Raw genomic sequence first — 88,714 nt, 5'->3', positions numbered from 1 at the left:
GCCCCGGGACCGGTCCTCGGGGGCGCGCCGCTCGGGGCGCTCCCCGTCGGTCCCGGGCCCCGGTTCGTCCGGGCGCCCGGGCGGGCGCGTCGACGGCTCCGGGCCGCGCGGGGCTCCGCCGCCGCCACCGCCCCGTCCGTGCCCGCCGCCGCCCGGCGGGACGGCCTCCGCACGGCAGTCGATGCCGAGGATCTGCTGGACCGCCTGCCGCAGGTCGTCCTCGAAGCGCGGGAAGTTCATGAGGTCGCCCTCGGCGTCGAACATGATGCGCAGCACCTTGCCGTCGAAGGACTGCGGGGTGCCGCGCTGGACCGTGAACCACGCGACGCGGCGGATGTCCGCGAGGGCGTTGACGATCTCCGGCCAGGAGGCCCGCAGCAGGTCGATCTCGTTGCCGCCCTGCTCGCCCGCCCGGGGCGTGTCCTGGCGGGGCGCCTGCGCCGCGGCGTCCTGCCGCGGCGCGTCAGGACGCTCCGCTGCGGCGGGCGCCTCCCGTCCGGTGGGCCGCTCCGGTCCGCTGTCCTCCCGGGCGGACGGGCGCTCGGGAGCCGCCGCGGCGTGCCCGGGTTCCTGTCCAAAGCCCTGTCCAGCGCCCTGGGCGGTCCGCTCGCGCGGATCCGTCCCCCGCGGGACCGCCGGGACCGCCTGCTGCGCGTCCCCGCCGGGCGCGGGCGGTGCCGGTCGCTCCGGCGCCGGGGCAGACTGCGAGGCGGGCTGCGAGTGGCTCCGGCCCCCGGGCGGGGCGCCCGGACCCGCCGGCGCGGTCGGCGCGGAGGAGGAGGCCGCGGGGGAGGCCGCGGGGGCGTCGGGGGTCTCGTCCGGACCGGCCGCGGCGGCGCCCCGCCCGATGCTCAGGCGCCGTTCCAGCCGGTCGACGCGGGCCGTGACGCCGCGCGTGGTGTCCTCCGAGGACGGCAGGAGGATGCGCGCGCACAGCAGCTCGAGGTGCAGCTGGGGCGAGGTGGCCCCCGTCATCTCGGTGAGGGCCGTGTTCGTGATGTCGGCGGCGCGGGAGAGCTCCGCCGCTCCGAGCTGGGACGCCTGGTTGCGCAGCCGGGCGATCTGGTCCTGGGGCATGCCGTGCAGGATGTTGCCCGCGGACTCCGGGACCGCGTTGACGATGATCAGGTCTCGGAACCGCTCGAGCAGGTCCTCCACGAAGCGGCGCGGGTCCTGGCCCGTCTGCACCACCCGGTCCACCGCGCGGAACACCGTGGTGCCGTCCCCGGACGCGAAGGCGTCGACCACGTCGTCGAGCAGGGCGCCGTGCGTGTAGCCCAGCAGGGCCACGGCGAGGTCGTAGCCGATGCCCTGCTCGTCGGAGCCGGCCATGAGCTGGTCGAGCACGGAGAGGGTGTCGCGGACGGATCCGGCGCCCGCGCGGACCACGAGGGAGAGCACCCCCGGGGCCACCTGCACGTGCTCCTCGGCGCAGAGCTGCTCCAGGTAGTGCATGAGCGGCTCGGTGGGGACCAGCCGGAAGGGGTAGTGGTGGGTGCGGGACCGGATGGTGGTGAGCACCTTGCTCGGCTCGGTGGTCGCGAAGATGAACTTGATGTGCTCCGGCGGCTCCTCGACGATCTTGAGCAGGGCGTTGAAGCCCTCGCGCGTGACCATGTGCGCCTCGTCGATGATGAAGATCTTGTACCGGTCCCGGACGGGCGCGAACGTGGCGCGCTCCCGCAGGTCGCGGGCGTGGTCCACGCCGCCGTGGCTGGCCGCGTCCATCTCGATCACGTCGAGGGAGCCGGCGCCGTCCCGGGCCAGGTCGCGGCAGCTGTCGCAGCGGCCGCACGGGGTGGCGGTGGGGCCCTCCGCGCAGTTGAGGCAGCGGGCCAGGATGCGGGCGGAGGTGGTCTTGCCGCAGCCGCGCGGGCCGGAGAAGAGGTAGGCGTGGCTGACCCTGTCCTTGCGCAGCGCCGTCATCAGCGGCTCGGTCACGTGCTCCTGACCGATGACGTCCTCGAAGGTCTCCGGGCGGTAGCGGCGGTACAGGGCGGTAGTCACAGATGACACCTTAGCGACGGAATCCGACAGGCGGGCCGGGCGGATCGGCGCTGGGGACGCGGGCCGCCGCGGGGACGAGAAGACCCCTCGCGCACCCGCCAGAGCCCATTTACCCTTGCTACCTTCCGGTCCTGGGGGAGTTCAACAGGATGACGCCACGCGAGGGGCTGTCGACAAGTCTAGCGGATGCGGCGGGCCGGGTCGAAACCCGGCCCCGGCGCCGTGGATTCGGCATTGCCCGGCGGTTCGGTTATGCTGGACCCCGCATGTTCCGGCACCGTCAGGCCGCCGGTCGTGCGTGCCTGGAGGATTCGCCTAGCGGCCTATGGCGCACGCCTGGAACGCGTGTTGGGTTCACGCCCTCGGGGGTTCAAATCCCCCATCCTCCGCACTCGCAGCAAGAGCCCCGTACCGGAGACGTTCATCCCGGTGCGGGGCTCTTTCTCGTTCCTCCGCCGGCTCGCGGCCCACCGGCCCGAGGGTCGCCGGCCCGCGGCTCCGGCCGCCGCGGCGCCCCGGCGGCCGCCCCTCAGTGCGGGCGGCGCGCGCGGGAGCCGCGGGCGACGACGCCGCCGGCCGCCGCGGCGCCCAGTGCCGCGAGCCCACCGACCCACCACGCGGTGGAGGAGTCCCCGGTCGCGTCCTGCGCGGGAACCCGGGTCACGGTACCCACCGAGATGCGCGTGAGCGTCCCGGGCGTCACCTGCTGCTGCCCCGCCAGGACCTGCGCCCGCAGCGCGGCCCCGTCCCGGACCAGCGCTCCGGAGCCGGGACGGTGGGCCACGGCGGGGCCGGGCCCGACGAAGGAGGCGCGCTCCAGGGCGGAGAGCTCCCCCGGGTCCGGGTCCCGGTCCGGGTCCGGGTCCGAGCCGGGGTTCGAGTCCGCACCCGAGGGCGTGCCGGGGGCCGCCTCCGGGCGGGCATCCCCTGCGCGGTCACCTCCTGCACGGTCGTTCCCCGCGCCGCCGTCCTCTGCGCGGGCGTCTCCGGCACGGCCGTCCTCGGCGCGGACTCCGCCGGGCTCCGGTGCCGCGTGCCCCCCGGGAGCGGGGGAGGGGCGCGCGCCCGGCGCCGTGCCGCCGGGCTCCGGGGCGGGGGCGCCGCCGGGCTCGGGCGTGGTGTCGGGGGCCTCGGCGGGACCGGTTCCCGGTCGGGGGTCGGCCGGCTCGTCGTCGGACGGGGGCGCGGGGGACGGAACTCCGGCGGGGGAGTCTGCGCCCGGCGCGGGGGGCGGTGCGGTCTCGGCTGCGTGGGCCGCTCCCGGCACGGGGGCGAGCAGGAGCAGGGCGGCCAGCGCCAGGGGGCGAAGGGTCATGGGGGCGGTCTCTCCGGGGGGAAGCGGGCGGGACAGGAGCACACCGTAACTTTACGTCGTTCCGTCCCCTGCGTTCACTAATGCAATACCCTGCTGATGTGGCGGAACGGGCTGTTCCGCCGCACTCGCAGCTGCCCCCCGGCTGCGCGCCCCCCGTCCTCTCTCCCCCCAAGAGGTCCTCATGAAGCTGCCTTCATTCCCCATGCCCTCGACCGCTCTGCCCGCCGCTCTGCTGGCCGGCGCGATGCTCGCCGGGACGATGGCCGGCGCGGCCGCCCCGGCCCACGCCTCGACGACCAACACGGTCCACACCGCCGCCGGCATCTCCTCGCAGTACCACCTCTACGACGCCGGGGTGGACCGCTCGAAGACCGTGGGCGTGGTCTTCTACTTCGACGGCGACGGACAGTACTACGCCCAGCGCCCCACCACGTCGATGCTCAAGAGCATGGCCGCCCGGGCCGCGGCCCGTAACATGATCCTCGTGGTGCCGGTCGCCCCGGCCAACCGGTCCTGGACCTCCAACAGCGAGGCGGTCGGGGACTGGTTCCGCGCCCTGGCGGCCAAGGTCGTCGCCGAGCAGCGCGTCGACGCGACCCGCATCCACCTGGCCGGGTACTCCGGCGGCGCCGAGTTCATCTCCACCGAGGTGCTCTCCGACCGGGCCGGCTGGATCCGCGGCGGCGGGTCGACCCTCATCGGCGGCGGCGGCGTCTACAATGGCAGGCTCGAGAGCACTCCCGACGCCGCGCTCCGGGCCACGGACCCGACCTGGTACGTCGGCTCCCTCGACAGCTACGGCGCCACCCAGCCGTCCACCTGGTCCGCGCTGGAAGCGGCCGGCAAGGGCGCCGCCGCGTACCAGAAGGCCGGGTTCACGAAGGCCGACCGCGTGGTGATGCCCGGGCTGCACCACACCAACTACGACCTGGCCGACCTGGTCGGCGACGACGTCGACCGCCTCTACGCCGGAGCCGCCCCGAGGCCCGAGACCGTCGCGCCGACGGGCAACGACGTGGTCGACGGCTACCAGCTCACCGGTGCGATCGGGCGCACGTGGGCGGCGCTGGGCGGCACCGCGTGGGCCACCCCGGTCAGCGCGGAGTACGCCTCCGGGCACGGCTCCGTCTACCAGCGCTTCGCCGGCGCCGACGGACGGGACAAGGCCCTCTACTGGTCCGCGACCACCGGGACCCGGGTGGTCGACTACGGCGGGTCCATCGGCCGGAAGTTCGCGGCCGGCGGCTACGCGGGCAGCTACGGCCCGCCGCGGACCGACGAGCAGCGTGCCGCCGACGGCGGCGCCTACCAGCTCTTCGACGCGTCCGGGAAGCGGACCAAGATCCTGTGGTCCGCGCGCACCGGCTCGAACGCGGTCAAGGAGTACGGGGCCATCGGCCGGAAGTGGGCGGCGCTGGGCCACGAGCGGGGCCTGGGCTATCCGACCACCGACGAGTACAGCACCCCGGGCGGCGCGGCCCAGAACTACACCGGTGGGCGGATCGAGTGGAACGCCACCACCCGGGCCGTCACCGTGACCCGCGGCTGACCCCGGGCAGGCGCCGGCCGGCGGGCCCCGCAGGTGCCTCCTGCGGGGCCCGCCCCTAGGATGAACGCATGATCTTCAAGGCCGTGGGCGACTCCCGCCCGTACCCGGACCACGGCCTCGTCACGCCGACCGACTGGTCCGGCATCGCGCCGCGGCAGGTCCGGCTGGACGAGCTGGTCACCACGAAGACCACCCTGGACCTGGCGACCCTGCTGGACGCGGACTCCACCTTCTACGGCGACCTCTTCCCGCACGTGGTGCGGTGGGGAGGCGACCTCTACCTGGAGGACGGGCTGCACCGGGCCCTGCGCACCGCGCTGCACCACCGCACCGTGCTGCACGCGCGCGTGCTGGAGCTCGCCCCGGCGCCGGGCACGCGGGCGGGGAGCGAGCGGGGCGCGGTCAGGACGCCGCGCTGAGGGGTGGCCGCTCGGACGCGAGCGGCACGGGGTGGCCCCCGGCGTCGAACTGCGCCCCCAGGCCCTGCTGGATGAAGCGGACGGTGGAGCGGATGTGCTGCTCCCGCGCCGCCCGGTCCTGGTCGGAGTTCTGGCCGCGGTCCGCCGCGGCGGTCAGGGACCCGTGGACCAGGGCGGCGAGCTCCGAGATGTCGCCCTCCGGCAGGTAGGCCCGGCCGATCGCGTCCCGCAGGATCGCGGCCAGCAGGCCCTGCAGCTCGCCCACGTGCTCGCCCAGCTTCTGGTAGTCCTCCGGGGAGAGGACGGTGCGCATGGTGGGGCCCGGGGGCAGGTGGCGCCGGGTGAGGTCCTCGATCTGGGCGCGGATGTAGACGGCGAGCCGGTCGACCGGGTTGGCGACGCCCTCGAGGTCGCGGCGCAGGTCGGTCATGAACCGCTCGGTCTCGTCCAGGGCGTAGGCCACGAGGAGCTCGCCCATGTCCGCGAAGTAGTTGTAGACCGCGGTGCGGCCCACGCCGGCGTTCTTGGCCACGTGCGTCATGGTCAGACCGGTGAGGCCCTGCTGGTAGAGCAGCTGGCCGAAGGAGTCGAGGATCGCTCGTTTGGTGTTCTCCCGCTGCGCGGCGTTGGTGGCCGCAGAAATACGAGGCATGATGACACCTTATCTGTCCGTGTCACCAAATTATGCACACTTTTCTGGGCCTTGGTGACGGTGTGTCTGACTATGACACCACCGTTTCCCGCGTTCGGGCTCCTTCGCGCAGACAGTCTGGGGAAACGTCCAGGAAACCCCCAGCACGGGCGGGGTGAGGCACGGCGGGCCCGGGTGCCGATCCGGCGGCCGGGCCCGCCGCCCGCTCACCGTTCGGCGGCCGAGCCGCCCTGCCAGAGGGAGTCGAACGGGGCGCGCGAGGTGATCCGGCGCCGGATGCCGGCGGAGACGAAGGCCTTCGCGGTGCGGGCCGCCTCGAGGGGCGCGGCCCCCTTCGCCAGCTCCGCGGCGACCGCGGCGGCCAGCGTGCAGCCGGCCCCGGCCACCGGGACCTCGCCGACCTTGGGCTCGGAGAGCACCTCGAGGGTGGTCCCGTCGTAGAAGACGTCGACGGCGTCGGGGCCCGCGAGGCGGACCCCGCCCTTGGCGAGGACCACGGCGCCGGACGTCTCGTGGATCCGCCGGGCGGCCTCCTCGAGGTCCTCGACCGTGCTGATCTCGTCCATGCCGGCCAGGGAGAGGGACTCGAAGTGGTTCGGGGTCACGAACGTGGCCAGCGGCAGGATCTTCGCCTTCAGCGCCTCGTCCGTGTCCAGGGCCGCGCCGGGCTCCTGGCCCTTGCAGATGAGGACCGGGTCCAGGACGAGGTGGCGCGGCGCCAGCGCGGTGAGCACCTCGGCGGTGGTGGCGATGGTCGCGGGGCTGCCCAGCATGCCGATCTTCACGGCGTCGAGCGCGTGGGCGGCCGTGATCGCCTCGAGCTGCTCGCGCAGGACGTCCTGCGGCACGGGGAACAGGCGGTGCCCCCAGTCGGCGGACGGGTCGAAGGACACGATGCAGGTCAGCGCGAGGGAGCCGAAGACCCCGAGCTCCTGGAAGGTCTTGAGGTCCGCCTGGGCGCCGGCGCCGCCGGTGGCCTCGGAGCCGGCGATCGTCAGGGCAACGGACGGCTGGTCGGCGGGGCCCGCCGCGGCGGGCGTGGGAACGGTGCTGGTGTCGGTCATGGGAGCCATTCTGCGCCCCCGCGCGGTGCCGGGGCCAACCGCCGGGGCTAGACTGTCGGACGGTCTCCGGCCGGCACGCGGTCCCCGCAGGGGCCCGCGGCGGCGGGAAAGGGGCTCCCGGGTGGCAGGCGGGTGCCCCGGGTCCGTCCAGCACACCGCACAGATCGACCCTCGGCGTCCGCCCCGCGCGGGCCGCGCCGTGTCACGACAGATTGGTGACCGACCGTGTCCTCCTCCGCTCCTGCCCCCGCCGGGTTCGCCCGCCGTCCCCGCACGTACTTCGACCTGGTGGTCGCGGCGTACTGCGTGGTCCTGGTGCTCTCCAACGTCGCCGCGACCAAGGGCGTCGCGTTCGGCCCCGTCATCACCGACGGAGGCTTCTTCCTCTTCCCCCTCGCCTACGTCCTGGGCGACGTCGTGGCGGAGGTCTACGGCTTCCGGGCCGCGCGCCGCGCCATCGTCACGTCCTTCGCCGCGGGGCTGTTCTCCTCGGTCGTGTTCTGGCTGGTCATCGCTCTGCCCCCGGCGGAGTTCTACGAGGGCCAGGCGGCCTTCGAGTCCGTGCTCGGCCCCGTCCCGCTCATCGTGGCCGGCTCCCTGCTGGGCTATCTCGCGGGGCAGCTGCTGAACGCGTTCGTGATGGTCCGGATCAAGGCGCGCACGCGGGAGAAGCACCTGTGGGCCCGGCTCATCGGCTCGACGCTCGTGGGCGAGCTCGTGGACACCGTGATCTTCTGCTCCGTGGCGGCCCCGGTCATCGGCATCACCACCGCGGCCGACTTCCTCAACTACGTGGTGGTGGGCTACGTGTACAAGGTCCTGGTCGAGGTGCTGGTCATGCCGGTGACCTACGCCGTGATCGGCTGGCTCAAGCGCCGGGAGCCGACCTACGGCGAGTCCGCCGTCCCGGGGGCGGCCCTCGCGCCCCAGCGCTGACGGGCCCGGGCGCCCCGCCCGGCCGGGGCGGTGCGCGGGCCTACGATGAGCGCATGGATCTCCTCACGGGCACCGGACTCGCGGCCTCGGCGGGGCTGAACGCCTACATCCCGCTCGTGGTGCTGGGCCTGCTGGACCGCTGGACCGAGGTCGTCGACCTCGGCCCGGGCTTCGCCTGGCTGTCGAACGGGTGGGTCCTGACGGTCCTGGCCGTGCTGCTGGCCGTGGAGGTGGTGGCGGACAAGGTCCCGGTCGTGGACTCCTTCAACGACCTGCTGCAGACCTTCGTGCGCCCGACCGCCGGGGGCATCGTCTTCGGCTCCTCGGCCACCGCCCAGATCGCCGGGATCGACCTCGGCGGGCAGACGGCGACCGTCACGGACCCGGAGGCGTTCCTCTCCTCGCACGCCTGGATCCCCGTGGCCACCGGGGTGGTGATCGCCCTGGTGGTGCACGTGACCAAGACGGTCTCGCGGCCGGCCGTCAACACCCTCAGCGCCGGGGCCGCGGCGCCCGTGGTCTCGACCGTGGAGGACGTCTCCGCGCTCACGCTGTCCCTCGTGGCCGTCCTCCTGCCGCTGCTCGTCCTCGTGCTGCTGGCCGCCGTCGCCGTCCTGCTGTTCTTCCTCTACCGCGGGCTCCGGCGCCGCCGCCGGCCGGGGCCGGACCCCGGCCGGCCGGGCGCCGCCGGCACGGCTCAGAAGCCGAGATAGGCCAGCTGCGCGCCCACCGAGCTCCGGGCGGCGGGCAGCACGTGCTCCGGGACGTCGGCGTAGATCCGCGCCGTGATGGCCTCGAGCGTCGCGGCGCGGCCCAGGGCCCGCAGGGCCTCCCGGACCTCGCCGAGACGCTCCATCCGGTGCTCGAGCAGCTCCTCGCACACCGCCTCCACGTCCTCCCGCACGTCCCCGTGCGCCGGGAGGACCAGGGCGTCGCCCAGCACCGCCAGGCGCTGCAGGGAGCGCAGGTAGTCGCCCAGGCTCCCGTCCGGGTGGTCGAGCATCGTGGTCCCCCGCCCCAGGACCGTGTCGCCCGTGAGCACCGAGCCCGAGGTGCGCCCCGCGGCGGCGGTGGCCGCGCCCGCGACCGGGGTGTCGTCGGGCAGGTGGAAGCTCACGGAGTCGGAGGTGTGCCCGGGGGTGTGCAGCACCCGGATGCGGCACCCGGCGGCCTCGATCGTCTCGCGGTCGAGCAGCGGTCCGGCGTCGCGGCAGAACTGCGGCAGGACGGCGCGCACGGGCGCGCCGGTGAGCGCGTGGAAGTCGTCGACGGCCTCGGTGTGGTCCGCGTGGCGGTGCGTGATCAGCGTCAGGACGGTCCGCCCCGCCGCGGCCAGGGCGGCGAGGTGCCCGCGGTCGGCCGGCCCCGGGTCGACGACGACGACGTCCTGCTGCCCCGGCGCCCCGACCAGCCACGAGTTGGTGCCGTCCAGGGTCATGGGGCCCGGGTTGGGGGCGGTCAGCCGCCGGGTCAGGGCGGTGGTGCGGGTGCCGGCGTCCTGGGTCATGCGGGCAGACTATCCGAGCCCGGCGGGGGACCGGCGCCCCGGCTCACCCCGCGGCCAGCAGGGTCTCGAGCCGGGCGAAGGAGCCGCGCCACGCCGCGGCCGCCCCGGGGTGCACCGCGGGGGGCAGCGGCCCCTGCGTGAGCACCAGCAGGGTGCCCCCCTCCTGGGTGGGGACGAACTCGGTGCGCGTCAGCACGTGGCCGGCGGTGGGCCGGCCGTCCGGTCCGGGCAGCGCCTCGCGGCCCTCGAGCAGGACGTCCCGCTCGACCCGCAGATAGGTGCCGTGCACCGGTGCCACCTGGGCGGGGTCGGTGTCGTGGACCATGCGGAAGCGCTGCCGGCCCCCGGGCCTGACCTCGAGCAGCACCGACTCCCGGGGCACGCTCCAGCCCGGCGGACCGAACCAGGCGGCGAGCCGGTCCGGCTCCGTGAAGGCGGCGAAGACCGCGGCCGGGGGGTGCGCGAGGGCGTGGGAGACGGAGAAGACCTCCGCGGGGTCCAGATCGGTGACGTCCATGCCCCCCATTGTCCCCGGTCGCTCTCGGCCCCCGGGCGCGGCGGTCGGTACAGTGGCGCACGTGAGCACCGAACCCGCGCCGGAGCCGGGGCCCCGCGAGCCCGGCACGCGGCCGGCCTGGGTCACCGCGCTCAAGGGCGGTGCGCTCCTGCTGCTGCTGGCCGTGGCGGTCTGGTACCTCATCGGCCACGAGCTGCCCACCGTGGAGCAGGTCCGGGTCTTCGTCGAGGGCTTCGGCGCGTGGGGGCCCGTCGTCTTCGCCGCGGTCTTCGTCCTCGTGGCGGCCACGCCGGTCCCGGTGACGATCATGGCCGTGTCCGGGGGATTCCTCTTCGGCATGGCCCAGGGCAGCGTGGTCGGCGTCCTGGCCACCACGGCGGGAGCCTGGCTGGGGTACTGGCTCGCGCGGTTCCTCGGCCGCGACGCCCTGTACCGGCTCGCGGGCAACCGGGTCGAGCTGGTGGAGCGCAAGCTCGTCGGCAAGGGCTTCCTCACGGTGCTCGTGCTCCGGCCCGTCCTGCCCAACTGGACCCTCAGCTACGGTGCGGGCCTCGTGCGCATCCCGCAGCGCGACTACCTCGGCGCCACCCTGCTCGGCGGGATGCCGGGCCAGGTGAGCTTCGCCGCCGTGGGGGCCTTCACGTCCCGGCCGTCGTGGCCGGCCCTCGCGGCGGTCGCAGCCTCCTGGGCGGTCGTGGTGGTCGTGGGCGTGCTCGCCTGGCGGCGCTCCCGCGGCGAGTCCGAGCGCGCCCCCGAGGCCGACGGCGTGGGGAGCGCCGACTAGGCTCGGCCGCGCCGCGGGTCCACGGCACGGCGACGCCCGGTCCTCGGAGCGAGGACCGGGCGGACGCCGTTCGGGGTGACCGGCCGGTGCGGCCGTGCGGTCCCCGGGCCTAGACCTGGGGCCGGACCGCGGTGGACCCGTCGGTCGGCTCGTTGCCGAGGAGATGGAGCTTGCCGCTCCTGCGGTCGGCGAGGTACTCCTTCATGTCCCGCTTGATGACGGGCAGCAGCAGGTAGACGCCCAGCAGGTTCACGAACCCGCAGACGAACAGCGCCGCGTCCGCGAAGCTGATGACCTCGCTGAAGGTCAGGACGCAGCCCGCGATCGTGAAGAACAGGTAGATGCCGCGGAAGATGTTGTCGCTGAGCCGGCTGCGCCCGAACAGGTACTCCCACGCCTTGAGCCCGTAGTAGAACCAGGTGATCAGGGTGGAGAAGGCGAACAGGACCACCGCGACGGCCAGCACGATCGGGAACCAGGGGATGACCGTCGCGAAGGCGTCCGAGGTGAGGATGACGCCGTCCGGGGCGCCCCCGCCGGCCTGCACCTGGTCGATGCCGGCCTGCAGGCTCGGCGCGCCGGCGATGATGATGGCCAGGGCCGTCATGGTGCAGATCAGCACGGTGTCGACGAGCGGCTCGAACAGGGCCACGAAGCCCTCGCTCACGGGGCGGCGGGTCTTGACGGCGGAGTGGGCGATCGCGGCGGAGCCGAGACCGGCCTCGTTGGAGAACGCGGCACGCTGGAAGCCCACGATCATGACGCCCAGGACGCCGCCGGCCATGCCCTCGGGAGAGAACGCGCCGTCGATGATCGACGCGACCGCGCCCGGCACGTGGTCGAGGTTGGTGAGGATGACGATCAGGCAGGCGGTGACGTAGACGGCGCCCATGGCCGGCACGAGCCGGCTGGTGGTGGCGCCGATCGACTTGATGCCGCCGATGATGACCAGGCCCACGAACAGGGCGAGGACGATGCCGAAGATCAGGGCCGCCCCGGCGCTGCCGAGGAAGCCGTCGGCGCCGCCGGTGACGTTCTGCACCTGGGCGAAGGTCTGGTTGGCCTGGAACATGTTGCCGCCGGCCGCGCCGAAGAACAGGATCGCCACGGCGAAGACGCCGGTGAGGATCTTGGCGGGGATGCGGCCGAACTTGCTGAAGGCGATGGGCAGGTAGCGGAAGGGCCCGCCGCTGACCGTGCCGTCGTCGTGGACCTCGCGGTACTTCACGCCCAGGGTGCACTCGGCGAACTTGGTCGCCATGCCGAGCAGGCCGGCGCAGATCATCCAGAACGTCGCGCCGGGGCCGCCGAGGGCCATGGCCGCGCCGACGCCGGCGATGTTGCCCAGCCCCACGGTCCCCGACAGGGCGGAGGTCAGGGCCTGGAAGTGCGGCACCTCGCCGGGGTCGTCCTTGGTCGAGAACTTGCCCCGCACCACGTCGGCGGCGACCTTCAGACCGCGGAACTGGATGAACCCGAAGTAGATCGTGAAGATCACGCCGGCCGCGATGAGCCAGGCCACGACGAACGGGAAGCTCACCCCCGCGATGGTGATGGGATAGAAGACGATGGTCGAGAAGACCTCGGTGATCGGAGCGAACGCACTGTTGATGGCGTTGTCGATCGCTGCGAGCCACCCGACGTCGTCGGTGACGGTAGTCATGGGTAACGCCTGCGTGATCTGCATCTCACCACTACACCCTGTGGACAGCCCGTTGGCAACAGACACGCTTGTCGCCGAAAGAGCCATCTTGCCGTGGCAACAAAGAATTAACACGCAGCGGCCCGGCCTCCGCGCGAGGACGTCTCGTCGCGAGGGGGCCGGGCCGCAGGCGGTGCCGGGGCGGCGTCACCGTTGACGCCGCCGGCGCGGGGTCAACGACCGGCGCGGGTCCCGCCGGCCAGGAACTGGGGGGCGGTCATGGCGCACACGCGCAGGCCGCGGGCCAGGTCGCTGCCGGCGCTGCGGAGGGCGCCGCCCACCGAGGTGGCGCGGGACGGTGCCGCAGCCCGGCCGATGGCGGTGAAGAGGAGGGCGGGGAGGCCGAAGACGAGGAGGAGAGCCATGGCAGCAGGCAACTTTCTGTGGGTGGTGCGGGGAGGTCCTGGGGTCCGAGGGCGTGCGGCCGGGTGGTCCGGCGAGCAGCGGCGCCTCGGTTGACATCTGAAGTCTAACGGGCCGATAGTGAATCAATCAATGTGAGAACCCTCACCAGAGAGGTGAATCGTTGCGTCTTGACGAGATTGACCAGCAGATCGTTGCGTCCTTGGTCCAGGACAGCCGGGAGAGCTACGCGGCCATCGGCCAGAAGGTGGGTCTGTCGGCCCCCGCGGTGAAGCGGCGGGTCGACGTCCTGCAGCAGACCGGGGCCATCAAGCGCTTCACGGCGGAGCTCGACCCGTCGGTCATGGGGTGGAACATCCAGGCGTTCGTGGAGCTGCACTGCGACGGCGGGCTCTCGCCGTCGATGATGCGCACCATGGCCGCCGAGATCGCCGAGGTGACCGCGGCCTACACGGTGACCGGCGAGGCGGACGGCATCTTCCTCATCCGGGCCGAGAACACCACCCACCTGGAGGACGTCATGGTCCGGATCAGGGAGTGGAAGGGCATCAACCACACGAGGAGCTCGGTCATCCTCTCGCACCTCTGAGCGCGGCCCGCCGGGCTCTGGAATACTGGCCGCACAGCACCCTCGTCACCGCATCGGAGGACCGGTCATGGAGAACGCAGCGGAAGCAGTCGTCGTCGTCGGGGTCGACGGATCCCCCCAGTCCGTGGAGGCGCTGCGCTGGGGCGCGCGTCTCGCGCCCGCGTACGGGGCGACCGTCAAGGTGGTGGGGGCGTGGGAGAACCCGCCCGAGTACGTCGGCTTCGTCCACTTCAAGGACGACCGGTTCGACGAGCTCGCCCGGGAGCGGGTGGAGCGGGCCGTCCAGGAGGCGTTCGGGGCGGACGTGCCGGCCGGACTCAGCACCGTGGTGGAGTTCGGCCACCCGTCCAAGGTGCTGATGCGCCACTGCGAGGGGGCCGAGCTGCTGGTCGTGGGACGCCGGGGCCACGGCGGCTTCAAAGGGCTGCTGATGGGGTCGACGAGCTCCGCGTGCGTCGCCCACGCCCCGTGCCCGGTGCTCGTCCTCCCCGACGAGACGGTCGATGCCGGGCGGGCGGAGGACTCCGGGCAGGCGCAGGGGGCCGGGCCCGCCGGCTGAGGCGCCGCCCGTCCCGCCCGGGACCGGAGGGACTCGTCCGCCGTGTCCCCACAACATGCTCCCGCGATCGTGCGCGCGGCGCCGCGGGCTCTGTGATACTGATCACGTCAGCGTGATCACGTGAGCAAAGGATTCGGCATGAGCAACGGAACCGCAGCAGCGATCGTCGTCGGGGTCGACGGCTCCCAGCAGTCCGTCGAGGCGCTGCGCTGGGCGGCGCGGATCGCGCCGTCCTTCGGTGCGGGCATCAGGGCGGTCGGGGCGTGGGACTACCCGCCCGAGTACGCCGGGTACGTCCCGCTGGGCAGCGACAACTTCGACGAGGTCACCCAGAAGCAGGTGGACAAGGCGGTGCGGGAGGCCTTCGGCGACGACGTGCCGGCCGGGCTCACCACCTCCGTGGTGTTCGGCCACCCGTCGAAGGTCCTGGTGCACGAGAGCGAGGACGCCACGATGCTCGTCGTCGGGCGCCGGGGCCACGGCGGGTTCCGCGGGCTGCTGCTGGGCTCGGTCAGCGCCGCGTGCGTCGCCCACGCGAAGTGCCCGGTGCTCGTGATCCACGAGCACCCCGAGGCGGAGGGGCCGGCTCAGGAACGTCCCGCGTAGTAGCGGCCCAGGACCTCGTCCCGGTACTCGAAGTACGTCCCGTCGGCCATGGCCTCGCGGGCGCCGTCCACCATGCGCACGACGAACCGCTCGTTGTGGATCGACGTGAGCGTCGCGGACAGGCGCTCCTTGGCCTTGAACAGGTGGTGCAGGTACGCCCGGGTGTAGTGGGCGCACGTGTAGCAGTCGCAGCCGCTGTCGATCGGGGCGAGGTCCGTGCGGAAGCGGGCGTTGCTGACGGTGAAGCGTCCGTCCGGGGCGTACACGGTCCCGGTGCGGGCCACCCGGGTGGGGGAGACGCAGTCGAAGGTGTCCGCGCCGTTCTCGAGAGCCGTGAAGATGTCGTCCGGCTCCGAGATCCCCAGCAGGTGCCGTGGCCGGTCCTCGGGCAGCTCCTCGTTGCACCAGCGCACGATCGTGCCGAGGTTCTCCTTCTCGAGGGCCCCGCCGATGCCGAACCCGTCGAAGTCCATCGCGCCCAGGTCCCGGCACGCCTTCCGGCGCAGGTCCTCGTACTGGGCGCCCTGGATCACGCCGAACAGGGCCTGGTAGGGCCGGTCGGCGCGCTCCTCGGTGAGCCGGGCGTGCTCGGCGACGCACCGCAGCGCCCACCGGCGGGTCCGCTCGAGGGACGTCTCCTGGTAGCCGCGGGAGTTGTGCAGCGTGGTCAGCTCGTCGAACGCGAACATGATGTCCGCGCCCAGCCGGTGCTGCACCTGCATGGAGATCTCCGGGGTGAAGCGGTGGACGTCCCCGTTGATGTGGGACGTGAACGTGACCCCGTCGTCGTCGACCCGCGCCATGCGCTCCTTGCCGGTCGCGACGTCGTCGTCCCCCGCCGCCGAGGCCGCGACCGTGGACATGTCGATGACCTTCCGGAACCCCGAGCCCAGGGACATGACCTGGAAGCCCCCGGAGTCCGTGAAGGTGGGGCCGGACCAGTTCATGAACGCTCCGAGCCCGCCCGCGGCGTCCAGGACGTCCGCGCCGGGCTGGAGGTAGAGGTGGTAGGCGTTGGCGAGCAGGGCCTGCGCGCCGAGCTCCGCCATGGACTCGGGCAGCACCGCCTTGACGGTGGCGGCGGTGCCGACGGGGACGAACGCGGGGGTGCGGATCGTCCCGTGCGGGGTGGTGATGGTCCCGGTGCGGCCCAGGAACGGGCCGCCGTTGGCCTCGAGGCGCCCGCCGGCGATCGTGGCGGTCTCGGCGAGCCGGTGCTCCACCGCGAAGCCGAAGTCGGAGCGGGCGGCGGCGGGGAGCAGGGTCTCTTCTGGAGCGGGCACCCGTCCATTGTGCGTCACCGCCCCGGGGGCGGGTGACGGCGAGCGCCCGTGCGCCGGTGACGCCGCTCAGCGGCCCCAGCCGGCGTGGGCCACGGCCTGGCGCACCAGGTCTCCGCGACCGCCCGCGAACTCCGCCTGCACCTCGGGGCTGAGCGCCTCCTCGGGGCTCATCCAGGACAGCTGCAGGGCGTCCTGGCGGGGGCTGCACTCCCCGCGCACCGGCACGATGTAGCTCAGGGCCACCGCGTGCTGCCGGTCGTCGGTCAGCCCCGTCTCGGACGGCGAGGGGAAGAACTCGGCCACGGCGAAGGGCGTGGTGGAGACCGGCAGCTGCGGGAACGCCATGGCCCCCAGGTCCTTCTCCAGGTGGCGCAGCAGCGCGGCCCGGATGGTCTCCCGGTACAGCACCCGGCCGGAGACGAAGGTGTACATCATCTTCCCCTCGGGGGTCGCCTGCAGCAGCAGCCCGATCTCGGAGAGGTAGCCCAGCGGATCGAGCCGGACCGGCAGGGCCTGCACGTAGACCATCGGCAGGCGGCGCCGGGCCTCCTGCAGGTCGTCCTCGTTGAGCCAACCGGGGTTCGGATCGGGGGTGCGGAGGAAGTTCATACTGCTGTTCTATCCCAAGACCCCGGGCGGGGCCACGGCCCGCACCGCCCGGGGCGGCCGGTTCAGCGCTCAGCGGAGCCGGTGTCCCCGAAGACCGCTCCCGGGCGGGCCAGCCGGGCGGCGGCCTCCAGGACCGTCCACGCCTGCACCTGCGTGGACAGCTCGACCGGCACGCCGGGGCGCTGCGACTCGTCGGCGTGCCGTGCCGGGTCCGGGGAGAAGATCGCGACCGTCTCGCCGGCGGCCGCCGGTGCGGTGGGCGGCGCGTTGAAGTCCACCGCGGGATCGAACTCCCGCCGGCCCGCCCACAGGGCGTCGGCGGTGCCGGTCACGAGCGCGGCCGCGGTGCGGCGCGCCGCGGCGGGCAGTCCCGGGTGCAGGGCGGCATCGGAGAGGTAGCGGGCCAGGATCCCGCTGAACAGGCCGCCGTCCCCGCCGCCGTGGGTGCGCAGGACGGGGCGTCCGTCCAGGTCGCGGCCGTACTCCTGCGCGGCGCCCGCCACCACGTCGGCGGCCGTGCGCAGCAGGTCCGCCCGGTCCTGCTCGCCCGTGCCCGGGGCGTCCGCGAGCTCGAGGAGCAGACCGAGCACCGGCCCGGAGTTGTAGCTGAACAGCCTCTCGTCCCGGCGCGTCACCTCGGTGCCGGACCCGGCGGCGACCAGCTGCAGACCGTCGTGGAAGACCTTCCGTTCCGGGTCCCAGAGGGTGGCCCGCAGCCAGTCGAGCACCGCGCCGGCCTGTTCCCGGCGGTGCGTGCGCACGAAGCCGAGGGCCGTGGGCGCGGAGGACGCCGTGTTCTTGACGTCGTGGCGGGTGTTCCAGAAGACCCCGCCCCCGAGGTCCCCGGTGTGGCCCCGCTCGAGCCGGGCGAGCAGGGCGCTGCCCGCGTCCAGGCACGCGACGTCCGGCCGGCCGGTCAGGGCGCGGTCCAGCTCGGCGAGACGGCCCACGGCCAGCAGCAGCCACGCCATGTCGTCGTAGTAGGAGTTGTGGGTCACCCGGCCGCCGCTGCGCAGGGTGATGCCCCGCAGCAGGCGGTGCCCCTCCCGGCGGAACCGCCGGGCCCGCGCCGGGTCGTCCCGGTGCCGCAGCCCGGCGTCCACGAGGGCGTCGAGCAGGTGCGCCTGCCACCAGTAGTGCCACGGGGCCTTCGGGGACGTGGGACGCGGGTGCGCCGGGGCGCCGAGCAGCGTGCCGGGCACCCCCAGCGCCCGTCCGGCGAACAGCTCTCGGACCGAGTGGGCGGCCTTGTCGGCACGCAGCGCGGCCGCGGCGCCCGGTGCGGCGGCGCCGGGGTGCTCGGTGGGCGTGGGGTGTGCGGTGGGCTCGGGGGTCGCCGCGGTGGGCGCGGCGCCCGCTCCGGTCGTCGGGGGCATGGGAACTCCTGTGCTGGCGGGGGAGGGGTGCTGGTTCCGAGCCTAGGCGCTCGCCGGGGCCGGCGGCCCGCCGCGGTCCTCGGCGCGGTTCCCGCCGGGGCCGAGGAAGAGCCGCCGGTGCAGGGTCTCGGCCGGTCCGGGGAGGCCGCGCCGCTCCAGCAGGGCCGCGCCGAGCAGCGTGACCAGCCACACGGCGGAGCCGAGCAGCAGCGCGGCGGTGGGCGTCAGGGAGCGGCCGAGCCCCAGCGCGAACGGGGGCAGCAGCACGGTGAACAGCACGGACTGGGCGAGATAGCCGCTCATCGACCGGCGGCCGAGGGCCTGCAGCGACCACAGCGCGGGATGCTCGCGCGCCCGGAGGGCCGCGGCCCGGGGGCCCAGCACGCGGTCGCAGACCAGCGCCACGAGCAGCGCGTAGCCGATGCCCTGCGCGGCGCCGGTCACCGCGTCCAGGCCGGTGAGCACGGAACCGGCGGCCGGCGAGGGCTCGAGCCGGTCCGTGGTCAGCAGCCCGGTGCCCACGCCCGTGAGCAGCCCGAGCCCGATGCAGACCAGGGCCGTGACCAGCAGCCGGCCGCGGCGGGGCCCGGGGTCCTCGAGCACCCGGTACCGGCTCAGGGCCAGCCCGAGCAGCAGCATGGGCAGCAGGCCCAGCAGCTGGAGCGGGGCGAAGGACACCACCCCGAGCCCCTCCACGAGCCCGAGGACCAGCCGCTCCGGGACGGAGTCCGCCACCAGGCTGGGGAAGGGCGGCGTGCCGGGTGTCCGCACGGACCAGCTCGCCGCGCCGTAGAGCACCATGAGCACCGAGCCGAGGGCGGAGAGGATCACGAGGGTGCGCGTGCTCTCGGCGATCAGCACGGCGAGGAAGAGCCCGCCGAACGCGTAGGCGGTGATGATGTCCCCGGGGAAGAGCAGGCACGCGTGCAGGGCCCCGATGAGGAGCAGCCACCCGTAGCGGCGCAGCAGCAGCCGGCGCGCCAGGGGCGGCGGCGTGCCGCGGGCGGCCTCCCGCGCGGCGATCTGGCCCACGCCGTAGCCGACCAGGAACGAGAACAGGGGGAAGCCGCGGCCGTCCACGAGCATCGACATGGCCATGTTGACGACGTCGTCCGCCGTCCACGCCGCGGTGCCCGCACCGGTGCCCAGCGTCCGGTCCCGGGGACCGTCCGTGGGCCCGGCAGCCCAGATCCAGACGGTGACGTTGGCGACCGCGATGACCCAGAGCATGAGCCCCCGGGCCACGTCCGGCGCCGGGACGCGGCCCGTCGCCCGGGGGGCGTGCGGAGCCCTCACGCGGCGTCCCCGGACGGCAGGGCGCGGCGGCTCTCGAGCACGAGCGGCTCGCCGGTCACCGGGTGGACGAGGGCGATGCGGCGGGCCAGCAGCTGAAGCGGCCGGCCGGGGTCCTCGGCGCCGGCCGGCCGCACCTGCGGGTACAGGGGGTCGTGGCGCACCGGGACGCCCAGGCCGGCCAGGTGCACCCGGATCTGGTGGGTGCGCCCGGTCTCGGGCCGGAGGACGTAGCGGGCCCACGTCCCCTCCTCGTCCGCGAACGGCGGCCCGGCGCTCTCCACCTGGGTGCGGGCGTTGACGGGTCCCGGCACCTCCCGCGCCTGCAGGGACGTGCGGTCCTTGACGATGCGGGACTCGACGAGCCGCGGGAGGCGCAGCCCGGGCCGGTGCGCGGCCACGGCCTCGTACTCCTTCGCCACCGCACGCTCCTGGAAGAGGGTCTGGAACCGGCCCCGGGTGCCGGGGTCCCGCGAGAGCAGCAGCACCCCCGCGGTGCCGCGGTCGAGCCGGTGCAGCGGGGAGAGCCGGTCCTCGCGGCGGGAGCGGCGCAGCTTCACGAGCGCGCTCTGCGCCACGAAGCCGCCGCGCGGCGTGGTGGGCAGCCCGTGCGGCTTGTCGACCGCCAGCAGCCACTCGTCCTCGAACAGGACCGGCAGGTCCCCGGGCAGCTCCGGCTCCTCGGGCAGGGCGCGGTGGTACCAGACCGAGCCGCCGGGGCGGAGGGGAGCGTCGTGGGGGAGGGGCCGCCCGGCGTCGTCGACGATCCCGCCGGCCGCGAAGAGCTCCTCGAGCTCGGGCGCGGACGCGGGGAACCTGCTCAGCAGATAGCCGCGGACGGTCCCGGGGGCGTCGGCCCCGGCGGCCGGCAGCCGCACCCGGACCGGGTCCACCCCGTCCCGCAGCGGCAGGGGGGCGGTGGCGGGCCGACGTCGTCGCATGGTTCCCGATCGTGCTCCGCCCGCGCCCCGTTGTCCACTCGGCGGGCCCGCGTACCGCCGCCCCGCGGATCCTGCGAGAATGGGGGAGCACCCGCACCCGCCCGCCGACCGGAACGAGGCCCATGTCAGCCGAAGAAGTCGTCCTCCTCGACGAGGCGCACCGTCCCATCGGAACCGCGCCCAAGGCCGGGGTGCACACCACGGACACCCCCCTGCACCTGGCGGTCTCGTGCTACGTCCTCGACGACGACGGGCGGCTGCTGCTGACCCGCCGGGCGCTCGCGAAGAAGACCTGGCCCGGGGTGTGGACCAACAGCTTCTGCGGTCACCCGGGCCCCGGCGAGGGGTTCGTGGAGGCCATCGCGCGCCGCGCCGGCCAGGAGCTGGGCTTCGAGGTGACGGCGATGACGGAGGTGCTGCCCGACTTCCGCTACCGGGCGGTGGACGCCTCCGGGATCGTGGAGAACGAGTTCTGCCCCGTCTACCTGGCGCGGGCCACCGGGCGGCCCCGGCCGCTGCCCGCCGAGGTCGCGGAGGTCGCCTGGATCGCCCCGGGGGAGCTGTTCGCCGCGGCGGAGGCCGCGCCGTTCCTGCTCAGCCCGTGGCTGCTGGAGCAGATCGCGGACGACCGGCTGCGCGGGGCGCTCACGAGCCGGGCAGCGCTCCGCCCGTAGCGCTCCGCCCGGCCGGCTCCCTCCGGCTCACTCCATCCGTCCGGCCAGGCCGGCGGCCACCGTCTCGAGGGCGGCGCGCAGCGCGAGGATCGCCGGGCGGTGGGCGCTCGCCCCGCGGATCGAGGTGAACACCGTCCGCCGGGGCCCGGTCGGCAGGTCGACCAGCCGGCAGGGCGAGTCCCCGCCCGCCCACATCAGGTCCGGCATGAGCGCCACGGCGTTGCCGGACTCCACGAGCCGGGTCTGCGCCTGCAGGTCCGCCGTCGAGAACCGGACGTCCGGCTCGAAGCCCGCCCGCCGGCACAGCTGCTCGCCCCAGTGCCGCGAGGCGGCTCCCCGCGGTTCCATGACCCACGGGAGCTCGCGGGCGTCCCGCAGGGAGGCGACGGACGCGTGCTCGGGGCCCGGGGGGACGGCCAGGCGGATGGCGTCCGTGATCAGCCGCCGCCGGTCCAGGTCCGGGTGGTGGGCGGCGGCGTGGCTCGGGTACTGCTCCGCCACGACCACGTCGAACTCCCGGGCCCAGGTCTCGTAGAGGGCCCGCTCCGGCTCGGCCTGCACCATCTCGACCCGTACGTCCGGGTGCTCGCGGCGCATGGCGCCCAGCACCTCCGGCAGCAGCGCCAGGGCCGCGGACTGGAACACGGCGACCCGCACGGTGCCGGTGACCGTGCTCAGCGACGCCGCCAGGTCCGACTCGGTGCGCTCCAGGACGTCCAGCAGCTCGGTGGTGCGCGCCACCAGGATCTCCGCCTGCGGCGTGAGCTGGACCCGCCGGCCGGCCTTCGAGAGCAGGGCCACCCCCGCCTCCTTCTCCAGCGCCGAGAGCTGCTGGGAGACCGCCGAGGGGCTGAAGTTCAGGGCGGCGGCGACCTCCGCGAGGGTGCCCCGCAGCGCGAGTTCCCGCAGCAGCCGCAGCTTGCGCACGTCCAGCATTCCGCCGCCTCCCAAAGATTAGTACTGCTGATGAATCATCTGTGGAATTCTTCACTTTATCCGAATCGTCCCGGGGCGCACACTGGACGTACCGCAGTGCTTTCGACCCAACCCAGGGAGTACCACCCATGACGACGATCCCCGTCCCCCCGGCAGCGCAGGCCCCCGGCCGCCCCGCGGTGGGACGCACCCTTTCCCACGCCGCCATCCCGGCGTCGCTGCCCGAGCAGGCCGTGGCCACGGTGCGCCGCTGGCTCACCGAGGCGGAGCAGTTCCCCAGGGACGCCTCGGGGGAGCAGCTGGCGGGGGTGCTGAAGGATCCCGCCGGCCTGGACTTCACGGTGGGCTTCGTCGACGGCGTCATCCGCCCCGAGGACCTCCGGGTGGCGGCCCGCAACCTGGCCCGGCTGGCGCCGAAGGTCCCCGGCTTCCTGCCCTGGTACCTGCGCTCCGCGGTGCGCGCGGGCGGGGCCCTCGCCCCCGTGGCCCCGCAGGTCGTCATCCCCGCGGCCCGCAAGGCGCTGCGCGAGATGGTGGGCCACCTCATCGTGGACGCCAGCGAGGCCAAGCTGGGGAGGTCGATCGCGAAGATCCGCAAGGACGACGTCCGGCTCAACGTCAACCTCCTGGGCGAGGCCGTGCTCGGGGACCGCGAGGCCGCCCGGCGGCTGCAGGGCACCCACGACCTGCTGGCCCGCCCCGACGTCGACTACGTCTCCATCAAGGTCTCCTCCACCGTCGCCCCGCACTCGCCCTGGGCCTTCGACGAGGCCGTGACCGAGGTCGTCGAGAAGCTCGCCCCGCTGTACGAGCGGGCCGCCTCCTTCACCGCGCCCAAGTTCATCAACCTGGACATGGAGGAGTACAAGGACCTGGACATGACCCTCGAGGTCTTCACCCGGATCCTCGACCAGCCCCGGTTCAAGGACCTGGAGGCCGGCATCGTCCTGCAGACCTACCTGCCCGACGCCCTGGCCGCGATGATCCGCCTGCAGGAGTGGGCCGCCGCCCGCCGCGCCGCCGGCGGCGCCCCCGTGAAGGTGCGCGTGGTCAAGGGCGCGAACCTGCCGATGGAGCAGGTCGAGGCGTCCCTGCACGACTGGCCCCTGGCGACCTGGGGCACCAAGCAGGACTCGGACACCCACTACAAGCGGGTCCTCAACTACGCGCTGCAGCCCGAGCACACGGACGCCGTGCGCATCGGCGTCGCCGGGCACAACCTCTTCGACATCGCCTTCGCCTGGCTGCTGGCCACCGAGCGCGGCGTGGCCGGGGCCGTGGACTTCGAGATGCTGCTCGGCATGGCCACCGGCCAGGCCGAGGCCGTCAAGCGCGACGTCGGGTCCCTGCTGCTCTACACCCCCGTGGTGCACCCGGCCGAGTTCGACGTGGCCATCGCCTACCTGATCCGCCGGCTCGAGGAGGGCGCGTCCCGCGAGAACTTCATGTCCGCGGTCTTCGAGCTCTCCACCGACGAGGAGCTCTTCGAGCGCGAGAAGCAGCGCTTCCTCGCCTCCCTGGCCGGCCTCGACGACACCGTGCCGGCCCCCCACCGGGTCCAGGACCGCAGCCTGCCCGAGCCGCCCGCCCCGGTCGACGCGTTCACCAACACGCCGGACACCGACCCGGCCGTGGCCGCCAACCGGGACTGGGGGCGGGCGATCCTCGCCCGGGTCCCCGGCTCCCGGGCCGGCGTGGCGACCGTCACGGCCGCGGCGCTGCGCACGGAGGAGCAGCTCGACCGTGTCATCGAGGCGGCCCTCGAGGCCGGGCGCGGCTGGGCCGCGCTGAGCGGCGCCCAGCGCGCCGAGGTGCTCCACCGCGCGGGCGACGCCCTGTCCGCCCGCCGGGCCGAGCTGCTCGAGGTCGCCGCCGCCGAGGCCGGCAAGACCCTCGACCAGGCCGACCCGGAGATCAGCGAGGCGATCGACTTCGCCCACTACTACGCCGAGCGCGCCCGTGAGCTGGACGAGGTCGACGGCGCGTCCTTCGTGCCCTCCCGGCTCACCGTGGTGACCCCGCCGTGGAACTTCCCGGTGGCCATCCCGGCAGGGTCCGCGCTGGCGGCCCTCGCTGCCGGCTCCCCGGTGGTGTTCAAGCCGGCCGGCCCGACCAAGCGCTGCGGCGCCGTGGTCGCCGAGGCACTCTGGGAGGCCCTCGACGCCTCCGGGATCCCCCGCGACGTGCTCGCCCTCGTGGACCTCGAGGAGCGCGCCCTCGGCCGCCAGCTGATCTCCCACCCGGCGGTGGACCGGCTGATCCTCACCGGCGCCTACGAGACGGCGGAGCTGTTCCGCACCTTCCGCTCCGATCTGCCGCTGCTGGCCGAGACCTCGGGGAAGAACGCGCTGATCGTCACGCCCAGCGCCGACTTCGACCTCGCCGCCAAGGACGTCGCCTACTCGGCGTTCGGCCACGCCGGGCAGAAGTGCTCGGCGGCCTCCCTGGTGATCCTGGTCGGCTCCGTGGCGCAGTCCCGCCGCTTCCGCAACCAGCTCGTGGACGCCGTGACCTCCCTGACCGTCGACCACCCGACCAACCCTGCCGCGCAGATGGGCCCGCTCACCGAGCCCGCCGAGGGCAAGCTGCTCCAGGCCCTGACCACCCTCGAGGAGGGGCAGTCCTGGCTGATCGAGCCGCAGCAGCTCGACGGGACCGGCCGGTTGTGGTCCCCGGGCGTGCGCACCGGCGTGCAGCGCGGCTCCGAGTTCCACCTGGTGGAGTACTTCGGCCCGGTGCTCGGCGTGATGACCGCCGAGACCCTGGAGGAGGCCGTGGCCCTCCAGAACGAGGTGGAGTACGGCCTCACCGCCGGCCTGCACTCCCTGGACCCGGAGGACATCGGCTACTGGCTCGAGCACGTCCAGGCCGGCAACCTGTACGTCAACCGCCACATCACCGGGGCCATCGTCCAGCGCCAGCCCTTCGGCGGGTGGAAGAAGTCGGCCGTCGGCCCCGGCACCAAGGCCGGCGGGCCCAGCTACCTCATGGGCCTGGGCGAGTGGGAGCCGGCGCCGCTGCGCGGGGCCGGGCTCCCCGTGGCCGACGCGGCCGCCGTCGAGCTGCTGCAGGCCGCGCACTCGGGCACGGCGGACCTCGGGCCGGCCGAGGCGCAGGGCCTCGAGCAGGCGCTGCGCAGCGACGAGGCCGCCTGGGCCGAGGAGTTCGGCGTCGCCGAGGACGTCACCGGGCTCTACGCCGAGCGCAACGTCTTCCGCTACCTGCCCCTGCCCGTCACGGTGCGCCTGTCCGAGGGCGAGCCGCTCGCCGACCTGCTGCGCGTCGTCGCCGCCGGGCTGCGGGCGGGCTCCGCGCTGACCGTCTCCACGGCGCACGAGCTGCCCGCCCCGGTGCGCGCCGTGCTCACCGACCGCGGCGTGCCCGTGCGGGTGGAGGACGACGCCGCGTGGCTGGCCGGCGCCCCCGCCCTCGGGGGCGGGCGCGTCCGCCTCATCGGCGGGGACCGCGCGGCCCTCATCGCCGCGACGGGCTCGCGCCCGGACCTGGCCGTCTACGCCCACCCCGTCACCGGGGCCGGCCGGGTCGAGCTGCTGCCGTTCCTGCACGAGCAGGCGATCAGCATCACCGCCCACCGGTTCGGCACGCCGAACCACCTCACGGACGAGCTGGTCTAGCGGCTCTTCCGGCCACGGCCCCGGACCTCGGTCCGGGGCCGTGAATCCAGTTCGGGAAACGGTTCCGGCGCTGGACAGGAGGGGCGCCGTCCTCGATGCATCAGGACGAGGGCGGCGCCCGTGGAGCTCGACCGGCTGTGCTCCGGTGTCCCCCCACGTGCATCGCACATCGGACCCGTGAGCCGGCCGCTGCTCGCCGATGCAAGGGTACTGACATGTAAATAAATGTTCACCATTTCGTAAGGCGGCTCACAATTCCGGTACGGATCGGCTCCGACGTGCGGTGACGTCCTCCGGCAGGTCGCCGCGGCGGCCCGGGAGCGCGACCGCACGGAGGCTCAGTAGGCCGTGCGCGCGACGTTCCTGGCCCAGGCCTCGAACGGCGCGGTGCGCTCGGCAAGGGCCACCGGACGCACGGGCAGCGACCGTTCGTGCTCGGGCGTGGCGAAGTACTCGTAGAACTCGGCGTCGTCGAAGCCGCCGGCGGCCGCGTCGTGCCGGTCCGCGGCGAACCAGACGGCGTCCAGCCGGGCCCACAGCGAGGCGGACAGGCACATGGGGCACGGCTCGCAGCTGGTGTAGAGGGTCGCGCCCGAGAGGTCGAAGGTGCCCAGCTCGCGGCAGGCGGCGCGGATCGCCATGACCTCCGCGTGCGCGGTGGGGTCGTTGTCGGCCGTGACGCGGTTGACGCCGCTGAAGCGGCGGCCGTCGGCGGTGACGACGACGGCGCCGAAGGGGCCGCCGTCGACGGCGGCGTTGCCCACCGCCAGGTCGATGGCCTCCAGCAGCAGCTGCCGGGCGTCGGCGGGCGGGGTGCGGTCAGTGTCCATGCGGAACTCCCGGGGTGGGGGCAGATGCCGCCGGGGAGCGTCCCGGGCCGGGGCGGGGGGACGTGCGCCGACGGCGGCCGCTGCGTGGTCGATGGTGCGGTTCTGCCTGGTAGATGGCCCGGGGATCCGGGCCCGCCGTGGGCCTGTCCAGAGGTTACCGAGGAGTGTGCCGGACCACAACAGGTGCCCCGGCGTGCCGGCGGGGGAGGAGGGCCGGGCTCCGCGTGCCGCGCCGCCCGCGCTGTGTCACGCCGCCCCTCCCTCGGCCGATCCTCCGGCGAACCGTGGAACACTGCTGACAGCACTGCTCCCGGTTCCTCGGAGCATCAGCGGGCACGCCGTCCGGCGGGCCCACGACACCGGAAGGAGCGGCCATGGGTCGGCAGACGAGACCCTCCGGCATGCCCGAGCCCCTCCGTCTGGGGCTGCGCGCCAACGCCGCCCAGTTCACGCTTCTGGTGGCGGTCAACGCCCTGGTCGGCGGCATGGTCGGCCAGCAGCAGACCGTGCTGCCGCTGCTGGCCGCCGACGAGTTCGGGCTGACCGGCTACACCTTCATCTTCACCTACGTGGCCGCGTTCGGGATCACCAAGGCGATCGCCAACTGGTTCGCCGGCACCTTCTCCGACCGGTACGGGCGCAAGCCGGTGCTGCTGGTGGGCTGGCTGTTCGCCGTGCCGGTGCCGCTGATGCTGATCTTCGCCCCGGACTGGGGGTGGGTGGTGGCCGCCAACGTGCTGCTCGGCGTCAACCAGGGCCTGACCTGGTCCACGACCGTGGTGATGAAGATCGACCTGGTGGGCCCGGCCCAGCGCGGACTGGCCATGGGGCTCAACGAGGCCGCCGGCTACGGTGCGGTGGCCGTGACCTCCCTGCTGGCCGGGTACCTGGCCGAGCAGTACGGGCTGCGCCCGGCCCCGTTCCTGCTGGGCCTGGCCTACACCGCCCTGGCGCTGCTGCTGTCGGGGGCCTTCGTCAAGGAGACCCGCGGCCACGCGCTGCTCGACGCCGGCCGGCACACCCCGCGCGCCGACGGGATGCACGACCACCTGCACGCCGGTCTCACCGACCGCCAGATCATCGCCCAGACCAGCCTGAGGGAGCCCGCGCTGTCCTCGGCCAGCCAGGCGGGGCTGGTCAACAACCTCAACTTCGGGCTCTCCTGGGGCCTGTTCCCCCTGCTGTTCGCCACCGCGGAGCTCACCGTGTCCCAGATCGGGCTGCTCTTCGCCCTCTACCCCGGGGTGTGGGGCGTCGGGCAGCTGGTCACCGGCGCCCTGTCGGACCGGGTCGGGCGCAAGCACCTGATCACCGCCGGGATGGCCACCCAGGCCGCGGCCCTGGCCGTCATCGCCGCCGGCGACGGGTTCGGCGGCTGGGCCGCCGGGACGGTCCTGCTCGGGGCGGGCACCGCGATGGTCTACCCGACGCTGCTGGCGGTGGTGGGCGACGTCGCCCACCCCGTGTGGCGCGGCCGGGCCGTGGGCGTCTACCGGGTCTGGCGCGACCTGGGCTACGCGGTCGGGGCCGTGCTCGGGGGGATCGTGGCCGACCTGCTGGGCCTGCACGCCGCGGTCTGGGCCGCCGCCGGCATCAGCGCCGTCTCGGCCCTGGTCGTGGCGGCGCGGATGTACGAGACCCACCAGCCGGTCCCGGCCGGCCCCCGGGACTGAGTCCGCGGGACCGAGCCCGCGGGGCGGGAAGCCCTCGGGCGCTCCCCCGGCCCGGGGCCCCGGCCGGGAGAGCGACCCGGCGCCTCGAGGGCCCCGCGACCGGTCGCTAGAGTGGGGAGCGCCCACCCGCCGCACCGGGTCCGCACGCCACCGGGCCCGGGCCGGACCGTCGCCGGCGCCGTGCCGGCGACCGGAGTCCCCGAGCTCTCAGGAGGACGCCCCTCCCATGGCCGACCTGTTCGACTTCAACCACGGCGGCGCCACGCACCCCGGCGCTCGCGCCGCCGTCCACCCCGGGGCGGACTCCGGCGAGCACGTGGTGCTGTACACCGTGGTCACCGAGACGGACCGGCACATCGTCCTCGACGACGGCTTCACCTACGACAAGCGCACCGGTGTGGTCCAGGGCCCCGCGGGGCGCCCCACGCTGCAGAACCGCGTGACGGCCACCGAGGGCAGCGCGATGTTCGCCTCCTGGTCGGAGATCGCCCGGCAGCCCCGCCGCCCGGACGGACGCACGGAGGGCTCCGCCCCGCGGCGGGCCCCGGCGCGGCGCCTCGGCCCGCTGCTCCGCCGGCTCGGACGCCGGTGAGGTCTCCGGCGACCTGCGGGGCCGCACGCTGACGGCCGCCGGCACGGGCAGGCCATAGGCTGGTCGGCGGACCCGTCCACCCGTTCCCCTGAGGAGTGCACCGTGCCCCTGATCCAGCGACACCTGTTCGGCCCCGGCCCGTCCAACCCCTACCCGGAGGCCACGGCGGCGCTGGGCCACCCGCTCCTCGGCCACCTGGATCCCGCCTTCCTCGACGTCATGGACAGCGCCTGCGACGGCCTGCGCACCGTCTGGGGCACGGACAACCGGCGCACCCTGCCGCTGAGCGCCACGGGCTCCGCCGGCATGGAGGCGGCGTTCGTCAACACGGTGGAGGAGGGCGACGTCGTCGTCGTCGCCGTCAACGGGCTGTTCGGCGAGCGCATGTGCGACGTCGCGGCCCGGTGCGGCGCCGAGGTGGTGCGCGTGGACTTCCCCTACGGGGAGCCGATCGACCCGCAGCGCGTCGCGGAGGCGCACCCGTCCCCGAAGATCATCGCGGCGGTGCACGCGGAGACCTCCACGGGCGTGCGCTCCGACATCGCCGCGCTGGGGGAGCTCAAGGGCGACGCCCTGCTGCTCGTGGACGCGGTCACGTCCATCGGCGGTATCGAGCTGCGCGCGGACGACTGGGGGGTGGACCTCGGCTACGCGGGCACCCAGAAGTGCCTGGGGGTCGCCCCGGGACTGGCGCCGTTCACGATCTCGGACGCCGCGTTCGAGCGCCGGGTGCAGCACCCCCGCTCCTGGTACCTGGACCTGGGCATGCTCGGCGGCTACGTGGGCGAGGCCCAGGGCCGGGCCCGGACCTACCACCACACCGCGCCCACGGCGATGATCGCGTCCCTGGACGCCGCGCTGCGCCGGATCGCCGAGGAGGGCCTGGAGAACGTCTGGGCCCGTCACCAGGCCGCGGGCGACGCGCTCCAGGCCGGGCTGCAGGACATGGGGCTGGAGCTGTTCGCCGCCGAGGGGCACCGCCTCCCGGAGCTGACCACGGTCAAGGTGCCCGAGGGCGTCGACTCCGCCTGGGTGCGGGCCTACCTGCTGGAGCACTTCTCCGTGGAGATCGGGGCGGGCGTGAAGGAGTACGCGAACACCGTGTGGCGGATCGGCCTGATGGGCCCCAACGCCGACGCCGGGTCGGTGACCCTCGTCCTGGGCGCCCTCCAGGAGGCGCTGCGGAAGGTCCCCGCCCTGGTGTGAGCCGCTCCGCGTCCGCTCAGATGAGGTCGGTCTCGGAGCGCTCGATGCGCTCCCCGGTGCCGGGGTCCGCCACCGTGCGGCGGGTGGAGCGGCGCCGGGACGGCACGGCGGCGGTGACCCGGCCCGACGCGGAGGGTCATGTTCGGTCACGACGGCGCGGGCGCCCCGTGTCCCGCGGGGCGACCCGTGCTCCCCGGCCCGGCATCGCGCTGCTCGGGTGGCCCGGGGGCGCGGCGGGGCGGAGCGGGAAGCGTGCTGCCGAAACCGCCGCTGGCAAGGCACGATCCCCCGGCCACTGCGCCGGCGGAGCACGCACCCGGGCGGCGCGGGTCTCCCGTGCACGCCGCCCGGCGGCCGGTGCGCCCCGTGCCGGTGGCACGACCCCGGGGTGCTCCGGCACGGAGCCGCCCGCCGGGGCGCCGGGGCCTGTAGCCGGACCCGTCCGGCTCTGCTTCTATTGAGGAACGTGGGGACCTACCGAGGAGGAACATCCGATGGAAACCTGGATCTGGATCGTGCTGGCCCTGGCCGTGCTGGCCGTGGTCGTCCTGGCCGTGCTGGCCGGGAGTCGCAAGAAGAAGGAGCGCGAGGCCGTGGAGCGGCGGGAGAACCAGCAGCGCGCCGCCGAGCTGCGCGCCCGCAGCGAGGAGGAGGACCTCTCGGCCCGCGAGCGGAAGGCGGACGCGGACGCGGCCCGCGCCGAGGCCGAGAAGGCCCGGATCGAGGCCGACCGCCTCGAGCAGGACGCCCAGCGGCGCACCGAGGACGCCGAGAAGGTCCGCCAGGAGGCGGAGACCCATCGCCGGGACGCCGCCTCGCTCGTCCCGGACGGGGACGACTCCACCCCTTCTGATGCCTCCCGCGGACGCCGCGAGGACGTCACCGATCGCGCCTCCGGGACGCGCTCCGACGAGGCCCCCTGGCAGGACGGCGACGCCGGACCGGACACCCGGACCCGGCACGACGGCGACACCCTGCACGGGGACACCCTGCACGACGGCAGCGCCCGCCCCGACGGCGACCCCGGCCCCGGGGACCGGCCGCGCACCTGAGCCCCGGCTCGGACGCGGCGGTCGTCGAGCCGCGGAGAGCGAGCGGGGCCGGTGCGGGATCCCGCACCAGCCCCGCTCATTCTCCGCGGTCACTTCTCCCAGGGAGCCTTGATGGGGTAGTAGCGCTCCAGGAACTCCGTCATCCGCTCCGCGCGCTCGGGACCGGGCACCTCCGGGAAGCTGCCGTCGTTGAGGCAGAACATGTCGAGGTTGCGGCGGCCGAGCAGCTTCTCCATCTGCTGCAGCCCGGCGCGCGTGGTGGTGTCCACGTACTCCGTGCGGGCCGTCTCCTGGGTCACGGCCCGGCCGGTCAGCAGCGCGTAGTAGTGGTAGAGCGAGTTCGTCACCGAGATGTTGTCCGCCGCGCGGAAGCGGCTGGACGCGGTGCGGGCGAACTCCGCCGGGAACTCCCGCTCCATCTCGGCCACCACGCTGCGCCGCAGGGGCGCGGCGCAGTGCTGCAGGTGGCGGGTGGTGATCCGGCCGAAGCGCTCCCACAGGAGCCGGCGGTTGACGCGGGCGGCGTTCTCGAAGCCGGAGCGCTCGGCGGAGTTCTCGCCCAGGCCGATGCGGGTCTCGTTCTCCACGAACTTCGTGATCCCGCCCGGGGAGAAGAACAGCGCCGGGCCGATCGGGCGGCCGAAGAACATGTCGTCGTTGGAGTACAGGTAGTGCTCCGAGAGCCCCTCGATGTGGTGCAGCTGCGCCTCCACCGCCTGGGAGTTGTAGATCGGCAGGGCCGAGGTGTCCGCGAAGAACTCCTCGCTGCGCACGACCCGCACGCGCGGGTGCTCGGCCAGCCACGCCGGCGGCCGGGAGTCGGTGGCGATGTAGATGTTGCGCACCCAGGGGGCGAACATGTGCACCGAGCGCAGGGCGTACTTCAGCTCGTCGACCTGCCGGAAGCGGGCCTCGTGCGCGTCGCCCTCGCCCACCACGGCGTCGGCCATGTACGAGGCCCGGACCCGGCGGTACTCCTCGTCGGAGCCGTCCACCCACGAGAAGATCATGTCGACCGCGAAGTCGATGTCGATGGCGTGGTCGGCGAACATGTTCTCGATCGTGGGCCAGGTGAGGCCGAAGCGCTCCACGGTGCCGCGCACGGCCTCGGCCACCGGGACGGTGCGCCGGGTCAGCGAGTTCTCGATGGGAAGCCGGATCTCGTCCTCGCCGAACTCCCACAGCTCCACCTGCACCCCGGTGCCGGCGCCGTAGTAGAGCCTGGCCTCCGCGGAGTAGTGGGGCCGGAACAGCCGCAGGACCCGCGCGTTGCGGCGCGAGGACAGCTCGCCGTCGGCCAGCAGCTGCACGGTCTTCTTCTTGGTGTCCATCGGCTTGACGTAGTACGGCTCGCCCACGGCCGCGTCCACCAGGGCCTGCCGGAGCCGGGGACGGTCCTTGAGGTCCACGGCGATGACGGGGCGCTCGTCGTTGCCCCGCACCAGCAGGTAGTCGACGCCCGCCGAGTCCAGGACCCCGCGCAGGAAGAGCAGGTTCTGGACCATGACGTCGTGCGGGGTCTGGTCCGTGATCCGCAGCGCGAAGCGGTCCTTGTAGCGGACCACGTCCTCGCGCTGGTCCAGGGCCGCGGCAGAGGCACGGGAAGCGGAGCGGAACACCTCGCCGTCCGTGCCGTCCTCGGGTGCCGCGAAGTACTCTGCGCCGAGCAGGGTCGTGTTGATGGTGCCTCCTCATGGTGTCGGGCCGCTGGGGCGGCGATCTCATGATAAGCCGCGACGGCCGGACTCAGGAGGGGAGGGGCTGGCAGCGCTCGCAGAACCACACCGCCCGGTCCCGCGGCGGCCCGGGGTACGGCTCGCCGGGCACGAGCTCGGCGTCGTCGATCCGCGCCTCCCGGACCGGGGCCCCGCACCGGCGGCACGGCTGCCGGCCGCGGCCGTAGACCCAGAACTGCTCGCCGCGGCGGGCCGGGCCCCCCACCGTGGAGCGCTGCGAGCGGTCCCGGTTGACGTGCAGCAGCCGGTGGGAGAGGTCCACGACCGCGCCGAGGTCCGGGACCTCGGCCACCGGGGTGAAGGGGTGCAGCCGCTGGAGGAACAGGATCTCGTTGCGGTAGACGTTGCCGATGCCGGCGAGGTTGCGCTGGTCCATCAGCGCGGCCCCCACCCGCCGGAGCGGGTGGCGGGCGAGCCGGGCCAGGGCCTCCGCCCGGTCCCAGTCGGGGCCCAGCAGGTCCGGGCCGAGGTGGCCCACGAGCTCGTCCTCGTCGGCGGTGGCCACGAGGTCCAGCATGCCGAGGTCGAAGCCGACGGCCTGCGCGGCCGCGTTCTCGAGCACCGCCCGCGCCTGGTGGCCGGGGCGCCGCCACCGGGCGCCCCGCGGGTAGACGTGCCACATGCCCTCCATGAGCAGGTGGGAGTGCAGGGTGAGCGGGGGCAGGCCGTCGGGCCCGCCGTCGGTGCGGACCAGCAGGTGCTTGCCCCGCGGCACCACCTCGGTCACGGTGCGCCCCGAGAGGTCCGCGGTGGCGATCGACGGGAACCGGAGGTCGCTGCGGGTCAGGATCCTCCCGGCCAGGGCGCGGCGCAGCAGGACGGCCTGGCGGTAGACGGTGTCACCCTCGGGCACGGCCGCCCCCGGTGCTCGGGTCCGCGCTCATCGGCGCATCCTCAGGCCGCGCGGCGTCGAGTAGAACCCGCCGGCCAGCAGGGACTCCCGCACCGCGGTCTCGACGGGGCCGTGCCCCAGGACCCCGGCGCCGTTGACCTTCTCGACGGTCAGCTTGTCCACCGCGCCCCGGCGGACGGTCTCGGCCACGGCGGGTCCGGCGGCGGCCAGGGCGGCCGCGTCGTCGGTGAACGCGAGCACGGTCCGCCCGCCGCGCTCCACGTACAGGGCCAGGGCGCCGTCCACGAGCACGACGACGGCGCCCGCCTTGCGCCCGGGCCGGTGCCGCCCCGCGGGCGCGTCCCCGCCGTCCGGGGCGGGCACGGACACGGGCTCCGGCCACTCGAGGGCCGCCCCGTAGGGGTTGGCGGGGTCGGTCGCGGCGAGCGCCAGCGCCACGGGCTCCTCGGCGCGGACCTGGTCGTCGGTGCTGAACGTGCGCAGGTGGTCCACCGTGGCGGCCTGCGCGAACTGGGCGGCGCCCAGGCCCTCGATGAAGTAGCCGCGGCGGGCCCGGCCCGTGTCCTCGAGCGTGGAGAGCACCTTGTAGACGGTGGCGAAGCCGCCGGAGAGCTCCTCGACCGCCACGGGGCCCTTGGTCACCACGCCGTAGCGGTCCATGAGCAGCTCCGCGGTGGCCGACGCCCGCAGCGTGGGGTCGAGGGGCTCGGGGCGCAGCATCGACCAGCGCCCGGCCACGAGCGGGGAGTCGTGGCGCTCCAGGGTGGCCGCCCGCGCCGGGGCGCGCAGCGCCCCGCCGATCCCCGGGCGGGAGGCCGCGCCGGGCCGCAGCCGGGCGGCGCCCCGGCGGGACGTGGTGCGTCCCCGCGGGGCCTGGGCCCGGTGCCGGTGGGCGGCCTGCCCGCCGGAGAGCAGGGAGCGCACGGGCAGGAAGGTGTCGTTGGTGACCAGCCCGGACCAGACGAGGTTCCACAGCGCGGTGGTCAGCGCCGGGGCGGGAACCGGGTCCCCGGCGGCGTCGAGCAGGCCCAGCAGCTGCGGGAAGAACCACGCGCCGCCGGGGGCCAGGACGTCGAGGACCCGCCGCTCCAGCGTGGAGTCCAGGGCCGCCGCCGCGACCTCGAGGGTCTCGGCCGGGGGCAGGGTGAGCTGGGCCGCCTCGCTCAGGTGCAGCGACACCCACCCGTCGTCGCCCGCCAGGGACCCGGCCCCGGACCACAGGATCTCCCCGGTGGCGGTCAGCTCGTCCAGCAGCTCGGGCCGGTAGTCCGCCACCCGGGCGGCGAGCACCAGCGGCTCCCAGGCCGAGGCGGGGACGGCGACGCCCGCGAGCTGGTCCACCACCGTCAGCACCCCGTCCTCGCCGCGCAGCTGGTGGCCCCGGCCCACGTGCTGCCAGGCCGGCAGGAACCGGGCGTAGACCTGCCCGGAGACGGGCTCCACGTCCCGGCGCAGCGCGGCCAGCGAGCGGCGCCGGATCCGGCGCAGCACCTCGGACTCGCACCACTCGGAGGCCGCCGGGCCGGCCCCGCCGCCGTCGGGGCGCACCGGCCGGAACTCGCCCTCGACCACGCGCCGGTCCGCGGCCAGCCGCTCCAGCGTGGTGCGCACCACGGCCGTGCCCAGCCCGAGCCGCGCCGCGGCCTCGTCCACGGTGAAGGGCCCGTGGGTGCGGGCGTAGCGGGAGACGAGGTCGGCCAGCGGGTCCTCGACCGGTTCCACGAAGGCCAGCGGCACCCCCATGGGCAGGGGCACGCCGAGCGCGTCGCGCAGCCGGGAGGCGTCCTCGATCGCGGCCCAGTGCTCGACGCCGCGCAGGTGCACGCGCAGGGCGCGGTTGGCGGTCACGAGCTGCTCGAGCCACCCGGCGGCGACGTCCTCGGGGCACGCGGACTCCGGGTCCCCGGGGTCCTGGAGCCGGCGGACGGCCTCGGCGGTGGTGAGCGGGCCGAGCAGGCGCAGCAGGTCGGCCGCGCCCTCGACCCCGCGCAGCCGCCGGTCCGGGGCCAGTCGCTGCAGCTCCGCCTCCGTGCGCTCGATGACGTCGGGGTCCAGCAGCTCCCGCAGCTCGGCGCGGCCCAGGAGCTCGTTGAGCAGGGCGGCGTCGAGGGACAGGACGGCCGCCTTGCGCTCCGCCAGCGGGGAGTCGCCCTCGTAGAGGAACTGGGCCACGTAGCCGAAGAGCAGGGTCCGGGCGAAGGGCGAGGGCTGCTCCGTGGTGGTCTCGACCACCCGGATCGCGCGCCGCTCGACCGCCCGGTGCAGCTCCTTGAGCGCGGGCAGGTCGTAGACGTCCTGGAGGCACTCGCGGATCGTCTCGAGGATGATCGGGAACTGCGGGTACTTCCGGGCGACGTCCAGCAGCTGCGCCGAGCGCTGGCGCTGCTGCCACAGCGGGGAGCGCCGGCCGGGGTCGCGCCGGGGCAGCAGCAGGGCCCGGGCGGCGCACTCCCGGAACCGGGAGGCGAACAGCGCGGAGCCGCCCACCTCCTCGGTGACGATCTGGTCGAGCTCGTCGGCGTCGAAGAGGAACAGCTCCGCGCCCGGGGGCTCGTCCTCCATGGCCGGCACGCGCAGCACGATCCCGTCGTCGGCGGCCTGCGCGGAGCCGTCGAGGCCGTACCGCTCGTGCAGCCGGGCCCCCACGGCCAGCGCCCACGGGGCGTGCACGGGCATCCCGAACGGGGAGTGCAGCACCACGCGCCAGTCCCCGAGCTCGTCGTGGAAGCGTTCGACGACGAACAGCCGGTCCGACGGGACCTGCCCCACGGCCTCCTTCTGCTCGCCCACGTAGGCCAGCAGGTTGTCGGCGGCCCACTCGTCGAGACCGGCCGCGCGCAGCCGGGCGCGGGCGTCCTCCGCGGAGGCCCCGGCGATCTCGCGGTTGAACCGGCCCACCGCGCGGCCCAGCTCCACGGGCCGGCCGGGGCCGTCGCCGTGCCAGAACGGGAGCTTGCCCGGCACGCCGGGGGCGGGGGAGACGATGACGCGGTCGTGGGTGATCTCCTCGATCCGCCAGCTCGAGGCGCCCAGGGCGATCACGTCCCCCACGCGGGACTCGTAGACCATCTCCTCGTCGAGCTCGCCCACCCGCCGGGAGTTCTTCCCGTCCTGCTCGCCCACGAGGTAGACCGCGAACAGGCCGCGGTCCGGGATCGTGCCGCCGGAGGTCACGGCCAGGCGCTGCGCCCCGGGCCGGCCCTCGATGGTGCCGGTCTCCCGGTCCCACACGATCCGCGGGCGCAGCTCGGCGAACTCGTCGGACGGGTAGCGGCCCGCGAGCAGGTCCAGGGTCGCGTCGTAGGCGGAGCGGGGCAGGGTCAGGAACGGGCAGGACCGGCGGACGGTGTCGAACCACTCCTCGACGTCGATCGGCCCCAGCGCGGTCGCCGCGACCGTCTGCTGGGCCAGGACGTCCAGGGGGTTGAGCGGGACCGCGAGCGGCTCGATCCGTCCCTGCAGCATCCGCTCCACCGTGACGGCGGCGTCCAGTAGGTCCCCGCGGTGCTTCGGGTAGAACCAGCCGCGCGAGACCTCGCCCACCTGGTGGCCGGCGCGGCCCACGCGCTGGAGGCCCGAGGCCGCCGAGGGCGGGGCCTCGATCTGGACCACCAGGTCCACCGCACCCATGTCGATGCCCAGCTCCAGGGAGGAGGTGGCCACCACGCAGCGCAGCCGTCCGGTCTTGAGGTCGTCCTCGATCACCGCCCGCTGGTCCTTCGAGACCGACCCGTGGTGGGCGCGGGCCAGCACCGGCGCCGCGCCCTCGTAGCGGCCGGTCTGCCGGCGCAGGTCCGCGGGCTCGGGGGCGGCGGGCCCGCGGGCCGCGGCCGGCTCCTGCCCGGCGAGGGCGGAGCGCAGCACGTCCCCGACCTGCTGGGGCGCGGAGCCGGCAGGGGGCCCCGGCGCCCCGTCGTCGCCCGGACCGGCGCCGTCCGCGGGGGCGCCGTCCCGGGGCCCGTCGTGCGGGTCCGCGTGCTCCACGCGGAACGCGTAGATCTCGTTGAGCCGCGCGGTGAGCTTCTCGGCGAGGCCGCGGGAGTTGGCGAACACGATGGTCGACCGGTTCTCGAGCACCAGGTCCACGACCCGCTCCTCGACGTGCGGCCAGATCGACGCCGTGGTCGTGGGGGCGAGGGCGTCGAGGTCGTCGTCCCCGAAGGCCGAGCCGGCCAGGGACGGCGAGGCGCTCGGCCCGCCCAGCACGGTCATGTCCGGGATGGGCACCGAGACGGTGAGGTCCCACGTCTTCTCCGTGCGCGGCGCGACGACGGTGACCGGCTCCCGGCCGCCCAGGAACCGGGCGACCGTCTCGATCGGCTCGACGGTCGCGGACAGCCCGATGCGCTGCACCGGCTGCTCCAGCAGGGCGTCCAGCCGTTCGAGCGTGAGCGCCAGGTGCGCGCCCCGCTTGGTGCCGGCCACGGCGTGCACCTCGTCCACGATGACCGTCTGCACGTCCGTGAGGGTCTCCCGCGCCTTGGAGGTCAGCATCAGGTACAGCGACTCGGGGGTGGTGATGAGGATGTCCGGGGGGTTCGTGAGCAGGGCCCGGCGGATCGCCTGCGGTGTGTCCCCGGAGCGGACGCCCACGCTGATCTCCGGCGGCTCGATCCCGGCGTGCCGGGCCGTCTGCGAGATGCCGATCAGGGGGGCCCGCAGGTTGCGCTCCACGTCCACGCCCAGGGCCTTGAGCGGGGAGATGTAGAGGACGCGGGTCCCGCGCCGCTCGCCCGCGGTGCTCGCGGAGCGGGCCTTGGCCCGCAGGGTCCCGCCGGGGGCCGGGGCGCCGCCCGCAGGGCCGGGGGCGGGCCCGGCGCCCGGCGTCCCGGCGCCGGGCGCGGCCTCCGCCACGAACCGGTCCAGGGCCCACAGGAACGCGGCCAGGGTCTTGCCCGAGCCGGTGGGCGCCACGATCAGGGCGTGGCGCCGCGCGGCGATGGCCCGCCACGCGCCCTCCTGGGCGGCGGTGGGCGCGGCGAACGCACCCGAGAACCAGGCCCGGGTGTGCTCGGTGAACAGGCTCAGGGCTGGTTCAGGCGCCAAAGCCCTGGATCTCGAGCTGGTGGATCCGCGGATCGCCGCAGGCCTCCACGGGGAAGGGGATCACGACGGACTCCGTGTTCTCGGGCGGGTAGACGCGCAGACCGGTGGCGGTCCGGGCGTCGCAGGTCGGGTGGTTGCCGGCCTGGCTGATGCGCAGGCCGGCGGTGACGGACTCCCCGGGTGCCAGGACCTGCCCGGTGCCGGGGACGGTGGCGTCCCGCAGGGCCGGGGAGCCGATCATCGTGCCGTCGGCGTCGACGAAGGACACCCCGGCGTAGCCGGCGAGCGTGCACGGGTCCTCGCCCGCGTTGGTGAGGACGACGTCCACGTGGACGGAGCCGGCGGCGCCGCCCACGGGGGCGGCCGCGACCTCGAGCCGGGAGGTGGTGCACAGGGGCGAGCCGCCGGTGCGGGTGCCCGCGGTGCCGCCGCGGGCGGCCGTGCCGTCGCCCTCCGCGCCGGGGGCACCGCCGTCCGTCCGCTCCGCCGCCTCGTCCGGCCCGTCGTCGTCGGCCCTGTCGTCGTCCGTCCGGTCCGCCGCCGGCCCGTCCGCGGCGGGCTCCGCCGCCGGGTTCTCCGCCGACGGGTCCTCCGCCGGACCGGCGGTGCCCTGCCCGCCGGCCCGGTCCTCGGCCGGGGCCGTGGTGTCCTCCGTCCCGGTGGCCGGGGCGGTCTCCGGGGTCGCCGCCGAGGTCGGGGCCGGCCCGCTCTCGGCGGGGGCGCCGGCGGTGCCGGTCTGCTCCGGCTCCTCGCCCGCGCAGGCGGTGAGGAGCAGGGCTGCGGCGAGGGCGAGGGCTCCCAGGACGGGGCGGGGGGCGGGGGAGAGCGAAGACACGGGGGGATATCCTCCTCGGACGGACGTCGTGGCGTGCCACGTCCCGGGAAGGGATCCCTCCCAGGTGCTTCATTCTAGGCAGGGCCACCGACACCGCTGCCGGAGGCGGCGCCCGCCCCGGCCGGGGCCGCTCCCGGCGGGGCTACCGCTCGCCGGGCTCCGCCGGGGGCAGCGCCGCGCGCATCACCTCGGCGAGGTGGACGCCGTCCGCGCCCGTGCCCTGGGCGATCTGGGTGCGGCACGAGAAGCCGTCGGCGAGCACGATCGTCCCGTCCGCCGCACTGCGGATCGCGGGGAACAGCTCCCGCTCGCCGAGGGTCTGCGAGACCTCGTAGTGGCCGGGCTCGAAGCCCCAGTTGCCCGCGAGCCCGCAGCACCCGCCGCCGACCACGGCGGTGTCCACGCCCAGCTTCGCGAGGACCTCCAGCTCCGGGCCGTAGCCGCTCATGGACTGCTGGTGGCAGTGGACCTGGCACACGGCGCCGGCGGGGCCCGCCTCGGTGGCCAGCTCCCGGAACGGCCACGCGCCGCCCTCGGCCAGGTGGCGGGCCGCGAACGCGCCGATCGTCGTCGTCAGCTCGGTGACCCGCCGGGCCCGGGGGTCGCCGGGGAGCAGCTCGGTGATCTCCTCCTGGAGCATGACCGTGCACGAGGGCTCGAGCCCGATGATCGGGTACCCGGCCTCGATCAGCGGCTCCATCACGTCCAGGGTCTGGCGGAGCACCTTCTGCGTCATCTCCAGCTGCCCGGTGGAGTGCCAGGTCAGCCCGCAGCAGACGTTGCCCATGGGCATCAGCACCCGGTAGCCCATGGCCTCGAGCACCTCCACGGCGGCCCTGCCGGGGGCGTCGGCGGAGAAGTTCGTGAACGTGTCCGGCCACAGCACCACGGACGGTCGGGCCTCGGCGGACCCGCCCCCGGACCGCGCGGCGGGACGGCCGCGGAACCACCGGGTGAGCGGCTGCTCGGCGAAGGTGATCATCCGCCGCCTCGGCTCGATCCCGCCGAGCCGCTTGGTCAGCTCCTCGACGCCGCGGTGGGACTCGAGGAGGTTGATCAGCCGGAAGGAGAGGGGCACCTTCTCCACGATCCGCATCAGCAGCGGCATCCAGCCCATCGTGAAGTGGGCCATCGGCCGCCGGTTCCGGCCCAGGAAGGAGCTCAGGCCGTGCCGGTAGTGGTGGTGCAGGAACTCGGCCTTGTACGTCGCCATGTCCACGTTGACCGGGCACTCGGACGCGCAGGCCTTGCAGGACAGGCACAGGTCGAGGGCCTCGAGGGTCTCCTTCGACTTCCAGCCGTCCGTGATGGACTCCCCGCGCAGCATCTCGGCGAGGGACCGGGCGCGGCCGCGGGTCGAGTGCACCTCGTCGTGGGTCGCCTGGAAGGACGGGCACATGGCGCCGACGTCGGAGCGGCAGGAGCCCACGCCCACGCACCGGTTGACCGCGCTGGAGAACGAGCCGCCGTCGCGGGAGAACGCATGCACGGGCGTCAGCTCGAACGTGCGGGCGCCGGGCCCGGGGCGCACGCCCTGGTCGATGGGCTCCGGGTCCACGAGCACGCCGGGGTTGAAGACGCCGTCCGGGTCGAAGACGGCCTTGAACGCCGCGAAGGCGGCCAGGGCCTCGGGGGAGTAGATCGTGGCCAGCAGCTCGGACCGGGCGCGGCCGTCGCCGTGCTCGCCGGAGACCGAGCCGCCGTAGCGGTGCACGAGCCGCGCGGCGCGCTCGATGAACGTGCGGTAGGTCGCCATCCCCTCCTCGGTGCCGAGGTCGAAGGAGATGCGGATGTGCACGCAGCCCTCTCCGAAGTGCCCGAAGGGGATGCCGGTGAGGCCCAGCTCGTGCAGCAGGTCGTAGAGGTCGCGCAGGTACTCGCCCAGGCGCGCCGGGGGCACCGCGGAGTCCTCCCACCCCGGCCAGGCCTCCCCGCCGTCGGGCAAGCGGGTGACGATCCCGGCGCCGGCCTCGCGGATCCGCCACAGGGCGCGGGCCTGCCCCGCGTCGGAGACGATCACGGAGTCCACGACGTTCTCCGGGACGAGCCCCGGCAGGGTGCGGGCGGCCGCCTCGGCCTCCTCGAGGGTGTCCGCGCCGACCTCGCAGTAGAGCCAGCCGCCGCCGCGGGGCAGCTCGCCGCCGGCGTGCTCCTGGCCCTGCCGGGTGCGCAGGGCGTCGAGCAGGTCCGCGCCCATGCCCTCGATGGTGTACACCCCGGGCACGCGCAGCTTCGGCGCCGCCGTGGCGGCCTCGAATGCGTCCTCGAAGCCCAGCACGGCCAGGGCCGTGTGGGCGGGCCTGCGGACCAGACGGACCGTGAGCTCGGTGATGACCCCACAGGTGCCCTCCGTGCCGGCGAAGGCCTTGGCGGCGTCGAAGCCCTTCTCGCCGAGCAGGTAGTGCAGCCCGTACCCGGAGACCTGGCGCGGGAACTGGCCGAGCTCGGTGCGCAGCATGGCCAGGTGCCGGTCCCGGATCCCGGTCAGCGCCCGGTCGATCCCCGGTTCGGAGGTGCCGCCCTCGTGCAGCTCCACCACCCGGCCGTCGGCGAGCATGACCTTCAGCGAGACCAGGTTGTCCGCGGACGTGCCCCACGCCACGGAGTGGGAGCCGCAGGCGTTGTTGGCGACCATCCCGCCGATCGTGCACCGTGAGTGCGTCGAGGGGTCGGGTCCGTAGGTGAGGCCGAACTCGGACGCCGCGGAGCGCAGCTGGTCGCAGATCACCCCGGGCTCGATCGTGGCGGTCATCGCCTCGGGGTCGATCGACAGGATCCTGTTGAAGTGCCGGGAGGTGTCGATGACCAGCCCGTCGCCGATCGCGTTGCCCGCCACGGAGGTGCCGCCGCCGCGGGAGACCACCGACCAGCCCCGCTCCTTCGCCAGCGCCAGCAGCTCGCGGACCTCCTCGACGCTGCGCGGCTCGGCCACCGCCTCGGGCAGCCGCCGGTAGATCGACGCGTCCGAGACGTAGGCGGCGCGGGTGGTGAGGTCCTCGCGGATGTCGGTCATGGTCCACTTTCCTGCGCGCCGGCGAGGCCGGTCCGTCCGGGGTCTGGTCAGGGCTGGCGGGGGCGTCCCCGCGGGGACGGGGGGCTCACCACTCGGGGGCGATGGTGACCTCGGCGCCGTCGAGCTCCTCCGCCCACTCGACCTGGCAGCTGAGCCGGGAGGTGTCGTGGCGGGTGTCGTCGAGCATGTCGAGGAGGTCCTCCTCCTCGTCGTTGATCTCGTTGGCCTTCGAGAAGGCGGCCTGGTCGAGGTAGGAGTGGCAGGTGGAGCAGGACGCGTTGCCGCCGCAGGTCGCGAGGATCGGGTACTTGTGGCGGGTGAGGGCCTCCATGAGGCTCTCGTAGTCCTTCCACTCGACGCCCTCGGTGCGGTTGCCCTCGCGGTCGATCACGGTGATGTTGATGCTGCTCACTGGGTGGCCTCCTCGGGGCACGGTCGCCCCTGGTCTCGACGTCGGAAATCCCGCCCCATTGTACGGTCGCGCGGCGGCGCCCACCGACGGGCCGGGGCCCGCGCCGGCCCGTCGGTGCGGCTCAGCCGGAGACCGGGAGCGGGCGGATCGTCAGGGACTGGGCGACCTGGCCCAGGTAGCCGGCCTCGTCGTGCAGCGCGGACTCGGTGAGGCCCACGCCGGTGTCGCCGAAGGTGACGTGCGTGTCGAGGCCCACCCACGGGGAGACCGGCTCCCGGACCAGGTGCACGCTCAGGTCCACGTTGGGGAAGACCATCTCGTCGGGGCCCACCCGCACGGCGATGCCGTTGGCGGCGTCCACGGCCGCCAGGAACCGCGCCGTGGTGGAGGACTCCTCCCCGGCGACGACGGCGTGCGGCGCCCGCAGCCACATGGCCGCCCGGCCGGGCCGGTGCTCGCGCACGGTGCGGCCCTCGAGGGAGGCGATGTAGCCGCCCGGCCACCGCCCGGTCATCGTGGCGGGCAGGGCGTCGCCCACCGGCGGCAGGGCCTCCCGGTGCGTGCCGGCGGTGTCGGCGGTCTCGCCCCGGAGCAGCCGCCACACGCTCAGCCGGATGCAGGAGCGCCCGGCGTGGCTCATGGTGGCCTCGACCAGCTCGATGGTGCGGCCCGGGCGGACCACGCGCGTGGTCACCTCGACCTCGCCGCCGGGGATGAAGCCGAGGATGTCGTAGGAGAAGCGCACGGGCAGGAGGTCCGCGCGGGGGTGGTCGGCCTCCACGGCGTGGGCGAGCAGCCCGGAGGCGGCGCCCATGTGCTGCTCGGCCTCGCTCCAGGCGCCCTGCGAGTGCAGCGTCGAGCGGAACCGGGTGCGGTCCAGCCGCACGAAGTACGCGTCCGGGTACTCCTCCCCGTCCGCTCCCAGGTGTCCGACTGCCTGCGCCGACGTCGTCATGCTGCCCCTCTTCCGTTTCCGTCCGGGCCCGCCGCACGGCGGGCGTGGTGATCGCCACCACGGTATCCAACGGCGGCCCGCGCTCCCCGCCGCCGGCCGCCCCGGGCCGGGGCCGTCCACGTCCTCCGGGGGCGCCGGACGGGGCGGGACCGGCGGGCGGGCATGCGGAAGGCCCCGGATCCCTCAGGACCCGGGGCCTTCCCGACTGGCGGTGACGGAGGGATTTGAACCCTCGTCGGTGACCTTGCTATTCGGGGAAAGTAGCCAGAATCCCTGTTATAACAAGGATTTTTGGCCACCATGAGTCATCACGAATGAGCGCCAATCCGCGTCGGGTGTGGTCAAAATGTGGCCACGAATCAGGGGTATTAGCTCAGGGAGAGAGCTGCCTTGAGGCCCTCTGCGACCTCCGCCATAGTTTGGCGTCCCAGTCCACCGAGGTGCCGGTCGAACTCGTCCTTGTAGATCATCGTGAGTGAGTCACAACGGACGTATCCACTGATGCACTCTCCCTCGGGAAGGGTGACCACGGTAGCCAGGCTCGTGTACTTTGCCGTCGTTGTGACCTTGACTGCGGCTACGTTGTCCAGGGATCGATTTCTGTGATTATTCGACACTACGATCCATGGCCGCTTGCCACCTCCGAGGTCAGCCAGGAAAACGGCTCCGCGCACGAATTCGGCTGGCAATCTCAGTCCTCCCAGGGGTCAAGGTTGCGTCGAGCGCGGCGTGCCTTGTGGGCACTCCGCTCAGCTTGGCCTTCATCGGTGAACTGCTCTTCCGCCATTTCGGCGTATGCGTCTGCCATGTTCCTGTCCTTGATCGCGCGCATGCCCTCTTCGAAAACTGCATGGACGAGGATCTTGTCGCTGGCGGACCCCTCTTCAGTGCCGAGTTCGCGCAGTCGTTCGGGTGACCGGCGGATGAGGTCAAGGTCGGCTAAGTCTTTTCGCGTGAGCCCCACCTCAGGGGTTCGTACCACTTCGGCGGAACCGTTCTTCTCTATGGTGTTCACGGTGGTTCCTTCATCTGCGGGGGTGTTCCCCGTCACAGTGCGCTCGGGTGCGTGTCCCGTCAAGCTAGTTGCTTGATGACAGCTTATCAAGCTGGCGACCTTGCGAGTGCATGTGGGGGTGCGGGCGTTTGTGCAAGTCAGAATCATGAATTTGCACTTGTAACGAAACGTCATGTGGCTTGGTGTGGACACCTCACAGGCGCGCGTGCTCCTCATTTGGCCCGTCGGCAAGCCATGCTTGCTTCTCCTCCTCGTCGAGTTGCCGTCGTGCCGCACGGTCGGCGCGGTGCCACTCGAGTCGCTCGGCCAGGACTTTCTCGGCGTCGGTGCTGCGAAGGTTCTCCATTAGGCCATCAAGACCCTCGCTGACGATGGCTTCCGACAGGGCGGCGTCCTCAGGGGCCCGCCGGATCGTGTAGTAAGTGCGCTCCGGGCCGCGGACGGTGAGGAACTTGCTGACGTGCCCAGCCTCCTTGTGCTCGGCCTGGTCGGCGGGGACGAGCTTGCCGGCCTCGGGATCGTAGACGAGGGGCTCGCCAGTCTCAGACCACGCGAGGACCGGCTCGGCGGTGAATGCGTGAGCGACGTCGCCGTCCAGGTCGTCGCCGGTGTAGGTGTCCAGATAGAGCGCGCGGAAACGGGGGTCGGGATTGGGGATCACGACTGTCCTTTCGGGAGGGTGGCCTCGGGGGTGGGCCTGGCGTTCACGGTAGCGACCAGGGTGGGCGACGAGGCGCAGCCTGGCCGCACACGTGCTGCTTGCGTTCACAGACACGCTCGAGGCGGTCAGACAAGGGGAACGGGGCGACTCTCGCGTAATACCGGGAGGGGTATCCCGGTCAGACGGGGGGGACCTACCGGAGAGAGATGTTGCTATGCCGAAGGGGGCTCCCGCGGGGCAGGGGGGAGGGGCTCCTCCCCCCATATCTCGAGGTCGTTGAGCTCGGCGAGGGGGCGAAGGGGTCGTCGTGCTCATGCTCGTCGTTGGCGTCGTGGTGCTCAGCGGCCGCGTGTGCTTGCGTGATGGCCTGGCGCGGCCGTGGTGGTCCTGGAGGACGTCGTCGAGCTCCTGGGGCGTCCTGGGCCGTGCTGGCCGGCCTCGCGTGTGCTCGTCGTGCTCGTGCCTTGCCTTGCCTCGAGGTGCTCGTCGAGGTCGTGCTCATGCCTTGAGGTCGTCGTGGTCGTGCTCGTGCTCGGCGTTGCGCTCGTCCTCGTCGTCGTGGCCGCGTGTCTCTCGTCGCTGTTGGTCGTCGTGCTCGTCGAGGTCGAGCTCGTCGTCGTGGTCGTGCTGTCGTCCTGCTCGTGGTGCTCCTCGTGCTGGTGCCTGGTGCTCGGCCGTGGTGCCGGCTGTGCGTGGTGCTCGAGTGCCTGGCCGTGGTGCTGGTGCTGTCGTGCTCGAGGGCGTCCTCGTGCTGCTGCGTGGGTATGACGATGGCCCCTTCGCTGTCCGCTGGTGAGTGCGGGGCGAGGGGGCCGTGGGGGTGTGCCGGGGGGTGTCTGCTCGAGTGGTGGGGGCCTTGCTCGAGGGGGCCGGGGGTCTCGTCTGTGCGAGGGGAGGGGGTGCTGTTCCGTGGCCAGGGGGAGGGGCCTCGAGGGCCAGGGGCGGGGGGTGTCCTGGCCCTCGAGGGGTGGGGGTGCTAGCCGGCGCGGAGGGCGCGGGCGCGGGCGGCGCGGCCCTCGGCCTTGAGCTTCTGGCCGCGGGTGGTCAGGCTCTCGCGGTGCTGTCCGGCCTCGTCGCCGCTGACCCACTTGGGCTGAATGGCCTGGCCGACGGCGGTGCGGACCTCGGCGGCCTCCTGGTCGGTGCTCAGGTGGAGCGTGATGCCGGCGTAGCGGCCGGCGGCGATGTTCGCCACGGCGTTGTCACGGTCGGCGCGGTAGTCCTCGGCGAGCTGGCGGACGGCGCGGGTCACGGTCAGCTCCTCCTCATTCACGGTGCGGTCGGCCTCGGGTGCGCCGTTGCGGGCGAGCTCCTGGACGACGCCGTCGATGGCGATGACGCGGAGGAGGGTAGCGAGGCCGGCGGGCCGGTCGTCATTGGGGTCGACGTGGGACAGGTTGGCGAAGCGGGACAGGGTGGCGAGGGCGGCGCGGGCGGTGCGGAGGGCCGGGGCGGCCTCGTCGTCGCGGAGCGGGTCGGTGTTCATCGGGGCCCGCTGGTCGAGCTTCTCGACGGCGCTGGTGAGGTCCTCGGCGGCCTTGTCGAACCTGTGCCGCGTGTCCTCGATGGTGTCGGCGAGGCGGGCGGGGCGGGCGTCGCGGTGAGCCATGCGCGTCGCGTCGTGCCAGCTCTCGCGGATGGCGTCGACGGCCGCGGCCTCGGCCAGGCGGGCGGCCGCGGAGCGGGCGAACTCCTCGTGGTCCTCGGCATGGATGGCCTCGTCGGCGAGCTGGTAGGACAGGGCGGTCGCCGTGGGCCAGCCGAGGAGGGCCCTGCTGTTCTCCTTGGTGTTGTCGACGAGCTGGAGGCCGTCGAGCTCGTAGACGGCGCTGAGGGCCCGGTCGAGGTTGGCCTCGGTGCGCGTGGTGTGGGTGAAGTAGGTCATGGGGTGTCTCCTGGTGCTGGTGGGGGTGTCAAAGGGGCCGGCGGCCGGCCGTGGTGGTCGGCCGCCGGCGGGGGTGGTGCTCGGGGTGCTACTGCTTGCCGAGCTCGTCGTGGGCGGCCTTGGCGGCCTGGGCGTAGGCGGCCTGGAGGCGGAGGGTGCCGCGGCCGGGGAAGCGGTCGGCGGCGGCGGTGAGCTCCTCGGCCTGGCCGGGGCGGTAGTTGGCGGCGGCGTCGGCGCGGCGGCGCTCGTCCTGGGGGGTCTCGGTGCGGCCGTAGGCGGCGGCGAGGCGCTGGGCCGGGGTGGGGGTGCTGTTCATGGTGGGGGCCTCCTGGTGGGGGTGGTGGTGGCCGCCGGCGGGGGCCGGCTGGCCGTAGCGGTTCGGGCGGGCGGTGCTGGTCACTGGCCGGCGACGGGGACGACGTCGGTGACGGGCACGAGGCGGCCGTCGAGCGTGCGCACGGTCGGGGTGACGTCGATGAGGACGCGCCGGCCGTCGGGGGTGAGCTGGTGGCGGGGGCCGACGGGCATGCGGGTCGTGTCGAGGTAGCCGTCGGGGGTGCGGGGCAGGTGGGGGAAGTCGCCGGCGGGGCCGGGGTCGAGGGCGTCGATCATGGGTTCTCCTGTGTGGTGGGGGTGGGCTGGTCAGGCGGTGGCCGCGGCGGCCTTGCGGGCCTTGGCGGCCTCCTGCTCGCGGCGGAGGTTGCACGGCCGGCATGACGGCCTCACGCCGCTCAAGACGTGCGCGCCGCCGTCGCGGACGGCGACGAGGTGATCCAGCTCCTCGAACGGGCCGTTGATGCAGTGAGCGCAGCGGTCGCCGTACTCGCTGACGACGTCCTCGCGAGTGAAGTCCTCCTGGACTATGGGGAAGCCAAACGCGCGGGCCCGCCGGCGGTAGGCGCGTGCCCATCCGATGTGCGGATTGGCGGCGAAATAGGCGGCGTTGCGCACGCGGAGCGTCTCGCGGTTTGCGTCGCGGTACGAGGCCCGCCAGCGGGCTACCTTCTCGCGGTTCGCGTCGCGGTAGGCGGCGTTGCGGGTCGCGACACATGCCTTGCACTCGGACCGGCGGCCGTCGCTGGCTCGCTTGTCGCGGGTGTACTCGTCGAGCTGCTTGTCGACGCCGCACTTAGTGCACGTCTTGGTGGTCATGTTGTCTCCGGGGTCAGTGGGTGGCGCGGTCGGACGGCTTGAGGCCGCCATATACGCCGGCGGGCTCGGGGAAGGCCAGCGCGTAGGCCGCGCAGAGTCGCCGGGCGGGGCAGGTGGCGCAGCCGGCGACGGCGCGATCCTGGTCCTCGTTGCGGTCGCTGATCCACAGCGGGGCGTCGGGGCCGATGCAGGGCAGCTCGACGCCGGCGTCCACGTGCTCGGCGAGGGCCGCGGTGAGCCTGTTGAGCGCGGCGGCCTGGTCGGCGTCGAGAACGGCCGGCGCATGTGCCGTGGGTCGGCGGTGGACGGTGGCCGTCACTGTGCGGCCCTCTCGGCGTGGCGCTGTTCCATGGCCTCGGCGACGTCGACGAGCTCGTCGGCCAGCGCGTAGGCATCCTCGAGCGGCAGCCACATCGGGCGACCGGCGGCCGGGGCGATGAGCACACCGGGCCGCTTGGTCGTCAGGCCGTCCCCACGGCGCGGGATCACGCGAGGGACCGTCACGGCGCGACCTCGGCGTCCTCATGGGCGGCCTCGGCGAGCTGGGCGAACGCGGCGGCGACGGGGCCGTCGGGGGCCGGCGTGGTCAGCGCGCCGGCCTCGAGCTCCTCGACGGTGTCGACGATCTTCCGCATGGCGCAACGCCTCAGCGACGTCGACGTCGACGTACACGTTGCCGAGGGACAAGCGGACGCGGCCGTCGTAGGCCGGCCTCGCATTAGGCCGGTTCCGCTTGGGGCCGAGCTGGCCGAGGGCGGCGCGGTGGGCCTGGGCAGCCTCGGCGGCCTCGAGGAGGATGCCGGCGAGGTCGCGGGCGTGCTCCGGGGCGAGGGTGCGGGCGCGGTTGCCCTGGGGGATGGAGAGGACGACGCGGGCCTCCTCGGTGGCCTCGACGTCGATGCGGGGCTCGCTCCTGTTCATGCGGTGTGGACCTCCTGTGCGGTGTGCTGGGCGTAGGTGCGGGCGGCGCGGGCGTGCTCGAGGGCGTCGGTGGCGACGCGGACGGCCTTGCGCTCGGCGCGGGCCTGTCGGGCGGCGCGGAGGCGTGCGTTGAGTGCGGACATGGTCAGCGGCCCCCGGCGCGGCTCTGGCGGGCGAGGACGGCGGCGAGCTGGGCCTCGGCCTGGGCGGCGGCCTGGCGGGCCCTCACGGCGGCGAGGACGGCCTCGCGGCGGCGCTTCTGGACCTTGGCCGGCTGGCTGTCCTTGCGGCCGCACGAGGAGCACGAGGGGCGGCAGTTCTCGAGCGAGTGCGGGCCGTTGGCGGCGATGGGGATGTTGTGGTCGAGCTCCTCGAAAGGCCCCCCGCAGTACCAACAGTCGGGGCCGTAGCGGGCGACGATGTCCTCGCGGGTGAAGGGGTCCACGATGGCGGCGTTGCCGTAGGCGTGGGCGCGCTGGCGGTAGTTGGCCTCCCACGAGAGGTGCGGGGACGCGGCGCGGTCGGCGCGGCGGCGGACGCGGTCACAGTCGCGGCAGTAGGGGTGCCGGCCGTCGGGGGCCTTGGCCTGGCGGGCGAAGTCCTCGAGGGCCTTCTCGGTGGAGCACTTGAGGCAGCGCTTGAGGGCCGTGGTGGTGGACATGGTTTCTCCTGTGTGGGTGTGGCGGGCCTTGGTTGGCGGTTGTGGCCCGGTGGTGGGTCTGTGCGTCGCTGTGCGCGTCGCTGGCGGCCGTTCCTGGTGTCACCGTCCGCGGGGGCGGGCGTGGCGTTCTAGGGGCTCTCGGGGGCTGTGAGCACGCGGTCAGCGGGGACGAGCTCGTCGCGGCCGGCGACGTAGAGGGGCCGCTCGGGGTACGGGTCGACGACGTCGGGGTGATTGTCGACCTCGAGGCCGTCGAGGAGGCAGGTGTTCAGGAACGTGCGGAGCTTGGCACCGGCGCGAGTGCGGGCCTTGCGGTCGCGGAGGTTCCTCTCGGCGTCCTCGTGCGGGGCGAGGTCCTGGGGCATCGTCCATTGGTACTCGTCGAGGCGGTCGGCGGCGTCGTCGCCGTGTCGGGCTCGGACTCTGGCGATGAGTGCCTCGGTGGGGAGGCCGCCGTTGGTCCTTGCGGCGTCCTGCATGGCGTCGAGGATGAGTTGATGAGGAGTGCGGCCCGGGCGGGGGCGCACGGTGCTCCTCGGCTTGTTCTGGGCAGCTCGAGAGGCTGGCGGCGAAGCCGTCGGCGTGGAACATGCCAGCGGCGTATCACGTGGGTTTAGTCCAGGGTCTTGTACAGGGTCTATTGGGGGGGGGCGTGTTGCCCCCCGGACCGGGGGGCGTGTTGCCCCCGGGACCGGGGGGCGTGTTGCCCCCCGGGTGCTCGACGACGTCAGGTTCCTCGCTCGTGGTGCTCGTCGAGACGATGGGTAGTGCCAGCTCGTAGGCGTTGGCGAGTCGTGGGCCCTGGTTCACGGTGCCGCCCTGCCTGATGAGGACGAGGTAGCCCTTGTCCTGGAGCGAGGTGAGGAGGCGCTTGGCCGTCTTGTGGTCCTTGTCCTTGTAGCCCATGTCGGCGGACAGCGTCGCCGCGCCGAGGAAGAACGTGCCGTCGGTGGCGTCGGCGTAGTCCCATGCGGCGTACAGGGCGCACTTCTGCGCGGGGGTGAGGTCGCGGGCCCGCTTGATGGCGCGGTGATAGGCGAACTTGTCGAGCCTCGCCTCGGTGTAGGTGCGGACCGCGGGTGCGTCGCGGGCCCTGGGCGCGGGCGGGGCCGCAGTGGAGTCGGTGTGCATGGTCGGTGGTGTCCTGCCTGTGCTTGAACGTGTGGGGCCGTGGTCGGCGGGCCCGGCTGTGCGGCCGGGGCCCGCCGTCATGCGGCCGGGCGCTCTACGGCATGGCCAGCGCGAGCTCGGGGCCGGTGAGTGCGCCGGCGACGAGCAGGGCGGCGATGGCAGCGGCGAGGATGAGCGGGACGGCGAGGGCCTCGACGAGTGCGCGGTGGGTCATCGGGCGAGCTCCTCGAGGAACACGCTGAGCGCGGCGTGGACGCTCTTGAGCTCGGCGAGTCCGAGGGGTGCCTCGTTGCCGGTGCGGTGGAGGTCGAAGTAGAGGCCGGTGTCGGGCTCCCAATAGGTAGCGACGGCGACGGTGTTGACGCGGAGCGTGGGGCCGTTCCAGTGGTCGGGGGCGTCGCCGAGGTAGTCGGTGGGCTCGGGGGTGAAGCCGGCGGGGGCGGTGGCGCGGGTGGTAATCTGGAGGGACATGGTTTGCCTTCTCTCTGTGGAGTGTTGGTGGACGGCCCTGGTGTCGCTTGGCGGCTGAGCACCAGGGCCTTTTTCTTTGGTCTGTGGTCGAGCATGGGCCCGGTGCCGGCCTCGTCGGGGCCGGCGGTGGTGCGGTGTCTCTATTCGGTTTTCAAGGCAGCGGGCCGGCCCCGTAAGCGGAGGCCGTAGGTGGTGCGGGGGTGTGCGGGGTGGGGGCTGTCTAGCCCTCGGTGATGGTCCGGGTGCTCTCGTCGAGCCACTCGCGGACGTCCTTGACGCGGTATCGCACGGTGCGGGTGCCGAGCTTGAGGAACTTGGGGCCGCGGCCCATGTAGCGTTCCTGGGCGAGCGAGCGGATGGTTGTGCCGCGCCACTCGGCCAGCTCGGCCGGCGTCAGGAGCTTGTCATCAGGTCCCATGACGTTCTCCTATCTTCTGATTGTGATTACTGAGGATCATTTTGATCGTCGGTAGGTCAGGTCAGAACACTATGACCACTCCTGGAACCTGTCAATATGATCGCTGAGCGTCACGTTTTGATCCACGATGTACCTAGATGACAATGGGCGCATGAAGGAACTGGAACTAGGCGGCACAGGTCAGACGGTCAGGGAGAATGTGAAGCGGCTCCGGGGAGGGATGCAGTACAAGGCGCTCTCTGAGAAGCTCGCCGAGCTCGGCCATGCCATTCCGCCGCTCGGCCTACGGCGGATCGAGACGGGGGCCCGGCGGGTCACTGTCGATGACCTCGTCGCCCTCGCCGTCGCCCTCGACGTGTCCCCCCTCACACTCCTCCTGCCGGCGGACGGGTCGAGGTTCGCGGCCTCGCCACTGACGGGCGTTCCTGACCGGCCCGTTGCACACAACGTGCAGTGGCTATGGGCGCTCGGTCAGGAGCCGTTAGAACTGGCCAGTGAGTGGGATGACGACCACATGCGGGAGCGTGCTCTCTACAGCGCGCGAGTCGTGCCGGCCGTCGACGAGCGCACAACGGAGGGCATGGCCTTCATCCAGCAACCGGACGGCACTCACAAGCTGGACATGAGTGACGCCCAAGCGAAGGCGGCGATGCAGCGCTTGTTCGCAGAAGGGAAGGCTCTCACGCTGCTGCGCGGCATGTCGCATGAGGATCGGGAGAAGTGGGGCCTCACAGGCGGGGCGTGGGGGGACGCTCCCGATGGCGACGATTGAGCCCTACGACACCAAGGGCGGCCGGCGCTACCGGGTGCGCTACAGGACGCCGGACAGGCGGCAGACGACCAAGCGCGGTTTCAGGACCAAGCGCGACGCCGAGAGGTTCGCTAGGACCGTCGAGGTGTCCAAGGATCGGGGTGAGTACATCAACCCTGCGGACGCGCGTGCGACGGTCGGCGGCCTGGCCCCGGCATGGCTCGAGGGGAAGCGCGGCCTCAAGCCCTCCAGCTTCCAGCCGCTCGAGGCAGCGTGGCGCAACTACGTCGAGCCGCGGTGGGCCGGCGTCACGGTCAGCGATATCCGGCCGACAGAGGTTCAACTGTGGGTGAGCGAGCTGTCGGCGGAGAAGTCGGCGACGACGGTGCTGAGGGTCTACGGCGTCCTCGCCGGCATCCTCGACGGCGCTGTCCGGGACCGGCGACTCGTGAGCAACCCGGCGCGAGCTATCGACACGCTCCCGCGCAAGACGCGCAAGGCGCACGTCTACCTGTCTCACGAGCAAGTGCACGCCGTCGCGGACGCCTCGAAGTATCCGGCGCTCGTACTCGTCCTGGCCTACTGCGGCCTCCGGTGGGGCGAGGCCGTCGCGCTGCGGGTGCGGGATGTGGACATCGACAAGAGACGCCTCATGGTGCACGAAAACGCCGTCGAGGTCGCCGGCAAGGTGCACGTCGGCACGACCAAAGGGCATAAGGCGCGGGCGGTGCCCTTCCCGCGGTTCCTCGGCGAGGAGCTAGCCGGGCAGCTCGAGGGGAAGGGGCCGGGCGACCTCGTGTTCCCTGGCCCCGATGGCCGGCACCTGCGGACGGCGCGCGTGCACGCGGACAACTACTCATGGTTCGCCTCGGCGCTGGACGCGGCCGGGGTGCCGAGGGTGACGCCGCACGATCTGCGGCACACTGCGGCGTCGTTCGCCGTGTCGGCCGGCGCGAACGTCAAGGCCGTCCAGAGGATGCTCGGCCACGCCTCCGCGGCCATGACGCTCGACGTCTACGCGGACCTGTTCGATAAGGACCTCGACGCCGTCGCGGACGCGCTCGACGGGGCGGCCGTGCGCGCGGGTGTGGTCAAAATGTGGTCAGACGACGACGGCCGGGCATGAAAAAGGGCCCTACTTCCGCGGTAATCCGGGGAAGTAGGGCCCTTTTGCACTGGCGGTGACGGAGGGATTTGAACCCTCGTTGGCTCTTACACCAAACATCATTTCGAGTGATGCACCTTCGGCCGCTCGGACACGTCACCAGCTCGCAGTACTGTACCGGCTGGCGAGCTCAACCGCCAAAACCCGCGGGGCCGGCGGGACCGGGAGCGGCGGGCCCGGCGCTGTCGTCCCCGCCGCGCCGGTGCTCCGCGAAGAAGTCGAGGAGCAGCCGGGAGCACTCCTCGGCCAGCACGCCGCCGGTCACCTCCACCCAGTGGTTGAGCCGCCGCTCCCGGAGCACGTCGAGGACGGAGCCGGCCGCCCCGGCCTTGTCGTCCCACGCGCCCAGGACCACGCGGGGCACGCGGGCCAGGACGATCCCGCCCGCGCACATCGCGCAGGGCTCGAGGGTCACCACCAGCGTGCAGCCGTCCAGCCGCCACGAGCCCAGGGCGCGGGCGGCGTCGCGCAGCGCCAGGATCTCGGCGTGGGCGGTGGGGTCGCCGTCGGCCTCCCGGCGGTTGCGGCCCCGGCCGACCACCGTCCCGTCCGGACCGACCACGACGGCGCCGATCGGCACGTCCTGCGTCCCGAGCGCCGCCCGGGCCTCGGCGAGGGCCAGCCGCATCCACTCCTCCGCCCGGGCCTCGGAGCGGGTGCGCGGGGGCAGTGCCATGCGGTTCTCCTCCTGGGCGGGTCGCCGGGCCGGGCGGGGTCCGGCGAGGGGGCGGGGCGCCCCCGTGGCCCGATGGTAATTTTGGTCCATGCGAGTGACCGTTCTCGACCACCCATTGGTGGCACACAAACTGACCGTGCTCCGGGACAAGAACACCACGTCCCCGGTGTTCCGCCTGCTCGTCGAGGAGCTCGTGACGCTGCTCGCGTACGAGGCCACCCGGGGCGTCCGCGTGGAACCGGTGGAGATCGACACGCCGGTCACGCGCACCACGGGCGTGGGGCTGTCGAAGCCCCGGCCGCTGGTCGTGCCGATCCTCCGTGCGGGCCTGGGCATGCTCGAGGGCATGACCCGGTTGATCCCCACGGCCGAGGTGGGCTTCCTCGGCATGGCCCGCAACGAGGACACCCTCGACATCATCACCTACGCCGAGCGGCTGCCCGACGACCTCACCGGCCGCCAGGTCTTCGTCCTCGACCCGATGCTGGCCACGGGCGGGACGCTGCGGGAGGCGATCAAGTTCCTCTACCGCCGCGGGGCCGAGCAGATCACGTGCGTCTGCCTCCTGGCCGCCCCCGAGGGCCTGGCCGCCCTCGAGGAGGAGCTGGGGGACTCCGAGGTCAACATCGTCCTGGCTGCGAGGGACGAACGGCTCGACGAGAACGCCTACATCGTCCCGGGCCTCGGGGACGCCGGGGACCGGCTCTACGGCGTGGTCGACTGACCGCCGTCCCGTGACACCGCAGACCACGCGCTGAAAAGGCCCGCCGACGTCCTCGGCGGGCCTTTTTTCGACCTCCGGCCACGTGTTCACATCGTGAGACGAAGAGTTCACCGACGAAGCCGTCTTGACAACAGGATCGGGACCTGCTTGAGGGGCGGAAAAGCCCCTGCATCGTCCCAGAGGTCTGATATCCCGGGGGTCGGACGGAAAGCGGCATCACAGCCGCAAGGTGAAGGAGGTTCATTTTGGCGGAGCACTTGGACAGCCGTCGTTCCAATCTCGCATCGTGAGATAACGCCTCGAATATTACTTGCGGGATCCAGGGGGCTGGTGGACCATGAGAGCAACGCCACTGTCAGGAATTTGCCAGCTTCGCGGGGACCCTCCCCGACCACCACGGAGCGGGCCGGTTCGGGAGCTGGGAGCGGCGGGGCCGTTCCGAGGGGCGGATCGACTCAGGCGGACGGAACCTCGTCCGCCGCACGACGGAAAGACGAGGGGCACCAGATGCCAGGCACACCGGGATACGTGCACATTTCCCAGCGCAACCGCACGAGCGAGGCCCGTGCTGTCCGCGGTCCGGCCGCGGCCCCCGAGCGGGGGCAGACCGCCCCCGCCGACTACCGCAGCCTCCGGAGCACGATCGGCCCCATGCCGGCCGCGCCGGGCGAGACCCCGCTCCCCACCCGCCTGCAGCGGGACACGGCGCCGCGTCCGCAGGTGCAGGAGAACGAGGCGCGCGGGTTCGTGATCTACGTGGGCCTCGACGAGGAGACCGCGGCGGCCAGCGGCACCTCGCTGGTCAAGATGGTCCAGAGCATCCGGGCTTACGCCCAGCAGCTGGTCCCGCAGGCCGATTCCTACGCCGCCGTGGCGCTGGCTCCCGCCAACACCGCCGGCACCGACCTCGAGGTCGTGCGCAACGCCCTGGGCGACCCCACCTCGGGGGCTGTGCGGCCCACGGCGCCCGCCGCGCCCGCGCCGGCGCCCGAGACGAAGACCAGCCAGTCCACCGGGGTGCTCATCGACCTCTCCCGCCGGGAGGTCTTCCTCGACGGCGGCCTCCTGAACCTCACGTTCAAGGAGTTCGAGCTGCTGAACTACCTCGTGGAGAACGGCAGCCGGACCGTGGGCCGCCACGAGCTGCTGCACAGCCTGTGGCGCGACTCCGAGGAGGTGCCCAACGAGCGGACCATCGACGTGCACATCCGGCGCCTGCGCTCCAAGCTCGGCCGGCTCGCGAACACCGTGCGCACCGTCCGCGGCCAGGGCTACCGCTTCTACGAGCACCCCGAGGTCGTCGTGTGGGCGGCCCCCGAGTACTCCATCTGATCCGCGTCCCCGATCCGTGCAGGCCCCGGTTCCGTCCCGCGACGCGGAGGAGCCGGGGTCGCTCCGTGCCCGGCGGACGCGTGGCATCATGAACCGATGACCCGCCACGACCGGAAGAAGCTCGTCCTCATGCGCCACGCGGAGGCCGAGCACCCGTGGGGCGTGGCCGACCACGACCGCCCCCTGGACCGCGGCGGGGCCGCGGACGCCGCCGCCGCGGGGCGCTGGCTGCTGGCGAACGGGCACGTGCCGGACATGATCCTGTGCTCGAGCGCCCTGCGCGCGCGCCAGACCTGCACGTGGGTGTGCAGCGAGCTCGGCGACCTCGCCCCGACCGCCCGGCTCGACGAGTCCCTATACGCGGCCCAGGACAGCCGGATCATCGCGGTACTCAACCACGTGCCGGACACCGTGGAGTCCCTGCTGCTCATCGGCCACCTGCCCGGTCTGCGCGACGCCGCCCTCCGCCTGGCCACACCGGACTCCGACTACGACGCCGTCATGGCCCTCGCCGACGGCTGCCCCACCTCCGGGCTGGCGGTCCTGGAGGTTCCCGGCACCTGGGCCGGACTGGACGGCGCCGACGCCCGCCTGGTGGACTTCACGGTGCCGCGACCGTCCGCGGGAGACCGCTGACCGGCGGTCCTCCGGGCGCCGGCGCGGCGGCCGGACCGACGAAGGAGCACTGGATGCGACAGATCGAATTCACCCCGTCCGGGGACCGCGTGGGCGCGATCGGGTTCGGGGCCATGGGCCTGAGCTGGGTCTACGACCGGCACGGGCTGACCGAGCGGCGCAAGCACGAGGTGCTCGGGCTCGCGGTGGACCTCGGCATGAACGTGGTGGACACGGCGGTGCTCTACGGCGGGGGAGCCAACGAGGAGCTCGTCGGCGCCGCCCTCGCCCCGCGCCGGGACGAGGTGTTCCTCTGCTCCAAGACCGGGCTGCGCGCGGCCTCCCTGGAGCCGCCCCGGACGGAGCGCTGCGGGCACCCGGACGAGGTGCGCCGCTCGATCGAGGACAGCCTGCGCCGGCTGCGCACCGACGCGGTGGACCTCTACTACCTGCACCGCGTGGACCCCGACGTGCCCCTCGAGGACACCTGGGGCGCGATGGGCGAGCTCGTGACCGCGGGCAAGGTGCGCCACCTGGGGCTCTCCGAGGTCAGCACGGAGCAGGCCGAGCGGGCGCACGCCATCCACCCGGTCGCGGCCGTCCAGTCGGAGTACTCCCTGTGGACCCGCAACCCCGAGGGGTCTGGCCCCACCGCCGACGGGGACCCCTCCGGGGACGTCATCGGGTGGTGCGCCGAGCACGGGGCGGTGTTCGTCCCCTTCTCCCCGCTGGGCCGCGGCTACCTCTCCGGCGCCCTCGCGGGCCGGGAGTTCTCCGGCTCCGACTTCCGCTCGCGCAACCCCCGGTTCACGCCGGAGGCCATGGCCGCCAACGAGGACGCCGTGCTGGCGCCCCTCCGCGAGGTCGCCGGCCGGCACGGGACCTCGCCCGCGGCGGTCGCGATCGCCTGGACCACGGTGCGCGGCGAGCACGTGCTGCCGATCCCCGGCACCACCGACCCCGGCCACCTGCGGGAGGACGCCGCGGCCGCGGACCTGCGCCTGACGGCCGAGGACCTGACCCTGCTGGACGGCGTGGCAGCCGTCGGCGACCGGTACTGAGCGGCGCCGGCCGTGCGCGCGGTCGTCTGCGGGGCGGGCATCGCGGGACTGGCCCTGGCCGGGTGCCTGGGCCGGCGGGGCTGGGAGGTGGTGGTCCTGGAACGGGCGCCGCGCCCGCGGGAGCAGGGCTACATGATGGACTTCTTCGGCCCCGGCTGGGACGCCGCCGAGGAGATGGGCGTGCTGCCGGCGGTCCTGGAGCTCGGCTACCGGGTCGAGCGGCTCAGCTACGTGGACGACCGCGGCCGCGACCGGGCCGGGCTGCCGTTCGCCCGGTTCGCCCACGCCCTCGACGGGCACCTGGTCAGCGTGATGCGCCCCGACCTCGAGCGGGTCCTGCGCGAGCACGCCCGGGGCGTCGCGGAGCTCCGCTACGGCCGGCGCGTCGTCGGGGTCCGGCAGCGGCCCGGCGGGGCGGGCGCGGTGCTCGACGACGGCACGGTGCTCGACGCCGACCTGGTGGTCGGCGCGGACGGGGTGCACTCGGCGGTGCGGCGCTCCGCGTTCGGGCCCGAGGAGCGCTTCCGCCGCTGGCTGGGCCTGCACACGGCGGCGTTCGTGGTCGACGACCCGGAGGCGTGCCGGCAGGTCGGCGACCGCTTCTGCCTCACGGACAGCGTCGACCGGGCGATGGGGTTCTACGGGCTGCGCGACGGGCGCCTGGCGGTGTTCGCCGTGCACCGGGCCGCCGCACCGTCCCTGCCGGCCGACCCCCGGGAGAGCCTGCGTGCCGTCCACGGCTCGCTGGGCTGGATCGTGCCCCGTGTCCTGGCGGCCTGTCCCGGCGGGGACCGGCTCTACTACGACCAGGTGGTGCAGATCGAGCTGCCGCGGTGGAGCAGCGGCCGGGTCGTGCTGCTCGGGGACTCGGGCCAGGCGGTGTCCCTGCTGGGCGGCCAGGGCGCCTCGCTGGGGATCGCCGGGGCGTGGCTGCTCGCCGAGCGGCTCGACCGCGCCGGATCGGTCGAGGAGGCGCTGACGGGCTGGGAGCGGGTCTGGCGGCCGGTCGTGGCGGAGAAGCAGCGCGTCGCCCGCGGCGGGGCGCAGTGGTTCCTGCCGTCCTCCCGCGCCCGCCGCCAGGCGCGGCGCCTGGCGCTGCGCCTGGCCGCCCTCCCGGGCCTCGACACCGTGGTGACCCGCGGCCTCGTGGGGCGCGCCGGGGGAGACGTCCGGGCGCTCGCCGCGGCCCCGGCCTGAGCCGTCCGCGGCCCGGGCCGCAGCGGCCGGGCACGAAAGAGCCCCTCACCGGCGTCTCCGCCGGTGAGGGGCTCTTTCGTGGATGGTGCGCCCGAAGGGATTCGAACCCCCAACCTTCTGATCCGTAGTCAGATGCTCTATCCGTTGAGCTACAGGCGCATCGGCGTCCCGGCGTCACCGCCGTTCAAACCGGACATCACTCTACATGCGGCCCCCGGCTGCGCAAAATCCGGGGGCGCCCCGCCCGGCACCCGGCGCGACGGGCCGCGGCGCGCGTAACCCTGCTGGGGCGGCCGGGGCCGGGGCGATACGATGGACCCACATCACAGTAGAGACCGGCCGCCCACCTCCACGCCGCTCACTGTGGGCCCGGTGACACCGGGTCGAGTGTTCGACGACGAGCACCACCACGAGAGCCCCGGGCGGTCGGCGGACGGCCTCAACGAGGAGACATGTCAATGGCTGACAACCCCACTGCAACGACGGAGACCACCGGGCTGAACGAGGCTGTGAAGGACGCGCTGGACAGCGCGCCCACCACCCATGCGCACCTCCTCTCGTGGGTGCGGGAGATGGCGGAGCTGACCCAGCCGGACCGCATCCACTGGGTCGACGGCTCGGAGGCCGAGTGGACGCAGCTCACCGACGAGCTCGTGGACGCCGGCACCTTCGTCCGCCTGGACGAGGAGAAGTTCCCCAACTCCTTCGCCGCGTTCTCGGACCCGGACGACGTCGCCCGGGTCGAGGAGCGCACCTTCATCTGCACCAAGACCGAGAAGGGGGCGGGCCCCACCAACAACTGGGAGGACCCGGAGGTGATGCGCAGCTCCCTGCGCAAGAAGTTCCGCGGCGCCATGCGCGGGCGCACGATGTACGTCATCCCCTTCGTCATGGGCCACCTGGAGGCCTCGCGGCCGAGCTACGGCGTGGAGATCACCGACTCCGCCTACGTGGTGTGCTCCATGCGCATCATGGCGACCATCGGCACCCCGGTGCTGGAGAAGATGACCGAGCAGAACGGCTTCTTCGTCGAGTGCCTGCACTCGCTGGGCGCCCCGCTGGCCCCGGGCGAGCAGGACGTGCCCTGGCCCTGCAACCCCGCCAAGTACATCGTGCACTTCCCCGAGGACCGGGCCGTCTGGTCCTTCGGCTCCGGGTACGGGGGCAACGCCCTGCTCGGCAAGAAGTGCTACGCCCTGCGCATCGCCTCCGCCATCGCCCACGACGAGGGCTGGCTGGCCGAGCACATGCTCATCCTCAAGGTCACGAACCCCGAGGGCAGGAGCCGGTTCATCTCCGCGGCCTTCCCCTCGGCCTGCGGCAAGACCAACTTCGCGATGCTCGAGCCCACGCTCGAGGGCTGGAAGGCCGAGATGGTCGGCGACGACATCTCCTGGATCCGCTTCGGCAAGGACGGCCAGGCCCGGGTGACCAATCCGGAGGCCGGTCTGTTCGGCGTGGCTCCGGGCACGGGGTGGCCCACCAACCCCAACGCCATGCGCGCCATCGCCCGGGGCAACACGATCTTCACCAACGTGGCGCTCACCGACGACGGCGGCGTCTGGTGGGAGGGCATGACGGACGAGACGCCCGAGCACCTGACCGACTGGAAGGGCCGCGACTGGACCCCGGAGAGCGGCCGTCCCGCCGCGCACCCGAACTCGCGCTTCTGCACCCCGATCAAGCAGGCCGACATCCTCGCCCCCGAGTACGACGACCCGGAGGGCGTGCCGCTGTCCGCGATCGTCTTCGGCGGCCGCCGCAAGACCACCATCCCGCTCGTGTCCCAGTCCTTCGGCTGGGAGCACGGGGTGTTCCAGGGCGCCACGCTGTCCTCGGAGACCACCGCCGCCGCGAAGGGCGCCGTGGGCGTCGTCCGGCGCGACCCCATGGCCATGCTCCCGTTCATCGGCTACAACGCCAACGACTACCTCGAGCACTGGGTCGAGGTCGGTGAGCGCATCGGCGAGGACGACATGCCGAAGGTCTTCTACGTCAACTGGTTCCGCCGCACCCCGAGCGGCGGCTTCGCCTGGCCGGGCTTCGGCGAGAACTCCCGCGTGGTCAAGTGGATCTTCGACCGCCTCGAGGGCACGGCCGGCGGCCGGGAGACCCCGATCGGCATCGTGCCCACCAAGGAGGACCTCGACCTCACCGGCCTGGACGTCTCGGACGAGGAGCTCGAGGCCGCCCTCAAGGTCGACGTCGAGGAGTGGCGGGCCGAGCTGCCCAGCATCGACGAGTGGTTCCACCGGCTCGGCCACGTGCCCGAGCCCATCCTCGAGCAGCGTGCCGGGCTGGAGGACCGCCTGAACCAGGCGTGATCCCCGTCCCGGGGTGCTGCGGCGCCCCGGGGCCGGCGGTCGGACGAGGGGTCTCCCGTGCCGGGAGGCCCCTCGTCCGTGTCCGCCGCCCGCGTGGGACAATGGGGGCGCTCCCGCGGCCGGCCGGGACGCGCGAGGTCTCGGAAGGAGCCGCCATGAGCGACCGGAGGACCCCGCCGTGCGGCTGACCGCGTTCTCGGACATCGCCCTGCGCGTCCTGCTGCTGACAGGAGCCGTCCCCGAGGGGGAGAAGCTCACCACGCGCGCCATCGCCGAGGGCGTGGGCGCCCCCTACCACCACGTGACCAAGACCGTGGGCCGCCTGAGCGGGCTCGGGCTGCTGGCCTCGAGCCGCGGCCGCACCGGCGGGGTGTCGATCACCCCCGCCGGCCTGGACGCCACCGTTGGCTCGCTCCTGCGCGAGCTGGAGGCGGGCTCCGCGATGGTCGAGTGCGAGTCGGCCGGCGGCGACTGCCCGCTGGACCGCGGGTGCCGGCTGCGCCGCGCCCTCGCGGACGCGCGGGAGGCCTTCTACGGCGCGCTCGACGACGTGCGGGTGCGGGACCTCGTGAGCGAGCGGCAGGTGGGCCCGGTGCTGGTGTCCATCGGGCTGCGCCCGCCCGAGCCGCCGGCGGCCACCGCGGGGGGCGCGCCGCCGCCGATGACGTAATCAAGCATTTGAGATGCTACTTTTGAGGAGTCATCCACCGGCTCCCCAGGAGGCAACCGTGCTGTCCGACCAGTCCCGTCCCGTCATCGAGCAGACCATCGGCGTCGTCGCCGAGCGCATCCCGTTCATCACCCCCGAGTTCTACCGGTCCATGTTCGAGGCGCGCCCCGATCTGCTGGACGGCATGTTCAGCCGCTCCAACCAGAGGAACGGGACCCAGGCGCAGGCCCTCGCCGGCTCCATCGCGATGTTCGCCTCCTGGCTGCTGACCCACCCCGAGGGCTACCCGGACGAGCTGCTCTCCCGCGTGGCGCACAAGCACGCGTCCCTGGGCGTGCTGCCCCAGCACTACCCGATCGTCCACGAGCACCTCTTCGGCGCGATCGCCCGGGACCTCGGCGACGCCGCGACGCCCGAGGTCGTGGCCGCCTGGGACGAGGTGTACTGGCTGATGGCCGACGCCCTGATCAAGATCGAGGAGGGCCTCTACGCGGGCCAGGCGAACAGCGTGGTCTTCGCCCCGTTCCGGGTCGCGGCCAAGGAGCAGACCGGGACCACCACCACGGCGATCACCCTCGAGCCCGCCGACGGCACCCCGATGACCCCCGCAGTGGCCGGCCAGTACGTGACCGTCGAGGTGCGGATGCCCGACGGCGTGGACCAGCCGCGGCAGTTCACGCTGGTGCCCGGGCCCGAGGGGACCCGCCGGATCGCCGTGCGACTCGACGAGCGCGGCGAGGTCACCCCGGTGCTCTGCCACGACGTGCAGGTGGGCGACGTCCTGCGGGTCTCCAACCCCTACGGGGACGTGGTGCTCCCGGAGGGGGAGGGGCCGCTCGTGCTGGCCTCCGCCGGCATCGGCGTGACCCCCATGCTGGCGTTCCTGGACCGGCTCGTCCGCCAGGAGTCGCAGCGGCAGGTCCTCGTCCTGCACGCCGACCGCTCGGCGGAGGACTGGGCGCTGCGCGAGCTGCACGAGATGCTGGTCGCCGAGCTGCCCCACGCCCGCCTGGAGACCTGGATGGAGACCCCGGGGGACGGCGACCACGACGGGTTCATGGACCTCGGCGCCGTGCGGATCCCGGCCGACGCCCAGGTGGTGCTGTGCGGCCCGCTGCCCTTCATGCAGGCCGTCCGCTCCGCCGTGATCGCCCAGGGCGTCCCGGGGCGCAGCGTGGCCTACGAGATCCTGGGCCCGGACCAGTGGATGCTCCACGACGAGGCGCGCGAGACCGCCGCGGTCTGAGCGCCCGCAGCGCACGGGGCCCCGCCGGACGGCTCGTCCGGCGGGGCCCCGTTGCGTGCCGGGGTCTCAGACGCGCACGATGTCCAGCACCCGGTCCCGGACCCGCTCCATCGTCGCCGGGTCCTTCGCCTCGACGTTGAGGCGCAGGAACGGCTCGGTGTTGGAGGGGCGCAGGTTGAACCACCAGCCCTCGTCCGGGCAGCTGAGCGTGGTGCCGTCCAGCTCCTCCACGCTCACGTCCCGGCCGGCCAGGGCGTCGACGACCCGCCGGACGGCACCGGCCTTGTCCTCCACCGTGGAGTTGATCTCACCGGAGGCCGCGTACGGGTCGTACTGGTGCATCAGCTCGCTCAGCGGCCCGTCCTGCTCGCCCAGCGCGGCCAGGAGGTGCATCGCGGCGAGCATCCCGGTGTCCGCGTTAAAGAAGTCCTTGAAGTAGTAGTGCGCGGAGTGCTCGCCCCCGAACACGGCGCCCTCCTCGGCCATGACGGCCTTGATGAACGAGTGGCCCACCCGGGTCCGCACGGGGCGGCCGCCGCGGGCGGTGACCAGCTCGGGCACGGCGCGGGACGTGATGAGGTTGTGGATGATCACCGGGTTCTCCACGCCCTCCGCCCGGGCGCGCTCGATCTCCCGCTCGGCCACGAGCGCGGTGACGGCCGAGGGCGAGACGGCCCCGCCCTGCTCGTCGACCACGAAGCAGCGGTCGGCGTCGCCGTCGAACGCGATGCCCAGGTCCGCGCCGTGCTCGCGCACGGCCCGCTGGAGGTCCACGAGGTTCTCCGGCTCGAGCGGGTTGGCGGGGTGGTTGGGGAACGTGCCGTCCAGCTCGAAGTACAGGGGCACGACCTCCAGCGGCAGCGGCTCCAGCACGGCGTCGCCCAGCACCGCGGGAGTGGTCAGCCCCGCCATCCCGTTGCCGGCGTCGACCACCACCTTGAGCGGGCGGGTCCCGGACAGGTCCACCAGGGAGCGCAGGTACTCCGCGTAGCCGGTCAGCACGTCCCGCTCGGTGACCGTGCCGGGGACGGGGGCCTCCGGGACCGCTCCGTCGTCGAGGTAGCGCTGGGCGAGGTCGCGGATGTCGTAGAGGCCCGTCTCGGAGGAGACCGGGACGGCCCCGGCCTTCGACATCTTCATGCCGTTGTACTCGGCGGGGTTGTGGCTCGCCGTGAAGGTCACCCCGGCGGCGCCGAACGTCCCGGACGCGTAGTACAGCTCGTCGGTGGAGATCAGCCCGATCTTCACGACGTCCGCGCCGCGGCGGACCGCGCCCTCGGCGAAGGCGTCCACGAACTCCGGCGAGGAGGGGCGCATGTCGCCGCCCACCAGGACCGTCAGGCCGGCGAGGCCCAGGACGTCCACGAACGCGGCGCCGGTGGCCCGGACCGTCTCCGCGGTGATGGACTCGCCCACGATGCCGCGCACGTCGTAGGCCTTGAACGAAGCTGAGAGATCGATAGTCACAAGGGGTGATCTTAGGCCACGGGCGCTCCCGGGTGCCGCGGGGCGCGGGCGGTCCTGTGATTGGATGACGAGCATGGTCGAGATCCTCCGCATGCGCAATCCCGTCCAGCACTATGCGTGGGGCTCCCGCGAGGTGCTGGCCCGCCTCCAGGGCAGACCCGTGCCGAGCCCCGAGCCCGAGGCCGAGCTGTGGGTCGGCGCGCACCCCTCCGCGCCCTCCGTCGTCGTCCGGGACGGCCGGGACGAGCCGCTGGAGGGCCTGCCGTTCCTGCTCAAGATCCTGGCCATCGACGCCCCCCTGTCCATCCAGGTGCACCCCTCGCCGGAGCAGGCCGAGGCGGGCTTCGAGCGCGAGCAGCGGGCGGGGATCCCGCTCGACGACCCGCGGCGCAACTACAAGGACCGCTCCGCCAAGCCCGAGACCGTCGTGGCCCTCACCGACGTGGAGCTGCTCACGGGGGTGCAGCCGGCGGACCGGCTGCGCGCCACCGCCGCGCGCCTGGGGCTGGACTGGCTGCGCGACGCCGCCGCCGGCGGGCACCCCGTGCTGCCGGCCGTGCTGACGCTCGACGACGCCGCCGCCGCGGCCGCCGTGGCGGCGACCGTCGACGCGGCCCGCGCCGCGGGCCCGCAGGACCCGGTGGCCTCGCTGGTCCGCTACGTGCACGACCGGCACCCGGGCGACCGCGGGCTGCTGGTCGCGGTGTGCATGCACCACGTCCGCCTCGCCCCGGGGCAGTCCCTGCACACCCCGGCCGGGCAGCTCCACGCGTACCTGTCCGGGACGGCGATCGAGGTGATGAGCTCCTCGGACAACGTCCTGCGCGCCGGGCTGACGGGCAAGCACGTGGACGTGGCCGAGCTGCTCGCCGTGCTGGCCGACGAGCAGGCGGCCCCGGAGGTCGTCGAGCCCGCCGCCGACGAGCACGGCCGCCGCGTCTACCCCCTGTGGGACGAGCGGCTGTCGCTGACCGCCCACGAGCTCGTGCCGGGACGGGCCGTGCCCGTCGGGCTGCGGGGCACCACGGTCCTGCTGAGCACCGGGGACCGGGTGCTGGTGCGGGCCGCCGGCCGGGAGTGGGAGCTGGCCGGCGGGGAGTCGCTGCTGCACCGGGGCGGCCCCGGCACCGTCGAGCTGTCCGGCGACGCCAGGGTGTTCACGGTCTCCTGCCGCTGAGCCGCCCCCGGCTCGCGGCGCCGCTCAGGGGGTGGTCAGCTCCGTGCGGACCTCGATGAGCGTGGGGCCCTCGGCCGCGAGACCCTGCCGCACCAGGTCGGCGAGCTCCGCGGCCGTGCCCGCGGCCTGCGCGGGCACCCCGTAGCCCCGCGCGAGGCTCAGGAAGTCGATGCCCGGCACGTCCAGCCCCGGCACGTCCCCCGTGCCGAGCATGCCCGCGAACCAGCGCAGCGCGCCGTAGGTGCCGTTGTTGAGGATCACGAACACGACCGGGACCCGGTACTGCGCCGCGCTCCACAGGGCGGTGATCCCGTAGTTGGCCGACCCGTCGCCGACCACCCCGATGACCGGACGGTCCGGCCGGGCCAGCTTCACGCCGACCGCCGCGGGCAGCCCGAAGCCCAGGCCGCCGGAGGCCGGCCAGAAGTAGGAGCCGGGCTCCCGCAGGTCCATGTGCCTCCAGAAGTCCCCGTTGGTGGAGGTCGACTCCACCACGTAGGCGGTGTCCGCCGGCGCCGTCTCGCGCAGCACCTCGAACACGGCGCCCGGGTGGAAGACGCCGTCCACGGGCTCGCGGGCGGGCGGCGGCACCGTCCACCCGACCGGGGCGGCCGGGCGCGCCCCGCCGTCCCGCTCGTGCAGGGCGGCCACCAGGGCCGCGGCCGTCGCGGCGAGCCCGGCCACGAACGAGGTCCCGAACGGCGCCCGGGCGGCCTCGCCCGGGTCCTCCGTGACGTGCAGCAGCTGCGTGCCCTCGGCCAGGTACCGGGCGGGCTCGTACTGGTGGTAGCGGAAGACGGGGGCGCCGAGCACCAGGACCACGTCGTTCTCCTCGAGGGCGGCGTGCACGCCCCGCTCCGAGGCGGGGAGGACCCCGCGGAACTGCGGGTGCCGGTTGGGGAAGGGGAGCCGGTAGGGGGAGGGCGCCACCCACACGTCGGCGCCGAGCAGCTCGGCGAGCTCGCGGCTGACCCCGTTCGCCGCCACGGCGTCCACCTCGGAGCCCAGCACCAGCGCGGGCCGGCGGGCTCCGGCCAGCAGACCGGCGATCTCCCGCACGTGCTCGGGGGCCGGGTGCAGGCCCTCGACCACCCGCCGGGGCAGCAGGTAGTCGTCGTTGTCGGCGGACTCCCGGTCCCAGTCGTCGTAGGGGACCGAGACGTAGGTGGGGCCGCGGGACCCGGTGCACGCCTCCCACAGGGCCTGGTCCAGCATGCGGGGGACGTCCTGCGCGGACAGCGGCTCGCCCGCCCACTTCGTCAGCGGGGAGGTCAGGTCCGGGGCCGCCACGTTGGCGAGCATGGGCTCCGCGCCGATCGTGGCGCGCACCTGCTGGCCGGCCGTGACCACGAGCGGGGTGTGCGAGCTGGCGGCGTTGGTCAGCGCGCCCATGGCGTTGCCCGTGCCGGAGGCCGAGTGCAGGTTCACGAGCGCCGGCCGGCCCGTGGCCTGCGCGTAGCCGTCGGCCATGCCCACGACCACTCCCTCGTGCAGCCCCAGGACGTACCGGATGCCGGGGGGCAGGTCCCGCAGGAAGGGCAGCTCGTTGGAGCCCGGGTTGCCGAACACGGTGTCGAGGCCCCGGGCCTGCATCCAGCGGTGGGTCCTGGCACGGATGGTGGTCACGCTGCGCTCCAATCGGGACGCGGCACCGGCGTGCCGCCTCACCGCGAGAGTAGAAGGGGGCCGGGGGCACGGCCAGTCGATGTTTTCTATCCCCTCATAGACGGCGACGATGCCAGGGCCCGGGCCGCAGCGGCGCCGACGGGTCCGGCGAGACGGACTCCCGCAGCGTGTCCACGACCAGCCGCGCGAACCACTGCTGCGCCGGGCGCTGGTGGGCGGTCTCGCGGGTGTAGGCGGCCAGCTGCAGGACCGGCATCTCGACCGGGTGCGGGAAGACCCGGATCCCGGCCGCCTCCTGGAGCGTCTCGGCGAGGAACCGTGGCAGCACCGCGAGGCAGTCGGTGCGCTCCACCACGGAGACCAGGCCCGTGAAGTGGGACAGCCGCAGGGCCGTGCTGCCCGGGGCGCCCGCCCGCTCCGCCGCGACCTCGGCGAGGTCGTGGCCCATCGACGGGGCGAGCCGGATCCGCGGCTCCTCCGCGAACTGCTCGAGCGTGAGCCGCTCCCGGACCCGCGGGTGGCCGCGGGCCGCGATCACCACGTACTCGTCGGTGCCGACGACGGTGCGGACGATGCCGGGCCCGCCGATGTACGGGGCGCAGATCGCGGCGTCCACCCGGTTGCGCAGCAGGTCCTCCGGGACGCGCTCCACGTCCAGGGGCAGCACGGTCAGCTCCACACCGGGTGCCTGCTCCCGCAGCGCCACCATGACGGACGGCAGGAACGCCAGCTCCCCGAGGTCGGTCAGCGCCAGGGTGAAGCGCTCGCGGGCGGTCTCCGGGTCGAACAGCCCGCCCGAGGAGACGGCCGCGGTCACCTGGGCGATCCCCGCCTTGACCTGCGGGAAGATGCTCCTCGCGAACGGCGTGGGGCTCAGGCCCCGGCCCTCCCGGACGAACAGCTGGTCGTTGCACTGCCGGCGCAGGTTCTTCAGAGCGTGGCTCACCGTGGGCTGGGTGAGGTGCAGCTCGGCGGCGGCCCCCGTGACGCTGCCCTGCTCGTAGACCGTGCAGAACACGCGCATCAGGTTCAGGTCCAGCTCCACGGCACCCCTCCTCGGTCAGCGACTCATAGATGTCATACATCGGTCCATCGACAACATGCACTGGTTTGTGAATGCTACGTCACTAGAGTGATCCCCATCACAACGGGCACCGGACGACACAGGGGAGGCACGATGCGGCGACCGCTCATCGGCTTGGGAGCAGCAGGATCCGTACTGGCGCTGGCCGCGTGCGGCGGCGGCGACGGCGGAGGCGGCACGGAGGCCGAGGGGGAGATGCAGGCCGTCACCGTCGGCGTCATCCCCATCGTCGACACCGCCGCCATCTGGCTGGGCGAGGAGCAGGGCTTCTTCGAGGAGGAGGGGATCGACCTCGACATCCAGACCACCAGCGGCGGCGCCGCCGCCGTGCCGGGCGTGGTCAGCGGGGACTTCGACTTCGCCTTCGGCAACACCCTGTCCGTCATGGTCGCCCAGGGCGAGGGGCTGGACCTCGAGTACGTCGCCAACGGCACCACGACCTCGGGCGACACCGAGCGGGACTTCGGCGCCGTGGTGGTGCCCGCCGACTCGGACATCCAGGGCCCCGAGGACCTGGCCGGCAAGACGGTGTCGGTGAACAACCTCAACAACATCGGCGACACGACGATCCGCCACGTCGTCGAGCAGGCCGGCGGGGACCCGCAGAGCATCGACTTCGTGGAGGTCGGCTTCCCGGACGCCCCGGCCGCGCTCGACCGCGGCCAGGTGGACGCGGCCTGGATCCTCGACCCGTTCCTCACCCAGGTCCTCGACGAGGGCGCCCGCGCGGTGTCCTACAACTTCGTGGAGTTCGACCCGGAGCTCGACATCGCCGGCTACTTCACGACCGCCCAGAAGCTCGAGGAGGACCCCGAGCTGGTGGAGAAGTTCCAGAACGCCATGAACCGCTCGCTCGAGTACGCGAACGAGAACCCGGACGCGGTCCGGGAGATCGTCGGGACCTACACGGAGATCAGCGACGAGCTGCGCGCCGAGATGGCCCTGCCGCGCTTCCGCACCGAGTTCGACCGCGAGGCGCTGCAGAAGCTGGGCGACGCCGCCGTGGAGTACGGGACCCTCGAGCAGGCCCCCGACCTCGACGCGCTGCTGCCGTAGCCGTCCGCGGACCCGGCACCCGAGGGAGGGAGCACGACATGGCACGAAAGCGCACGGGACGGGCCTGGGGGCCCGGGGTTCTCGGGGTGCTGGGGATCCTCGGGTTCCTGCTCACCTGGGAGCTGCTGCCCCTGACGGGGATCGTCGACCCCCGGTACCTGCCCCCGGCCAGCGCGGTCCTGCTGGAGCTCGGGGAGCAGCTCGGCTCGGCGGGCTTCTGGCTGGCGGTCTGGCAGACCGTCCGGGCCTGGTTCCTCGGGCTGCTGATCGCCGCGGTCGCCGCGATCGTCCTGGGGCTGGTCATCGGCAGCAGCACGTTCCTGCGCCGGGCCACCCACAGCACGATCGAGTTCCTCCGGCCCATCCCGTCGGTCGCGCTCATCCCGCTGGCCGTCCTGCTGTTCGGCGTGCAGCTCGAGTCCACCCTGCTGCTGGTCGTGTACGCGTCCTTCTGGCAGATCCTCATCCAGGTCCTCTACGGGGTCGGGGACGTGGACACCGTGGCGCAGGACACGGCCAAGAGCTACGGGCTCGGGACGCTGGCCCGCGTCCGGTACGTCACGTGGCCCACGTCCCTGCCCTACGTGATCACCGGGCTGCGGCTCGGGGCGGCCGTGGCGCTGATCCTGGCGGTCACCGCCCAGCTCGTGATCGGCACGCCGGGGCTGGGCCGGGAGATCTCCCTGGCCCAGTCCGGCGGCGCCGTCACGGCCATGTACGCGTTCATCGTCACGGCCGGGCTGCTGGGCGTGCTCATCAACCTGGGGATGCGGGCGCTCGAGCGCCGGGCGCTGGCCTGGCACTCGTCCGTCCGCGGAGAGGTGGCGGTGTGAAACTCGTCAAGACCCTGGGCTACGCGCTCGCGCTGCCCGTCCTGCTGATCCTGCTGTGGTGGGCCTACACCCTGACGACGACCAACTTCTACGTCCCGGAGCCGGGCGAGTTCGCCACGACGTTCGTGGACGTCTGGTTCGGCGACCGGTTCTTCGACGACGTGCTGCCGAGCATCGGCCGGCTCCTGGTGGGGCTGGCGCTGTCCATCCTGCTCGGCGTCGTCGCCGGTCTCGTCATCGGGTCGGTGCGCTGGCTGCGGAACCTGCTGGAACCCGTGCTCGAGTTCTTCCGGGCGATCCCGCCTCCGGTGCTGGTGCCCGTGCTGATGCTGCTCATCGGCGTCAACGACCAGATGAAGGTGGTGGTGATCGTGCTCGGGTCCGTGTGGCCCGTCCTGCTGAACACCATCGAGGGCGTGCGCTCGGTCGACTCCGTCATGAACGAGACGGCGCGCTCGTACGGGATCCACGGGTGGTCGCGGATCGTCCACCTGGTGATCCCCGCCGCCAGCCCCCAGATGATGGCCGGCATCCGGCAGGCCCTGTCGATCGGGCTGATCCTGATGGTGATCTCGGAGATGTTCGCCTCGTCCTCGGGGCTCGGCTTCACCATCGTGCAGTTCCAGCGATCGTTCGCCATTCCCGAGATGTGGAGCGGCATCGCCGTCCTGGGTCTCATCGGGGTGGTGCTGGCGTTCGTCTTCCAACGTGTTGAACGCAAGGTCCTCGCCTGGTACCGGGGCCTGAAAGAGGTGGAGAATGCAGGCTGAATCAGGAAGCTCGGCAGTGGACGGCGGCGCGACCGCACCCCGGACCGGCACGGACGCGACCGCCACCGGGGTCTCGGACGCCGGCGCCGGACGCACCGGCGGGAAGGACGTGCTGCTGTCCGTGCGCGGGCTGCAGAAGATCTACCAGAGCGACCACGGCGACGTGGAGGCGGTCCGCAACCTCACGTTCGACCTCGGCCGCGGCGAGCTGGCGTGCCTCGTGGGGCCCTCCGGCTCCGGCAAGACCACGCTGCTCAAGTGCATCTCGGGGCTCATGGCGCCGACCTCCGGCGAGGTGCTCCTGGGCGGCGAGAAGGTGACCGGTCCGCCCAAGGACATGGCCGTGGTCTTCCAGGAGTACGGGCGCAGCCTGTTCCCCTGGATGACGGTCCGCGAGAACGTGGAGCTGCCGCTGAAGAACGCCAGGCTGGCCCGGGACGAGCGGAACCGGCTCGTGGAGGAGGCGATCGCCGCCGTGGACCTGCGCGGCGCGGACAAGAAGTACCCGTGGCAGCTCTCCGGCGGCATGCAGCAGCGCGTCGCCATCGCCCGGGCGGTCGCCTACCAGCCGAAGATCCTGCTGATGGACGAGCCCTTCGCCGCGGTGGACGCCCAGACCCGCGCCGACCTCGAGGACCTCATCCGGGACGTGTGGCACCGGATGGGCGTGACCGTGCTGTTCGTGACCCACGACATCGACGAGTCCGTCTACCTCGGCGAGCGCGTCATCATCCTCTCGAGCTCGCCCACCGTGGTCCAGGAGGACCTCCCGATCGACCTGCCCGACGACCGCGACCAGCTCACCACCCGCGGCCTGCCGCGGTTCACCGAGCTGCGCGGGCACGTCTACGAGGAGATTCAGCGCGCCAAGCGGGAGGCGGGCACGAGGGCCTGAGCCGGCCCGCGGCCGCGTCCGGAGCCGGTGCGCCCACTACACTGGGCCCACCGGCTCCGGAGCGCCCGGGGCCGTTCTCCCCGGGAGGCCCGCCATGAGCACCACCCCGTCCGACGGTCTGCGCGGCACCACCGCGCCGTGCCCGCGCTGCGGCGCCACCGGGTTCGAGCTGGTCTACGTGCAGATCATGCCCGACGACTGGGACCTGGCGCGCGACGTCGAGCTGGCGTCCCCGTCGATGATGCTGCCCGACGGGCGCGCCCCCGAGTTCTCCTGCCAGAACGGGCAGTGCCGCCACCTCTGGTGAGCCCGGGCAGGCCCCGTCGGTGGTCGCCGGCGGGGCCCGCCCGGCGCGGGGGCGTCCCGGATCAGTTGGCGAAGACGTCCAGCATCCGGCCGTTGTCCGTCCACAGGGCGACGGACTCGCCGCCGTTGTTGAGCACGGCGGAGGTGCCGCCGTTGTAGTGGGCGTCCTCCGTGCCGGTGCCCGGTCCGGTGTGCACGCGCAGCCGCCCGCCCGGGGCCAGCTCGTAGCCCTCGCCCACGGTGAGGACGTTGTTCGCGGCGTCGCGCAGCACGTACCCGCTGACGTCCACGGCGGTCCGGCCCGTGTTGGTGAGCACCACGTGCTCGCCGGTCCCGGGCCGGAGGTCGTCGCCGGGGACGTCGTTGACGGAGTCCTCGATCCGGATCCCGTTGTTCGCGGGGAAGGGGTCGCGCCCGTCCAGGTGGCGGGCCGTCTGGAGGGGGAAGTCGCCGGTGATCATGTCGACGCCGAGGTCCACCACGTGCTGGACCGCTTCCGGGGAGTTGACGGTGTAGACGCCCAGGGCCAGGCCGGCGGCGTCGACGCGCGCGACGTCGCCGGCGTCGAGGGTGCGGTAGTTCGTGCCCACGGAGTCCACGACACCGGCCCACCGCTCGATCGTGGCGGCGTCCGGGACGCTGCCGGTGAGCTGCTGCAGGGGCACGTCGGGGGCCAGCCCGGCGAAGGTCCGGTTGGACGCCTCGTCGAAGCCGATGACGGTGACCTTGTCCGCCGCGAGCAGCTTCGCCCAGTCCCGGTCCTCGGCCAGGGCGTCGGCCACGACCTGCTCGATGCCGGGGGAGTTCTGCGGGGACTTGATCTCGATGTAGACGCCGGTGTTGACGGTGGCGATCCGCGCGGCGTCGTCGAGGTGGGGGATCCGCTCCCCGGCGAACTGCGCGTCGAAGGAGGAGCCGGCGTCGAGCTGCTGCAGCTCGTCCCACGTGAAGGACGTGATCGGGTCGTCCTCGCGGCCGGGGAAGACCTCCTCGACGTCCGTGGTGCGCGCGGGGGTGCTGTCGTGGAACAGGAACGGCACGCCGTCGGCGCTGAGCTGGACGTCGATCTCCAGGTAGTCGACGCCGGCGGCGCGGGCGTCCTTGAACGCGGGGACCGTGTTCTCGGGGGCGGTGCCGGCGGCGCCGCGGTGCCCGACGACGATCGGGTCCTCGGTGCCGGACGGGGCGGCGGCGGCCGGCAGCGCCGAGCCGAGCACGGCCACGGCGGACAGGGCCGCGGCGGCGCCGCGCAGGGTGCGGGGGGAACGGGTGGTCATGACGGTGCTCCTCGTGCCTGGGGGGACAGTGCCCCTCCACCGAAGCGGAGCGCGGAGACGAACCGGTCAACGCGACGTGACGAGCAGGTGATCTCCTGGCGTCCCGGAGGCGGCCGGTACTGTGGGCGCCATGGACAACAGCACGATCGTGAACATCCTCCTGGTCCTGCTGTTCGTGGCCGTCGGGGGCGTCTTCGCGGGCACCGAGATGGCGATCGTGAGCCTGCGGGAGAGCCAGGTCAAGCGGATCGAGCGCTCGGGCCGCAAGGGCGCCCGGACCGCCGCCCTCGTCCGGGACCCCAACCTCTTCCTCTCGGCGGTGCAGATCGGCGTGACGGTGGCGGGGTTCTTCTCCTCGGCCTACGGCGCCTCGACGCTCGCCCCGGACGTGGCCCCCGTCTTCGAGCGGGCCGGTCTGTCCACCGCGGCCGCGGAGACCTCCGCGCTGATCGGCATGACCCTGGTGATCGCGTACCTCTCCCTCGTCCTCGGGGAGCTCGTGCCCAAGCGCCTGGCCATGCAGCGCTCCGTGGGCTTCACGAAGATCCTGGCCCCTCCGCTGAGCGTCTTCGCCACGCTCATGCGCCCCGTCATCTGGCTGCTGTCCGTGTCCACGAACCTCGTGGTCCGGCTGGTGGGCGGGGACCCGCACGCCGTCACCGAGGAGGTCTCGGCGGAGGAGATCCGGGAGATGGTCGTGGACACCCGGGGCATCGGGGCCGTCTCGCGCTCGATCCTCACGGACGTCTTCGAGGCGGGCGAGCGCCGCCTCGCCGAGGTCATGCGCCCGCGCCCCGACGTCCACTTCCTGGACGGCACCCTGCCCGTCACGGAGGCCTACCGCACGGCCCTGGCCCTGCCGCACTCCCGCTACCCCGTGCTCGGCACGAGCGTGGACGACGTCCTGGGCTTCGTGCACATCCGCGACCTCGTGGTCGCGGACCAGGACGGCGACGGGGTCATCGAGGCCCCTCCGCGGACCCTGCGGGACGTGGTGCGGCCCATCCCCTTCCTGCCGGAGACCAACCACGTGCTGCGCACCCTGCAGGCCATGCGCAAGGACGGGCACCACATCGCGCTGGTGGTCGACGAGTACGGCGGGACGGCGGGCATCGTGACCCTCGAGGACCTCGTGGAGGAGCTCGTGGGCGAGATCTACGACGAGTTCGACGCCGGGGTCCGGGAGCACGAGGACACGGTGCTGCGCGAGGGCGGGGCCGTGCTCGTGGACGGCGGGCTGATCATCCAGGAGGTCCCGGTGGAGGCGGGGCTCGTCATCCCCGAGGGCCACTACGAGACGGTCGGCGGGTTCGTGATGGACCGGCTGGGGCGGGTGGCGCGCCCGGCGGACGTCGTCGACGTGGACGGCTACCGGCTCGAGGTCCTGGCCGTGGACCGCAGCCGGGTGGAGCGGGTGCGGATCACCCGGCTGCGGCGGGACGCGGCGGAGGACGGCCGGTCCGGGGCCTGATCCGTCCCGGCGGGGCCCGTCCCGCCGGCGGTGACCTCGTGGCGCGGGAGCCGGGTCAGTGGCCCCGGAAGGCCTCGGCCAGCCACCACGCCCCGCCGTCGGAGGCGATCTTGGCGTCGATCACCAAGGGCCGGTCCCGGGGCCCGTCGAGCCAGGTGCGCACGGCGGCCAGGTCCTCGGCGGAGCGCACGACCACGCCGTCGGCGCCGAAGCCCCGGCCGATCGCGGCGATGTCGGCGTCCGGGAAGACCACCGTGTCCAGGGGCGCGTCCCCGTCACCGGCGAAGTGGTGCACCTCCGCGCCGTACGCGGCGTCGTCGTAGACCACGCACACCAGCGGCAGGCCCAGCCGGACGGCGGTCTCGAGCTCGGCGATCCCCATGAGGAAACCGCCGTCCCCCGTGCCGAGCACCGGCAGCCGGTGCGGCTGCGCCAGCGCGGCGCCGATGGCCGTGGCCAGGCCCAGGCCCACGGACTGGAAGGCCTGGGTGAAGCAGAACCCGCGCTCGTCCGGCACGGAGAGGTACTGGCTGGGGTAGCCCATGAAGTTGCCGCTGTCGACGGCCACGACCCGCTCGGCCGGCAGCATCGCGTCCAGCTCGCGGGACAGCACCCGCGGGTCGATCCGCTCCGCCGTGGAAAGGTCCTCGAACGCGACGTCCCGCCACCGGGCCTCCCGGGCGATCCGCGCGGCCAGCTCGGGCGTGCGCCAGGACGACGACGCCGGGGCGGCGGCTCCCGGCCCGGCGGCGCCCTCTCCTGCGGTGCCGCCCGTCCGCAGGACGTCGTGCTCCAGCGCGGCGAGGACGTCCCGGGCGGTGAGCGCGCAGTCGCCCACGACCCCGAGGTCCAGCGGCCGGTCCACCGGCCGGTGCGCGCCCAGGGCGGACTCCTCGAGGTCCACCTGCACCACCGCGGCCTCGGGGCCCAGGAGGCGCCCGTGCCGGGTGGTCCACATGGTCAGGGCGCAGCCCCACGCCACCACGAGGTCGGCCGCCCCGATCAGCTCCGCGGTCGCCGGGGAGGAGAAGCCCCCGGAGATGCCGAGGTCGAAGTCCTCGCCGGCGAACAGGCCCTTGGCCACCGCCGACGTCGCCAGCAGCGCCCCCGAGCGCTCGGCGAGGGCGGTCAGCTCGGCGCGGGCCCCCCGGGCGCCGCGTCCCGCCACGAACACCGGCCGGCGCGCGGCGGCCAGCATCCCCGCCAGGCGTTCGGCGGTGTCCTCGTCCGGGCGTACGCGCGGCGCGGGCGGGAGCGCGGGCACCACGGCGCCCTCGGGGGCGGGGGACGCCTGGACGTCGAGCGGGACGCTGAGCACCACGGTGCGGCGGTCGTTGCGGGCTCGCCGGACGGCCCGGGCGACGTCGGCCGCGGCGCTCGCGGGGGAGTGCACCCGCTCGGCCACCGCCCCCACCGCCCGGGCGAGGGCGTCCTGGTCGATCCGGAAGTTGGAGTGCACGGCCGCGGCCTGGGTGTCGGCGGTGAGCACGATCAGCGGGGTGCGGGACTTCGCGGCCTCGCCGATGCCGGTGGTCGCGTTGGTCAGCCCGCAGCCCTGGTGCGTGGTGACCACGGCGACGCGCCCGCTGGTGCGGGCCCAGGCGTCGGCCATGGTCGCGGCGCCGTTCTCGTGCCGGGCGGCCGTGAAGGGCACGCCCGCCGCGATGAGCGCGTTGGTGAGGTGGAAGTTCCCGCTGCCCACCACGCCGAACGCGTGCCCCACGCCCAGCTCCGCGAGCGCACGGCCCACGAGCTGGGCGACCGTGCCGGTCACGCCCCGGCCCGCTCGACGAGGGCGAGCACCCGGGCGGGGCTGCCCGTGCCGCCCACGACCGGCAGGGGCGCGACCACGAGCTGCGCCCCGAGGACCGGCAGCCGGTCGAGGCGGCGCAGGGAGGTCAGCCCGTACTTGTCGTGGCCCAGCAGGTGGTGGTGGGCGGGGAAGGGCGGGTCGAAGCCGCCGGCGATGCCCGCGTCGATGCCGACGGTCTCCACGCCGAAACCGCTCACGTGCGGGTGGGCGGCGAGCCACTCGGCGGCGGCCACCGACGGCCCCGGGGCGTGCAGGCCGTCCGCGTCGGCGTTGAGGAAGCGCTCGGGGTCGTCCGCGCGGGCGGACCAGCCGGTGCGCAGGAGCACCCAGCAGTTCTCGGGGAAGCGCCCGTGCTCGGCCTCCCACCGCTCGAGGTGCTCGGGCTCCAGCAGGGCGTCCGCGTCCGCCTCCGCCTCGGCGGTGAGGTCCAGGACGGCGGCCGGCCCGACGAGCCGCGCCGGTTCGATCCGGTCCACCGACCTCCCGTCCCGGCCGGTGATCCAGTGCACGGGCGCGTCCAGGTGCGTGCCGGCGTGCTCGCCCAGGGTCAGGTCGTTCCACGCCCAGCCGGGCCCGGCCTCGTCGTAGGCGCTCACCGGGGTCATGGACAGGCCCACCGTGTTGGCGAACGGTTCCGGCAGCCGCAGGATCGGGGTGTCCCGGTCCAGGGGGGTGGTCAGGTCCACGATCTCCACGGTCCCGGCGGCCAGCGCCGCCCCCAGTTCGCCCAGCACGCTCATGACGTCACCCTCCGCAGTTCGTGGGCCCCGTCGGCGGGGCCGTGGCACTTGCCTCGCCGCCCATTGTGCCCCGGCGCGGGCCCGGCGTCCCCGCGGTGGGAATCACTTCCACACTGTGGCATCCGTGTTCACACAGTGAGTGCAGAGCGGGTCCTGCACGTCCTCCCGGTGTACTGTGATGGGCGTCCCAACGGCTCGCGATGCCCTCCGCGCCACCGGCACCGGTGCCGCGCCGAGAGCGGTCTGCGCGGCCGCGTCCTGACCGCACCCCGCAAGGAGCCCACCATGAGCACCACCTCCGAGTCCTACCTCGTGGGCCTGATCGGCGACGGGATCACCCGCAGCCTCACCCCGCCGATGCACGAGACCGAGGCGCGGAACCACGGGCTGCACTACCTGTACCGTCCGGTGGACCTCGAGGTGATCGGCCGCCCGGGCGAGGACGTGGGGGAGCTGCTGCGGGCCGGGCGGGACCTCGGGTTCAACGCCTTCAACATCACGCACCCGTGCAAGCAGCTGGTCCTGGACCACCTCGACGAGGTCGCCCCGGAGGCGGCCGCGCTGAGGGCCGTCAACACGGTGGTGATCCGCGACGGCCGGTTCGTCGGCCACAACACCGACGTGTCCGGCTTCGCCGCGGGGTTCCGGGCCGTGCTCCCCGGCGCGGCCAAGGACCGCGTGGTCCAGGTCGGCACCGGCGGCGCCGGCTCCGCCGTGGCCTCCGCGCTGCTGAGCGCCGGCGTGCAGACCCTGCACCTGTTCGACGTGGACCCCGCCCGGGCGGGCGAGCGGGCCGCCGCCATGGCCGAGCTCTTCCCCGGGCAGCAGGTCGCGGCCGCCACCGCCGAGACGCTGCCGGAGCTGGTGCGCGCGGCCGACGGGCTGGTCAACGCCACCCCGGTGGGCATGCACCACCACCCCGGCACCCCCGTGGACCCCGGCCTGCTGGAGGCCCGGCAGTGGGTGGCCGACGTGGTCTACCTGCCGGTGGAGACCGAGCTCGTCGCCGCGGCCCGGGCCCGGGGGTGCCAGGTGCTCGACGGCGGCCACATGGCGGTCGGCCAGGCGGTGGACGCGTTCCGGCTCATCACCGGCGTGGAGCCCGACCGGGCCCGGATGCGCGCCCACTTCCTCGATCTCATCGCGGCCCAGCGGGGCTGAGCCCGGGCTCCCGTCCCGGCCGCCGCGGGCCGGCGCCCCCGGGCTCCGGCCCGGGTGACGGGCTCACTGCTGCTCGTGCCGCGGGACGGCGGCGAGGTGCTCGGGCCGCACGGCCACGGCGTACTGCTGGTGGTCGGGGTGGCTGTGCAGCCACTTCTTGATGTAGGGGCACACCGGGACGACCGTCAGCCCGGCCCCGGCGGTGTCGTCCAGGGCTTCCCGGGCCAGTCTCGAGGCCAGGCCCTGCCCGCTGTAGGCGTCGTCCACGGTGGTGTGGTAGAAGATCCGCTGCGGCCCGCCGGGGCCCTCGAAGGGCACCCAGTGGGCCGAGCCGATGACGGTCTCCCCGTCGAGGAGCTCGTAGCGCTGCCGGCCGGGGTTGTTCCGCACCGTGACGGCGGAGGTGTCCATGGTGGTCTCCTGGGGGACGGGCTCAGCCGCGGGGCCGCAGCTGGACGGTGGGCAGCGGTGGGGCCGGCAGCGGGGCGGGCTGCTCCGCCGGGTAGGGGCCGAAGCGCGGGTACGGCGCCCCGTCCTCGTAGCTGCCGGAGGCCGGCGCGGGGGCCGGTTCGGCGTCGATCTCCGCCTGCCAGGCGGCGCGGTGGGCGACGACCTCCTCGTGGCTGCGGCCGACGAAGTTCCACCACATCACGATCTGCTCGCCCAGCGGCTCGCCGCCGATGAGCAGCAGCCGGACCGGGCTCAGGCCGGCCTCCAGCACCACGGGACCCTGCCCGACCGGGAGGCAGGCGAGGTGGTCCACCGGCACGGGGGCGCCGTTGAGCGCCAGGTCGCCGGTGTCGAGCAGCACGCCGTGCTCGAGGGCCGGGTCCAGCTCCAGCTCCAGCCGGGCGCCGGGCCGCAGGGTGGCCTCTGCGGCCAGCAGCGGCGGGGTGAAGGTGTCCACCGGGGAGGTGCTGCCGGCCAGGGAGCCGAGGAAGACGCGCAGCTCCGTGCCCTCCCCGACCACCGGCTCGGGGGCGTGGTGCTCGAAGGTGGGTGCCATTTGGCGGGTCGCCTCCGGCAGGGCGTACCAGAGCTGGACCCCGTGCAGCAGCGTGGTGCCGGGGGTGGAGAACTCCTGGTGGGAGATCCCCCGTCCGGCGACCATCAGGTTGACCTCGCCGGGCCGGACGATCGCGTCGTAGCCGGCCGAGTCCCGGTGGGCGATCCCGCCGGTGAACAGCAGGCTCACGGTGGCCAGGCCGGTGTGCGGGTGCCGTGCCACCCGCATGCCCCCGGACTCCGAGACCAGGTCGGGGCCGTAGTGGTCGACGAAGCACCACGCCCCGATGAGGCTGCGCTGCCGCTGGGGCAGGGTGCGGCGCACGGTCATCGCGCGGGGCCCGCCCAGGGGCACCTCGCGCGGGGCCAGCAGCTGCGCGCCGGCCCCGACGGCCTCGGAGCACAGCAGCTCCTGCGGGTCCACGTCCAGGTTGGTCACGCCGTGCCCCCCGCGACGGTCGACGGGGTGCGCGGGGCGTCCGGTGCCGGCTCGTCCGCGGCCCGTTCTCCCGGGGGATGTCCCTCCGGCGCGGCCGCACGGGGGCGGACCCGGTGGCGGGAGAGGACGGAGACCCGGTTGAAGGCGTTGATCGCCACCGCCGTCCACTGCAGCGCCGAGTACTGCTCGTCGGTCAGCTCCGCCCGGGCCACCGCCAGCTCCGCCAGCCGGGTCTCCTCGTCGGGCAGCAGGGCCACGGACTCCCCGATGGCCAGCGCGGCCCGCTCCAGGTCGTCGAAGAGCTCCGTCTCGCGCCAGGCGGGGAGCACCGCCAGCTTCTGCGCGCTCACCCCGGCCTCCACGGCGTAGCCGGTGTGCAGGTCGAGGCAGTAGGCACACCCGTTGAGCTGGGAGACCCTGATGTTGAGCAGCTCCACGAGCGCCCGGGACAGCCCGGCGTCCTCGGCCGCGGCGGCGACCTTGCGCGCCAGGCCGTTGAGCGCCCGCCAGCTGCCCGGATCCGCCTTGTCGAGGTAGAAGTGGTCGCCGGCGCTCATGGGGTCTCCTCGGGGTCGTCGCGGCGCCGCCGGGCGGCACCGCCGTGCGTCCAGCGAATACCCCCCGGCGGTGCCCCGTCAAGGGCGGCGCCGCGGGGCCCTGTCGGCCGGCCCGCGGACATTGGGGCACGAAAAAATGTGCTATCCATCGTCCCTCGTGAGGCGCATCCTGGAAGAGCTTGTTCAGGCCGGGGCAGCAGGCTCCGGCCCGGAGATCCTCCCGGAGGAGAAGTCATGGCCACCACCGAGTTCGTTCCCGTCTCCGACTGCACCGTGGGGCAGTGCTCGTTCAACCACGACCACGAGTGCACGGCCCACGCGATCACCGTGACCGGGTCCTCCGGCCACGCGCACTGCGGCACGTTCATCTCGCTGGGCCCCGACGGCGGCCTGCCCACCGTCCACGCCGAGGTCGGTGCCTGCCAGCGCGGCGAGTGCGTGCACAACGAGCACCTGATGTGCACGGCCCACGACGTGAAGATCGGCGCCGGCGCCGACGAGGCCGACTGCCTGACCTACCAGGCCGCCTGAGGACCGTCGGCAGCCCCGGCCCCTGGCACCTGACCGGGGCCGGGGTTTCTGTCTGTCCCGGGGGCGGACGTGCCAGCGCGCCCGGGCCGCGGGACAATGGAGGGGCCCGCGCAGCAGCTCGGGGCGACGAGAGGACGGTGCGCCATGGACGAGGAGATCCGGCTCAGCGGGGCCGACCACCCGCACGTGCAGATCCCCCGGCTCGGGGAGCTCGACGCGGTCTGGGCCCGCCGGATCGTGCTGGCCGTCGTGGCGAGCCTGGTGGTCGGGCTGCTGGGCGGCATCGCGGCCGCGCTCCTCCTGGGCGAGAGGGGGCTGCTCAGCCCGGTGCAGTGGGGACTCGTGGTGGGCGGGGCGGCCCTGCTGGTCAGCGGCATCATCCTCTCGCTCACCCGGGCGGACGACGCGCCCCGCAACGACCTCATGGACGCCCGCGCCCGGGCGAGCAAGGGGCTGCGGACCTCGGTGCGCCGCGGCGCCGTCCCGCGGGACCCGGTCCTGCGGGAGATGCAGGACTACATGGCGGTGGAGATGGTGCAGTACGCCTGGCCGATCCTGCTGACCGTCCCGGGCATGGCGCTGGTGGTGTGGGCGCTCTTCGTGCCCGTCCCGGCCGTGCTGGTGGCGCTGCTGCTCGTGCTGGTGTGGGCCGCCGTCCGGGTCAACGGGACCGTGGTGGGCCGGCGCTACTACCAGCTGCGGGGCCTGCTCTGAGCGCTCGGCCCGGCGGCGCCGGTGCCGCGGGGCGTCAGCGCGGCGGGAGGCGGACGAGCTCCACGTCGGTGAGCCGCCCGCCGTCGGCGACCGCCGTCAGATAGGTGCAGTGCGGCTGGCGCCGCCGGTCCGTGGGGGAGCCGGGGTTGAGCAGCCGCAGGCCCGCCGGGGTGGTGCTGTCCCACGGGATGTGGCTGTGGCCGAAGACCAGGACGTCGAGGCCGGGGAACGCCCGGTCCATCCGGGCCTCCCGCCCGGCGGCGGCACCGGTCTCGTGGACCATCCCGAAGCGCACGCCCCCGAGCGTCTCGCGGGCCACCTCGGGCAGCCGTTCGCGCAGCTCCGGGCCGTCGTTGTTCCCCCAGACCCCCACGAGGCGGGCGGCCCGCTCCTCGAGCCGGTCGAGGGTCGCGAGGTCGATCCAGTCGCCCGCGTGCAGCACCACCTCGGCGTCGTCGACGGCCCGCCACACCGCGGCGGGCAGGTCGCGGGCGCGCTTGGGGACGTGCGTGTCGGCGAGCAGGAGGAGTCGGACCATGACGATCAGCCTCGCACAGGGACCGGTCGTCCGTCGCGGCGGATCCGGTCCAGGCCCTTCGAGCCCAGCCAGACGACGCCGAAGAACACGATCACGGCCATGCCGAGGAAGTTGAGGTCGATCGCCGCGACGAGGGCGAGCGCGCCGCCGGTCGGCTGCAGGAGCTCGGCGAGCACGGACAGCAGACTCGTCCCGCCGATCACGAAGGCGATGACGACGGAGACGGTGGTCACCGTGACGTTGTAGTTCAGCCGGCGGCGGGCGTCCACCGAGGCCCAGCCGTAGACCCGGTTCATCAGGATGCCGTCGGCGCTGTCGAACATCGTCATGCCCGCGGTGAAGAGCACGGGCAGCACGAGCACCGCGTACCAGGGCAGCTCGGGGGCGAGCCCGCCGGCCATGACGAACAGCCCGATGGAGGCCGCCGTGTCGAGGCCGAGGCCGAAGAGGAAGCCGACGGGGTACATCCTGGCCGGGCGGTCCACCATGCGGGTCACGGGGTGCAGCACGCGGTGCAGCACGCCCCGGTCGGCGAGGTGGGCGTCCAGCTCGGCGGCGTCCAGGGCGCCGGTGCGCGCCGTGCGGCGGGCCCGGCGAAGCCGGAGCAGCACGGCGAGGTTGAGCACCCCGGCGGTGACGAGGAACAGCCCGGAGACGGTGCCGCCCCAGATCCCCGCGGCCTGCCGCAGCCCGGAGCCCTCGTCCGCGAGACCGCCGGCGAAGGCCTCCAGGCCGAGGGCCAGCAGCAGCACGGAGACGAGGACCACCGAGGAGTGGCCCAGGGCGAACCAGAAGCCGGTGGCCGCGGACGCCCGGCCCCGCGCCATCAGCGAGCGCGTCGCGTTGTCGATCGCGGCGATGTGGTCGGCGTCGAAGGCGTGCCGGACGCCCAGGGCGTAGGCGCTGAGGGCGAGTCCCACGAACAGTCCCGTTCCCCCCTGGGGGGTGTCGGTGCCCAGGGCGAGGGCGAGCAGCGCGCCCCAGCCCGCGACGTGCAGGAGGACGACCGCGGCGCCGATGACGGTGACGCTGCGCCGTCCGGCGACGGACGGGGGGACGGTGCGGGAGGTGCTCACGGCGGGCCTTTCGCTGGGCTGGGGCGGGCTTCGGGGAGGGGCCGCGGGGGCCGGGGGCGCGCACCGGCCCCCGCGGCGGCGTCAGTTCTCGAGCGGCACGCCGGCCTCCTCGGCCTCGGCGAACAGGGCGTCGATGTGCACCGGGTCCTTGCCCGCGCGCTCGAGCAGTGACGCAGCCACGCCCGAGCGGTAGCCGGAGCCGCAGTGCACCCACAGCCGGCCCGCGGGCACCTCGTCCATTTGGGGCAGCAGCTCGTGCAGCGGGATGTTGACCGCGCCCGGGAGGTGCGACTGCTCGTACTCGTCCACCCGGCGGACGTCCAGGACGGTCTCGTCCTCGGGTCGCCCCTCGAGCATGCCCTTCCAGTCGACGCGCGGGTAGGAGGAGCGGGCCGCCCCGGGGGCGAGCTTCTCCGGGTCCTCGCCCAGCGCCGCGTCGGGGGAGTCGATGCCGATCCGCGACAGGTCCCGGATCGCGTTCTCGACGTCCGCACGCGACCCCACGAGGGTCAGCTGCCGGTCGTAGGGGAAGATCCAGCCCAGGAACGCGGTGAAGCTGGAGCCGTCGCCGTACTCGAAGCTGATCGTGCCCTTCAGGTGCTCGGCGGAGTAGGCCACCCGGTGGCGCAGGTCCACCACCCACTCCCCGGCCTCCAGGCGGGACCGCAGCTCCTCGGGGTCCAGGGAGTCGGGCACGGACAGGTCCGGCTCGGTGGGGCCGGCGGCGTTGGCCGGGCCCATGTGCACGTAGTAGTTCGGGTACGCCGTGAGGTTGCTGATGAGCTCGGCGACGAAGTGCTCCTCGTCCGGATCGGTGTAGACGTGGTTCGTCCTGATCTGCTCGCCGAGGGTGGACTCGTCCGCGCCGGTGGCGGGGCCGGAGGAGCAGAAGGAGCCGAACCCGTGGGTCGGGTACAGGGCGGCCTTCTCCTGCGCCTCGGCCGCGAGGCGGCGGGCGGAGGCGTACTGGTCGTGGGTCAGGCCCACCATGTGCTCGCGGCCCAGCAGGTCGGTGCGGCCCACGGAGCCGTAGAGGACGCTGCCGCCGGAGAACACGGCCTGCTCCTCGCCGTGCTCCACCACGAAGGACAGGTGGTGGTGGGTGTGGCCGGGGGTGGCCACGGCCTTGACGGTGAGCTCGCCGACCCGGACGGTCTCCCCGTCGGCGATCGGGGTGCGCTCGAAGGAGACGTCGTCGGCGGCGTTGACGAGGTAGGCCGCGCCGTGCTTCCGGGCGTAGAGGCAGCCGCCGGTCAGGTAGTCGTTGTGGATGTGCGTCTCGGCCACGTGGGTGACCTTCACCCCGGCCTGCTCCACGGCGGCCTCGAGGCGGTCGATGTCGCGCTGGGCATCGATGACCAGCGCCACCTGCCCGTCGTGCACGAGGTAGCTGCGGTCCCCGAGCTGGGGGGTGTCGATGAGGGTGACGTCCATGGTGCGTTCCTCCTTGGTGGTGCCCCGCGGCGCGCCGTGGGGCGTGGTGACGGTATCGGCGGGTTGTTACGGGAGTGTTCCAGGGGCGGGGCCACGGCGGAAGCGACGTGCCGGGGACCCGCGCCGCGGCTCAGGCCTGCTGCCCGGCCTCCTGCCCGGCCCGCTGCCGGGCGAGCTCGGCGTGGACCTCGGCCATGTCGAGGCCCTTGACCGCGGTGATGACCTGCTCGAGCCCGGTCGCGGGCAGGGCGCCGGGCTGGGAGAACACGAGCACGCCCTCGCGGAAGGCCATCAGGGTGGGGATGGAGCTGATGCCGGCGGCGGCGGAGAGCCGCTGCTCGGCCTCGGTGTCGACCTTGGCGAAGACGACGTCCGGGTGCTTGGCGGAGGCGGCCTCGTAGGTCGGGGCGAACATGCGGCAGGGGCCGCACCAGCTCGCCCAGAAGTCCACGAGGACGATGTCGTTGGACTCGATGGTGGGGGCGAAGTCGGCTTCGGTGACGTCGATGGTGGCCATGGGGACCTCCTTGGTCGGGGTTCTCGGTCGGTGATCTCGGAATCGGTCGTAGCGGACGGTGTGCGGAAACGGTGGGAAGAAGAGGGCGAGGGTCAGGCCGTGAGGGGCGTGCGCAGCGGGCACCTCGGGACCGCGAACCAGCAGACCGTGGCGGCCAGGGCCGCGACAGCGGCAGTGATCCCGACGGCGATCCCGGCCGCGCCGGGCAGCTCCTGGACCAGGACGAAGACGCCCATGACCAGGACGAAGATGCCGAAGCCCTTGCGCAGTGCGGCCTCGGGGATGCGCCCGGCCAGCCGCGCCCCGGCGAACGAGCCGGCGACCGCGGCGACGGTCACCGCACCCACCAGGGCCCAGTCCAGGGAGACCGTGGTGAGGTAGCCGGCGAGCCCGGCGAAGGACTTCATCGCGATGACCACCAGGGAGGTGCCCACGGCCACGGGCATGGACAGCCCGCCCAGCAGGGCCAGGGCCGGGACGACGAGGAACCCGCCGCCGGCCCCCACCAGGCCGGTGACCAGGCCCACGACCAGGCCCTCGGCGACGACCTTGCCGACGGGCAGCTCACCGTCGTGGGGTGTCGCGGTGCTGTTCTTGCGGCCGCGGATCATGGCCAGGGAGGTCGCGACCATCATCAGGGCGAAGGCGACCATCAGCACGGTGCCGGGGATGTAGCCGCCGGCCAGGCCGCCCAGGAAGGCCCCGGCCATGCCGGCCGCGCCGAAGACGAGCCCGGTGCGCCACTTCACGCGCCGGTTGCGGGCGTGGTTGACGGCGCTGACGGCCGACGTCACCCCGACGACGAACAGGGAGGCCGCGATGGCCTCCTTGGGGTCCAGCCCGGCGACGTAGGTGAGGATCGGGACGGTGAGGATGGATCCGCCGCCGCCGAGCAGACCGAGCGAGAGCCCGATCAGCACCGACAGCAGGAGGGTCAGTACGAGGGTGACGGTCATGGTGCGTGTCCTTTGCTTCCCGCCGGCCGGGGCGGGTGGTCAGGCCGTGGAGGGGTGCCGGGCGCTCCGCCCGGCGTTCGTTCCGAGTATGGCAAATACCCCAGGGGGTATTCAACTACCCCCGGGGGTATCGAGGCCGGGCGCCGGTATCGCCCAGCGAGAACCCGGCCGTCCCGCACTTCCCTTTCCGGGCCCCGCGTGCCAACAGTGGAGTCCTGAGCAGGAGCGCGGACCGAGAAGGAGTGCAAGCATGAGCTACACCAACGCCGTCGTCGTCCCGCTGCCCTACGCGGAGGCGGTCGAGCGGACGCGGGCCGCCCTGGCCGAGCAGGGCTTCGGCATCCTCACCGAGATCGACGTGCGCGCCACCTTCGAGAAGAAGCTCGGCGCCGAGGCCGCCGAGGGCGTGGGCGACTACGTCATCCTCGGCGCCTGCAACCCCGGGCTCGCCAGCAAGGCCCTGGCCGCGGAGCCCCAGCTCGGCGCGCTCCTGCCCTGCAACGTGGTGGTGCGCCGCGGCGCGGACGCCGGCTCCTCCACGGTCGAGGCCATCGACCCGCAGACCATGGTCCAGCTCAGCGGCAGCCCCGCCGTGCAGGAGGTCGCCGACGACGCCGGCGTCCGGCTGCGGGCGGCGCTCGACGTCCTCGGCGGACTCCGGTCGCAGTAGCGGCCGCGGCGACCCGGCACGGTTCCGCCGGACCGGCGGCTCCACCGGAGCCGCAGGTCCACCGAACGGACAGATCCACCCCATCCACAGATCCACCGCACCCAGGAGGCAGTCCATGACCACCGACATCACCGGCAAGAAGATCGCGTTCATCGCCACGAACGGCGTCGAGGAGCCCGAGCTCACCGAGCCGTGGAAGGCCGTCCAGGAGGCCGGCGGCACCCCCGTGCTCCTGTCCCCGGAGCAGGGCACCATCACGGCGATGCAGGGGGACTGGGACCGCGCCGGCAGCTACGACGTCGACGGCACCCTCGCCGCGGCGAAGGCCGATGACTTCGACGCGCTGGTCCTGCCCGGGGGCACCCTCAACGCGGACACCGTGCGCACGGACCAGGACGCCCTGCGCCTGGTCAAGGAGTTCGACGCCGCGGGCAAGCCGATCGCGGCCATCTGCCACGCCCCGTGGATCCTCATCGAGGCCGGGCTCGCGCAGGGCAAGCGGCTCACGTCCTACACCTCCCTGGCAACGGACCTGAAGAACGCCGGGGCGGACTGGGTGGACGAGGAGGTCGTCGTCGACGGACGCCTCGTCACCTCCCGCAACCCCGGTGACCTCGAGGCCTTCAACCGGGAGGCTCTCACGCTCTTCGCCGGTTGATCAGCGCCGCCGGGCGACCGGCCCGCCGCGGAACCGCCCGGTTCCGCGGGTACCGCGGGGGCGCTCCCGGACGGCCGTCGGAGGCGACGGCCGTCCGGGAGCGCCCCCGCGTCGGTGCCGGCCCCGCGGCTCAGGCCACGAGGTCCCGGCGGCGGAACCCGGCGGCGGCCGCGGCCAGGAGGGCGAGCGCCAGCGCGGCGAGACCCAGCAGCGGAGCGGCTTCCCAGTCCTCGGAGGGCACGAGCGGCGTCAGCTGCACGGGGGAGAGGTTCATCGCCGCCTCCGGCAGGTCGAGCAGCAGGCCGAACCACGAGACGAAGACCACGTACGCGACCACGGCCCAGCTCA

90 protein-coding genes, 3 tRNA genes, 1 other RNA gene and 1 pseudogene are annotated in these 88,714 nt (G+C 73.8%); 38 read left to right on the top strand and 57 right to left on the bottom strand.

Annotation, left to right across the window (positions count from 1 at the left end; translation table 11 throughout):
• The coding region (locus tag CK505_RS12740; protein ID WP_141246821.1) for a DNA polymerase III subunit gamma and tau at nucleotides 1-2,007 on the bottom strand (2,007 nt) is incomplete at its 3' end.
• 75 nt (nucleotides 2,008-2,082) lie between these two features.
• Nucleotides 2,083-2,179: signal recognition particle sRNA small type (ffs, locus tag CK505_RS12735), an RNA gene on the bottom strand.
• A 132-nt stretch (nucleotides 2,180-2,311) separates the two neighbouring features.
• Between ffs and CK505_RS12730 the strand changes: the two genes are divergently transcribed.
• A tRNA-Ser gene (locus tag CK505_RS12730) sits at nucleotides 2,312-2,396 on the top strand.
• Between the two features lie 140 nt (nucleotides 2,397-2,536).
• Here CK505_RS12730 and CK505_RS12725 read toward each other — a convergent pair.
• Nucleotides 2,537-3,322 (bottom strand): hypothetical protein, encoded by a 786-nt coding sequence (locus CK505_RS12725; RefSeq protein WP_095651293.1) that lies wholly within the window; start codon nucleotides 3,320-3,322, stop codon nucleotides 2,537-2,539.
• Between the two features lie 181 nt (nucleotides 3,323-3,503).
• Here CK505_RS12725 and CK505_RS12720 point away from each other — a divergent pair, with 181 nt between their 5' ends.
• The gene (locus CK505_RS12720) at nucleotides 3,504-4,871 is read left to right on the top strand and encodes a hypothetical protein (RefSeq protein ID WP_095651292.1); all 1,368 of its coding nucleotides are present in this window, start codon (nucleotides 3,504-3,506) and stop codon (nucleotides 4,869-4,871) included.
• A 68-nt stretch (nucleotides 4,872-4,939) separates the two neighbouring features.
• Nucleotides 4,940-5,290, top strand: a complete 351-nt coding sequence (locus CK505_RS12715; protein WP_017833886.1) for a type II toxin-antitoxin system VapB family antitoxin — start codon at nucleotides 4,940-4,942, stop codon at nucleotides 5,288-5,290.
• Here the strand turns inward: CK505_RS12715 and CK505_RS12710 are convergent.
• Nucleotides 5,274-5,942, bottom strand: a complete 669-nt coding sequence (locus CK505_RS12710; protein WP_017833887.1) for a TetR/AcrR family transcriptional regulator — start codon at nucleotides 5,940-5,942, stop codon at nucleotides 5,274-5,276. The genes CK505_RS12715 and CK505_RS12710 overlap by 17 nt on opposite strands.
• A 206-nt stretch (nucleotides 5,943-6,148) precedes the next feature.
• Entirely contained in the window at nucleotides 6,149-7,006 is an 858-nt protein-coding gene (locus CK505_RS12705; RefSeq protein ID WP_095651291.1) for a hydroxymethylpyrimidine/phosphomethylpyrimidine kinase, read from the bottom strand.
• Between the two features lie 225 nt (nucleotides 7,007-7,231).
• On the opposite strand from CK505_RS12705, the gene CK505_RS12700 reads away from it, so the two are divergent.
• Entirely contained in the window at nucleotides 7,232-7,942 is a 711-nt protein-coding gene (locus tag CK505_RS12700; protein WP_095651290.1) for a queuosine precursor transporter, read from the top strand.
• A 53-nt stretch (nucleotides 7,943-7,995) separates the two neighbouring features.
• Nucleotides 7,996-8,655: a DUF4126 domain-containing protein gene (locus CK505_RS12695; RefSeq protein WP_095651289.1), complete on the top strand. Its 660-nt coding sequence runs from the start codon at nucleotides 7,996-7,998 to the stop codon at nucleotides 8,653-8,655.
• Here CK505_RS12695 and CK505_RS12690 read toward each other — a convergent pair.
• Nucleotides 8,640-9,449, bottom strand: coding sequence for an MBL fold metallo-hydrolase (locus CK505_RS12690; RefSeq protein ID WP_035927815.1), 810 nt, complete (start codon nucleotides 9,447-9,449; stop codon nucleotides 8,640-8,642). The two genes, CK505_RS12695 and CK505_RS12690, sit on opposite strands and share 16 nt — an antisense overlap.
• A 43-nt stretch (nucleotides 9,450-9,492) precedes the next feature.
• On the bottom strand, nucleotides 9,493-9,966 hold the full coding sequence (locus CK505_RS12685) for an SRPBCC domain-containing protein (protein WP_158279191.1): 474 nt from the start codon (nucleotides 9,964-9,966) through the stop codon (nucleotides 9,493-9,495).
• 61 nt (nucleotides 9,967-10,027) lie between these two features.
• Here CK505_RS12685 and CK505_RS12680 point away from each other — a divergent pair, with 61 nt between their 5' ends.
• Nucleotides 10,028-10,750: a TVP38/TMEM64 family protein gene (locus CK505_RS12680; RefSeq protein ID WP_146200219.1), complete on the top strand. Its 723-nt coding sequence runs from the start codon at nucleotides 10,028-10,030 to the stop codon at nucleotides 10,748-10,750.
• Between the two features lie 109 nt (nucleotides 10,751-10,859).
• Here the strand turns inward: CK505_RS12680 and CK505_RS12675 are convergent, their stop codons facing one another.
• Both CK505_RS12675 and CK505_RS12670 read right to left on the bottom strand, forming a co-directional pair.
• Nucleotides 10,860-12,413, bottom strand: a complete 1,554-nt coding sequence (locus CK505_RS12675; RefSeq protein ID WP_255250953.1) for a sodium:alanine symporter family protein — start codon at nucleotides 12,411-12,413, stop codon at nucleotides 10,860-10,862.
• A gap of 212 nt (nucleotides 12,414-12,625) precedes the next feature.
• Nucleotides 12,626-12,817 (bottom strand): hypothetical protein, encoded by a 192-nt coding sequence (locus CK505_RS12670; RefSeq protein ID WP_017833895.1) that lies wholly within the window; start codon nucleotides 12,815-12,817, stop codon nucleotides 12,626-12,628.
• Between the two features lie 161 nt (nucleotides 12,818-12,978).
• Here CK505_RS12670 and CK505_RS12665 point away from each other — a divergent pair, with 161 nt between their 5' ends.
• From CK505_RS12665 to CK505_RS12655, 3 genes are all read left to right on the top strand, one after another.
• Nucleotides 12,979-13,404, top strand: coding sequence for an Lrp/AsnC family transcriptional regulator (locus CK505_RS12665; RefSeq protein ID WP_035927806.1), 426 nt, complete (start codon nucleotides 12,979-12,981; stop codon nucleotides 13,402-13,404).
• 67 nt (nucleotides 13,405-13,471) lie between these two features.
• On the top strand, nucleotides 13,472-13,963 hold the full coding sequence (locus CK505_RS12660) for a universal stress protein (RefSeq protein WP_095651286.1): 492 nt from the start codon (nucleotides 13,472-13,474) through the stop codon (nucleotides 13,961-13,963).
• A gap of 138 nt (nucleotides 13,964-14,101) precedes the next feature.
• A complete protein-coding gene (locus tag CK505_RS12655) occupies nucleotides 14,102-14,569 on the top strand; it encodes a universal stress protein (RefSeq protein ID WP_095651285.1) in 468 nt (155 codons plus the stop codon).
• On the opposite strand, the gene tgt is transcribed toward CK505_RS12655, so the two are convergent.
• The 5 genes from tgt to CK505_RS12630 all read right to left on the bottom strand — a co-directional run bounded on the left by tgt (nucleotide 14,551) and on the right by CK505_RS12630 (nucleotide 20,071).
• Complete coding sequence (gene tgt, locus CK505_RS12650) at nucleotides 14,551-15,852, bottom strand: tRNA guanosine(34) transglycosylase Tgt (protein WP_172604911.1); 1,302 nt, start codon at nucleotides 15,850-15,852, stop codon at nucleotides 14,551-14,553. The two genes, CK505_RS12655 and tgt, sit on opposite strands and share 19 nt — an antisense overlap.
• Before the next feature lie 66 nt (nucleotides 15,853-15,918).
• Entirely contained in the window at nucleotides 15,919-16,461 is a 543-nt protein-coding gene (locus CK505_RS12645) for an NUDIX hydrolase family protein (RefSeq protein ID WP_017833900.1), read from the bottom strand.
• Nucleotides 16,462-16,523: 62 nt separating this feature from the next.
• The gene (locus tag CK505_RS12640) at nucleotides 16,524-17,837 is read right to left on the bottom strand and encodes a glycoside hydrolase family 76 protein (protein WP_176475342.1); all 1,314 of its coding nucleotides are present in this window, start codon (nucleotides 17,835-17,837) and stop codon (nucleotides 16,524-16,526) included.
• 42 nt (nucleotides 17,838-17,879) lie between these two features.
• Complete coding sequence (locus CK505_RS12635) at nucleotides 17,880-19,133, bottom strand: DUF418 domain-containing protein (protein WP_095651284.1); 1,254 nt, start codon at nucleotides 19,131-19,133, stop codon at nucleotides 17,880-17,882.
• Nucleotides 19,130-20,071: a pseudouridine synthase gene (locus CK505_RS12630; RefSeq protein ID WP_043739122.1), complete on the bottom strand. Its 942-nt coding sequence runs from the start codon at nucleotides 20,069-20,071 to the stop codon at nucleotides 19,130-19,132. The genes CK505_RS12635 and CK505_RS12630 overlap by 4 nt, the downstream gene beginning before the upstream one ends.
• A gap of 122 nt (nucleotides 20,072-20,193) precedes the next feature.
• Between CK505_RS12630 and idi the strand changes: the two genes are divergently transcribed.
• Nucleotides 20,194-20,745, top strand: coding sequence for an isopentenyl-diphosphate Delta-isomerase (gene idi / locus CK505_RS12625; RefSeq protein ID WP_095651283.1), 552 nt, complete (start codon nucleotides 20,194-20,196; stop codon nucleotides 20,743-20,745).
• A 27-nt stretch (nucleotides 20,746-20,772) separates the two neighbouring features.
• Here the strand turns inward: idi and CK505_RS12620 are convergent, their stop codons facing one another.
• Nucleotides 20,773-21,681, bottom strand: coding sequence for a LysR substrate-binding domain-containing protein (locus tag CK505_RS12620; RefSeq protein ID WP_035927786.1), 909 nt, complete (start codon nucleotides 21,679-21,681; stop codon nucleotides 20,773-20,775).
• Between the two features lie 128 nt (nucleotides 21,682-21,809).
• Here CK505_RS12620 and CK505_RS12615 point away from each other — a divergent pair, with 128 nt between their 5' ends.
• On the top strand, nucleotides 21,810-25,316 hold the full coding sequence (locus CK505_RS12615; protein ID WP_232035250.1) for a bifunctional proline dehydrogenase/L-glutamate gamma-semialdehyde dehydrogenase: 3,507 nt from the start codon (nucleotides 21,810-21,812) through the stop codon (nucleotides 25,314-25,316).
• A 338-nt stretch (nucleotides 25,317-25,654) separates the two neighbouring features.
• Here the strand turns inward: CK505_RS12615 and CK505_RS12610 are convergent, their stop codons facing one another.
• Nucleotides 25,655-26,146 (bottom strand): nucleoside deaminase, encoded by a 492-nt coding sequence (locus CK505_RS12610; protein WP_017833907.1) that lies wholly within the window; start codon nucleotides 26,144-26,146, stop codon nucleotides 25,655-25,657.
• 401 nt (nucleotides 26,147-26,547) lie between these two features.
• Here CK505_RS12610 and CK505_RS12605 point away from each other — a divergent pair, with 401 nt between their 5' ends.
• From CK505_RS12605 to CK505_RS12590, 4 genes are all read left to right on the top strand, one after another.
• Nucleotides 26,548-27,819 carry an MFS transporter gene (locus tag CK505_RS12605; protein WP_232035251.1) on the top strand — a complete coding sequence of 424 codons (1,272 nt, stop codon included), beginning with the start codon at nucleotides 26,548-26,550 and terminating at the stop codon, nucleotides 27,817-27,819.
• Nucleotides 27,820-28,045: 226 nt separating this feature from the next.
• Nucleotides 28,046-28,411, top strand: coding sequence for a hypothetical protein (locus CK505_RS12600; protein ID WP_017833909.1), 366 nt, complete (start codon nucleotides 28,046-28,048; stop codon nucleotides 28,409-28,411).
• Between the two features lie 102 nt (nucleotides 28,412-28,513).
• Nucleotides 28,514-29,617 carry an alanine--glyoxylate aminotransferase family protein gene (locus CK505_RS12595; RefSeq protein ID WP_017833910.1) on the top strand — a complete coding sequence of 368 codons (1,104 nt, stop codon included), beginning with the start codon at nucleotides 28,514-28,516 and terminating at the stop codon, nucleotides 29,615-29,617.
• 494 nt (nucleotides 29,618-30,111) lie between these two features.
• Complete coding sequence (locus CK505_RS12590; protein WP_095651281.1) at nucleotides 30,112-30,669, top strand: hypothetical protein; 558 nt, start codon at nucleotides 30,112-30,114, stop codon at nucleotides 30,667-30,669.
• A gap of 89 nt (nucleotides 30,670-30,758) precedes the next feature.
• Here CK505_RS12590 and CK505_RS12585 read toward each other — a convergent pair whose 3' ends face one another.
• The 17 genes from CK505_RS12585 to CK505_RS18900 all read right to left on the bottom strand — a co-directional run bounded on the left by CK505_RS12585 (nucleotide 30,759) and on the right by CK505_RS18900 (nucleotide 48,867).
• Nucleotides 30,759-32,288: a stealth conserved region 3 domain-containing protein gene (locus CK505_RS12585; protein WP_017833913.1), complete on the bottom strand. Its 1,530-nt coding sequence runs from the start codon at nucleotides 32,286-32,288 to the stop codon at nucleotides 30,759-30,761.
• A gap of 127 nt (nucleotides 32,289-32,415) precedes the next feature.
• Nucleotides 32,416-33,258 carry a DNA-formamidopyrimidine glycosylase family protein gene (locus tag CK505_RS12580; RefSeq protein ID WP_017833914.1) on the bottom strand — a complete coding sequence of 281 codons (843 nt, stop codon included), beginning with the start codon at nucleotides 33,256-33,258 and terminating at the stop codon, nucleotides 32,416-32,418.
• Between the two features lie 27 nt (nucleotides 33,259-33,285).
• Nucleotides 33,286-38,304: a DEAD/DEAH box helicase gene (locus tag CK505_RS12575; protein WP_095651280.1), complete on the bottom strand. Its 5,019-nt coding sequence runs from the start codon at nucleotides 38,302-38,304 to the stop codon at nucleotides 33,286-33,288.
• Entirely contained in the window at nucleotides 38,294-39,139 is an 846-nt protein-coding gene (locus CK505_RS12570) for a DUF4232 domain-containing protein (protein ID WP_095651279.1), read from the bottom strand. The genes CK505_RS12575 and CK505_RS12570 overlap by 11 nt, the downstream gene beginning before the upstream one ends.
• Before the next feature lie 142 nt (nucleotides 39,140-39,281).
• Nucleotides 39,282-42,152: an FAD-binding and (Fe-S)-binding domain-containing protein gene (locus CK505_RS12565; RefSeq protein ID WP_095651278.1), complete on the bottom strand. Its 2,871-nt coding sequence runs from the start codon at nucleotides 42,150-42,152 to the stop codon at nucleotides 39,282-39,284.
• Between the two features lie 85 nt (nucleotides 42,153-42,237).
• Complete coding sequence (locus CK505_RS12560) at nucleotides 42,238-42,564, bottom strand: 2Fe-2S iron-sulfur cluster-binding protein (protein ID WP_095651277.1); 327 nt, start codon at nucleotides 42,562-42,564, stop codon at nucleotides 42,238-42,240.
• A 121-nt stretch (nucleotides 42,565-42,685) separates the two neighbouring features.
• Nucleotides 42,686-43,519, bottom strand: coding sequence for a thioesterase family protein (locus tag CK505_RS12555; protein WP_035927749.1), 834 nt, complete (start codon nucleotides 43,517-43,519; stop codon nucleotides 42,686-42,688).
• Between the two features lie 368 nt (nucleotides 43,520-43,887).
• Nucleotides 43,888-44,193, bottom strand: coding sequence for a type II toxin-antitoxin system PemK/MazF family toxin (locus CK505_RS19075; RefSeq protein WP_369680089.1), 306 nt, complete (start codon nucleotides 44,191-44,193; stop codon nucleotides 43,888-43,890).
• Between the two features lie 17 nt (nucleotides 44,194-44,210).
• Complete coding sequence (locus CK505_RS12545) at nucleotides 44,211-44,534, bottom strand: hypothetical protein (protein ID WP_141246820.1); 324 nt, start codon at nucleotides 44,532-44,534, stop codon at nucleotides 44,211-44,213.
• Between the two features lie 193 nt (nucleotides 44,535-44,727).
• Nucleotides 44,728-45,195 carry a hypothetical protein gene (locus tag CK505_RS12540; RefSeq protein WP_095651274.1) on the bottom strand — a complete coding sequence of 156 codons (468 nt, stop codon included), beginning with the start codon at nucleotides 45,193-45,195 and terminating at the stop codon, nucleotides 44,728-44,730.
• Nucleotides 45,196-46,171: 976 nt separating this feature from the next.
• The gene (locus tag CK505_RS12535) at nucleotides 46,172-47,080 is read right to left on the bottom strand and encodes a hypothetical protein (protein WP_095651273.1); all 909 of its coding nucleotides are present in this window, start codon (nucleotides 47,078-47,080) and stop codon (nucleotides 46,172-46,174) included.
• 88 nt (nucleotides 47,081-47,168) lie between these two features.
• Nucleotides 47,169-47,396: a hypothetical protein gene (locus CK505_RS12530; protein ID WP_141246819.1), complete on the bottom strand. Its 228-nt coding sequence runs from the start codon at nucleotides 47,394-47,396 to the stop codon at nucleotides 47,169-47,171.
• A gap of 80 nt (nucleotides 47,397-47,476) precedes the next feature.
• Nucleotides 47,477-47,692 (bottom strand): hypothetical protein, encoded by a 216-nt coding sequence (locus CK505_RS12525; protein ID WP_095651271.1) that lies wholly within the window; start codon nucleotides 47,690-47,692, stop codon nucleotides 47,477-47,479.
• A 30-nt stretch (nucleotides 47,693-47,722) separates the two neighbouring features.
• A complete protein-coding gene (locus tag CK505_RS12520; protein ID WP_095651270.1) occupies nucleotides 47,723-48,232 on the bottom strand; it encodes an HNH endonuclease in 510 nt (169 codons plus the stop codon).
• A 13-nt stretch (nucleotides 48,233-48,245) separates the two neighbouring features.
• Nucleotides 48,246-48,551, bottom strand: a complete 306-nt coding sequence (locus tag CK505_RS18510) for a WhiB family transcriptional regulator (RefSeq protein WP_176475340.1) — start codon at nucleotides 48,549-48,551, stop codon at nucleotides 48,246-48,248.
• Nucleotides 48,548-48,736 carry a hypothetical protein gene (locus CK505_RS18505; RefSeq protein ID WP_176475339.1) on the bottom strand — a complete coding sequence of 63 codons (189 nt, stop codon included), beginning with the start codon at nucleotides 48,734-48,736 and terminating at the stop codon, nucleotides 48,548-48,550. The genes CK505_RS18510 and CK505_RS18505 overlap by 4 nt, the downstream gene beginning before the upstream one ends.
• Nucleotides 48,733-48,867 (bottom strand): hypothetical protein, encoded by a 135-nt coding sequence (locus tag CK505_RS18900; protein ID WP_255250952.1) that lies wholly within the window; start codon nucleotides 48,865-48,867, stop codon nucleotides 48,733-48,735. Before CK505_RS18900 ends, CK505_RS18505 begins: the two co-directional genes overlap by 4 nt.
• On the opposite strand from CK505_RS18900, the gene CK505_RS12510 reads away from it, so the two are divergent.
• Nucleotides 48,866-49,189 (top strand): hypothetical protein, encoded by a 324-nt coding sequence (locus CK505_RS12510; RefSeq protein WP_095651268.1) that lies wholly within the window; start codon nucleotides 48,866-48,868, stop codon nucleotides 49,187-49,189. The two genes, CK505_RS18900 and CK505_RS12510, sit on opposite strands and share 2 nt — an antisense overlap.
• Here CK505_RS12510 and CK505_RS18500 read toward each other — a convergent pair.
• The 6 genes from CK505_RS18500 to CK505_RS12485 all read right to left on the bottom strand — a co-directional run bounded on the left by CK505_RS18500 (nucleotide 49,150) and on the right by CK505_RS12485 (nucleotide 51,834).
• Entirely contained in the window at nucleotides 49,150-49,296 is a 147-nt protein-coding gene (locus tag CK505_RS18500) for a hypothetical protein (protein ID WP_176475338.1), read from the bottom strand. The genes CK505_RS12510 and CK505_RS18500 overlap by 40 nt on opposite strands.
• 2 nt (nucleotides 49,297-49,298) lie before the next feature.
• On the bottom strand, nucleotides 49,299-49,814 hold the full coding sequence (locus CK505_RS12505; protein ID WP_095651267.1) for an HNH endonuclease: 516 nt from the start codon (nucleotides 49,812-49,814) through the stop codon (nucleotides 49,299-49,301).
• Nucleotides 49,815-49,942: 128 nt separating this feature from the next.
• Nucleotides 49,943-50,293 (bottom strand): hypothetical protein, encoded by a 351-nt coding sequence (locus CK505_RS12500; protein ID WP_141246818.1) that lies wholly within the window; start codon nucleotides 50,291-50,293, stop codon nucleotides 49,943-49,945.
• A 124-nt stretch (nucleotides 50,294-50,417) separates the two neighbouring features.
• Nucleotides 50,418-50,945, bottom strand: a complete 528-nt coding sequence (locus tag CK505_RS12495) for a helix-turn-helix domain-containing protein (protein WP_095651265.1) — start codon at nucleotides 50,943-50,945, stop codon at nucleotides 50,418-50,420.
• 210 nt (nucleotides 50,946-51,155) lie between these two features.
• Nucleotides 51,156-51,416: a hypothetical protein gene (locus CK505_RS12490; RefSeq protein ID WP_095651264.1), complete on the bottom strand. Its 261-nt coding sequence runs from the start codon at nucleotides 51,414-51,416 to the stop codon at nucleotides 51,156-51,158.
• Between the two features lie 220 nt (nucleotides 51,417-51,636).
• On the bottom strand, nucleotides 51,637-51,834 hold the full coding sequence (locus CK505_RS12485) for an AlpA family transcriptional regulator (RefSeq protein WP_095651263.1): 198 nt from the start codon (nucleotides 51,832-51,834) through the stop codon (nucleotides 51,637-51,639).
• Nucleotides 51,835-51,985: 151 nt separating this feature from the next.
• Between CK505_RS12485 and CK505_RS18495 the strand changes: the two genes are divergently transcribed.
• Nucleotides 51,986-52,606 (top strand): helix-turn-helix domain-containing protein, encoded by a 621-nt coding sequence (locus CK505_RS18495; RefSeq protein ID WP_176475337.1) that lies wholly within the window; start codon nucleotides 51,986-51,988, stop codon nucleotides 52,604-52,606.
• Nucleotides 52,593-53,711 carry a tyrosine-type recombinase/integrase gene (locus CK505_RS12475; RefSeq protein ID WP_095651262.1) on the top strand — a complete coding sequence of 373 codons (1,119 nt, stop codon included), beginning with the start codon at nucleotides 52,593-52,595 and terminating at the stop codon, nucleotides 53,709-53,711. Before CK505_RS18495 ends, CK505_RS12475 begins: the two co-directional genes overlap by 14 nt.
• A gap of 50 nt (nucleotides 53,712-53,761) precedes the next feature.
• Here CK505_RS12475 and CK505_RS12470 read toward each other — a convergent pair.
• Together CK505_RS12470 and tadA are read right to left on the bottom strand one after the other, a co-directional pair.
• Nucleotides 53,762-53,851, bottom strand: a tRNA-Ser gene (locus CK505_RS12470).
• Nucleotides 53,852-53,880: 29 nt separating this feature from the next.
• Nucleotides 53,881-54,426: a tRNA adenosine(34) deaminase TadA gene (tadA, locus tag CK505_RS12465; RefSeq protein ID WP_052132975.1), complete on the bottom strand. Its 546-nt coding sequence runs from the start codon at nucleotides 54,424-54,426 to the stop codon at nucleotides 53,881-53,883.
• An 88-nt stretch (nucleotides 54,427-54,514) separates the two neighbouring features.
• Here tadA and upp point away from each other — a divergent pair, with 88 nt between their 5' ends.
• The 5 genes from upp (at nucleotide 54,515) to CK505_RS12440 (ending at nucleotide 59,355) form a co-directional block, all read left to right on the top strand.
• The gene (upp, locus tag CK505_RS12460) at nucleotides 54,515-55,150 is read left to right on the top strand and encodes a uracil phosphoribosyltransferase (protein WP_031283230.1); all 636 of its coding nucleotides are present in this window, start codon (nucleotides 54,515-54,517) and stop codon (nucleotides 55,148-55,150) included.
• Between the two features lie 507 nt (nucleotides 55,151-55,657).
• Entirely contained in the window at nucleotides 55,658-56,482 is an 825-nt protein-coding gene (locus tag CK505_RS12455; protein ID WP_031283231.1) for a winged helix-turn-helix domain-containing protein, read from the top strand.
• Between the two features lie 96 nt (nucleotides 56,483-56,578).
• Nucleotides 56,579-57,118, top strand: a complete 540-nt coding sequence (locus CK505_RS12450) for a histidine phosphatase family protein (RefSeq protein ID WP_017833923.1) — start codon at nucleotides 56,579-56,581, stop codon at nucleotides 57,116-57,118.
• Nucleotides 57,119-57,171: 53 nt separating this feature from the next.
• Nucleotides 57,172-58,158: an aldo/keto reductase gene (locus CK505_RS12445; protein ID WP_017833924.1), complete on the top strand. Its 987-nt coding sequence runs from the start codon at nucleotides 57,172-57,174 to the stop codon at nucleotides 58,156-58,158.
• A gap of 12 nt (nucleotides 58,159-58,170) precedes the next feature.
• On the top strand, nucleotides 58,171-59,355 hold the full coding sequence (locus CK505_RS12440; RefSeq protein WP_095651261.1) for an FAD-dependent monooxygenase: 1,185 nt from the start codon (nucleotides 58,171-58,173) through the stop codon (nucleotides 59,353-59,355).
• Between the two features lie 83 nt (nucleotides 59,356-59,438).
• Here the strand turns inward: CK505_RS12440 and CK505_RS12435 are convergent.
• Nucleotides 59,439-59,514, bottom strand: a tRNA-Arg gene (locus CK505_RS12435).
• A gap of 299 nt (nucleotides 59,515-59,813) precedes the next feature.
• Between CK505_RS12435 and CK505_RS12430 the strand changes: the two genes are divergently transcribed.
• The 3 genes from CK505_RS12430 (at nucleotide 59,814) to CK505_RS12420 (ending at nucleotide 63,595) form a co-directional block, all read left to right on the top strand.
• On the top strand, nucleotides 59,814-61,679 hold the full coding sequence (locus CK505_RS12430) for a phosphoenolpyruvate carboxykinase (GTP) (protein WP_017833926.1): 1,866 nt from the start codon (nucleotides 59,814-59,816) through the stop codon (nucleotides 61,677-61,679).
• A gap of 178 nt (nucleotides 61,680-61,857) precedes the next feature.
• A complete protein-coding gene (locus CK505_RS12425; protein WP_017833927.1) occupies nucleotides 61,858-62,349 on the top strand; it encodes an Rrf2 family transcriptional regulator in 492 nt (163 codons plus the stop codon).
• 58 nt (nucleotides 62,350-62,407) lie between these two features.
• Nucleotides 62,408-63,595: a globin domain-containing protein gene (locus CK505_RS12420; protein WP_095651260.1), complete on the top strand. Its 1,188-nt coding sequence runs from the start codon at nucleotides 62,408-62,410 to the stop codon at nucleotides 63,593-63,595.
• A gap of 66 nt (nucleotides 63,596-63,661) precedes the next feature.
• Here the strand turns inward: CK505_RS12420 and CK505_RS12415 are convergent, their stop codons facing one another.
• Nucleotides 63,662-65,062 (bottom strand): phosphomannomutase/phosphoglucomutase, encoded by a 1,401-nt coding sequence (locus CK505_RS12415; RefSeq protein WP_035927725.1) that lies wholly within the window; start codon nucleotides 65,060-65,062, stop codon nucleotides 63,662-63,664.
• 73 nt (nucleotides 65,063-65,135) lie between these two features.
• Between CK505_RS12415 and manA the strand changes: the two genes are divergently transcribed.
• Nucleotides 65,136-66,239 (top strand): mannose-6-phosphate isomerase, class I, encoded by a 1,104-nt coding sequence (manA, locus tag CK505_RS12410; protein WP_017833930.1) that lies wholly within the window; start codon nucleotides 65,136-65,138, stop codon nucleotides 66,237-66,239.
• Nucleotides 66,240-66,263: 24 nt separating this feature from the next.
• On the opposite strand, the gene mdlC is transcribed toward manA, so the two are convergent.
• Both mdlC and CK505_RS12400 read right to left on the bottom strand, forming a co-directional pair.
• Nucleotides 66,264-67,865 carry a benzoylformate decarboxylase gene (gene mdlC / locus CK505_RS12405; protein ID WP_031283236.1) on the bottom strand — a complete coding sequence of 534 codons (1,602 nt, stop codon included), beginning with the start codon at nucleotides 67,863-67,865 and terminating at the stop codon, nucleotides 66,264-66,266.
• A 94-nt stretch (nucleotides 67,866-67,959) separates the two neighbouring features.
• Nucleotides 67,960-68,910, bottom strand: coding sequence for a LysR family transcriptional regulator (locus tag CK505_RS12400; RefSeq protein WP_017833932.1), 951 nt, complete (start codon nucleotides 68,908-68,910; stop codon nucleotides 67,960-67,962).
• 132 nt (nucleotides 68,911-69,042) lie between these two features.
• On the opposite strand from CK505_RS12400, the gene CK505_RS12395 reads away from it, so the two are divergent.
• The 5 genes from CK505_RS12395 (at nucleotide 69,043) to CK505_RS12375 (ending at nucleotide 72,810) form a co-directional block, all read left to right on the top strand.
• A complete protein-coding gene (locus CK505_RS12395; protein WP_035927715.1) occupies nucleotides 69,043-70,005 on the top strand; it encodes an ABC transporter substrate-binding protein in 963 nt (320 codons plus the stop codon).
• Nucleotides 70,006-70,043: 38 nt separating this feature from the next.
• Nucleotides 70,044-70,838: an ABC transporter permease gene (locus CK505_RS12390; RefSeq protein WP_051063790.1), complete on the top strand. Its 795-nt coding sequence runs from the start codon at nucleotides 70,044-70,046 to the stop codon at nucleotides 70,836-70,838.
• Nucleotides 70,835-71,608 (top strand): ABC transporter permease, encoded by a 774-nt coding sequence (locus CK505_RS12385; RefSeq protein ID WP_095651259.1) that lies wholly within the window; start codon nucleotides 70,835-70,837, stop codon nucleotides 71,606-71,608. The genes CK505_RS12390 and CK505_RS12385 overlap by 4 nt, the downstream gene beginning before the upstream one ends.
• The gene (locus tag CK505_RS12380) at nucleotides 71,598-72,503 is read left to right on the top strand and encodes an ABC transporter ATP-binding protein (protein WP_249033728.1); all 906 of its coding nucleotides are present in this window, start codon (nucleotides 71,598-71,600) and stop codon (nucleotides 72,501-72,503) included. Before CK505_RS12385 ends, CK505_RS12380 begins: the two co-directional genes overlap by 11 nt.
• A 94-nt stretch (nucleotides 72,504-72,597) precedes the next feature.
• Nucleotides 72,598-72,810, top strand: a complete 213-nt coding sequence (locus CK505_RS12375; RefSeq protein WP_017833937.1) for a hypothetical protein — start codon at nucleotides 72,598-72,600, stop codon at nucleotides 72,808-72,810.
• Nucleotides 72,811-72,871: 61 nt separating this feature from the next.
• Here CK505_RS12375 and CK505_RS12370 read toward each other — a convergent pair whose 3' ends face one another.
• Entirely contained in the window at nucleotides 72,872-74,086 is a 1,215-nt protein-coding gene (locus tag CK505_RS12370) for a glycerophosphodiester phosphodiesterase family protein (RefSeq protein ID WP_095651258.1), read from the bottom strand.
• A gap of 130 nt (nucleotides 74,087-74,216) precedes the next feature.
• Between CK505_RS12370 and CK505_RS12365 the strand changes: the two genes are divergently transcribed.
• Nucleotides 74,217-75,557 carry a hemolysin family protein gene (locus tag CK505_RS12365; protein WP_031283023.1) on the top strand — a complete coding sequence of 447 codons (1,341 nt, stop codon included), beginning with the start codon at nucleotides 74,217-74,219 and terminating at the stop codon, nucleotides 75,555-75,557.
• Between the two features lie 55 nt (nucleotides 75,558-75,612).
• On the opposite strand, the gene CK505_RS12360 is transcribed toward CK505_RS12365, so the two are convergent.
• Entirely contained in the window at nucleotides 75,613-77,331 is a 1,719-nt protein-coding gene (locus tag CK505_RS12360; RefSeq protein WP_095651256.1) for a thiamine pyrophosphate-binding protein, read from the bottom strand.
• Nucleotides 77,328-78,110: a cyclase family protein gene (locus CK505_RS12355; RefSeq protein WP_095651255.1), complete on the bottom strand. Its 783-nt coding sequence runs from the start codon at nucleotides 78,108-78,110 to the stop codon at nucleotides 77,328-77,330. The genes CK505_RS12360 and CK505_RS12355 overlap by 4 nt, the downstream gene beginning before the upstream one ends.
• Before the next feature lie 285 nt (nucleotides 78,111-78,395).
• On the opposite strand from CK505_RS12355, the gene CK505_RS12350 reads away from it, so the two are divergent.
• Nucleotides 78,396-79,271 (top strand): shikimate dehydrogenase, encoded by an 876-nt coding sequence (locus CK505_RS12350; RefSeq protein ID WP_017833453.1) that lies wholly within the window; start codon nucleotides 78,396-78,398, stop codon nucleotides 79,269-79,271.
• 63 nt (nucleotides 79,272-79,334) lie between these two features.
• Here CK505_RS12350 and CK505_RS12345 read toward each other — a convergent pair whose 3' ends face one another.
• From CK505_RS12345 to CK505_RS12335, 3 genes are read right to left on the bottom strand one after another with little or no spacing between them, the layout of a single operon-like run.
• The gene (locus tag CK505_RS12345; protein WP_095651254.1) at nucleotides 79,335-79,682 is read right to left on the bottom strand and encodes a GNAT family N-acetyltransferase; all 348 of its coding nucleotides are present in this window, start codon (nucleotides 79,680-79,682) and stop codon (nucleotides 79,335-79,337) included.
• A gap of 22 nt (nucleotides 79,683-79,704) precedes the next feature.
• The gene (locus CK505_RS12340) at nucleotides 79,705-80,715 is read right to left on the bottom strand and encodes a pirin family protein (protein ID WP_095651253.1); all 1,011 of its coding nucleotides are present in this window, start codon (nucleotides 80,713-80,715) and stop codon (nucleotides 79,705-79,707) included.
• A complete protein-coding gene (locus CK505_RS12335; RefSeq protein WP_017833456.1) occupies nucleotides 80,712-81,272 on the bottom strand; it encodes a carboxymuconolactone decarboxylase family protein in 561 nt (186 codons plus the stop codon). Before CK505_RS12335 ends, CK505_RS12340 begins: the two co-directional genes overlap by 4 nt.
• A gap of 234 nt (nucleotides 81,273-81,506) precedes the next feature.
• Between CK505_RS12335 and CK505_RS12330 the strand changes: the two genes are divergently transcribed.
• Both CK505_RS12330 and CK505_RS12325 read left to right on the top strand, forming a co-directional pair.
• Complete coding sequence (locus CK505_RS12330; protein ID WP_017833457.1) at nucleotides 81,507-81,803, top strand: DUF1540 domain-containing protein; 297 nt, start codon at nucleotides 81,507-81,509, stop codon at nucleotides 81,801-81,803.
• A 144-nt stretch (nucleotides 81,804-81,947) separates the two neighbouring features.
• Nucleotides 81,948-82,517, top strand: a complete 570-nt coding sequence (locus CK505_RS12325) for a hypothetical protein (protein ID WP_017833458.1) — start codon at nucleotides 81,948-81,950, stop codon at nucleotides 82,515-82,517.
• A 34-nt stretch (nucleotides 82,518-82,551) separates the two neighbouring features.
• Here the strand turns inward: CK505_RS12325 and CK505_RS12320 are convergent, their stop codons facing one another.
• From CK505_RS12320 to CK505_RS12300, 5 genes are all read right to left on the bottom strand, one after another.
• Complete coding sequence (locus tag CK505_RS12320; protein ID WP_017833459.1) at nucleotides 82,552-83,055, bottom strand: metallophosphoesterase; 504 nt, start codon at nucleotides 83,053-83,055, stop codon at nucleotides 82,552-82,554.
• Between the two features lie 5 nt (nucleotides 83,056-83,060).
• On the bottom strand, nucleotides 83,061-84,131 hold the full coding sequence (locus CK505_RS12315; protein WP_095651252.1) for a HoxN/HupN/NixA family nickel/cobalt transporter: 1,071 nt from the start codon (nucleotides 84,129-84,131) through the stop codon (nucleotides 83,061-83,063).
• An 81-nt stretch (nucleotides 84,132-84,212) separates the two neighbouring features.
• The gene (locus tag CK505_RS12310) at nucleotides 84,213-85,565 is read right to left on the bottom strand and encodes a rhodanese-like domain-containing protein (RefSeq protein ID WP_017833461.1); all 1,353 of its coding nucleotides are present in this window, start codon (nucleotides 85,563-85,565) and stop codon (nucleotides 84,213-84,215) included.
• Nucleotides 85,566-85,695: 130 nt separating this feature from the next.
• The gene (gene trxA, locus CK505_RS12305) at nucleotides 85,696-86,082 is read right to left on the bottom strand and encodes a thioredoxin (protein WP_095651251.1); all 387 of its coding nucleotides are present in this window, start codon (nucleotides 86,080-86,082) and stop codon (nucleotides 85,696-85,698) included.
• 92 nt (nucleotides 86,083-86,174) lie between these two features.
• Nucleotides 86,175-87,038, bottom strand: coding sequence for a sulfite exporter TauE/SafE family protein (locus CK505_RS12300; RefSeq protein WP_095651250.1), 864 nt, complete (start codon nucleotides 87,036-87,038; stop codon nucleotides 86,175-86,177).
• 250 nt (nucleotides 87,039-87,288) lie between these two features.
• Between CK505_RS12300 and CK505_RS12295 the strand changes: the two genes are divergently transcribed.
• Together CK505_RS12295 and CK505_RS12290 are read left to right on the top strand one after the other, a co-directional pair.
• Nucleotides 87,289-87,708, top strand: coding sequence for a DUF302 domain-containing protein (locus CK505_RS12295; RefSeq protein ID WP_095651249.1), 420 nt, complete (start codon nucleotides 87,289-87,291; stop codon nucleotides 87,706-87,708).
• Between the two features lie 115 nt (nucleotides 87,709-87,823).
• Nucleotides 87,824-88,366, top strand: coding sequence for a type 1 glutamine amidotransferase domain-containing protein (locus CK505_RS12290; protein ID WP_035930518.1), 543 nt, complete (start codon nucleotides 87,824-87,826; stop codon nucleotides 88,364-88,366).
• Between the two features lie 130 nt (nucleotides 88,367-88,496).
• Here the strand turns inward: CK505_RS12290 and CK505_RS12285 are convergent.
• Nucleotides 88,497-88,714, bottom strand: a pseudogene (locus tag CK505_RS12285) (polyketide antibiotic transporter); the annotation flags it as partial.

The organism is Kocuria sp. WN036 (assembly GCF_002287015.1).
Taxonomy (GTDB): Bacteria; Actinomycetota; Actinomycetes; order Actinomycetales; family Micrococcaceae; genus Kocuria; species Kocuria rosea.
The sequence above is the reverse complement of the archived record's forward strand: the minus strand, read 5'-3'. Positions and strand labels throughout refer to the sequence as shown.

Bases quoted from the DNA above. Each gene is read 5' to 3' on its own strand.
- CK505_RS12525 (WP_095651271.1), bottom strand. From the start codon at position 47,692: ATGATCGACGCCCTCGACCCCGGCCCCGCCGGCGACTTCCCCCACCTG.
- CK505_RS12350 (WP_017833453.1), top strand. From the start codon at position 78,396: ATGAGCACCACCTCCGAGTCCTACCTCGTGGGCCTGATCGGCGACGGG.
- CK505_RS12390 (WP_051063790.1), top strand. From the start codon at position 70,044: ATGGCACGAAAGCGCACGGGACGGGCCTGGGGGCCCGGGGTTCTCGGG.
- CK505_RS12620 (WP_035927786.1), bottom strand. From the start codon at position 21,681: ATGCTGGACGTGCGCAAGCTGCGGCTGCTGCGGGAACTCGCGCTGCGG.
- CK505_RS12310 (WP_017833461.1), bottom strand. From the start codon at position 85,565: ATGGACGTCACCCTCATCGACACCCCCCAGCTCGGGGACCGCAGCTAC.
- CK505_RS12715 (WP_017833886.1), top strand. From the start codon at position 4,940: ATGATCTTCAAGGCCGTGGGCGACTCCCGCCCGTACCCGGACCACGGC.
- CK505_RS12500 (WP_141246818.1), bottom strand. From the start codon at position 50,293: ATGCAGGACGCCGCAAGGACCAACGGCGGCCTCCCCACCGAGGCACTC.
- CK505_RS12530 (WP_141246819.1), bottom strand. From the start codon at position 47,396: ATGAACAGCACCCCCACCCCGGCCCAGCGCCTCGCCGCCGCCTACGGC.
- CK505_RS12670 (WP_017833895.1), bottom strand. From the start codon at position 12,817: ATGGCTCTCCTCCTCGTCTTCGGCCTCCCCGCCCTCCTCTTCACCGCC.
- CK505_RS12510 (WP_095651268.1), top strand. From the start codon at position 48,866: ATGGCGCAACGCCTCAGCGACGTCGACGTCGACGTACACGTTGCCGAG.
- CK505_RS12490 (WP_095651264.1), bottom strand. From the start codon at position 51,416: ATGTCCCTCCAGATTACCACCCGCGCCACCGCCCCCGCCGGCTTCACC.
- CK505_RS12290 (WP_035930518.1), top strand. From the start codon at position 87,824: ATGACCACCGACATCACCGGCAAGAAGATCGCGTTCATCGCCACGAAC.
- CK505_RS12685 (WP_158279191.1), bottom strand. From the start codon at position 9,966: ATGGACGTCACCGATCTGGACCCCGCGGAGGTCTTCTCCGTCTCCCAC.
- CK505_RS12600 (WP_017833909.1), top strand. From the start codon at position 28,046: ATGGCCGACCTGTTCGACTTCAACCACGGCGGCGCCACGCACCCCGGC.
- CK505_RS12535 (WP_095651273.1), bottom strand. From the start codon at position 47,080: ATGACCTACTTCACCCACACCACGCGCACCGAGGCCAACCTCGACCGG.
- CK505_RS12445 (WP_017833924.1), top strand. From the start codon at position 57,172: ATGCGACAGATCGAATTCACCCCGTCCGGGGACCGCGTGGGCGCGATC.
- CK505_RS18500 (WP_176475338.1), bottom strand. From the start codon at position 49,296: ATGTCCGCACTCAACGCACGCCTCCGCGCCGCCCGACAGGCCCGCGCC.
- CK505_RS12295 (WP_095651249.1), top strand. From the start codon at position 87,289: ATGAGCTACACCAACGCCGTCGTCGTCCCGCTGCCCTACGCGGAGGCG.
- upp (WP_031283230.1), top strand. From the start codon at position 54,515: ATGCGAGTGACCGTTCTCGACCACCCATTGGTGGCACACAAACTGACC.
- CK505_RS12705 (WP_095651291.1), bottom strand. From the start codon at position 7,006: ATGACCGACACCAGCACCGTTCCCACGCCCGCCGCGGCGGGCCCCGCC.
- CK505_RS12615 (WP_232035250.1), top strand. From the start codon at position 21,810: ATGACGACGATCCCCGTCCCCCCGGCAGCGCAGGCCCCCGGCCGCCCC.
- CK505_RS12365 (WP_031283023.1), top strand. From the start codon at position 74,217: ATGGACAACAGCACGATCGTGAACATCCTCCTGGTCCTGCTGTTCGTG.
- CK505_RS12520 (WP_095651270.1), bottom strand. From the start codon at position 48,232: ATGACCACCAAGACGTGCACTAAGTGCGGCGTCGACAAGCAGCTCGAC.
- CK505_RS12640 (WP_176475342.1), bottom strand. From the start codon at position 17,837: ATGCCCCCGACGACCGGAGCGGGCGCCGCGCCCACCGCGGCGACCCCC.
- CK505_RS12455 (WP_031283231.1), top strand. From the start codon at position 55,658: ATGCCAGGCACACCGGGATACGTGCACATTTCCCAGCGCAACCGCACG.
- CK505_RS12450 (WP_017833923.1), top strand. From the start codon at position 56,579: ATGACCCGCCACGACCGGAAGAAGCTCGTCCTCATGCGCCACGCGGAG.
- CK505_RS12690 (WP_035927815.1), bottom strand. From the start codon at position 9,449: ATGACCCAGGACGCCGGCACCCGCACCACCGCCCTGACCCGGCGGCTG.
- CK505_RS12345 (WP_095651254.1), bottom strand. From the start codon at position 79,682: ATGGACACCTCCGCCGTCACGGTGCGGAACAACCCCGGCCGGCAGCGC.
- CK505_RS12720 (WP_095651292.1), top strand. From the start codon at position 3,504: ATGAAGCTGCCTTCATTCCCCATGCCCTCGACCGCTCTGCCCGCCGCT.
- CK505_RS12695 (WP_095651289.1), top strand. From the start codon at position 7,996: ATGGATCTCCTCACGGGCACCGGACTCGCGGCCTCGGCGGGGCTGAAC.
- trxA (WP_095651251.1), bottom strand. From the start codon at position 86,082: ATGGCCACCATCGACGTCACCGAAGCCGACTTCGCCCCCACCATCGAG.
- CK505_RS12355 (WP_095651255.1), bottom strand. From the start codon at position 78,110: ATGAGCGTGCTGGGCGAACTGGGGGCGGCGCTGGCCGCCGGGACCGTG.
- CK505_RS12630 (WP_043739122.1), bottom strand. From the start codon at position 20,071: ATGCGACGACGTCGGCCCGCCACCGCCCCCCTGCCGCTGCGGGACGGG.
- CK505_RS12655 (WP_095651285.1), top strand. From the start codon at position 14,102: ATGAGCAACGGAACCGCAGCAGCGATCGTCGTCGGGGTCGACGGCTCC.
- CK505_RS12675 (WP_255250953.1), bottom strand. From the start codon at position 12,413: ATGACTACCGTCACCGACGACGTCGGGTGGCTCGCAGCGATCGACAAC.
- CK505_RS12330 (WP_017833457.1), top strand. From the start codon at position 81,507: ATGGCCACCACCGAGTTCGTTCCCGTCTCCGACTGCACCGTGGGGCAG.
- CK505_RS18495 (WP_176475337.1), top strand. From the start codon at position 51,986: ATGAAGGAACTGGAACTAGGCGGCACAGGTCAGACGGTCAGGGAGAAT.
- CK505_RS12335 (WP_017833456.1), bottom strand. From the start codon at position 81,272: ATGAGCGCCGGCGACCACTTCTACCTCGACAAGGCGGATCCGGGCAGC.
- CK505_RS12505 (WP_095651267.1), bottom strand. From the start codon at position 49,814: ATGTCCACCACCACGGCCCTCAAGCGCTGCCTCAAGTGCTCCACCGAG.
- idi (WP_095651283.1), top strand. From the start codon at position 20,194: ATGTCAGCCGAAGAAGTCGTCCTCCTCGACGAGGCGCACCGTCCCATC.
- CK505_RS12590 (WP_095651281.1), top strand. From the start codon at position 30,112: ATGGAAACCTGGATCTGGATCGTGCTGGCCCTGGCCGTGCTGGCCGTG.
- CK505_RS12610 (WP_017833907.1), bottom strand. From the start codon at position 26,146: ATGGACACTGACCGCACCCCGCCCGCCGACGCCCGGCAGCTGCTGCTG.
- CK505_RS12370 (WP_095651258.1), bottom strand. From the start codon at position 74,086: ATGACCACCCGTTCCCCCCGCACCCTGCGCGGCGCCGCCGCGGCCCTG.
- CK505_RS12325 (WP_017833458.1), top strand. From the start codon at position 81,948: ATGGACGAGGAGATCCGGCTCAGCGGGGCCGACCACCCGCACGTGCAG.
- CK505_RS12485 (WP_095651263.1), bottom strand. From the start codon at position 51,834: ATGGGACCTGATGACAAGCTCCTGACGCCGGCCGAGCTGGCCGAGTGG.
- CK505_RS12375 (WP_017833937.1), top strand. From the start codon at position 72,598: ATGAGCACCACCCCGTCCGACGGTCTGCGCGGCACCACCGCGCCGTGC.
- CK505_RS12710 (WP_017833887.1), bottom strand. From the start codon at position 5,942: ATGCCTCGTATTTCTGCGGCCACCAACGCCGCGCAGCGGGAGAACACC.
- CK505_RS12380 (WP_249033728.1), top strand. From the start codon at position 71,598: ATGCAGGCTGAATCAGGAAGCTCGGCAGTGGACGGCGGCGCGACCGCA.
- CK505_RS12725 (WP_095651293.1), bottom strand. From the start codon at position 3,322: ATGACCCTTCGCCCCCTGGCGCTGGCCGCCCTGCTCCTGCTCGCCCCC.
- CK505_RS12555 (WP_035927749.1), bottom strand. From the start codon at position 43,519: ATGACGACGTCGGCGCAGGCAGTCGGACACCTGGGAGCGGACGGGGAG.
- CK505_RS12475 (WP_095651262.1), top strand. From the start codon at position 52,593: ATGGCGACGATTGAGCCCTACGACACCAAGGGCGGCCGGCGCTACCGG.
- CK505_RS12495 (WP_095651265.1), bottom strand. From the start codon at position 50,945: ATGCACACCGACTCCACTGCGGCCCCGCCCGCGCCCAGGGCCCGCGAC.
- CK505_RS12565 (WP_095651278.1), bottom strand. From the start codon at position 42,152: ATGACCGACATCCGCGAGGACCTCACCACCCGCGCCGCCTACGTCTCG.
- CK505_RS12320 (WP_017833459.1), bottom strand. From the start codon at position 83,055: ATGGTCCGACTCCTCCTGCTCGCCGACACGCACGTCCCCAAGCGCGCC.
- CK505_RS12660 (WP_095651286.1), top strand. From the start codon at position 13,472: ATGGAGAACGCAGCGGAAGCAGTCGTCGTCGTCGGGGTCGACGGATCC.
- CK505_RS12430 (WP_017833926.1), top strand. From the start codon at position 59,814: ATGGCTGACAACCCCACTGCAACGACGGAGACCACCGGGCTGAACGAG.
- CK505_RS12395 (WP_035927715.1), top strand. From the start codon at position 69,043: ATGCGGCGACCGCTCATCGGCTTGGGAGCAGCAGGATCCGTACTGGCG.
- CK505_RS12300 (WP_095651250.1), bottom strand. From the start codon at position 87,038: ATGACCGTCACCCTCGTACTGACCCTCCTGCTGTCGGTGCTGATCGGG.
- manA (WP_017833930.1), top strand. From the start codon at position 65,136: ATGGTCGAGATCCTCCGCATGCGCAATCCCGTCCAGCACTATGCGTGG.
- tadA (WP_052132975.1), bottom strand. From the start codon at position 54,426: ATGGCACTGCCCCCGCGCACCCGCTCCGAGGCCCGGGCGGAGGAGTGG.
- CK505_RS18900 (WP_255250952.1), bottom strand. From the start codon at position 48,867: ATGCGGAAGATCGTCGACACCGTCGAGGAGCTCGAGGCCGGCGCGCTG.
- CK505_RS12645 (WP_017833900.1), bottom strand. From the start codon at position 16,461: ATGAACTTCCTCCGCACCCCCGATCCGAACCCCGGTTGGCTCAACGAG.
- CK505_RS12605 (WP_232035251.1), top strand. From the start codon at position 26,548: ATGCCCGAGCCCCTCCGTCTGGGGCTGCGCGCCAACGCCGCCCAGTTC.